This is a genomic window from Pseudomonas palleroniana (assembly GCF_003031675.1).
GTDB lineage: Bacteria > Pseudomonadota > Gammaproteobacteria > Pseudomonadales > Pseudomonadaceae > Aquipseudomonas > Aquipseudomonas palleroniana.
Genome location: NZ_PYWX01000003.1, coordinates 57111 through 148151, shown reverse-complemented (window position 1 = coordinate 148151; position 91041 = coordinate 57111). Strand labels below are relative to the sequence as shown.

83 protein-coding genes (1 of these 83 cut by a window edge) are annotated in these 91041 nt (G+C 60.3%); 42 read left to right on the top strand and 41 right to left on the bottom strand.

Annotation, left to right across the window (positions count from 1 at the left end):
- Window positions 1-135: 135 nt before the first annotated feature.
- A complete protein-coding gene (locus C9383_RS01195; RefSeq protein WP_090366325.1) occupies window positions 136-1485 on the bottom strand; it encodes a spinster family MFS transporter in 1350 nt (449 codons plus the stop codon).
- Window positions 1486-1738: 253 nt separating this feature from the next.
- On the opposite strand from C9383_RS01195, the gene C9383_RS01185 reads away from it, so the two are divergent.
- The 3 genes from C9383_RS01185 (at window position 1739) to C9383_RS01175 (ending at window position 6906) form a co-directional block, all read left to right on the top strand.
- Entirely contained in the window at window positions 1739-2104 is a 366-nt protein-coding gene (locus tag C9383_RS01185) for a YkgJ family cysteine cluster protein (protein ID WP_060753795.1), read from the top strand.
- A gap of 138 nt (window positions 2105-2242) precedes the next feature.
- Window positions 2243-4507, top strand: a complete 2265-nt coding sequence (locus C9383_RS01180) for a putative bifunctional diguanylate cyclase/phosphodiesterase (RefSeq protein ID WP_090366327.1) — start codon at window positions 2243-2245, stop codon at window positions 4505-4507.
- Between the two features lie 203 nt (window positions 4508-4710).
- Window positions 4711-6906 (top strand): hypothetical protein, encoded by a 2196-nt coding sequence (locus C9383_RS01175; RefSeq protein ID WP_090366328.1) that lies wholly within the window; start codon window positions 4711-4713, stop codon window positions 6904-6906.
- A gap of 222 nt (window positions 6907-7128) precedes the next feature.
- Here C9383_RS01175 and C9383_RS01170 read toward each other — a convergent pair whose 3' ends face one another.
- Window positions 7129-7431, bottom strand: coding sequence for a DUF2288 domain-containing protein (locus C9383_RS01170; RefSeq protein ID WP_060753798.1), 303 nt, complete (start codon window positions 7429-7431; stop codon window positions 7129-7131).
- Between the two features lie 355 nt (window positions 7432-7786).
- On the opposite strand from C9383_RS01170, the gene C9383_RS01165 reads away from it, so the two are divergent.
- The 9 genes from C9383_RS01165 to C9383_RS01125 all read left to right on the top strand — a co-directional run bounded on the left by C9383_RS01165 (window position 7787) and on the right by C9383_RS01125 (window position 15467).
- Window positions 7787-8914 carry a branched-chain amino acid ABC transporter substrate-binding protein gene (locus C9383_RS01165; RefSeq protein WP_060753799.1) on the top strand — a complete coding sequence of 376 codons (1128 nt, stop codon included), beginning with the start codon at window positions 7787-7789 and terminating at the stop codon, window positions 8912-8914.
- 228 nt (window positions 8915-9142) lie between these two features.
- Window positions 9143-10066: a high-affinity branched-chain amino acid ABC transporter permease LivH gene (livH, locus tag C9383_RS01160; RefSeq protein WP_060753800.1), complete on the top strand. Its 924-nt coding sequence runs from the start codon at window positions 9143-9145 to the stop codon at window positions 10064-10066.
- Window positions 10063-11316 (top strand): high-affinity branched-chain amino acid ABC transporter permease LivM, encoded by a 1254-nt coding sequence (locus C9383_RS01155; protein WP_090366330.1) that lies wholly within the window; start codon window positions 10063-10065, stop codon window positions 11314-11316. Before livH ends, C9383_RS01155 begins: the two co-directional genes overlap by 4 nt.
- Window positions 11313-12080 carry a high-affinity branched-chain amino acid ABC transporter ATP-binding protein LivG gene (gene livG / locus C9383_RS01150; protein ID WP_060753802.1) on the top strand — a complete coding sequence of 256 codons (768 nt, stop codon included), beginning with the start codon at window positions 11313-11315 and terminating at the stop codon, window positions 12078-12080. Before C9383_RS01155 ends, livG begins: the two co-directional genes overlap by 4 nt.
- A gap of 1 nt (window position 12081) precedes the next feature.
- Entirely contained in the window at window positions 12082-12783 is a 702-nt protein-coding gene (locus tag C9383_RS01145) for an ABC transporter ATP-binding protein (RefSeq protein WP_090366331.1), read from the top strand.
- Between the two features lie 221 nt (window positions 12784-13004).
- The gene (locus C9383_RS01140) at window positions 13005-13310 is read left to right on the top strand and encodes a BufA1 family periplasmic bufferin-type metallophore (protein WP_090366333.1); all 306 of its coding nucleotides are present in this window, start codon (window positions 13005-13007) and stop codon (window positions 13308-13310) included.
- A 23-nt stretch (window positions 13311-13333) separates the two neighbouring features.
- Window positions 13334-14212, top strand: coding sequence for an MNIO family bufferin maturase (gene bufB, locus C9383_RS01135; protein WP_090366335.1), 879 nt, complete (start codon window positions 13334-13336; stop codon window positions 14210-14212).
- Window positions 14209-14985, top strand: a complete 777-nt coding sequence (locus C9383_RS01130) for an HvfC/BufC N-terminal domain-containing protein (protein WP_090366337.1) — start codon at window positions 14209-14211, stop codon at window positions 14983-14985. The genes bufB and C9383_RS01130 overlap by 4 nt, the downstream gene beginning before the upstream one ends.
- Window positions 14982-15467: a DoxX family protein gene (locus C9383_RS01125; protein ID WP_060753807.1), complete on the top strand. Its 486-nt coding sequence runs from the start codon at window positions 14982-14984 to the stop codon at window positions 15465-15467. Before C9383_RS01130 ends, C9383_RS01125 begins: the two co-directional genes overlap by 4 nt.
- Here the strand turns inward: C9383_RS01125 and C9383_RS01120 are convergent.
- Window positions 15458-16372 carry a LysR family transcriptional regulator gene (locus tag C9383_RS01120; RefSeq protein WP_090366338.1) on the bottom strand — a complete coding sequence of 305 codons (915 nt, stop codon included), beginning with the start codon at window positions 16370-16372 and terminating at the stop codon, window positions 15458-15460. The two genes, C9383_RS01125 and C9383_RS01120, sit on opposite strands and share 10 nt — an antisense overlap.
- A 105-nt stretch (window positions 16373-16477) precedes the next feature.
- Here C9383_RS01120 and C9383_RS01115 point away from each other — a divergent pair, with 105 nt between their 5' ends.
- The 3 genes from C9383_RS01115 (at window position 16478) to C9383_RS01105 (ending at window position 19565) form a co-directional block, all read left to right on the top strand.
- Window positions 16478-17077, top strand: a complete 600-nt coding sequence (locus tag C9383_RS01115) for a short chain dehydrogenase (RefSeq protein ID WP_090366340.1) — start codon at window positions 16478-16480, stop codon at window positions 17075-17077.
- 96 nt (window positions 17078-17173) lie between these two features.
- Window positions 17174-17845, top strand: coding sequence for a COG3650 family protein (locus C9383_RS01110; protein ID WP_090366341.1), 672 nt, complete (start codon window positions 17174-17176; stop codon window positions 17843-17845).
- Between the two features lie 106 nt (window positions 17846-17951).
- Window positions 17952-19565 (top strand): NAD(P)/FAD-dependent oxidoreductase, encoded by a 1614-nt coding sequence (locus tag C9383_RS01105; protein ID WP_090366343.1) that lies wholly within the window; start codon window positions 17952-17954, stop codon window positions 19563-19565.
- A 103-nt stretch (window positions 19566-19668) separates the two neighbouring features.
- Here C9383_RS01105 and C9383_RS01100 read toward each other — a convergent pair whose 3' ends face one another.
- On the bottom strand, window positions 19669-20763 hold the full coding sequence (locus C9383_RS01100; RefSeq protein WP_090366344.1) for a PLP-dependent cysteine synthase family protein: 1095 nt from the start codon (window positions 20761-20763) through the stop codon (window positions 19669-19671).
- A 217-nt stretch (window positions 20764-20980) separates the two neighbouring features.
- Between C9383_RS01100 and nhaA the strand changes: the two genes are divergently transcribed.
- The 5 genes from nhaA (at window position 20981) to C9383_RS01075 (ending at window position 26094) form a co-directional block, all read left to right on the top strand.
- Window positions 20981-22156, top strand: a complete 1176-nt coding sequence (gene nhaA, locus C9383_RS01095) for a Na+/H+ antiporter NhaA (RefSeq protein WP_060753831.1) — start codon at window positions 20981-20983, stop codon at window positions 22154-22156.
- 167 nt (window positions 22157-22323) lie between these two features.
- The gene (locus C9383_RS01090; protein WP_090366346.1) at window positions 22324-23556 is read left to right on the top strand and encodes an S-type pyocin domain-containing protein; all 1233 of its coding nucleotides are present in this window, start codon (window positions 22324-22326) and stop codon (window positions 23554-23556) included.
- Window positions 23553-23888, top strand: coding sequence for a hypothetical protein (locus C9383_RS01085; RefSeq protein ID WP_090366347.1), 336 nt, complete (start codon window positions 23553-23555; stop codon window positions 23886-23888). Before C9383_RS01090 ends, C9383_RS01085 begins: the two co-directional genes overlap by 4 nt.
- Window positions 23889-23936: 48 nt before the next feature.
- Window positions 23937-24272, top strand: a complete 336-nt coding sequence (locus tag C9383_RS01080; RefSeq protein ID WP_090366349.1) for a hypothetical protein — start codon at window positions 23937-23939, stop codon at window positions 24270-24272.
- Window positions 24273-24471: 199 nt separating this feature from the next.
- Window positions 24472-26094 (top strand): methyl-accepting chemotaxis protein, encoded by a 1623-nt coding sequence (locus C9383_RS01075; RefSeq protein WP_060753813.1) that lies wholly within the window; start codon window positions 24472-24474, stop codon window positions 26092-26094.
- Window positions 26095-26436: 342 nt separating this feature from the next.
- On the opposite strand, the gene C9383_RS01070 is transcribed toward C9383_RS01075, so the two are convergent.
- The 6 genes from C9383_RS01070 to dinG form a co-directional block, all read right to left on the bottom strand.
- A complete protein-coding gene (locus C9383_RS01070; protein WP_090366350.1) occupies window positions 26437-26901 on the bottom strand; it encodes an outer membrane lipoprotein in 465 nt (154 codons plus the stop codon).
- A gap of 254 nt (window positions 26902-27155) precedes the next feature.
- Window positions 27156-27803: a pyridoxamine 5'-phosphate oxidase gene (gene pdxH, locus C9383_RS01065; RefSeq protein WP_060753815.1), complete on the bottom strand. Its 648-nt coding sequence runs from the start codon at window positions 27801-27803 to the stop codon at window positions 27156-27158.
- A 27-nt stretch (window positions 27804-27830) separates the two neighbouring features.
- The gene (locus C9383_RS01060; protein WP_090366352.1) at window positions 27831-28985 is read right to left on the bottom strand and encodes an OmpA family protein; all 1155 of its coding nucleotides are present in this window, start codon (window positions 28983-28985) and stop codon (window positions 27831-27833) included.
- A 143-nt stretch (window positions 28986-29128) separates the two neighbouring features.
- The gene (locus C9383_RS01055) at window positions 29129-30274 is read right to left on the bottom strand and encodes a serine hydrolase domain-containing protein (protein ID WP_090372239.1); all 1146 of its coding nucleotides are present in this window, start codon (window positions 30272-30274) and stop codon (window positions 29129-29131) included.
- A gap of 82 nt (window positions 30275-30356) precedes the next feature.
- Complete coding sequence (locus tag C9383_RS01050) at window positions 30357-32654, bottom strand: beta-galactosidase (protein WP_090366354.1); 2298 nt, start codon at window positions 32652-32654, stop codon at window positions 30357-30359.
- A gap of 97 nt (window positions 32655-32751) precedes the next feature.
- Window positions 32752-34896, bottom strand: coding sequence for an ATP-dependent DNA helicase DinG (gene dinG / locus C9383_RS01045; RefSeq protein ID WP_060753818.1), 2145 nt, complete (start codon window positions 34894-34896; stop codon window positions 32752-32754).
- A gap of 99 nt (window positions 34897-34995) precedes the next feature.
- Here dinG and C9383_RS01040 point away from each other — a divergent pair, with 99 nt between their 5' ends.
- Window positions 34996-35460 carry a CopD family protein gene (locus C9383_RS01040; protein WP_090366355.1) on the top strand — a complete coding sequence of 155 codons (465 nt, stop codon included), beginning with the start codon at window positions 34996-34998 and terminating at the stop codon, window positions 35458-35460.
- A 123-nt stretch (window positions 35461-35583) separates the two neighbouring features.
- Here C9383_RS01040 and C9383_RS01035 read toward each other — a convergent pair whose 3' ends face one another.
- A complete protein-coding gene (locus tag C9383_RS01035) occupies window positions 35584-36342 on the bottom strand; it encodes a hypothetical protein (protein WP_060753820.1) in 759 nt (252 codons plus the stop codon).
- A gap of 141 nt (window positions 36343-36483) precedes the next feature.
- Complete coding sequence (locus C9383_RS01030) at window positions 36484-37179, bottom strand: PA1041 family peptidoglycan-binding anchor lipoprotein (RefSeq protein WP_090366357.1); 696 nt, start codon at window positions 37177-37179, stop codon at window positions 36484-36486.
- Between the two features lie 190 nt (window positions 37180-37369).
- On the opposite strand from C9383_RS01030, the gene C9383_RS01025 reads away from it, so the two are divergent.
- From C9383_RS01025 to C9383_RS01010, 4 genes are read left to right on the top strand one after another with little or no spacing between them, the layout of a single operon-like run.
- Entirely contained in the window at window positions 37370-37867 is a 498-nt protein-coding gene (locus tag C9383_RS01025; protein ID WP_060753822.1) for a DUF6231 family protein, read from the top strand.
- Window positions 37868-37871: 4 nt separating this feature from the next.
- Window positions 37872-38342, top strand: a complete 471-nt coding sequence (locus C9383_RS01020) for a YchJ family protein (protein WP_090366358.1) — start codon at window positions 37872-37874, stop codon at window positions 38340-38342.
- A gap of 21 nt (window positions 38343-38363) precedes the next feature.
- Window positions 38364-38846 (top strand): LEA/WHy family protein, encoded by a 483-nt coding sequence (locus C9383_RS01015; protein WP_060753824.1) that lies wholly within the window; start codon window positions 38364-38366, stop codon window positions 38844-38846.
- Window positions 38843-39043 (top strand): SEC-C metal-binding domain-containing protein, encoded by a 201-nt coding sequence (locus tag C9383_RS01010; RefSeq protein ID WP_026136698.1) that lies wholly within the window; start codon window positions 38843-38845, stop codon window positions 39041-39043. Before C9383_RS01015 ends, C9383_RS01010 begins: the two co-directional genes overlap by 4 nt.
- Before the next feature lie 149 nt (window positions 39044-39192).
- On the opposite strand, the gene C9383_RS01005 is transcribed toward C9383_RS01010, so the two are convergent.
- Window positions 39193-40578 carry an ATP-binding protein gene (locus tag C9383_RS01005; RefSeq protein ID WP_090366360.1) on the bottom strand — a complete coding sequence of 462 codons (1386 nt, stop codon included), beginning with the start codon at window positions 40576-40578 and terminating at the stop codon, window positions 39193-39195.
- Window positions 40575-41285 (bottom strand): response regulator, encoded by a 711-nt coding sequence (locus tag C9383_RS01000; RefSeq protein ID WP_060753826.1) that lies wholly within the window; start codon window positions 41283-41285, stop codon window positions 40575-40577. Before C9383_RS01000 ends, C9383_RS01005 begins: the two co-directional genes overlap by 4 nt.
- A 198-nt stretch (window positions 41286-41483) precedes the next feature.
- On the opposite strand from C9383_RS01000, the gene C9383_RS00995 reads away from it, so the two are divergent.
- From C9383_RS00995 to pdeM, 15 genes are all read left to right on the top strand, one after another.
- On the top strand, window positions 41484-43865 hold the full coding sequence (locus tag C9383_RS00995) for a TonB-dependent receptor (RefSeq protein WP_090366361.1): 2382 nt from the start codon (window positions 41484-41486) through the stop codon (window positions 43863-43865).
- A 25-nt stretch (window positions 43866-43890) separates the two neighbouring features.
- Window positions 43891-45018 carry an ABC transporter substrate-binding protein gene (locus C9383_RS00990; RefSeq protein ID WP_090366363.1) on the top strand — a complete coding sequence of 376 codons (1128 nt, stop codon included), beginning with the start codon at window positions 43891-43893 and terminating at the stop codon, window positions 45016-45018.
- Window positions 45019-45148: 130 nt separating this feature from the next.
- Window positions 45149-46207, top strand: coding sequence for a FecCD family ABC transporter permease (locus tag C9383_RS00985; RefSeq protein ID WP_090366364.1), 1059 nt, complete (start codon window positions 45149-45151; stop codon window positions 46205-46207).
- The gene (locus C9383_RS00980; protein WP_090366366.1) at window positions 46204-46989 is read left to right on the top strand and encodes an ABC transporter ATP-binding protein; all 786 of its coding nucleotides are present in this window, start codon (window positions 46204-46206) and stop codon (window positions 46987-46989) included. Before C9383_RS00985 ends, C9383_RS00980 begins: the two co-directional genes overlap by 4 nt.
- Window positions 46990-47095: 106 nt before the next feature.
- Complete coding sequence (locus C9383_RS00975; RefSeq protein WP_090366367.1) at window positions 47096-47740, top strand: glutathione binding-like protein; 645 nt, start codon at window positions 47096-47098, stop codon at window positions 47738-47740.
- A 195-nt stretch (window positions 47741-47935) separates the two neighbouring features.
- A complete protein-coding gene (locus C9383_RS00970; RefSeq protein WP_090366369.1) occupies window positions 47936-50377 on the top strand; it encodes a penicillin acylase family protein in 2442 nt (813 codons plus the stop codon).
- 198 nt (window positions 50378-50575) lie between these two features.
- Window positions 50576-51580: a ligase-associated DNA damage response exonuclease gene (locus C9383_RS00965; RefSeq protein ID WP_060754071.1), complete on the top strand. Its 1005-nt coding sequence runs from the start codon at window positions 50576-50578 to the stop codon at window positions 51578-51580.
- Window positions 51577-53211 carry an ATP-dependent DNA ligase gene (locus C9383_RS00960; protein WP_090366371.1) on the top strand — a complete coding sequence of 545 codons (1635 nt, stop codon included), beginning with the start codon at window positions 51577-51579 and terminating at the stop codon, window positions 53209-53211. The genes C9383_RS00965 and C9383_RS00960 overlap by 4 nt, the downstream gene beginning before the upstream one ends.
- 216 nt (window positions 53212-53427) lie before the next feature.
- A complete protein-coding gene (locus tag C9383_RS00955; protein WP_060754069.1) occupies window positions 53428-54207 on the top strand; it encodes a transporter substrate-binding domain-containing protein in 780 nt (259 codons plus the stop codon).
- Between the two features lie 59 nt (window positions 54208-54266).
- Window positions 54267-54995, top strand: coding sequence for an ABC transporter permease (locus C9383_RS00950; RefSeq protein ID WP_060754068.1), 729 nt, complete (start codon window positions 54267-54269; stop codon window positions 54993-54995).
- Window positions 54992-55702: an ABC transporter permease gene (locus C9383_RS00945; protein ID WP_060754067.1), complete on the top strand. Its 711-nt coding sequence runs from the start codon at window positions 54992-54994 to the stop codon at window positions 55700-55702. The genes C9383_RS00950 and C9383_RS00945 overlap by 4 nt, the downstream gene beginning before the upstream one ends.
- A gap of 26 nt (window positions 55703-55728) precedes the next feature.
- Window positions 55729-56847: a succinylglutamate desuccinylase/aspartoacylase family protein gene (locus tag C9383_RS00940; protein ID WP_090366372.1), complete on the top strand. Its 1119-nt coding sequence runs from the start codon at window positions 55729-55731 to the stop codon at window positions 56845-56847.
- Window positions 56848-56860: 13 nt separating this feature from the next.
- Window positions 56861-57625: an ABC transporter ATP-binding protein gene (locus tag C9383_RS00935; protein ID WP_060754065.1), complete on the top strand. Its 765-nt coding sequence runs from the start codon at window positions 56861-56863 to the stop codon at window positions 57623-57625.
- Window positions 57626-57679: 54 nt separating this feature from the next.
- A complete protein-coding gene (locus C9383_RS00930) occupies window positions 57680-60160 on the top strand; it encodes a ligase-associated DNA damage response DEXH box helicase (protein WP_090366374.1) in 2481 nt (826 codons plus the stop codon).
- On the top strand, window positions 60160-60810 hold the full coding sequence (gene pdeM / locus C9383_RS00925; RefSeq protein ID WP_090366375.1) for a ligase-associated DNA damage response endonuclease PdeM: 651 nt from the start codon (window positions 60160-60162) through the stop codon (window positions 60808-60810). The genes C9383_RS00930 and pdeM overlap by 1 nt, the downstream gene beginning before the upstream one ends.
- A 16-nt stretch (window positions 60811-60826) precedes the next feature.
- Here the strand turns inward: pdeM and C9383_RS00920 are convergent, their stop codons facing one another.
- Window positions 60827-61033 carry a hypothetical protein gene (locus C9383_RS00920; protein WP_060754062.1) on the bottom strand — a complete coding sequence of 69 codons (207 nt, stop codon included), beginning with the start codon at window positions 61031-61033 and terminating at the stop codon, window positions 60827-60829.
- A gap of 107 nt (window positions 61034-61140) precedes the next feature.
- Complete coding sequence (dcd, locus tag C9383_RS00915) at window positions 61141-61707, bottom strand: dCTP deaminase (RefSeq protein ID WP_016973172.1); 567 nt, start codon at window positions 61705-61707, stop codon at window positions 61141-61143.
- A gap of 402 nt (window positions 61708-62109) precedes the next feature.
- Here dcd and C9383_RS00910 point away from each other — a divergent pair, with 402 nt between their 5' ends.
- Window positions 62110-62319: a cold-shock protein gene (locus C9383_RS00910; protein WP_002554837.1), complete on the top strand. Its 210-nt coding sequence runs from the start codon at window positions 62110-62112 to the stop codon at window positions 62317-62319.
- Between the two features lie 200 nt (window positions 62320-62519).
- On the opposite strand, the gene rpoS is transcribed toward C9383_RS00910, so the two are convergent.
- The 8 genes from rpoS to C9383_RS00870 all read right to left on the bottom strand — a co-directional run bounded on the left by rpoS (window position 62520) and on the right by C9383_RS00870 (window position 69652).
- A complete protein-coding gene (rpoS, locus tag C9383_RS00905) occupies window positions 62520-63533 on the bottom strand; it encodes an RNA polymerase sigma factor RpoS (protein ID WP_090366377.1) in 1014 nt (337 codons plus the stop codon).
- A 106-nt stretch (window positions 63534-63639) separates the two neighbouring features.
- Window positions 63640-64479, bottom strand: a complete 840-nt coding sequence (locus tag C9383_RS00900; protein WP_090366378.1) for a peptidoglycan DD-metalloendopeptidase family protein — start codon at window positions 64477-64479, stop codon at window positions 63640-63642.
- A gap of 209 nt (window positions 64480-64688) precedes the next feature.
- Window positions 64689-65324: a protein-L-isoaspartate(D-aspartate) O-methyltransferase gene (locus C9383_RS00895; protein ID WP_169850588.1), complete on the bottom strand. Its 636-nt coding sequence runs from the start codon at window positions 65322-65324 to the stop codon at window positions 64689-64691.
- Between the two features lie 41 nt (window positions 65325-65365).
- The gene (gene surE, locus C9383_RS00890) at window positions 65366-66115 is read right to left on the bottom strand and encodes a 5'/3'-nucleotidase SurE (protein ID WP_060754059.1); all 750 of its coding nucleotides are present in this window, start codon (window positions 66113-66115) and stop codon (window positions 65366-65368) included.
- Entirely contained in the window at window positions 66103-67161 is a 1059-nt protein-coding gene (gene truD / locus C9383_RS00885; RefSeq protein WP_090366379.1) for a tRNA pseudouridine(13) synthase TruD, read from the bottom strand. Before truD ends, surE begins: the two co-directional genes overlap by 13 nt.
- Window positions 67158-67631 carry a 2-C-methyl-D-erythritol 2,4-cyclodiphosphate synthase gene (gene ispF / locus C9383_RS00880; RefSeq protein WP_060754057.1) on the bottom strand — a complete coding sequence of 158 codons (474 nt, stop codon included), beginning with the start codon at window positions 67629-67631 and terminating at the stop codon, window positions 67158-67160. Before ispF ends, truD begins: the two co-directional genes overlap by 4 nt.
- Window positions 67632-67685: 54 nt before the next feature.
- Window positions 67686-68531, bottom strand: a complete 846-nt coding sequence (gene fghA / locus C9383_RS00875; protein WP_060754056.1) for an S-formylglutathione hydrolase — start codon at window positions 68529-68531, stop codon at window positions 67686-67688.
- Between the two features lie 8 nt (window positions 68532-68539).
- On the bottom strand, window positions 68540-69652 hold the full coding sequence (locus tag C9383_RS00870; protein ID WP_010212435.1) for an S-(hydroxymethyl)glutathione dehydrogenase/class III alcohol dehydrogenase: 1113 nt from the start codon (window positions 69650-69652) through the stop codon (window positions 68540-68542).
- 108 nt (window positions 69653-69760) lie between these two features.
- Here C9383_RS00870 and C9383_RS00865 point away from each other — a divergent pair, with 108 nt between their 5' ends.
- Window positions 69761-70657, top strand: coding sequence for a LysR substrate-binding domain-containing protein (locus C9383_RS00865; RefSeq protein ID WP_090366381.1), 897 nt, complete (start codon window positions 69761-69763; stop codon window positions 70655-70657).
- Between the two features lie 113 nt (window positions 70658-70770).
- On the opposite strand, the gene ispD is transcribed toward C9383_RS00865, so the two are convergent.
- The 17 genes from ispD to ispC form a co-directional block, all read right to left on the bottom strand.
- Entirely contained in the window at window positions 70771-71478 is a 708-nt protein-coding gene (gene ispD / locus C9383_RS00860; RefSeq protein WP_090366383.1) for a 2-C-methyl-D-erythritol 4-phosphate cytidylyltransferase, read from the bottom strand.
- Window positions 71475-71753, bottom strand: coding sequence for a cell division protein FtsB (gene ftsB / locus C9383_RS00855; RefSeq protein WP_057723188.1), 279 nt, complete (start codon window positions 71751-71753; stop codon window positions 71475-71477). The genes ispD and ftsB overlap by 4 nt, the downstream gene beginning before the upstream one ends.
- A 184-nt stretch (window positions 71754-71937) precedes the next feature.
- Window positions 71938-73227 carry a phosphopyruvate hydratase gene (gene eno / locus C9383_RS00850; RefSeq protein WP_060754053.1) on the bottom strand — a complete coding sequence of 430 codons (1290 nt, stop codon included), beginning with the start codon at window positions 73225-73227 and terminating at the stop codon, window positions 71938-71940.
- A gap of 157 nt (window positions 73228-73384) precedes the next feature.
- Window positions 73385-74230: a 3-deoxy-8-phosphooctulonate synthase gene (gene kdsA / locus C9383_RS00845; RefSeq protein ID WP_060754052.1), complete on the bottom strand. Its 846-nt coding sequence runs from the start codon at window positions 74228-74230 to the stop codon at window positions 73385-73387.
- A 5-nt stretch (window positions 74231-74235) separates the two neighbouring features.
- Window positions 74236-75867 carry a CTP synthase gene (gene pyrG, locus C9383_RS00840; RefSeq protein ID WP_090366385.1) on the bottom strand — a complete coding sequence of 544 codons (1632 nt, stop codon included), beginning with the start codon at window positions 75865-75867 and terminating at the stop codon, window positions 74236-74238.
- 273 nt (window positions 75868-76140) lie between these two features.
- Complete coding sequence (gene tilS / locus C9383_RS00835) at window positions 76141-77460, bottom strand: tRNA lysidine(34) synthetase TilS (protein WP_090366386.1); 1320 nt, start codon at window positions 77458-77460, stop codon at window positions 76141-76143.
- Between the two features lie 162 nt (window positions 77461-77622).
- Window positions 77623-78570 carry an acetyl-CoA carboxylase carboxyltransferase subunit alpha gene (locus C9383_RS00830; protein ID WP_060754049.1) on the bottom strand — a complete coding sequence of 316 codons (948 nt, stop codon included), beginning with the start codon at window positions 78568-78570 and terminating at the stop codon, window positions 77623-77625.
- A gap of 128 nt (window positions 78571-78698) precedes the next feature.
- Window positions 78699-82220, bottom strand: a complete 3522-nt coding sequence (gene dnaE / locus C9383_RS00825) for a DNA polymerase III subunit alpha (protein WP_060754048.1) — start codon at window positions 82218-82220, stop codon at window positions 78699-78701.
- A 76-nt stretch (window positions 82221-82296) separates the two neighbouring features.
- Complete coding sequence (rnhB, locus tag C9383_RS00820) at window positions 82297-82929, bottom strand: ribonuclease HII (protein WP_090366388.1); 633 nt, start codon at window positions 82927-82929, stop codon at window positions 82297-82299.
- Complete coding sequence (gene lpxB, locus C9383_RS00815) at window positions 82926-84065, bottom strand: lipid-A-disaccharide synthase (protein WP_060754046.1); 1140 nt, start codon at window positions 84063-84065, stop codon at window positions 82926-82928. Before lpxB ends, rnhB begins: the two co-directional genes overlap by 4 nt.
- Window positions 84066-84067: 2 nt before the next feature.
- Window positions 84068-84844, bottom strand: coding sequence for an acyl-ACP--UDP-N-acetylglucosamine O-acyltransferase (gene lpxA / locus C9383_RS00810; RefSeq protein WP_090366389.1), 777 nt, complete (start codon window positions 84842-84844; stop codon window positions 84068-84070).
- Window positions 84841-85281 carry a 3-hydroxyacyl-ACP dehydratase FabZ gene (gene fabZ / locus C9383_RS00805; protein ID WP_003172281.1) on the bottom strand — a complete coding sequence of 147 codons (441 nt, stop codon included), beginning with the start codon at window positions 85279-85281 and terminating at the stop codon, window positions 84841-84843. Before fabZ ends, lpxA begins: the two co-directional genes overlap by 4 nt.
- A gap of 111 nt (window positions 85282-85392) precedes the next feature.
- Window positions 85393-86448: a UDP-3-O-(3-hydroxymyristoyl)glucosamine N-acyltransferase gene (gene lpxD, locus C9383_RS00800; protein WP_090366391.1), complete on the bottom strand. Its 1056-nt coding sequence runs from the start codon at window positions 86446-86448 to the stop codon at window positions 85393-85395.
- A gap of 3 nt (window positions 86449-86451) precedes the next feature.
- Window positions 86452-86955, bottom strand: coding sequence for an OmpH/Skp family outer membrane protein (locus tag C9383_RS00795; RefSeq protein ID WP_060754043.1), 504 nt, complete (start codon window positions 86953-86955; stop codon window positions 86452-86454).
- Between the two features lie 45 nt (window positions 86956-87000).
- A complete protein-coding gene (gene bamA, locus C9383_RS00790; RefSeq protein WP_090366392.1) occupies window positions 87001-89388 on the bottom strand; it encodes an outer membrane protein assembly factor BamA in 2388 nt (795 codons plus the stop codon).
- A gap of 74 nt (window positions 89389-89462) precedes the next feature.
- Window positions 89463-90815: a sigma E protease regulator RseP gene (gene rseP, locus C9383_RS00785; RefSeq protein WP_060754041.1), complete on the bottom strand. Its 1353-nt coding sequence runs from the start codon at window positions 90813-90815 to the stop codon at window positions 89463-89465.
- 53 nt (window positions 90816-90868) lie between these two features.
- Window positions 90869-91041: the end of a 1-deoxy-D-xylulose-5-phosphate reductoisomerase gene (gene ispC, locus C9383_RS00780; RefSeq protein ID WP_090366394.1), read on the bottom strand. The gene runs 1018 nt beyond the window's last position; the window shows 173 of its 1191 coding nt (coding positions 1019-1191); the start codon falls outside the window, past its right edge; its stop codon occupies window positions 90869-90871.

Below are 91041 nucleotides of genomic sequence, written 5' to 3'. Positions count from 1 at the left end.
ATCATCTGTAGTGAGCGGGCTTGTCCCGCGCTGGGTGGCGCAGCCGCCCCAAACCCAGGCACCTCGGTCCTCCTGAAATACCGCGGTGTCTTTGTTGGGGCGGCTGCGCCACCCAGCGCGGGGCAAGCCCGCTCACTACAAGGCCGTTGCTGCCGAAGCCGGCACCTCAACCGCACTCAAGCCTTCCTTCATCCGCTTGGCATCCCGCACAAAACTGCGTGACGCCTGGAACAGAAACAGCATGGTCAAGAACAGCGCCACCGGGATCAGGTACATGGCGTCATGCAACCCCACCGCTTTGTAAGCTTCGGTCATTTGCTCAGCTCCCGCCTCGTACATGGCCGAATGGGCGAAATGGTCCGACAGGCCGCCCACCACGATCGGCCCCATGCCCCCTCCCAGCAGGTACAAGCCGGCAAAGAACAACGCCATCGCCGTCGCCCGCAGACGCGGCTCGACCACATCCTGAATCGCGGTGTACACACAGGTGTAGAAGTTATAGGCGAACAGCCAGCCGACACTGAACAGGGCGACAAACACACCGATCTCGATTCGCCCGGCATGCAAGGCCCAGGCGGTGGTCACCGTGGAAATGATCAGGCTGCACGCGGCAAACAACAGACGGCCATTGGCGACCCGCTGATGGATCTTGTCGGCAATCCAGCCGCCCAAGGTCAAGCCCACCAGGCCGGTCAGGCCGACGATCACCCCGGTAGCCACGGCCGCCTCCTGCAATGGCATGAGGAAGTAGCGCTGCAGCATGGGCACCAGGAACGAGTTGCAGGCATAGGTGGCGAAGTTGAAACACAGCCCGGCCAGCACCAGCCACAGGAAAGTCGGCACCGCCAGCACGCGACGGATCGGGCGGTCGACGCGCTCTTGAGAGACCTTTACGGTTTCCGCCGCGCCGCGTTCAGGTTCCTTGATATAGAACATGAATATCGCCAGGATCAGCCCCGGCACGGCGGCTATGAAGAACGGTGCGCGCCAGCTGTCAAAAGCCTTGACCATCGCGCCAATGGTGAAAAACGCCAGCACCAGGCCCAATGGCAGGCCCAGCATGAAAATGCCCATGGCCCGTGCCCGGCGGTGCGCTGGAAACAGATCGCCAATCAGCGAGTTGGCCGCCGGCGCGTAGCTGGCTTCGCCGATGCCGATCCCCATGCGTACCAGCAGGAAGCTCCAGAAACTGCCAACCATGCCATTGATGGCGGTGAGCCCGCTCCAGGCAAACAGGCCCCAGCCCATCAGTTTGCTGCGTGAACCGGTATCGGCCATGCGCCCCAACGGCAAGCCGGCAATCGCATAGACGATAGTGAAGGCCGTGCCGATGATACCGAGCTGGAAGTCGCTCAGATGCCACTCCATGCGGATCGGCTCGATGATGATCGCGGGAATCGTACGGTCGAAGAAGTTGAACAGGTTGGCCAGGAACAGCAGGAACAGAATGCGCCAGGCATTCGCCGCTTGGGTCGAGTTCTGCATGGGTCCGTCTCTTTTATTGTTATAAGAGCTGCGATGTCCGGTGCATCCTGCTCAGGTACCTGCAACATAGTCAGGCTGGCGGTGGTTGTCTGTAATGATTCGTAAAGCTGATAGGGCATGATTTCGCCCGTCGCAATGGGACTTTGCCTACACAAAATATAAGTGCGCCCCCCTCTTCCCAACGGCTACGGCCCGGATAGAATGGCGAGCCTTCCGAAATACCCTACTTCTACTTTTCTTATCGATGACGCCCATGTCCGAAGCCAGTCCGTGTCTGAATTGCGGTGCCTGCTGTTCATACTTTCGTGTGTCTTTCTTCTGGGGTGAGTGCGCCTCCTCCGGCGGCACGGTACCCGATGACCTGGTGGTACAGATCAACCCCACCCGCGTGGCGATGATCGGTACAGACCAGAAACCCGCACGCTGCTGCAGCCTCGAGGGCGAAGTGGGCAAAGAGACCCGCTGCACGATTTACGAGCAGCGCTCGAGCCCGTGCCGTGAGTTCGACGCATCGTGGAGCCAGGGTGAACACAATGTCGACTGCGACGCCGCACGTGCAGCGTTCGGCCTGGCTCCACTGGAAGCACCTGTCGCGCGGGAATTGCCGATCAGCGCTTAGCATCAAACGCTATGGGCACCATGCGAAAAAAGTTCAAAGCAAAGTGCCATTATCCATGATGAATCCCGCGAAGCTTCTATACTCGCCTTCATAGGTCATCGCCTCAGGCTGTGACGTGACTCTATGACGGGGCATGCTATGGAATGGCTTGGGATGCACTTTTTCACCGAGCTTCCAGAAAAAGGGCATTTATTACTCAATTGCAGTCATAACCCCTTTCTGGTGCTGCTGGCTTACCTGGTCGCTTGCGCGGCCGGGTTCGGCACGCTGGATATGGCCGAGCGAGTCGGCCATGTGGAAGACCCCACCGCCCGTAAACACTGGCGCTGGCTGGGTGCCGGGTGCCTGGCGGGCGGCATCTGGTCGACTCACTTCATCAGCATGCTGGCTTTCCAGGCCCCAATCGCTATTCATTACGAATTGATCCTCACGTTCGTTTCGCTGGTGATCGCCCTGATCGCTTCGCTGTTCGCCATGCAAACCCTCAGTCATCCGCACCTGCGGTTCCATCAATACCTCCTGGCGTCGGCCTGGATGGGGCTCGGCATCGCGCTGATGCATTATGTCGGCATGTCGGCCATGCGTTCCCAAGCCGTGATGTACTTCGAATCGGGCTTGCTCATTACGTCGGTGGCGATCGCCATCGGCGCCAGCCTCGCTGCGCTGTTACTGTCCAGCTACCTGCGCACCGGCACCGGGGTATTTCATCAACTGCTCAAGTACGCCGCCAGCCTGGTGCTGGGCGCCGGCATTCTGAGCATGCACTTCACCGGCATGGCCGCCATGCAGATGGTCGTGCCCACGGGGGCCGACCTGTCGTTAGCGCTGGACCACAACCCGATTCAACTGGGCCTGTCGGTAGCGGTGATTACGCTACTGGTGATCGGCAGCAGCATCAGCGCGGCCTTGGCCGACAAGAAACTGCAGCAAAAGGAGCGCGACCTGCGCCGAGTCAACGCACTGCTCAGTGAACTGGACCAGGCACGTGCGTCGCTGCAACAAGTCGCACATTTCGACGCACTGACCAGCCTGCTCAACCGCCGTGGGTTCAACCAGATCTTTGCGGAGAAAGTCGCAGAAAAAACCGCCAACAAAGGCATGATGGCGATGATCTTTCTCGATATCGACCACTTCAAGCGAATCAACGACAGCCTGGGACATGACGCCGGCGACCAGTTGCTCAGAGTACTGGCCGGGCATATCAAGAGCTCCGTGCGCAGCCATGAAGATGTGGTCGCGCGCTTTGGTGGCGATGAGTTCTGCATCCTGATCAGCATCCACCACCGCGATGAAGCGCGCCACATGGCCCAACGCATCATGCAGAGGATGAAAGATCCGATCGAGCTGGCCGGTCGACGTATGGTGATGACCACCAGCATCGGCATCAGTGTGTTTCCCGATGACGGCCTGACCTGCGAAGAGCTGCTGAAAACCGCCGACCTGGCGCTGTACCAATCCAAGGACAACGGGCGCAATAACCTGAGCTTCTTCAGCTCCAACCTGAAAACCCGTGCTTTCCTCGAGCTGCAACTGGAAGAAGAGCTACGTACGGCGCTGCGTGCGCGCAACGAACTGGTACTGTTTTACCAGCCGATCTTCGACATGAAGCTCGGCAAGGTCACCCGCCTGGAAGCCCTGGTACGCTGGCAGCATCCGCAACATGGGCTGCTGGCGCCGGACCGTTTTATCGAAATCGCCGAAAGCAACGGGCTGATTGCCGAACTGGATCACTGGGTGCTGCGCCAAGCCTGTCACGACCTGAGCTTGTTGTCCGACCGCGGCTACTCCGGACTGACCATGGCCGTGAACTGCTCGGCCTTGAACCTGGCCCGAGATGAATTGGCCGATGAAATCGAAGCCGCCCTGCGCTTCGCCGGGGTTGCCGCCAACCGCCTGGAACTGGAGGTCACCGAGAACGCGCTGATGGGCAATATCAGCAGCACCCTAGCGCTGTTGCGGCAGATTCGGGCATTGGGTGTCTCCCTGGCCATCGATGACTTCGGCACCGGCTACTCATCCCTGGCCTACCTCAAGCGCCTGCCATTGAACACCTTGAAGATCGACCGCTCGTTTATCCAGGACATTCCCAAATCCACCGCCGATATCGAGATCGTCCAGGTGATTATCGGCATGGCTCATACCCTGCACCTGCAGGTGGTGACCGAAGGCGTGGAAACCCAGGCGCAATTCGAGCTACTGCTCAAGCATGGCTGTGATTTCATTCAAGGCTATTTGCTCAGCCCGGCAGTGCCCGCCAGTGACATCATCGGTGTGATGCAGGGCATCCAGATGCGCAACCCGCTCAACCTGATCAACGGGGAAGGCCATAAGGAGGCCCCGCTGCCCAAGGAACCCACCCCGGAGCGTAATGGCTCCCCCTCTGTCGTAAGGCCAATTCGCTGACGCCGATTCTTTGGCATTTCGCCATCATTTGGTTAAAGAACGCCGACGAACGGCCGATTCATCAGAGTCCGGCCGGAATTCCCCTGTAAACACTTGGGTTAAACCCAGCCGCCCCGGACTCAGACGCACTGTAAAGTCGCGAACTTTCATTCAGTGATGGCTCCCCGATTTTTTTGGCCATCCGTCCAGGTACATGGCGCCCAATGACTTCCAAAAACAGCTCCGCCACCGTGGTCCCCGACGAGTTGCCGACAACGCCTGCGCAAAAAGCCGCCGGTTATAAACCATTGAACACTGCCCGCCCGCTGGCCACCCAGCAATACTTGTACTTCACCGAGACCAATACCGACCGCATCCTCGACAACCTCGACGGCCTGCGCGACATGGTGTTCCCGCGCCCGCCCCAGCTGGAAGGTGACGGTGCCTCGGGCCATGAGCAGGAATTCCCGTCGGTGTGCCTGATCGGCCTGGGCCGCTGCGGCTCCAATATTGCCTTGGACGTGGCGGAGCTGGTGTACAACGCGCGCAAGTTCTACCTGAATGAGTTCAGTACCGAGGATAAGCCTCAGTTCAAAAAGAGCCCTCTGGACAAGGGCTACAGCCCGACCCAATGGATTCGCAACAACCTGCGCCTGGGCGGCGGCAAGAGCACCAAGCCGGTGTTCCTGGTGGAACCCCTGGTGATGCTGGGCGATCTGGACAAGGACATCGCCGGGCGCATCCGCTTCTCGCGCAAGGGTGAAAAAAGCGGCTTCCTGCGCGACTACAGCAAGATGAAAATCATGGACCTGTCGGAAGTCCATGCCGGTGGCGCCGGTAACGCGCCCATCCTGGGCCAGTACCTGGCCAAGATCATCCTCAACAAAGACACCCAGCGTTTCTCCAGCCCCGACTGGAAGATGATTCACTCGTACTTGATCGACTCCTGCGGCATCAAGGCCAACCAGTCGCGCCTGTATTTCTCGATCTTCAGCGCCGGCGGCGGTACCGGTTCAGGCATGGCTTCAGAGTTCGGCCTGGCCCAGCAGCACTCGTACATGAACAAGACGTTCGACACCAAGCCCGCCGACGAACACGACAGCAAGAGTGGCCATGCGTTTGTGTTCGAGCCGATCTTCACCAGTGGCATCTGCGTGCTGCCGAATATCTCCGACCACCGCAGCGAAATGTCCGAAGCCCTGCATATCAACGCCGGTCGGCTGTTGTGCAAGTATCTGTCAGAGGAATGGGATTTCTCGTACAACTTCGCCAATGAAGACAGCAGCGAAGCCAGTGTGAAAGGTCGCATCCGCCCCTGGAACGCGATGATGCTGATCTCCAACGACATCATGCGTTACGCCGAAGAGAGCGACGACGGCAATATCCAGAACATTGATGTCAATGCCATGGAAAAACATGCCAACCAATACATTTCCCAACAGATCTTCAACATTCTCACCGCCCAGGCGGTGACCACGGACTATGACCAGAATTACTTCCGGCGCGCGGGCATCGACATCGGCGAAACCATTCGCCTGGATGCCAACGACCTGTTCATGAGCCTGGCCGGCCCGGTGGCGATTGCCTATGCCGAATCCGTGGTACCGGAAACCCCGGCGCCGTCGAACGACAAGTTCAAGGTGTTCGACAAAGAGCCCCAGCGCCTGAACATCGACGACCTGTTCTTCCGCTCCATTGACCTGCCGCACTTCAACAAGGTCACCCAGGCTATCGAAGGCATCAGCCTGCTGCCCATCGAGTCCAAGCGCTACAAGGCGTCGCTGGAGCAATACAAGAACTCCGGTTATGACGCGGCGGCGCTGCATGACCTGCACTTCTTCAAGAACTGCTCGTCGGTGGTCTCCATCGTCTCGCTGCCCAAGGATTACAAGCTGTCCTACATGGACCTGAACCGGCTCAAGACCCACCTCAACAGCCTGTTTCCCAACACCACGCTCAAGCGCTATGCGTTGGTGATCGGCGCGTCGGCCAACCTGTCGCTGACCACACTGATCGCCAAGAGCCCGTGTCTGTCGGATGATTTCCTGACGTTGATCGTCGCGTTTATCAAGCGCTGCTTTGCGCGCAATCCGTACCGCTTCGATGACACGCTGGACAACTCGATCCTGGACTTCATCATTCATGAAGACTTCGACGAAGACCGCATGGACGAACTGCTCAACGAGTTCGAGAACCCAGCGAAGATCCTCGATACCAACTGGTATGCGATCAAGCCGATGTATGAGAAGAAGTACCGCGAGTTGATCAACGACAAGGAGAAGTTCGTCTCGATCAACGACATTCGTCTGTCACGCGACTGCGTGAATAAGGCGATCAAGTACCTGCGTGAGATTTACCGCCACCGGATTGGCAAGACCAAGGTTATTTCGCTGAACAACCATACCGGCAAGACGGGGTAGGCTTTTATGGGGAGGGGAGCTTGCTCCCTTCCCCATACGATTTGCTCATCTTCTGAAACAATTCATCAGGCACTCAGCCACCGACAAAACTGTTCCCGTGACGTTTACGTCACCCTCACCTGTGACCTTTCTCTACGGCAAGATGCCATCACCGTGTCAGCGGTTACCCGGATACACACTCCACCCGCGAAAAAACATGCACCTTTTTTGTGCGCAACTTTCTTAAGCCGCCCTTTCCTGGATCAGAATCCATGGCGAAACCACGACCGCCCACAGGCTCGGATCACGTGTAACCAAGTCCAATGCCCGCGTCGCAGACACCTCGCCCAGACTCCCCGCAGCCAGCCACGCGGCGACTTTTTCGCGGTTATCCTCAGCCATCGCCTCGGCGGCCTCGATCAAATCCAGGCCGGCATCGACCCACAATAGGGCACCCTTGGCAAAGAACGGTTCAAGCTCCTTCCAGGAAATTTCGGCGGTTTCACCGAGCAGCTTGGCATAGAGGGTGCTAGGTTCTTGCGTCATGGGAATCCACCTGAAGAAAAAATCGGCGCAATCATAACGTCGTCCCTTTCGCATCACAAAGCCAGGCGGAAAAACCCAGTTGCAAATGAGGCATCGATAGAAAGTGTCAGGAAAGCCAAGGATTGCCCGGAACTCTGGCATAACCGCGCCGCAATTCTGTCTTTTTCTTTCATTTAAGCGACACGCTCGAGTTTTGCCCCCAGCAGCCAGCTTTTCAAGCGATCAACCGGCGCTCTACACTGTACCGGTACAGTTGCCAGGCCGCTGCCGGGGGATATTCGAGATATCCGATCCGGTTCTGCTGCTCACAAGGCCGCTAGAACTATAAAAAATACAACAGCAAGAGTGGAGCACTATGAATAAGGCTACTAAGCAGATTTCCAAACTGTTTGCCGCTATGGTCCTGGCTGGGGTTGCCGGCCATTCGTTCGCAGCCGATACCATCAAGATCGGTATCGCAGGTCCTAAAACCGGTCCTGTCACGCAATACGGCGACATGCAATTCATCGGTGCCAAACAGGCAATCGCCGACATCAACGCCAAGGGCGGTGTAGACGGCAAGATGCTTGAAGCCAAGGAATACGACGACGCTTGCGATCCTAAACAAGCAGTTGCCGTAGCCAACAAAGTGGTCAACGACGGCGTCAAGTTCGTGGTGGGTCACCTCTGCTCCAGCTCCACTCAGCCAGCCTCGGACATCTACGAAGATGAAGGCGTGATCATGATCACTCCGGCGGCCACCAGCCCTGAAATCACTGCCCGTGGCTACAAGCTGGTCTTCCGCACCATCGGCCTGGACAGCGCCCAGGGCCCGGCGGCCGGCAACTACATCGCCGATCACGTCAAGCCGAAAGTCGTTGCCGTGCTGCACGACAAACAGCAATACGGTGAAGGCATCGCCACCGCCGTTAAACAGACCCTTGAGAAGAAAGGCGTAAAAGTCGCGGTCTTCGAGGGCCTGAACGCCGGTGACAAGGACTTCTCCTCGATCATCCAGAAACTCAAGCAAGCCAACGTCGACTTCGTTTACTACGGCGGCTACCACCCTGAGCTGGGCTTGATCCTGCGCCAGTCCAAGGAAAAAGGCCTGAACGCCAAGTTCATGGGGCCAGAAGGCGTCGGCAACGACTCCATCTCGCAAATCGCCCAGGACGCTTCCGAAGGCCTGCTGGTGACCCTGCCGAAATCCTTCGACGCTGACCCGGCCAACAAAGCCATCGTTGATGAGTTCACCAAGAACAAGCAGGACCCAAGCGGTCCGTTCGTGTTCCCATCCTACTCGGCCGTTGAAGTGATCGCCGGCGGCATCGCCGCTGCGAAAAGCGAAGACACCGCCAAAGTCGCTGCCGCCATCCACGCAGGCACCTTCAAGACCCCCACCGGCGACCTGAGCTTCGACGCCAAGGGCGACCTGAAGGACTTCAAGTTCGTTGTCTACGAATGGCACTTCGGTAAACCAAAAACCGAAGTTTCCCCTCAGTAAGCCAGGCGTTACTGGTCAACAAGCCCACTGTGCAAGCAGTGGGCTTTGTTTTACGAGGTTTATGGGCCTGACACCCGCGATCCGGGCGCTGGCTCACCTGAAAATCTTAAAACCGTCACCAGCGGTTCGCTGGCAAACGCTTTGTGCGAATGTGCTCACAGAACACAGCACGGGGCCGGAACATGACTCCACCAGTGAAATGCGTATCGGGTTTTTAGGAGCGCTGTAATGCCTGAGATCTATCATTTTTTCCAACAGCTGGTTAATGGCCTGACCATTGGCAGCACCTATGCCTTGATAGCCATTGGCTACACAATGGTTTACGGCATCATTGGAATGATTAACTTCGCCCATGGCGAGGTGTACATGATTGGTTCCTACGTGGCCTTTATCGCCCTTGCCGGGTTGGCCATGATGGGTATCCACTCCCTGCCGCTGTTGATGACCGCCGCGTTTATCGCGTCAATCGTTGTAACCAGTGCCTATGGCTACAGTATCGAGCGGGTTGCCTACCGTCCCTTGCGTGGCAGCAACCGTCTGATCCCGTTGATTTCCGCCATCGGCATGTCGATTTTCCTGCAGAACACCGTATTGCTGTCCCAGGATTCCAAGGACAAATCCATCCCCAACCTGATCCCGGGGAGCTTCTCCTTCGGCCCAGGCGGTGCGGAAGAAGTACTGATTTCCTACATGCAGATCCTGGTCTTCGTCGTCACCCTGGTGGCCATGCTGGGCCTGACCCTGTTCATCTCCCGCTCTCGTCTGGGACGCGCCTGCCGCGCCTGCGCCGAAGACATCAAGATGGCCAACCTGCTGGGCATCAACACCAACAACATCATCGCCCTGACCTTCGTGATCGGCGCCGCACTGGCGGCTGTCGCGGCGGTACTGCTGAGCATGCAGTACGGCGTGATCAACCCCAACGCCGGGTTCCTGGTGGGGCTCAAAGCCTTTACCGCGGCGGTATTGGGCGGCATCGGCAGTATCCCGGGCGCCATGCTCGGTGGGCTGGTGCTGGGTGTGGCTGAAGCCTTTGGCGCCGACATCTTCGGTGACCAGTACAAGGACGTCGTGGCGTTCGGCCTGTTGGTTCTGGTGCTGTTGTTCCGTCCGACCGGCATTTTGGGCCGTCCGGAGGTTGAGAAAGTATGAGCAGATATCTTAAATCGGCGTTTTTCAGCGCCTTGCTGGTGTGGGCCGTGGCCTTCCCGGTACTCGGCCTCAAACTGAGCATTGTCGGCATCAACCTGGAAGTGCATGGCACCGGTCCCGTGACACTGAGCATCATCGCCCTGTGCTCGGTGCTGATGTTCCTGCGCGTGCTGTTCACCCAGCAGGTCGGTGCGCTGTTCAAGGGTAACCGTGGCCCACTGGTATCGCCCAAGGTCAGCCAATTCCTGACCCTGCCGCGCACCCAGCGCTACATCATCATCGGTTTGATCATCGCCGCGTTGATCTGGCCGTTCTTCGGCTCGCGCGGCGCGGTCGACATCGCCACCCTGATCCTGATCTACGTGTTGCTGGGCCTGGGCCTGAACATCGTGGTGGGCCTGGCCGGCCTGCTCGACCTGGGTTATGTGGGCTTCTACGCCGTGGGTGCCTACACCTATGCGCTGCTCTCGCACTACCTGGGCTGGAGTTTCTGGATCTGCCTGCCATTGGCGGGTATGGCGGCGGCGACGTTCGGTTTCCTGCTGGGCTTCCCGGTGTTGCGTTTGCGCGGTGACTACCTGGCCATCGTGACCCTCGGCTTCGGTGAAATCATCCGGTTGTTCCTGCGTAACCTCACCGACATCACCGGCGGCCCGAACGGTATCAGCAACATCCCCAAGCCGACGTTCTTCGGCCTGTCGTTCGATCGCACCGCCGCCGAAGGCCTGCAGACCTTCCACGAGTACTTCGGGATCGACTACAACCCGGTGAGCAAAGTGGTGTTCCTGTACCTGGTCGCACTGTTGCTGGCGCTGGCGGCCCTGTTCGTGATCAACCGTCTGCTGCGCATGCCGATCGGCCGCGCCTGGGAAGCCTTGCGTGAAGATGAAATCGCCTGCCGGGCCCTGGGCCTGAACCCGACCATCATCAAGCTCTCCGCATTCACCCTGGGCGCCGCATTCGCCGGTTTTGCCGGCAGCTTCTTTGCCGCGCGCCAAGGGCTGGTGACACCGGAATCGTTCACCTTCATCGAGTCGGCGATCATCCTCGCCATCGTGGTGTTGGGCGGCATGGGCTCGCAGCTGGGCGTGATCCTGGCCGCGATCGTGATGATCCTGTTGCCGGAAATGATGCGTGAGTTCAGTGAATACCGCATGTTGATGTTCGGCGCCCTGATGGTGCTGATGATGATCTGGCGTCCTCAAGGCCTGCTGCCCATGCAACGTCCACATATGGAGCTGCGCAAATGAGCCGCGAGATCCTGAAAGTCGAAAATTTGAGCATGCGCTTTGGTGGCTTGCTCGCGGTCAACGGCGTGGCCCTGACCGTCAAAGAGAAACAAGTGGTCGCGCTGATCGGCCCGAACGGCGCCGGCAAGACAACGGTGTTCAACTGCCTCACCGGTTTCTACAAGCCCAGCGGCGGCAGCATCCTGTTGGATGGCCAGCCGATCCAGGGCCTGGCCGGTCACGAGATCGCCCGCAAGGGCGTGGTGCGCACCTTCCAGAACGTACGCTTGTTCAAGGACATGACGGCGGTCGAGAACCTGCTCATCGCCCAGCATCGCCACCTGAACACCAACTTCCTGGCGGGCCTGTTCAAGACCCCGGCGTTCCGCAAGAGCGAGCGCGAGGCCATGGAGTACGCCGCGTACTGGCTGGACAAGGTCAACCTCACCGAGTTCGCCAACCGCCCTGCCGGCACATTGGCCTATGGGCAGCAACGCCGCCTGGAGATCGCCCGCTGCATGATGACCCGCCCGCGGATCCTCATGCTCGACGAACCGGCCGCCGGCCTGAACCCCAAGGAGACCGAAGACCTCAAGGCGCTGATCAGCGTGTTGCGTGAGGAAAACAACGCCACGGTGTTGTTGATCGAACACGACATGAAACTGGTGATGAGCATTTCCGACCACATTGTGGTGATCAACCAGGGCACGCCACTGGCCAACGGGACGCCGGAACAGATCCGTGACAATCCTGAAGTGATCAAAGCCTATTTGGGGGAAGCGTAAAATGCTGCAATTCGAAAACGTTTCCACTTTCTACGGCAAGATCCAGGCCCTGCACAGCGTCAACGTGGAAGTGCGCCAGGGTGAAATCGTCACGCTGATCGGGGCCAACGGTGCCGGCAAGTCGACCCTGCTGATGACCTTGTGTGGTTCACCCCAGGCCCACAGCGGCAGCATCCGCTATATGGGTGAAGAACTGGTGGGCCAGTCGTCGTCACAGATCATGCGCAAGAGCATTGCGGTGGTGCCGGAAGGCCGTCGCGTGTTCTCCCGCCTGACCGTGGAGGAGAACCTGGCCATGGGCGGATTCTTCACCGACAAGGGCGACTACCAGGAGCAGATGGACAAGGTGTTGCACCTGTTTCCAAGGCTCAAGGAACGCTTCAACCAGCGCGGCGGCACCATGTCCGGCGGCGAGCAGCAGATGCTCGCCATCGGCCGGGCGCTGATGAGCAAACCCAAGCTGTTGCTGCTGGACGAACCGTCCCTGGGCCTGGCTCCGATCATCATCCAGCAGATTTTCGACATCATCGAACAACTACGCAAGGACGGTGTGACGGTGTTCCTGGTGGAACAGAACGCCAACCAGGCGCTGAAAATCGCCGACCGTGCCTATGTGCTGGAAAACGGCCGGGTGGTGATGCAGGGTACGGGCGAGCAGTTGCTGACCGACCCGAAAGTGCGTGAGGCGTACCTGGGCGGTTAAGAAACCGCGCTGAATGTGGGAGGGGGCTTGCTCCCGATTGCAGTGTGTCAGCCAAGAAGTACTTAGCTGAACCACCGCTATCGGGAGCAAGCCCCCTCCCACTTTTTTTGCCCTGCCTGAAATTATTTCCGGCTGGCGTGTAACGAAATTCATCGTGCTACCTCTAGTGGGGTAAGCGGGCAATCAAGCCCGCCACAACCATCCACTGCTGGAGATACACCATGACCACTAAAACCCGTTCGCTGTCCGCCGCTACCCTCGTCCTGGCCCTGGGTTCAGCCCTGAGCCTGTCCACCCTGGCCACCACCGCCCATGCCGCCGACGACATGCAGAAATGCTTCGGTGTCGCCGAAGCCGGCAAGAACGATTGCGCCGCCGGTGCCGGCACTACCTGCGCCGGGACCTCCAAAGTCAAGGATCAGGCCAATGCCTGGAAACTGGTGCCTGCCGGCACCTGCGCTAAAACCCCAAGCTCCACCTCGCCGACGGGTTTCGGCCAGGAAGCTGCCTTCACCGCCAAGTCCTGAAACCCGGCACAACCTGAGTCAGGATCATGACGCTCTCACACCCACACACGGTCTTGTCCGCTCAGGTGCCCGGCCTCCCCCACAGGGCCGGGCTGGGGCTGAAGAACGAGCATTTCATCGAAGTGCTAGAGACCTCGCCCGACATCGGTTTTTTTGAAGTACATGCCGAAAACTATATGGTGGCCGGCGGCCCGTTTCATCACTACCTGGGCTTGATCCGCGAGCAGTACCCACTGTCATTGCATGGCGTGGGCCTGTCCATCGGTGGCGAAAGCCCGCTGAACCGTGAGCACCTGGCACGGTTGGCTGCGCTGATCGAACGCTATCAACCCCAGTCCTTTTCCGAACACCTGGCCTGGTCCAGCCATGGTCCGGTGTTTCTGAATGACTTGCTGCCCCTGGCCTATGACACCGCGACCCTGGACCGGGTGTGCGAACACGTCGATCAGGTCCAGAACGCCCTCAAGCGCCCCATGCTGTTGGAGAACCCGTCGACCTATCTACAGTTCCGGCGCTCGACCCTGGACGAGGCGGATTTCATCAGCGAAATCATCCGGCGCACGGGCTGCGGCCTGTTACTGGACGTCAACAACGTCTACGTATCGTGCATCAACCACCAACGCGACCCGCTGGCCTACCTCAACGCACTGCCATTGCATGCGGTGGGTGAGATCCATCTGGCCGGTTTTGCCGAAGACACCGACAGCCTGGGCGATCGCCTGCTGATAGATGATCACGGCGCGCCCATCGACAACGCGGTATGGCAGTTGTACGAGCAGGTGCTGACGCGGACCGGCCCGGTTGCCACGCTGATCGAGCGGGATAACCAGGTACCGGCCTTGCGCGTGCTGCAAGCCGAAGCGCAACAGGCCGACTGGCATCTTTCGCAGGTCACCCCATGAGCCAGCACAATGCGTTTACCCAGGCCCTGCTCTCACCTGACCGGGCCTGCCCCGATGGCCTGTTCAGCAGCAACGGCGCCGACCCGGCGAGCCGCTTTGTGGTCTACCGCAACAACGTCCATAGCTCGTTGATCAATGCACTGGTAGCGGCTTACCCGGTGACCTTGCAATTGGTCGGCGAGGCGTTCTTCCGTGCCATGGCGGGCCTCTTCGTACAGGCGTGCCCGCCCACCAGCCCGCTGATCAGCGAATACGGCAGTGCATTTGCGGCGTTTATCGAGGACTTCGAGCCGGCAGCCAGCGTGCCTTATCTGGCCGATGTTGCGCGGCTGGAACGGCTGCGGGTTCGCGCCTATCACGCCGCCGATGCCCCGCCGATGGATCGACAAGCCATTTTGCTCGCACTGCAAGCTGAAACCGAATTGGGCAGCCTGCGCCTGCAACTGCATCCATCCCTCGCCACGCTGGATTCTGCCTACGCCATCGTCGGCATCTGGTCGGCGCATCAGTGCGAAGAGGCCATTGCCGACTTCAACCCCTGGCACGCTCAAAGTGCGTTGGTTTTACGCCAAGGACTGTCAGTCAAAGTCTTCGCGATCGACCCGGGCACGGCCGCGTTCATCGACCACCTGAACCAGGGCGTGGCGCTTGAAACGGCGGTGGAACACGCCCTCCAGGTGTCGGCCGAATTCGACCCGCTCCCCTGCCTGAACCTGCTGATCAACCACGACGTCATCACTCACTTGCACACCAAACAAAAGGTTTCACCATGAACACATCCTCCTCTTGCCTGATTAAACGGCTCATCGCGATTTTCGAGAAGATCCCCTACAGCGTGATCGCCTTTCTCGCACGTTTCTCCATCGCCGCGGTGTTCTGGAAGTCCGGACAGACCAAGGTCGAAGGCTTTGCCATCGACCTGGTCAGCGGCACCTTCCAACTGGGCGAGCCGCGTCTTGCCGCGTCCACCCTGCCGCTGTTTCGCAGTGAATACCACGTCCCCTTGCTGTCGCCGGAAGTGGCCGCACACATGGCTGCGTTTGCCGAGCACTTTTTCCCGGTCCTGATTCTGGTGGGCGTTGCCACGCGCTTCTCGGCGTTGGCGCTGATTGGCATGACACTGGTCATTCAACTGTTCGTCTACCCGGAGGCATACCCGACGCACGGCACCTGGATCGCGATATTGCTGCTGCTGGTCGCCCAAGGCCCAGGTCGCCTGTCCATCGACCACTGGATCGCCCGCCGCTATCGCTGAATTCGGTCGAGGGCTTCGCCGCTGCGCTTGAACCACTCCACCAGGTAATCGGCCAGCACCTGGGTACGACGCGGCAGCCCACCCTGGTAAGGATGAACCAGGTACATGGGCATACTCCGTGTGGAATAGTCACGCAGTAGCCAACGTAAACGGCCGTCAGCCAATTCAGCGGGTAACACGTAGGACGGTAGCCGCGCGATGCCCGCCCCCACCAGGGCAGCCTTTTTCAGCAGGTTGTAGTGGTTGGAGGCAAAGGTGCCGCTGACCCGCACCCGCAACAGCTCATGCTGCTGGTGATATAACCATTCCTCACGCCCGCTGTAGTGGCTGTTGAGCAGGCAGGTATGCGCCGCCAGATCCGCCGGGGTCAGTGGCTCACCATGCTGTTCCAGATAGGCTGGGCTCGCGCAGGTCATCTCGTGCCAGGCCAGCAATGGCTTGGCAACCAGGCGTTCATTCTCGATGGCGCCCATCCGTACCCCCAGATCAAAGCCGTCCCGGGCCAGGTCCCGGTAGCTGTTGTTCAGCTCCAGCTCGATCTGCACCTGCGGATATTGCTGGGAAAACTCCAGCAGCAAGCCATCAAAGAAGGTTTCACCCAACGACACCGGAACCGTCATACGTACCGGCCCGGCGAGATCGTCCTTGAGCCTCGCCAATGCCTGACGGGCGCGTTCCACTTGCACCACCAGCGCCTGAGCCTGAGGCAACAATGCCGCGCCGGCCGCGGTGAGGCTGAGCTTGCGGGTGGTGCGATGCAGCAACACCACGCAAAACTGCGCTTCCAACTGGCTGATACGCTTGGATAACTGCCCCTTGCTGCACCCCAGTTGCTCGGCCGCCACCGTAAAGCTGCCGGCTTTGATCAGCACGGCAAAAGCTGCCAGGTCATCCATCTCGCTCATGGATTGTTTCCATTTGAAAACCAAAGGTTGCCTATTAGCGCGTTTATCCACTCGAAAAGCCATCTTAGACTGGATGCGAACCCTACATTCAAGGAAACCTGCACGATGAAAATCCTATTGATTGGTGCCAGCGGCACGGTCGGCTCGGCGGTCAAGGCGGAACTGGGGCAGCGTCACGAAGTGATCAGCATCGGTCGCAGCAGCGGCGACTTCCAGGTGGATATCAGCGACAGTGCGTCGATCCGCAAGCTGTTCGAGCAGACCGGCAAATTCGATGCGCTGGTCTGTACCGCAGGCAGTGTGAACTTTGTCGCGCTGGGTGAGATGAGCGAAACCGACTTTGAACTGGGCCTGCATGACAAGCTGATGGGCCAGGTCAACCTGCTGCTGATCGGCCGTGAATACGCCAACGATGGTGCCTCGTTCACGTTCACCAGCGGCATCCTCAACCGCGACCCGATCCGCACCGGGGCTTCGGCGGCGCTGGTCAACGGCGCACTGGATGCCTTCGTCAAGGCTGCTGCGATCGAGTTGCCACGCGGTTTGCGCATCAACTCCGTCAGCCCCACCGTCCTGCTGGAAGCCATGGGCAGCTATGCGCCTTACTTCCGTGGTTACAAACCGGCTCCCGGCGCAGATGTGGCACTGGCCTACGCAAAAAGCGTCGAGGGACTGCAGACGGGGCAGACGTTTATCGTCGGCTGATTTTCAAGTCTGTAAGAATCGCCTGAAGCAGGGCGCTGGACTTGTGATGCAGCCCCAGCCTGCGTAACGTGACGGCACTTGTCTGGAGACCCGATAATGCGCGCCGCCCGTACCCTCGTTCTGTTTGCCTTGCTTCCCTTGTTCGCCGCTTGCCAGATGTTCGAAAGCGAACCGGCCAAGCCGTCTACCGCCGGCCTGACCCGTATGCAGGGGGCGTTGACGGCAGTGGGCGGCAAGCTGTTGTTCCAGCCGTGCAACGATCAACGCAACTATGTGGTCAACGACACCGGTGGCACCAGCGTCCTGCAGGAAGCCGCTTCACTGGCCGGCCAGCAAGGCGAACTGTTTGCCGACTTGCGTGGCAAGTTCTCCGGGGTTGCCAGCGGCACCCAGGGTTCGGTGGAACTGCAACAACTCTATCGCGTCGAGCGTTCTACCTCGGCCTGCAACGATCCGGATTTCAAACGCACGATCCTGCGCGCCAGTGGCCATAAACCCGCCTGGACGATGAACGTCACCGCCAAGGGCATGGTGCTTGAACGCGAAGGCCAGCCGCCTTTGGCCGTGCCTTATGTCGAAGAACAGATCGGTGATGGCCGCTTCAACCTGATGACCGAAGCCAACAACCAGCACGTCGAACTGTGGGTAGCCCCGCAGCGTTGCGTCGACAGCGCCAGCGGCAGCCTGCAGCACATGACCGCCGAACTGCGGGTCAACGGCCAGGTACAGCGTGGTTGCGCGGCGTTTGGTGGCTCACGGGACGACTGATTCGGCCCTGCGCTGTTTTAACCTGACGGAAACCTGCCATTGGGGCTTATAATCGCCGGTTTGCAAAACAGCCGGCCTCCTTGCCCGCCGCCTACCGGACCCTGTCATGTTACGAATCACCGAACTCAAGCTGCCCATCGACCATCCCGAAGAAGACCTGCGGCCAGCCATCGTGCAACGCCTGGGGATCGCCAGTGATGACCTGCTCGATTTCACCCTGTTCAAGCGCAGCTACGACGCCCGTAAAAAATCGTCGGAGCTGTGCTTCATCTACACCATCGACCTGAACGTGAAAGGCGAAGCCGCCCTGCTGCTCAAGTTCGCCGACGACCGCAACGTCAACCCGGCGCCGGATGTCAGCTACAAGGTGGTCGGCCAGGCGCCGCAAGACCTGATCGAACGACCGATCGTGGTGGGCTTTGGCCCTTGCGGCATCTTCGCCGGCCTGCTGTTGGCGCAAATGGGCTTCAAGCCGATCATCCTCGAACGTGGCAAGGAAGTTCGCCAGCGCACCAAGGACACCTGGGGCCTGTGGCGCAAAAGCGTGCTCAACCCTGAATCCAACGTGCAGTTCGGTGAAGGCGGCGCCGGCACCTTTTCCGACGGCAAACTGTACAGCCAGATCAAGGATCCGAAATTCCACGGCCGTAAAGTGCTGCACGAGTTCGTCAAGGCCGGCGCGCCGGAAGAAATCCTTTACGTCAGCAAGCCGCACATCGGGACCTTCCGCCTGACCGGCGTGGTGGAAAACATGCGCCAGCAGATCATCGCCCTGGGCGGTGAAGTACGCTTCGAACAACGCGTGACCGACGTGCTGATCGAAGAGGGTCAGTTGAACGGTGTGGTGATCGATGGCGGCGAGCAGATCCTGTCCAAGCACGTGATCCTCGCCCTCGGCCATAGTGCCCGCGATACCTTCCGCATGCTCCACGAACGTGGCGTTTACATGGAGGCCAAGCCGTTCTCCGTCGGGTTCCGTATCGAACACCCGCAATCGCTGATCGATGCCGCGCGCCTGGGCAAGTACGCCGGGCACCCGAAACTCGGCGCCGCCGACTACAAGCTGGTGCACCATGCCAAGAACGGCCGCTCGGTCTACAGCTTCTGCATGTGCCCGGGCGGCACGGTGGTCGCCGCGACGTCCGAGCCACACCGCGTGGTCACCAACGGCATGAGCCAGTACTCGCGCAACGAACGCAACGCCAACTCCGGCATCGTGGTGGGCATCACGCCTGAAGTGGATTACCCAGGTGGCCCGCTGGCCGGGATCGAGTTGCAGGAACGCCTGGAGTCCCACGCGTATATTCTCGGTGGCAGCAACTATGAGGCGCCGGCGCAGCTGGTGGGCGACTTCATCGCCGGCAAGCCCTCCACGGCCCTGGGCAGCGTGGAGCCGTCCTATAAGCCCGGCGTATCGCTGGGCGACCTGGCCTTGGCGTTGCCGGACTTCGCCATCGAGGCGATCCGCGAAGCCTTGCCCGCCTTCGAGAAGCAGATCAAAGGCTATTCGCTGCACGATGCGGTGCTGACGGGTATCGAGACCCGCACCTCATCGCCGTTGCGGATTACCCGTAACGATTCGATGCAGAGCTTGAACGTGAAGGGCCTGTATCCGGCCGGCGAAGGCGCCGGTTACGCCGGAGGGATTCTGTCGGCGGGTGTTGACGGGATTCGGATTGCCGAGGCGTTGGCGCGGGATATCTTGGGTATCCAAGCCTGACCCAACGCAACTCAATGTGGGAGGGGGCTTGCTCCCGATAGCGGTGTATCAGCTACAGATAAGCTGACATACCGACTGCTATCGGGAACAAGCCCCTCGCCTCTCAGATATTGGCGCGCAAGATCGTTTCAGGTAACGGCTCGCCGCGTTCGACACTGGCCGCAACGGCCGCCATCAAACCCTTCAATTCATAGCCCTGAGCCTCAAGCCAAGCCTGATCGTAATAGGTAGTGGCATAGCGCTCACCCCCATCGCACAAGATCGCCACGATCGACCCCGACTCGCCTGCCGCTTTCATCTGCTGCGCCGCCATCAGGGCGCCAACCAGGTTGGTCCCGCTGGAGCCGCCGACCCGCCGCCCCAAACGCTCGGCCAGGTAATGCATGGCTGCCAGCGACAGGGCATCCGGCACCTTGACCATCGCATCAATCACCTTGGGCAAAAACGACGCCTCGACCCGTGGCCGACCAATCCCTTCGATCCGAGAGCCACAGTCCAGGCGCAAACTGGCATCGCCGCTTTGATAAAAGTCGAAAAATACCGAGCGTTCGGCATCTGCACACAGCACGCGCGTGCAATGCTGGCGATAACGCACATAGCGCCCCAGAGTTGCGGTGGTGCCGCCGGTGCCGGGGCTGGAAATCAACCAGCTCGGCTCGGGGTGATGCTCGAAGCGCATCTGCTGGAAGATCGATTCGGCGATGTTGTTATTCGCCCGCCAGTCCGTGGCCCGCTCGGCGTAGGTGAATTGGTCCATGAAGTGGCCACCGCTTTCCTTCGCCAGGCGTTCGGATTCGGCGTAGATCTGCGTCGGGTCCTGCACCAGATGGCTCTTGCCACCATAGAAGGCGATCTGCGCAATCTTTTCCTGGGACGTGGTCGCCGGCATGACCGCAATGAACGGCAGGCCGAGCAGGCGGGCGAAGTAGGCTTCCGAGATCGCCGTCGAACCGCTGGAGGCTTCAATCACCGGCGCGCCCGGCTTGAGCCAGCCATTACACAATGCATACAGGAACAGCGAACGGGCCAGCCGGTGTTTCAAGCTGCCCGTGGGGTGGCTGGACTCATCCTTGAAGTACAACTCGATACCCGGCAGCCCCGGCAATGGCAAAGGGATCAGGTGCGTGTCGGCGCTACGCTGGAAGTCCGCTTCAATGATGCGAATGGCTTCACGGGCCCAGGTACGGTGGTCGCTCATAAGATGGGTCTCTAAGGATTTCAGCCCGAATCTTAAGGGGTTTCCTACACTGCACACAGATACAGTGACGACTCAATTAGACACACAATTGCTAGGCTTTGGCGGCCTGCCGACCCTGAGCGCCGCTTATAACAAATAAGAATATAACTTTTGTTTTAACAACTAACGGTACGGGTTAGGGTACCCATCTATTGAACCTTGAATGGGAGAGCATCCCTTGCCTCTGCGTAGCACTTTCACCCGTTTCTTCCAGCTGGAAGCCGCCAGCGGCCTGTTGTTGATCGCCGCCGCCGCCCTGGCGCTGATCATTAACAACTCACCGTTGTCGCACCTGTATAACGCTTTTCTTGATGTACCAGTGGTGGCACAGGTCGGCGCGCTGAAAATCGCCAAACCCGCCCTGCTGTGGATCAACGATGGCCTGATGGCTCTGTTCTTCCTGCTGATCGGCCTGGAAGTGAAGCGAGAACTCCTCGACGGTCACCTGTCCAAGCCATCGCAAGTGGTATTGCCCGGTGCCGCCGCCATCGGCGGCATGGTCGTACCGGCGCTGATCTATTGGGCGATCAACAAGGACTACCCCGCCGCGATGTCCGGCTGGGCGATCCCCATGGCCACCGATATCGCCTTTGCCCTGGGCGTCCTGGCGCTGCTGGGCAAGCGCGTGCCGGTGTCGCTGAAACTGTTCCTGATGACCTTGGCCATCATTGATGACCTGGGCGCCATTATCGTCATCGCGCTGTTCTACTCCGCCGATCTGTCCGGTGCCTCCCTGGCAGGTGCGGGCGCTTGCCTGATTGCCTTGATCGCCATGAACCGCCTGGGTGTGATCAAGCTTGGGCCCTACCTGATCATCGGCCTGATCCTGTGGGTTTGTGTGCTCAAGAGTGGCGTGCATGCCACGCTGGCCGGTGTGACCCTGGCATTCTGCATCCCGATGCGCACCAAGAATGCCGAACCCTCGCCGCTGCTCACCCTGGAGCATGCACTGCATCCGTGGGTGGCCTACGGCATCCTGCCATTGTTCGCGTTTGCCAATGCCGGCGTGTCCCTGGCGGGCGTCAGCCTGGACAGCTTCACCCATCACGTGCCCATGGGTATCGCCGCAGGCTTGCTGATCGGCAAGACCATCGGCGTATTCGGCCTCACCTGGCTAGCCATCAAGACCGGCCTCGCCGCCCTGCCCAGTGGCGCCAACTGGGGCCAGGTGTTCGGTGTAGCGATCCTGTGCGGCATCGGCTTCACCATGAGCCTGTTCGTCGGTTCCCTGGCCTTTGTGCCGGGCGCCAGCGAATTCGCGGGTGAAGACCGAATGGGGATCCTGACCGGGTCGATCCTGGCGGCGTGTATCGGCTATGCGGTAACGGCCATGGCAAGTCGCAAGAAAGCCTGAGCCCTTTGCGGGAGCCGGTAATCGGCTCCTCCTTTCCCCTCTACTTATTCAGCTCATTCCTCGTCACTTCGCAGATCTAACCTACATCCCCCCTCCTCGGCTTGCCATAACGTCGCGCTTCCGACTTTTGCGTCGGACCTCGTTATGCACAAAGCCAGGAGGGCGCAATGAAAAACAAGGATGTAATGGTCTGGCGATGCTACGGGACTGGAACCGGTGGCTATCGGCTACTGGAATCCATGAATGAGGCGGAACTGGCAGCCCGTGAAGCGGCACAGCAACAAGACCTTAGCGTGATGATCAACCGACAGGTCACGCTGGAGGCACTTCTTGAAGTTAAACCACCGCCCACGCCGCCGCCCAATCCAGGCTGCGTATTTACCAAGTCCTGCCATTTGCCGGACGCCATCATCGACTATCAAGATCCAACCGGTCATGTGCCACTGGATCGCCTCAGCGATTATGGCGAATTCGCACTCTTGGGAGGGCGCGAATCAGACGACTCAGGCCTGCTGCCCCTTGGCAAGATAAGTGGTAGCCCACTGCCTGCGGGGCTTGGGGCGCTGGCGTTGGGTGGTACTGCGACAGCAGACAGCCTGGCGGCAATCGCCACGGCGAGCGCCGGCACCCTAGGTACAGCATTTCTGGCAGGCGTCATCGCCTTGGTCTGGCCTTCCAGCCTCGGTGACAGCGCGCTCTACACCGAGGAGCAACTGCGCGCCATGACGAGGGCGCGAACACGGCTTCGCTTGCACATCGAGCAACAAGACGACGGTGCACTCAAGGCGTATGCCTTCTACACCGGGAAGCATCGCGACTGGGAGATGGTCGATGTGGTGCAGTTTCAGATGCGTGAAACGCAATACGTGGCCGACTTGGGAGACAGCGTCGAGTTGATCTGGACACCCGCCATTGACCCCGCGAACACGCTTGGCATACCGCAACTGGAGGCAGCGCCATCCACACCACACATATGGGTGTACCCCGCGAACGAAAAAGCCGCGAACATCATTGTCGACCCGATTTATCCACCGGATTACAAAGATTTTATTCTGGTGTTCCCAGTAGGCTCGGGCGTTAAACCGCTTTATATCGTCGTAAGCTGGAAGTATGAAGACGCGCCCTATCACAGCAAGAAGGGAAACTCGGTTAAGAGCAAAAGGCCGGAAAACGGATTAGATTCACTAAATAATTCGATAGAGGTTAATCCTCCTAATTCTCGTAGACGCATAGCTATTGATCCACATACCAAAGAGTTCGTGGTAATTGACCGCACTGCCGAAGGTGCATATCACGCCCACGTAAGACCGTGGGGTGAGCTGAGGCAAGATATGAAAAATGCCCTGATCAAGTCGGGGAAAACTAACCGAAAAGGTAAAATTTTGGGAGACAGCAAATGACCATGCGATACCACGACCCGTCCTTGGACCGCGATGAAGCCGTACGCTTTTTAGCTACCCCAGATCCAAACAAAGTGACAGAAGCACTGATCTCAATTGGGTTGAATGAAATGGACTCAACATGGGCTCAAGAAACCTGCCTTCAATTTGTCACCAACCCTGACGATGACATCGCATCAGCCGCCATCATCGCAATCGGCCACATTGCACGTAGGTTCGGTGAAGTAGAAATAACCAAAATTTCTGCATCATTCGAACAGGCAAAGCGTAGATCCCCTTCTCTATCTGGCGTAGTTGACGACGCACTTGGCGACATCGAGATGTATACATAGCCATTAACCGGCTACCCGACTGAGGGTGTTCACAGTGGCACCGGATAAATGAAAATGCGTTATCACGATCCAGACTTGAGCCATGACGAAGCCATAAGGGACCTCGCCACCGGCGACACTGAAAAAGCAACGACGGCACTGATTTCCATCGGGCTTAACGAAACAGATGGTGCCTGGGCTCAAGACACGTGCCTGATGTATGTTAACCATCACGACTCAATGATTGCATCGGCGGCGATTGTTGCAATTGGGCACATCGCACGTCGATTCGGAGCGCTGGACATGACCAAGGTCTCTCCAGCATTGCAGCAGGCAGAGCGCAAAGATCCCTCCCTTAGAGGAGTCATAGGAAGTGCACTCGACGACATCGAGATGTTCACCTAGGCCCAAGCCGCTACGCTGCCGGGTATTGCTTAACAGTGGCGCTGCGCAACCACAGCGCTATCTACCCATACCCTTGCTCCAATCCCCTAAAGACTTCCCCCCTGCCGCCGATTATCTGTTGTGGCGATCTCGCTGTCCCTCCTAGGGACACCCGCTCCACCTTGTTCTCCAACGCGTCTCCAGCCCGAGCGACAATCCCATGTTCCTGAGAAATATAAGAATCGCAGCCAGGGCCTTCATCGGCTTCGCTGCTATTGCGTCACTGAGTGTGTTTCTCGGTCTGTTCGCCCTCAAGCAGATCGGCGAAGTGCAGTCCCAGGCTGCCGACATACAGAATAACTGGCTGCAGCGGGTCCGGCTGCTGGCCCTGGCCAATGCTTCGCTCGACCGTTTTCGCCTGGGGGAAATGGCGCACATCCTGTCCTCTAGCGATGCAGACATGCAGACCTACGAAGAAAAATCCGCCGGCCGCCTGAAAGCGGTCAAAGAGCAGTTGGCGCAATACGCAGCCCTCCTGAACACCGCCGAGGAAAAATCTCGTCTCGATGTGTTCAACCAGAGCCTGGACGCGTATGCGCAGAACCACACCGAGATGCTCAAGCGCTCACGTTCAGGCGACAAGGCCGGCGCCCGCGACTTTCTCAACAGCATTCGAGAAAGCTACGAGCACATGACCAAGAACTTTGACCAACTGATCGACCTCGCCAACAAAGGCGCGGAACAAGCCGGCCTGACCTCCGTGGATGCTTATCAACACGCCATGAAAGGCATCGCGCTCGTCATCCTGCTGGTGAGTGGTGGCACCGTACTGGTTGCCTGGCTGCTGACCCGAAGCATTACCCGCCCCATCAATGAAGCGGTGCAGGTCGCCGAAACCATCGCCAAGGGCGACCTGACCCAGCCCATCAACCCGACGGGCAATGACGAGGCCACTCGCCTGCTCAGGGCGCAGGAGACCATGCGTAACAATCTGGTGCAGACTTTGCGGCAGATTACCGGCTCATCCAGCCAACTCGCCGCAGCCGCCGAAGAACTGAATGCCGTGACCGCCGAAGGCAGCCGCGACTTGCAGCAGCAACATGGCGAAATCGAACAGGCCGCCACTGCCGTCACCGAGATGACTACCGCGATTGAGGACGTCGCCAGGAACGCGGCTTCAACCTCCGACCTCTCCCAAGAGTCGCGCAGCATTGCCTTGAAAGGCCAGCAGCGCATGGTCGAAGCCCTGGATGCTATCCAGGCCCTGACCCGTGGCGTTGAAGTCAGCTCCGAGCAAGTGGGCAGCCTGGCCGAACAGGCCAAGGATATCGGCAAGGTGCTGGATGTCATCCGCACCATCGCCGAACAAACCAACCTGCTGGCGTTGAACGCGGCCATCGAAGCCGCCCGTGCCGGTGAAGCCGGTCGCGGTTTTGCCGTGGTTGCCGACGAAGTCCGCGCCCTGGCCCATCGCACCGCTCAATCGACCCAGGAAATCGAACAGATGATCGGCAGTATCCAGTCCAACACTGCCAGCACCGTGAAGACCATGCTCGACAGCAGCAGCATGACCCAGCAAACCCTGTCACTGGCCGAGCTGGCACAACAGGCACTGGCGGATATCTTGATGGCCAATAATGAGATCAACGATCGAAACCTGGTCATCACCACCGCTGCGGCCGAGCAAGCCGACGTTGCTCGGGCGGTTGATCGCAACTTGCTGAATATCCAGCAACTGTCGATTCAATCCGCAGAGGGCTCGACCCAAACCACCAGCGCTTCCCAATCCCTCGCCAGCCTGGCGCATGAATTGAATACGATGGTGAAGCACTTTCAGGTTTGAAACCGGGACGCAGAAAACCAAAAAGCCGCCTCGGTATAAACCGAGGCGGCTCACTTTTCAGACTCACAAACGTTGGCCACCACTCGTCACCGAACCTTGCACGCCCCCTTGAGCGACGGTAGGATTTCGCCCATGTCATCGCGTCCTATGAGCATGTGAGTCCAGCTTAAAATCTGGTTCGCAATAAAAAACCGCCCTACTAAGGCGGTTTTTTATTGCCTGCTTTTTCGTCATTTACGAAAAGCCTCACGTTTGAACGTTTCTCATAAAAAGTCTCGCACCAAGATACAAAAAACCCCAACCGGTCACCCGGTTGGGGTTTTGTGTTTCTACAACCGACGCTTACTGAGAAACGCGGCTTTGACCGTTAACGCTCATGATGCGCACGCGTTGGCCGATGCGGAAGATTTCATTCGGGTCAACTTGCTGGACGTAGGCGCGCATGCTGCCGTCGTCTTCGCGAACGGTGATTTCGACGCCTTGGGTGCGGGTCAGGCCTTCCTCGGCAGCGGAGCCCAGCAGGCCGCCGGCAACGGCACCGATGACGCCCGTGACGATACTGCCACGGCCACCGCCGATAGCACTGCCGCCGACGCCACCCACCACTGCACCGGCCACGCTGCCGATTGGGGTCTTGGTGCCTTCGATTTTCACTGGACGCAGGGATTCGATGGTACCCATGCGAACGGTCTGTACGCGACGCGCGTCATCACGGGAGTACGAGTCGCCGGTCAGACTCGAGGCGCAGCCACCCAACAGCAACGACAGGGTGGTAAAGCAGGCAACTAGTAAAACGGACTTACGCATAGCATCAACTCCAAAGGACAGGGTTTCATTAAACGCTGCGACTCGACGCCTGTCACGGCAAGCCGGGCAGAAAATTGCTTTCATTCAGCCTGAGTACAGACTGCCAGCACCATAGAAACCGACGAATGGTAGCATTTACGCTGTTCCAAGAGAGCGCTATGGACACGCTCATCCGTGTGCCGCACGCTCGAAAACACCTGAAGCCTCTTGATTCGAGGCTTCGGCGTGGAGGATCGAGCGTCAGGAAGGAAAGCTCAGGGAGCCAGGCGCTCGCGCACCCAGTCCGCGCCTTGCAGGCGATAGTTCAGGCGGTCATGCAGGCGGCTGGCGCGGCCCTGCCAGAACTCGATGCGCTCCGGCAAAAGCCGGTAACCACCCCAATGTTCCGGGCAATCGGGCTGGGTATCGCTGAAGCGTTGCTCGGTGGCCTTGAGCAAGTCCTGCAGTTCTTCGCGGTCACGAATGACCTTGCTCTGCGGGGACGCCCATGCCCCCAGGCGGCTGCCCAATGGGCGAACCTGGTAATAGGCATCGGACTCTTGCGGCGTGACCTTCACCACCCGCCCTTCGATACGCACCTGGCGCTCCAGGGTCGGCCAGAAGAACGTCATGGCCGCAAAGGGCCGCGCCGCAAGTTGTTCACCCTTGGCGCTCTGATAATTGGTGAAGAAGGTAAAGCCCTGCGCATCCAGGCCCTTGAGCAGCAGGATGCGACAGTGCGGGCGACCTTCCTGGTCAACCGTAGCCAAGGTCATGGCATTGGCCTCCACCGGTGGCTGCTCGGTTTTCACCGCATCGCCAAACCATTGGTGGAACAGAGCAAACGGCTCGTCCGGAGCCTGGGCCTCACTCAAACCGTCCCGAGTGTAGTCACGGCGCATATCGGCCAGTGCCTGGGTCATGCGGCTTTATCCTTCTGGTTCAGCGAATCAGTTTTTTGCCTGGTCGTTCGAAGCCGGTGCCGCGGCTTTGGCTGCAGGCTTTTTGGCTGCAGGCTTGGCCGCAGCTTTCTTGGCAGCAGGTTTGGCGGCCGCTTTCTTGGTCGAAGCCTTTTTCGCCGGCGCTGCTTTTTTAGCGGCCGGGGCCACGGGTGCCGGAACGTCCTGCACAGCGATCATTTCAGCCTTCGGCGGGTTAGCCGAGTTGTACTTGCTCAGCAAGGCCAGCATGGTGGTGCGCTGGGTGAACATGATTTCCATGCGACGGTTCAGGGCGCGGCCCTGGTTGCTGTCGTTGGCGGCACGCGGCATCAGGTCACCCATGCCACGCAGCATCAGGCGGTCTTGCTTCAAGCCGCTGAGGCTGAAAATCGAAGCGATGGATTGTGCGCGTTCCTTGGTCAGGGCCTGGCTTTGCGGTTCAGCACCGTTGGCGTCGACATGACCCAGTACCAGCACGGCGGTCTTCGGGTCGCCCTCTACGGCCTTGGCAACACGGGTGAATGGGCCCAGGGTCACCGGCAGCAGCATCGCCGGGCGTTTCGGGTTATAGGACCCGTCCACCGGCGCAATGATCACCAACACGTTGTCACGGCGCTCAAGTTGCAGGTTGCTGTCCTTGATCGCGGTGCGCAGGCGCGGCTCGTAGTCGTCGAGCCAGGCTTGGGTGATTTTCGGGTCAGGCATCGGCACGTTGGTCACATCGACCTTGGCCAGTGGTTTTGGCTTGCTTTCGAACGGCCACCACCAGTGAGCTTCGTCGGTCTTGGCGACGGCAGGCGCTGCAGCCGGGGTTGCTGCCGGAGTGGCGGCCTTGAGGTCGGCTTTCAGCTCGGCCTTGGCGTCCGCAGCTTTTTCGTCGGCGCTTTTGGAAAAGAACGGCCACCAGCTGGAACCGGTCTCGGCCTTGGCTACCGGGGCAGGCGCTGGAGCGTCGGCTGCAGCGGCCACAGGTGCGGCAGGCTTGGCGCCGGCGGCAGGCTTGGCATCCGGTTTGGCGTCGGTTTGGCTCACTGCGTCCTTGGTAGCAGCCTTGTCAGATCCAAATGACCACCAATGCCCACCTTCGGCATCATTCTGTGGAGTTTGTGCGCAACCCGTAATAGTGAGGCACAGCGCCAGTGCCAAGGACTTGTTCGATAACATGAGATATCCACAAAATGAGAAAAAACCGGAGGGTCTGGATGACCCGTTAAACAGACACTTAATGAACATTTAAGTTACGTCATTTCGTTCAGCGTCTTCTTATACGTGCCTTTGTAACAAAAAATTGTGAAACAGCAAGCGGTTTACAGACAACCGGCCAATATTCCGACCAACTTCTGCGCACGCGGGTCCATAAGTACATAGGGGCCCAGCGTATTAGTCACAAAACCGAACGCTACATCATGTTCCGGATCGGCAAAACCCACCGAGCCTCCCGCCCCAGGGTGCCCAAACGCACGCGGGCCAAGGCCGAAGGTCGCGTTGGGCAACTGCGGTTGATCCAACATGCAACCCAGGCCGAAACGGGTTTGGGTCAATAAGGTTTTATCCGGCCCGATACTGTGTTCACGGGTCAATTGTTCGAGCATGTCGCTTTCCAGCAAACTACCGTCCAACAAACCGCTATAAAACCCTGCCAGGCTTCGCGCATTACCGTGACCATTTGCCGCTGGCTGCTGCATGCGTCGCCATTCAGGCTTATTAGTGCTGGTGAGAATAGAGGGTGGATTGGCGAATGCACGCGTTGTCAGTGCCGCAGGTTCGCGCATCATTACTTGCAACAACCTTTGTGCCGCTTCATCGCCCATGTTGCCTTTGCTACGCGCTATATGGGCGACACGATAAAACTCTGCGTCCGCCAACCCCACATGGAAGTCCAGGCCCAACGGCCGTGCAACCCGCGCCACAATGGATTCCCCAGGCCCACGCCCATCGGCGCGGCGCAGCAGTTCGCCTACCAGCCAGCCGTAGGTGATAGCTTCATAGCCATGCCCTTGGCCGGGCGTCCACCAGGGGGCCTCGGCTGCCAGGGTGTCGACCATCAACTGCCAGTCATACAGGGCTTCGGCAGGCAGCATTTCGCGGATCGCCGGCAACCCGGCCTGGTGACAGAGCAACTGGCGAAGGGTAATCATCTCCTTGCCCGCCGCGGCAAACTCCGGCCAGTAATCGGCCACGGGGGCATCCAGCTTCAGCTTGCCTTCGGCCACCAGTTGCAACGCCGTGACGGCGGTGAAGGTCTTGGTGCAGGAGAACAAGTTGACGATGGTGTCGCTGTGCCAGGCCTCGGCCCCATCCTTGTCGGCAGTGCCGGCCCACAGGTCGACGACGGTTTCGCCGCCGATCTGGATGCACAGCCCCGCACCTCGTTCCTGCGGGTCATCGAACAACGCGGCAAACGCTTCGCGTACCGCTTCGAACTGGAGTTCGTAATGACCCTGAATCTGCACCTGCGCGCCCTCGAAAAACACCGTAAAAAGTGGCCGACATTGTTCCAGCCATTGTGGCTTTTGTGAACCCGTCAACGCTCAATCAGTGACCATTTCCAGAGTGCCCGCCGGCATGCCCGGCGCCCTGTCCCGCACCTTTGCCGTCGTGCCCCGACTTGCCGCCTTCACTTTCACGCACTGCGCTGTCCGCCTTGGCTTTCAGCGCCTCCTTGCCCAGTTGGTCGACGGCCGCCAGGTTACTTTTACGCACACTTTCGACAAAACCCTGGTACGGCACGTCAGTGATGCCGACGAGGCCGAAGTGGCCGTTCTCGCCGTCCAGCAGTCGGCCGGTCACCGGTTGATCCAGGTACTGGAACCAGTGCACACCGACAATCGATGGTTCAGCCATGGCCTGCTTGAGGAAGGTGCCGTACGCCGAGCCGCGGTCTTCTTCCTTGGCCAGTTGCGTTACGCCACCCCAGAACGGCCCCCGGTCCGCCGAGCCGAAATTGAACTCCGTGATCAACACCGGCTTATCCAGAGCGCGCAAGGCGGCGAAGTCATAACCGTCCTGAGGCTTGAGCGTGTACATGTTGAAACTCAGCACATCGCAATACTGGGCGCAGGACGCCACGGCTTCCGGGGTGCTCACGGCGTAACGCCCGCCCAGCAGCAACTGGTTGGGCGCGTGCCATTTCAGCGAGTCGGAAATGGTCTTGAAGTAGGCGTCGGCGAAGGTCTTCTGGAAATATTTGAAGTCAGCTTCGATTTCCGGGTGTTCAGGGCTCGGCAGCGGCGGCTCGAAACCGGGATCTTCCATCAGCTCCCAGCCGGACAGGTGGATGCCCCAGGCTTTCGAAAGCCCCTCTTCGTTGCGGTACTTGTCGCGCAATTGCTTGAGGAACGCACGCTTGGCCGGTACGTCGGTGGTCATGCGCAACGTGCCGTAGGCCAGGGCGTAACGCGCCTTCGGGTCATCCCCCGGGCCGGCCCAGGCCAGTTCGTTGTCGGCGAAATAACCGATCAACCACGGGTCATCACGATGATCGCGGGCGGCAATGGCCACGGCACGCTCGGTGGCCATGGCGAAACGCGGGTCGAACGGATCGGGCATGCCGCCCCACCAGTCGGTGCCAGTGCTGATGCTGGCATAATCACCGACGATCGACAGCGGCAAGGTGTAAGGCACGCGGTCGGCGCTGGCCAGGTCCGGGTCGCTCCAGTTGCCCACGGTGTTGAAACCCCAGGCTTGCAGGCGATCCAGGGTGTGGGTCACCCAACGCTTCTGGTCGAAACCTTGGGTATCGTAGGTCCGTTGCAGGTTGGCGCCGTAGAAATCGTACCAACGCCCGGCCGCGAAGCCGCGCCCCTCGCCCGAGCCGTTGCCGGTGCGGTTATCGGCGCTGCCGTAGTACTTGTCGAAGGGCTCGCCGGCCTTGGGCAACGCGGCGAACATCCATTCACGGCCAGCCACGTAGGTCTGGCTGTTATCCGGTGCGACGGTGTTGACGCCCAAGGAGTAGAACGGGTGACCTTCCGGCGTCACCAGGTACCAGCGCCCGTCGCGCTTCTCGGTGCGGAAAAAGCCGCTGGCCTCGAATGCCGGGCCTTTGTTCCAGCCGCCGTAGCGGTCCAGGGACGCTTTGTCACGCTCCGCCAGCCAGCCCTTGAGTTGCTGCTGCTCCTTGGCGGCCGCGGCCTTGAGTTGCTCGTCGCTGCCGACCTTTTCCGGCCAGCGCGCACGCGTGGACTGGCCATAGGCATCCACCAGGTCACTGTAGGCCGCCTTCAATACCGGCTCGCTGTCCTGCACACCAAAACGTTCCAGCAGGATACTTTGGGCCGCATTGGGCTTGATCATCGACAGTGTCACCGATGCCACCTGGCTGCGGTCGACGTCACCGGCGCTGGCGGCGAGCAGCACACGCTGGCCGTCCACGGTGATCGGCATCGGCGGGCCGGCCTTCATGCCCTGGCTCAGCGGCGAATTGGCCTGCAACGGGATCAACAGGGTCTGGGCCGGGCCGGCCGGCAGATCGATACGGCTGACCAGGGTCTTGCCATCGGTACTCTGCACTTTGACGTAGAGCGTCAATGCCCAGTCCATGGCGCTTTGGATGCGCAGGCTCATGGCACTGCTCTGGGACCAGTCCCAGACGCCGGACTGCGGGCTGAGCACCAGGCTCGGTTCAGCGGCGGGGTTGAAGGTGATGCGGCGCAACACCTCGCCTTCGGGGGTTTGCTCGGCGTTGTATTGCGGCAGGCTGGCGTCCTGGGTCGCCACCTTGACCACGTCGGCAGGCCGGACGAAGTTGAACAGCGTTTGTTGCCCGGCAGGCGCGGCCATCAAGGGCGCAGCGAACAGCAGGGCAAAAAGGGCAGGCAGCGTGCGAATCATACGAACAAGGCTCTCCAATCGGCCGGTGAATGGCCTGATGACTTAAATCGACAGCGACGACATAGACCACGAAATGGGCGAATTCGCCCACAGTGGCTTAAGAAATTTCGCGCCTGAATGGTGGCAAGGCATTCAGAATGGCCTTGCCGTAGCGCTGGGTGACCAGGCGACGGTCAAGCAAGGTGATGGTGCCCCGGTCCTGCTCCGTGCGCAGCAAGCGCCCGCAGGCCTGCACCAGTTTGAGGGAGGCATCCGGCACCGAGATTTCCATGAACGGGTTGCCGCCCCGGGCTTCGATCCATTCGGCCAGGGCCGCTTCAACCGGATCATCCGGCACCGAGAACGGGATCTTGGCGATGACCACGTGTTCGCAATAGGCGCCGGGCAAGTCCACGCCTTCGGCGAAACTGGCCAGGCCGAACAGCACGCTGGAATCGCCGCCATCGACCCGGGCCTTGTGTTTGTTCAGGGTTTCCTGCTTGGACAGGTTGCCCTGGATAAACACCTGCTTGCGCCAGTCACGGTCCAGGCCGTCGAACACATCCTGCATCTGTTTACGCGAGGAGAACAGCACCAGGGTGCCACGTGACCCCTCTACCAGTTCCGGCAGGTCACGGATGATCGCTGCCGTATGCCCCGCCGCATCCCGTGGGTCGGCCTTGAGGTCCGGCACCCGCAGCACACCCGCATCGGCGTGATGGAACGGGCTCGGCACCACTGCGGTGACGGCTTTTTTCGGCAGGCCGGCGCGCATGCGGAAGCGGTCGAAGGTGCCCAGGGCGGTCAGCGTGGCCGAGGTCACCAGGCAGCCGTAGGCCACGTTCCACAGGTTGCGGCGCAGCATTTCGGCGGCGAGGATGGGGCTTGCGTTGACCTCGATATCGAACAACGCGCCGCTTTCCGACAAGGTGAGCCAACGGGCCATGGGCGGGTTGTCTTCCGGGTCTTCGACGGTAAAGGCGGTCCATAACTCCCAGTTGCCCTGGGAACGGGACAACAGGCTGCCAAACAGGGGGTACCATTCTTCGGCCTGGTTGCTGGCGATCCCGATGTTGACCTCGCCATCCATCCCCTCCTTGAGCAAATCGGTCAGGCGGGTGAACAGGTCAGTCAGGCGTGAAAAGCCCTTTTTCAGTTCGATGCCCATTTCGCGCATATGCTCGGGGATCAACCCGCCGACAAAGCGATGGCGTGGGCGCTCGCGGCCCTCCACGTCTTCGCCGGGCTTGAAGTCGGCGACCTGTTCGCAGGCGCTGAACATGAATTGCTGCTGGGTCTTGATCTCCCGCGCCAGCTCCGGCACCTGTTCGATCAGCTTGCCCAGGTCGCCAGGCAACGGGTGCTGGGCCAGCAGCTTGGTGAGGTTCTTGGCGGTGGTTTCCAGCCAGTCGGCGGTGGAACGCAGGCGCGTGTAATGGGCGAAGTGGCCGATGGCCTTGTCCGGCAGGTGATGGCCTTCGTCGAAGACGTAGAGCGTGTCGCGCGGGTCCGGCAGCACGGCGCCGCCGCCCAGGGCCAGGTCGGCCAGGACCATGTCGTGGTTGGTGACGATCACATCGACCTTGCCCATTCCTTCGCGGGCCTTGTAGAAGGCGCACTGGCCGAAGTTGGGGCAATGACGGTTGGTGCACTGGCTGTGGTCGGTGGTCAGGCGTGCCCAGTCGGCGTCTTCCAGGGCGGTGGGCCAGCTGTCGCGGTCGCCGTCCCATTTGTTGCCGGCCAGTTTCTCGATCATGCTGGTAAACAGCTTCTGGCTGGCTTCATCGACTTCGATCTTGAAGCCTTCTTCTTCGAACAATTGCGCAGTGGCGGTTTGGGCATGGCCTTCCTGCAACAACACGTCGAGCTTGGACAGGCACATGTAGCGGCCACGCCCTTTGGCCAGGGCGAAGCTGAAGTTCAAGCCGCTGTTGCGCATCAGGTCGGGCAGGTCTTTGTAGACGATCTGTTCTTGCAGGGCGACGGTCGCGGTGGCGATCACCAGGCGCTTGCCGGCGGCCTTGGCGGTGGGGATCGCAGCCAGGCTGTAGGCGACGGTCTTGCCGGTACCGGTTCCGGCCTCGACGGCCACGACCGCAGGCTCACCTTCGCGGCGGCCTTCGTCGTCGGTGTCGATATCCCCGAGGACCTTGGCCACTTCGGCGATCATCAGGCGCTGCCCGTACCGCGGTTTCAAGCTCTTGGCTTCGAGAAAACGCGAATAGGCGCCCTGGATCGTGGTTTTGAGTTCAGTGCTGATCATGAATAGTCGGGCGCAAAAAACGCTGGATAAATTTTCAGTGGTTCGGATCGGCCGCTATCATAACCCGCTAATTAATCCCGCGCAGAACGGAGTACCACAATGACCGTGTTTAGCCTCGCTTATACCCTGCATGTATTGGCCGCCCTGATCTGGGTAGGCGGTATGTTTTTCGCCTGGATGATCCTGCGCCCCGCCGCCATGGCGGCACTTGAGGGCCCCGCCCGGCTCAAGTTGTGGGCAAATGTGTTTCAACGTTTTTTTGTGTGGGTCTGGGTCGCGGTGCTGGTTTTGCCGATCAGCGGTATCGGCCTGCTGCAACTGCGCTTCAACGGCTTTGAGACGGCGCCGCGCTATGTGCAGGTGATGATGGGGTTGTACCTGGTGATGACGGCACTGTTTATCCGTATCCAGGCACTGAAGCTACCGTCATTGCGCGCGGCGGTGGCCGCTGATGACTGGCCGGCGGGCGCAGCGGTGTTGGGGCAGATCCGCAGGCTGGTGGGCATCAACCTGATCGTCGGGTTGGTGGTAGTGGCGATCGCTTCGGCCCGGCCGCTCCTGTAGTGAGCGGGCTTGCCCGCGCTGGGCGGCGAAGCCGCCCTAAAACCAGACACCTCGGTCTCTCTGAAACACCGCGGCGTTCTTATTGGGGCGGCTTCGCCCCCCAGCGCGGGGCAAGCCCGCTCACTACAGGCGTTGGATGGTGACGGTACCTGCGGGCCCGGCCGGCCCCGGCTGGCCTTCCAGCCCTGGCCGGCCCTTGTCGCCACCCTCGGCGCGGTACACCAGGCAGCCTTTGGCTTGCCCACCTTTGCCGGGTTTGCCTGCCGTACCGGCCGCGCCACCCGCCCCGCCATCCACCCAGACCTTGATCTGTTGCGCCGGGTAGCTTTGCGGCAGCTCCACTCGCACCTGCGCACCCGCCGCACCCGGCAGGCCATCGCCACCGTTATCACCGTTGGCCCCGCGCCCGGCCGAACCCCAGGTACAACCTGGGTCTACGCCGTTGGCGCCATCCAGGCCGGCATAGCCCTGGGCTCCAGCGCCACCCCGCGCATCCACCGACAACTCGTCGGCGGTCAAGGCATCGATGCGCAAGGTCAGGTCACGCCCCGCCTTGGCAGGGCGCTCATGGGTGCCGGGGGCGCCGCGCGAAGTGATCTGGCTGCCATGCTCCAGTTGCGCGTGGCGTACCTGCAATTGCAACCCTGTATTGCCCGGGGCGATGGCGATACGGGCCTCACGCCCCAAGTGCAGTTCATCTACCGAGACCTGGCTGATAGAGGGCGGAATCAATAGCGTGCCGTAGTCCGCCACACTCAAGCGCTCCAGCTGTAAAACGCTGGTGCTGCTGGGCAGACGCATCAAGGAATTGGTTTCGACGCTGACGCTCTGGGCCAGAGCAATGGGGCTGGCCAACAAGGCCAACAGGAAAACCTTACGCATGAATGGCCTTCTTATTTTGTGCATGGACGGACGCACAGTAACGACTTCTACAGGCGATATGCCAGTGAAGGATAAAAAAAGCCGTGATTTCGACGAAGATCGCCAGCCAGGCCCCTGTGGTTGACACAGGGGCCTGGGCTGTCAGCGGTTGATCTGGATTTCCACGCGGCGGTTCAAAGCGCGGCCTTCAGCGGTTTTGTTGTCGGCCACCGGATGGCTTTCACCGGCACCGCTCACCGAGACGAAATTGCTGCGCGGCACGCCCTGGCTGATCAAGTACTCGACGACCGAATGTGCGCGTTTCTCCGAGAGTTTCTGGTTATAGGCGTCTTTGCCGACACTGTCGGTATGCCCGCTGACGCGCAGTTGCGCACCAGGCGCTTCTTTTTTCAGGCGAGTGGCAATGACATCCAGCTTGGTTTTGTCCGCAGCGGTCAGCTTGGCCGAATCGAACTGGAAGTGCACATCACGGATCACGATGGTTTCTTCCTTGACGACGACCACCTCCTCCACCACCGCCGGCTGCACGACAGGCGGGCAGCCATTGGCATCGACCTGTACGCCTTTAGGTGTGCCCGGGCACTTGTCGCGGCTGTCCGGCACCCCATCGCCATCTTCGTCGCCATCGCCGTGCACCCAGCAATAGGCACCTGCCATGCCGCCGACCAGCAGCGCGCCATAGCCTGCGTAGGCCGAGCTTTCAGTTGCACCGATCGCCGCACCGGTCACGCCACCGACGGCGGCACAGGTGGGCCAATCGGTTTTTTGCAAGCCTGCGCAACCTGTCAATACTCCGGTTAGCAGAACCAAGGATAGAGCTGTCCGCATGATGCTCATCTGATTTCTCCTGAGGGGATCGGCGGGGGCCGATGGGTGGAGTAAAGACGGCTCTTTTCATCTGCGCCAGTACGCCACACCCCCGTATTCATTGAAGATCGGCGCAGTTGCTCGGGTTTTCGCGCTCACCCGCTCTAGGCCCGCACGCTCAGCCGCGCTAGTCTCTACAGTCCTGATGTGAGGATCTGTGATGACCGCCGGTATTTCTTCTCGTACACCCCAGCAAGCCTTGGCTGCCCTGCTTGACCTGCATGCTCCGAAACGCCTGCTGCTATTGGGGGCCAGCCAGTTGCCGGCGCTGGACGCCTTCAAGCAGGCGCATCCCGATACCCAGGTGTTTTGCGCCGCTCCAGGGCCATTGCCGCCAGAGCTGGCCGCGCAGCGGTTTGACCTGGCCCTGGTGGTCGACTGCCTGGAGCACCTGTCAAAACCGCAGGGCCTGACCCTGCTCGGAGGCATTCGCAACCTCAATGCCAGCCGTATTGTGGTGCTGGTGGATCTGAGCGTCTGCGGCTGGAAAGAAACCGACTTCTTCTCCCTGGCCCTGCAGGCCGGCGAGCGGTTCCAGCGCGACGAGCAGGTGCTGACGCTGTTCACCTATGATCTGCTTGACTATAAACAGGTGCCGGACTGGCTCAACGCCCGCTTCTGGGCCAACCCGGAAAACTTCGGAAAGTATTGGTGGTAACCCTATGAGCACATCCATTTGCCCTTGCGGCAGCGGCAACCTGCTGGATGCCTGCTGCGGCCACTATCACGCAGGTCATCCGGCGCCTTGCGCCACCGCGCTGATGCGTTCGCGCTACAGCGCCTATGTGCTGGGCCTGGTGGATTACCTGGTGGCCACCACCCTGCCCGCGCAACAGGCCGGCCTGGACCGCGCGGCCATCGCCGCCTGGAGTGCCCAGAGCACCTGGCTGGGCCTCGAAGTGGAAAACTCCGAGGTGTTTGGCGGCCAACCGGAACACGCCTTCGTGACCTTTACGGCACGCTGGCATGACAGCGCCGGCGAACACAGCCACCGTGAGCAATCTTCTTTCGTACAGAACGAGGGACGCTGGTACTTCATCGATCCGACAGTTGAGGTGAAGGCCGGGCGTAATGATGTATGTTTGTGCGGCAGCGGACAGAAGTTCAAGAAGTGTTGCGCAAGCTACCTTTAATCACCTGACAGGGATAACGCCATGCTTCGGATTTACAGCTTGATGCTGGCGTTGACCCTGGGGCTCACCGGCTGTGCCTCGTGGTTCGAGGACGACGCACCACCGCCCCATGTGGCCTTGGTAAAAGTCGAGGTGGTGCGCGCCAAGTTGCTGGAACAGAAGTTCAAACTGTACTTTCGCGTGGACAACCGTGATGACGCCGACCTGACGGTGCGCGGCCTGGTCTACAAGGTCACCCTGGGCAACTTCGTGCTGACCGAAGGCGAATCCAACGAATGGCTGACCGTACCGCCACGCAGCCACAGTTTTTTCCGGGTGACGGTGCGCACCAACCTCTGGCCGCAGGTTCGTGATGTGGTGCAGATGTTGAAAAACCCTACCAAACCCGTGCCCTATCGGCTGGAGGGCGAGTTGAAAACCGGATTATTCATCGGTAATGACGTGCAGGTGGCCCACAATGGCGAGATAATACCCGGCGATTTTATTCCGGAGCGACATCGATGACCCAGCAACCCCATGTCCATGGTCCTGACTGCAACCACGATCACGATCACCATGATCACGACCACGGCCATGTCCACGGCCCGAACTGCGGCCACGCCCACCAGGAACCGGTACGCAACGCCTTGAAGGACGTGGGTCGCAACGACCCTTGCCCGTGCGGCAGCGCGAAGAAATTCAAGAAGTGCCACGGCGCGTAAGCGATTTCCCCTGGCGCCGGCCACACTGAAGATCCAAATGTGGGAGGGGGCTTGCCCCCGATTGCGGAGTGTCAGTCACAGTATCGGCTGACAGACCTGCCGCTATCGGGAGCAAGCCCCCTCCCACAGGTTTGATCGCATGCCGAATTTCAGGATTTGCGCTGAAATAGCAGTTCCACTTCAAGCCCCCCACCCTCGCGGTTTTTCAAGCTCAGCCGCCCCTCATGCGCCCGAGCAATCGTGTGCGCAATGCTCAACCCCAACCCATAGCCACCGGTTTGGGCATTGCGTGAGCCTTCCACGCGATAGAACGGCTCCATCACCTGTGCCAGCTGCTCCTCGGGAATTCCCGGCCCACGGTCGCGAATAATGATCTTCAAGCTGTCCGCCTGGTCCTCGACCCGTACCACCACCTCTTGGCCATAGCGCACGGCGTTTTCCAGCAGGTTCTGCACACAGCGTTTCAGGCTGCGGGCATAACCGGGCAGTGGCTGTTTCGCACGACCTTCAAGGGTCACGCTTTCCCCCACATCCTGCAGGTCCGCCTGCAAGCTTTGCAGCAACGCATTGATGTCGATGTTCTGCCGCGCCTCGTTGATTTCGCCGCTGCTGACGAAATCCAGGGTACTGGCCACCATGTGCTCCATTTCTTCCAGGTCGGCGCGAAAACGCTCGCGGGTGCGGGTGTCGTCGAGCATTTCCGTGCGCAGGCGCAGGCGTGTGATCGGCGAACGCAAGTCGTGGGAAATGGCCGCGAGAAAGCGCGTGCGTTCGGCGATATTGGCAATCAGGCGTTGCTGCATGGCGTTGAAGGCCTGGGCCGCCCGACGCACTTCCGTCGGGCCATCCAGCGATAACGGCGGCCGCTGGATGTCGCGGCCCAGCGCCTCAGCGGCCTTGGCCAACGCATTGAGCGGGCGGATCGCCAGGCGTACCGCCACCAGGGCAATCACGACCAGCACCACTACCCGCAGCAAATAGATACGCATCACGTAGTCGAACAGCAGGTCCAGGGGCGATGTGCTCGTCCAGCCTTGTTCCTCGCTGGCGTCCACTTGCAGCCAGCGCCCATCGGGCAGGCGCAGGTCGATCAGAAACTGCCCCACCACCGGCCGGGAACCGAGCAGCGTGGAAAGCCCCGCCGTTTGCCCGTCACCATCGACCAGCGACAGGCGCAGCAGATTCAAGGTTGGTGCAGAGCCGGTTTTTTCCGACAGGACTTTCTTGATCAAGCGTTCGGTGGGCAAGTCGCTGTCGGTCAGGGTGCTGACCGTATCGCTGGCATGCTCGCTGAGCGTGAGATGAAAGTGCGGGCTGTCGAACAACTGGACCAGTTGATCGGCCTGCGGCGGGTCTCTGTGCACCAGCCGCACCACATCCGCCAGCCGCGTCGCGATCAGCCGCGCCGGAATTTCCAGCACCTGGCCGTGGCGCCGGTCGTACCAGATGCTACTGGTCAGGGCCTGGGCCGCGAGCATGCCGCTGACCAGAATCAGCACCAGCCGTCCGAACAACGAGCGCGGCAGCAGCCTCACGACTCCAATACCACATCTTCGGCGGTGAGCATGTAACCCTCGTTGCGCACGGTCTTGATCAACCCCGCCGGCAATTGCGAGCGCAGGCGGCTGACGCACACATCGATAGAACGGTCGAACGGCGTACTGTCCTTGTCGAACACATGGTTGAGCAGGAAGTCGCGGCTCAATGGACGATTGGGGTGCTGCAACAGCAGGCGCAACACGCGGTAGTCCGAATTGCCCAGGCTCACCACCACGCCCTGCGGCGACAACAATTGCCGCGCCCGCGTGTCGAGCTGCCAGCCGGCGAAACGAATGCTCGGCGCCTCATCCAGGCGCGCACGGTCCGGGAAGCTCTGCACCCGGCGCAACACCACCTTGATCCGCACCAGCAACTCACGGGGGTCGAACGGTTTGGGCAGATAGTCGTCGGCGCCGATTTCCAGGCCGACGATGCGGTCGATCAACGAGCCCTTGGCGGTGAGCATGACCACCGGCGTGTTGGAACTCACCCGCAGTTCGCGACACAGGCTCAGGCCGTCTTCACCGGGCAGCATCAGGTCGAGCACGATCAAGTCGATGACACTCAGCGCCAGGCGGCGGCGCATTTCCTTGCCATCGGCGGCCGTGGACACCTGGAAACCGGCGTCGCTGAGGTACTCGCAAAGCAGCTGGCGGATCTGCGGGTCATCATCAACGATTAGTAGGTGGTCTTGCTTGGCCATGGGCAGTCAGTCCGAAAATACTCAAAGCGCAGGAAATAGCCGAAAGTTCAGCCGGCCGCACACGCAAATGTAATGGAATGTTGTGGGCAGCAATAATCGCGCATCAGCGATACAAAGCCACGGTCCCGCATCGGGAAGCGGTCTTTAGACTAACGAATCTAAATGAGATTAATTGTAATTTAGTTCGGGCCGCTCTGAATGACTTTGCCTACTCCCCAGCGTCACCCTTTGCACTCTACCCTCGCACCGATGTTCGGCCTGCTGGCCGCCGGCAGTGTCACGCCGACGGCGTGGGCCGATGCAACCGCCGCAACACCCCAGGATTCGGTATTGAACCTGCCGCAAATCAAGATCGACGGCGAAGCCTCCTCGACCTTCAAGGTGGACCGGGTCACCTCCGCCAAGATCAGCCAGCCACTGCTGGACGCGCCGCAAAGCGTGACCATCGTGCCGCAGCAGGTGCTCAAGGAGCAGAACGCGCAAACCCTGCAGGAAGTGCTGCGCAACGTGCCGGGCATTACGTTCATGTCCGGTGAAGGCAACCTGGGCTGGGGCGATCTGTTTTCAATCCGGGGGTTTTCCTCGGAGCAGAGCCTGACCGTCGACGGCGTGCGCGATGCGGGCATGTCGACCCGCACCGACACCTTCAACCTGCAACAGGCCGAAGTGTTCAAGGGCACCGGCTCCATCGAGTCCGGGGTTTCCGCCGTGGGCGGCAGCGTCAACCTGGTCAGTAAAGAAGCGCACTTGGGCGACGCCAATAAAGTCTCGGCCGGAATCGGCACCGACAGCTACCGTCGCCTCACCGCCGACCTCAATAAGCAGCTGACCGATACCAGCGCGGTACGCATCAACCTGATGAAGCATTACAACCAGGTCGCAGAACGCGACGACGTGGACTACGACCGCTGGGGGATCGCAACGTCCTTCGGTTTCGGCCTGGGCACCGACACGCGCTTTTTCGTCGACACCTTCTATCAGAAAGACACCAACACTCCCGACGGTGGCGTGCCGATCCAGCGTGGCACCGACGGCCACCGCATGCCCGGGGTGAAACGCTCCAACTGGTACGGTGACTCCAGCCTGTATACCCAAGAGAACGAAACCACCTCGCTGACCGCCCGCTTCGAACACGACTTGGACTGGCACGACGCCAACCTGCGCAACCAGACACGCTGGGAGCGCAGCGACAACTTCGCAGTACTCTCCCCGGCGCGCTTCTTCGCCGCCGATGCCAACGCTAAAAAAACCTGCACCGGCACTCGCTGTGCAACCTTGGGCTATACCGGCGCAGGCCCGATCAGCCAGGTACCGGGCAGCACGGTCAATGCTTACACCGACTACTTGAACAACAGCAACACCGGCTACGGCATCCTGCGCGGCAGCGACTTCGGTTTGTCCAAGCGCTACACCATCCTGGATAACCAGACCGACTTCAGCTTCACGTTCAACACCGGCAGCCTGCAACACGCCGTGGTATCGGGCCTGGAGTTCTATCACGAGACCTACGGCGGCCTGAAACGCAACGCGGAGGTGCCGGCCGGCGACCTGTTCTTCGACATGAACAACCCCAGCCATAGCTTTGCCAGCAGCTACGTCACCAAGGGCGAAGGCGACCCACGTTCGGTGATCGACAACGCCGGTGCCTACCTGGGCGACACCGTCACCCTCAATGAACAGTGGCAAGTCCTGGGTTCGCTGCGCTACGACCATTGGCGCGCCCAGACCCGCCAACGCGGCCAGGCCACGATCAGCAGCACCGACGGTGCCGTCAGCGGCCGGGTCGGCGCGGTTTACAAGCCGGTGCCTAACGCCAGCGTCTACGTGTCCTACAGCGAGGCCGCGCAACCTTCGGCGCTGGGAGCCTCCACCAACAACCAGATCTACGGCGCTGCCAGCACCCGCAACTACAGCCCGGCGAAGTCGAAAACCTATGAAATAGGCACCAAGTGGGACATTGCCCACGACATGCTCAATGTCACGGCAGCGATTTTTCGCACCGAACTGGACAACGCCTGGGAATACCAGGACGGCGAATCGGCCCCGGTGCGCGCCCTGCCCGCCAAGCGCGTGGACGGCATAGAACTAGGCCTGCAAGGCAATATCACTCCGCGCTGGACTGCGTATGCCGGCTTCTCGGCGCTCAAGAGCACCCAGACCAAAGGCATCAACAAAGGCGCCGAAGCCAAGAACGTCCCCGACCTGACCGCCAACCTGTGGACCACCTACGCCGTCACCGACGCCCTGAGCCTGAGCTTCGGCGAGCAATACGTGGGCCGGCGCCGCTACAGCGACAACCAGTACGTCGGCGGTTTGAACAACAACAGCAGCTACGCCAATGGCCCGTCCGGGGTGTATGCGATCTACACCCGCGACCACGAGAAAGCGCCCGGTTACTGGCTGAGTAACCTGGCGGCGCAATACAAGGTGAACAAGGACACCACGGTCAACCTCAACCTCAACAACCTGTTCAACACATTCTATTACAGCCAGGTCGGCGCCTCCCTCGACGGCTTCCAGCTCTACGGCATCCCGGGCGCCGGACGCACCCTCACCGCCAGTGTTGATTATGAATTCTGACTTTCCCCTTCCAGGAGCCCTTGCCATGTTGCAGCCCCGCCACCTGTTCAAACTCGGCGTGTTGTGCGCCGCGCTGCTCTTCGGCCACGCCGAAACCGCCGCCGCCCATGAGGTCACTGACGTGCTCGGCCGCAAGGTCGAGGTGAAGGATGACGTCCGGCGCGTGGTGCTCGGCGAAGGCCGGCTGATTTCAGCCTTTGCCTTGCTCGACCAGGACGCGCCATTCCAGCGCATCGTGGGCTGGCAGAATGACCTGCGCCTGCTCGACCAGCACACCTACAACGCCTATGTCGCGAAGTTTCCATCAGTTAAAAACATCCCGTTGATCGGGCAAGCCTCAGAGCAGAGCGTCAGCGCCGAAGAAATTCTTTCGCTCAAACCCGACCTGGCGGTGTTCAGCATCTCCGGGCACGGCCCCACCGAGCACAGCCCGGTGGCGGATGTACTGGCCAAGGCCGGTATCCCGGTAGTGTTCGTCGACTTTCGCCTCAACCCGGTCCAAGGCACGCACACCAGCATGACCGCCCTGGGCCAAGCCCTTGGCCGTGAGCCCCAGGCGCAAGCGTTCCTGAATTTTTATGATCAGCACCTCAAGGCCATCACCGATGCCGTCGCCACCCTGCCCGCCGGCCCACGCCCCAGTGTCTTCCTCGAGTTGCTGGCCGGCGTGTGGCAGGCACCAGGGCATACCACCGGCAAGAGCGGCATGGGCGAACTGATCAGTTTGGTCGGCGGACGCAATATTGCCGCCGGCGTGGTGCCGGGCGCACTGGGCGATATCAGTGTGGAATATGCCCTCAAGGCGGACCCGGATGTGTATATCGCCACCGGCAACCGCCAGCCTGGCCTGATCCTGGGTGCGGGCGTAAGCCATGACGAAGCACGCGCGGGGCTCGAACGCGTATTGGCGCGTCCGGAATTCGCCAACCTGCGGGCCATCCGCGAGGGCAATGCCCACGGCTTGTGGCATGACTTCTACAACTCGCCGTACAACCTGCTGGCCATTGAAGCCCTGGCCAAATGGATTCATCCAGCGTTGTTCGCCAAGCTCGACCCGCAAGCGACCATGGACCAGATCAACCAGCAGTTCCTGAAGATGCCACTGCAAGGCGCCTACTGGATCGACGCAAAAACGTCCGTAGAAACCCAGTAACCATTGTGGGAGGGGGCTTGCTCCCGATGGCGGTGTGTCAGCCACAGATTGCTTCACTGACATACCGCCATCGGGAGCAAGCCCCCTCCCACCGTTGGATTTTCATCGTGTTCAATAGTGTGTGAGCCCCATGACCAAACAAACCCTTGACCTCGCCAGCGCCACCCACGGCTATCGCCGTCTGCTGGCACGGCGCGCCTGGCTGCTGGCGCTGCTCGGTACGGCGCTGGCCTGCGCGATTCTGGTGGACCTGGCGAGCGGTCCGTCGGGTATGGGCCTGCTGGCCCTGCTGGATGGCATCCTGCACCCGTCCCACCTGAGCGCCACCGACCAAGTGATCATCTGGAACGTGCGCCTGCCCTACGCACTGATGGCGGTACTGGTCGGTTGCGCGTTGTCCCTGGCCGGAGCCGAGATGCAGGCCATCCTGAACAATCCGCTGGCCAGCCCGTTTACGCTAGGTGTGTCCTCGGCGGCGGCGCTGGGAGCATCGTTGGTCATCGTGTTTCCGGTGACCACGGTGTGGGTGTCGGCCAATACGGCGATTTCCATATCGGCCTTTATCTTCGCCGCCGCCTCGGTGTTTCTGCTGCAAGCCATGTCACGCCTGCGCGGGGCCGGTGTTGAAAGCCTGGTGTTGTTCGGCATCGCGCTGGTGTTCAGTTGTAACGCCGTGGTGGCCTTGCTGCAGCTGGTCGCCACCGAAGACGTACTGCAACAACTGGTGTTCTGGACCCTGGGCAGCGTGACGCGGGCCAACTGGGACAAACTCGGCATCCTGGCGCTGGTGGTGGCGGCGGTGTTGCCGTTCTCCTTCGCCGCCGCTGCACGCCTGACCCTGCTGCGCATGGGCGAAGACCGCGCACAAAGCTTTGGCGTGGACGTGAAACGCCTGCGGTTTTTCTCGTTGCTGCGCATCAGCCTGCTGTCAGCCACCGCCGTGGCGTTTGTCGGCACCATCGGCTTTATCGGCCTGGTCGGCCCGCATATCGCAAGGATTCTGGTCGGCGAAGACCAGCGCTTCCTGCTGCCCGCCAGCGCCTTGACCGGCGCCTTGTTGCTGTCGCTGTCGTCGATCGCCAGCAAATGGCTCATGCCCGGCGTGATCGTACCGGTGGGCATCGTCACCGCCCTGGTGGGTGTGCCGATTTTCGTGGTGTTGGTGTTCAAGCGCGGGAGGCAGTTATGAGTGAAGGTTTAACCGTACAGCACGCCAATGTCAGCTACGGACGTCGGCAGATTGTGCATGACCTCAGTTTGCCCACCTTGCCCCACGGCAGCCTGACCGCCTTGATCGGCCCCAACGGCGCGGGCAAATCGACATTGCTGCGGGCTGTGGCCGGGCTGGAGAAGATGCACGGTGTCGTACGCCTGGGCGACCTCGACCTGTCGGCCATGTCCGTGGGCGAGCGTGCCCGCCGGGTGACCTACATGCCGCAAAACCTGCCGCCGGGCCTGAGCCTCAGCGTGATGGAAAGCGTGATCGCAGCCCTGCGCGTGGCGCGTGTGGACGGCATTCCCCTGTCCAGCGAAGCCTGCCTGCGCGAGGCTTTCGAGGCGCTACGGCGCATCGGTATCGCGCATTTGGCCGATCAGTGGTTGAGCACGTTGTCCGGCGGCCAGCGCCAATTGGTCAGCCTCGCCCAGCTCATCGCCCGTCGCCCCCAGGTCATGTTGCTCGACGAACCCACCAGCGCCCTCGACCTCAACTACCAATTGAAAGTCATGGACTGCGTGCGTGGGCTGGTGCGCGAACACCAGTTGATCGCGGTGGTGGTGCTGCACGACATCAACCTTGCCGCACGCTTCGCCGACCATATCGCCGTGCTCCGCCAAGGTCGGTTATACGCCAGCGGCGCAGCGGATCAGGTGTTGGACCCACTGATGTTCGCCGAGGTGTATGGCGTGCAGGCGCGCATCGAGCGCTGTTCGCAGCAGTCGTTGCAAGTGTTGGTGGACAGCGCAGTGTGAAAACTCTCTAAGGATATGCGCAAATGTTTCATTGAGTTTTCGTACACCGAACGTTACCTATACCTACAGGCATTCGCTCAAGCATCACCACTTCTTGGAGAGCTTCATGATCGACCTGTATTACTGGACTACCCCCAACGGCCACAAAGTCTCGTTGTTCCTGGAAGAAGCCGGCCTGCCCTACACGGTGCACCCGATCAACATCGGCCAGGGCGAGCAGTTCAAGCCGGACTTCTTGAAGATCGCTCCCAACAACCGCATCCCCGCCATCGTCGATCACACCCCGACCGACGGTGGCGCGCCGCTTTCGCTGTTTGAATCAGGCGCCATCCTGCTGTACCTCGCGGAAAAAACCGGCCAGTTCATTCCCCGTGATCTACGCGGCCGTCAGGAAACCTTGCAGTGGCTGTTCTGGCAAATGGGCGGACTCGGGCCGATGGCAGGGCAAAATCACCATTTCAGCCAGTTCGCAGCCGAGAAGATTCCCTATGCGATCAAGCGTTATGTCGATGAAACCGCCCGCCTCTATGGCGTGCTGGACCGGCGCCTGGCCGACCGAGCCTTTGTGGCGGGCGAGGACTACAGCATCGCCGACATGGCAATCTACCCGTGGATCGCTTCCTACCAGCGGCAGAGTCAGCGCCTGGAAGACTTCCCCCACGTGCAGCGCTGGTTCAACACCATCAAGGCGCGGCCGGCGACCGTTCGGGCCTATGAACTGGTGCAAAAGGTCAACCCGCCCCAGTCCTGATTTAAAGCCCTATACAGCCTGAATATGGAAGGGAGCTTGCCCCCGATGGTGGGCCAGTCACAGATTTATTAACTGGCAGTCCGCTATCGGGGGCAAGCCCCCTCCCACATTAGTTTTGCGCTCCCGCTTGCGTCGTTTCGCCGCGCTCACTAACGTAGCGCCTTTACTGACGCTACCCCCCGCAGGAGCTTTGCCATGGCCTCGCCAGCCTTCTCACATTTTCTTCCCCGGTTCGGCGTTGCCGCGGCAGTGGCCAGTGCATTAAGCCTGGCCGGTTGCCAACTCCAGAGCACCCAGGACACGTTGCCGCCGGTCACCGGTGTGCAGCCGATCAAGGGGCTCGCGCAGAATGTGTCGGTACGCCGCAATGCCCAAGGCATGCCGCTGATCGAAAGCAACACCTTTCATGACGCGCTGTTCAGCCTGGGCTACGTGCACGCCGGCGACCGCATCACGCAGATGGTCACGTTGCGCCTGCTGGCCCAGGGCCGACTGGCGGAAATGTCCGGCCCTGAAGTGCTGGATGTCGACCGCTTCATGCGTGCGGCCAACCTGAAAAAAAGCGCCGGTGAGCTGTACAACGCCTCATCGCCGCGCCTGAAGCGCTTCTTCGAAGTGTATGCCCGCGGCGTCAACGCCTACCTGTTCCGCTACCGCGACAAGCTGCCGCCCGACCTGGCCCAGACGGGTTACAAGCCCGAGTACTGGAAGCCGGAGGACTCGGCGCTGTTGTTCTGCCTGCTGAATTTCAGCGAGTCGAGCAACCTGCAGGAAGAACTGTCGTCCCTGGTGCTGGCGCAAAAAGTCGGCGTCGACAAACTCGCCTGGCTCATTCCAAGCGCGCCGGATGAGGCGATCCCGACGGCAGAAGCCGAGAAACTCAAGGGGCTGAACCTCAGCCAGATCACCGGCCTCGCCGGCCTGGATGCGGTCAGCCAGCAGTTGGGTAGCCTGAATGCACTGGGCGTCACCACCTCCAATAATTGGGCGATTGGCCCCCAGCGCAGCCGCAGCGGTAAAAGTCTGCTGGCCGGCGACCTGGCGGCCCAGCCGCAAGCTCCCTCGGCGTGGAGCTACGTGCAGATCCGTGCGCCGAAATACCAGGCCGTCGGCGCCTCGATTGCCGGCCTGCCGACGCTGCTGTCCGGCTTCAACGGCAAAGTCGCATGGAGCATGAGCGCGGTGAAAGGCGACACCCAGGACCTGTTCCTGGAAAAGGTCAAACGCCAAGGCAGCGCGTTGTACTACGAGAGCAACGGCAAATGGCTGCCGGCAGGCGTGCGCAACGAAACCTTCTTCGCCAAGGGTCAGCGGCCGATTCGCGAAGTGGTGTATGAAACGCGTCACGGTGCCCTGCTCAACAGCAGCCAGGCGCTGACCAGCGGTTTCGGGCTGGCCCTGCAAACCGCCGATCTCAAGGACGACAAGAGCCTGGACGCGTTCTTCGACCTGTCCCGCGCACAGAACGCCGGCAAGGCCTCGGACGCCACCCGTGAAATCCGCGCCATTGCGCTGAACATGATCTTCGCCGACGCCAGCAACATCGGCTGGCAAGTGACCGGCCGCTTCCCCAACCGTCGCGAAGGCGAAGGCTTGCTGCCTTCACCGGGCTGGGATGCGCGTTTTGACTGGGACGGCTACGCCGATGCGATGCTGCACCCCTATGACCAGGACCCGCCTCAAGGCTGGATCGGCACGGCCAACCAGCGCACCGCGCCGCGCGGCTACGGCATGCAATTGTCCAATTCGTGGGATGCACCGGAACGCAGCGAGCGCCTGGCACAACTGGCCAACGCCGGCAAGCATGACAGCCGCAGCATGATCGCCATGCAGTACGACCAGACCACCACCTTTGCCGCCAAGCTCAAGACCCTATTCCAGGCACCGGGCATGGCCCAGCCGCTGAAGCAGGCCATTGACGCGCTACCCGCCGCCGAGCGGGCCAAGGCACGCGAAGCGCTGGATCGCCTGATGGCCTTCGATGGGCGCCTCACGTCCAGCTCCGCCGACGCGGCGATCTATGAACTGTTCCTGCAGGAAAGCGCCAAGCAGATCTTCCTCGACAAGCTCGGCCCGGAAAACAGCGCCACCTGGAAAGCCTTCGTCAGCAACGCCGGCCTGTCTTACTCCGCCACGGCCGACCACTTGCTGGGCCGCGAAGACAGCCCGTTCTGGGATGACACGCGCACGGCGCAAAAAGAAGATAAACCGGCCATTCTCGCCCGCAGCCTCGCCGCTGCGATCAGCGCCGGCGACAGCCTGCTGGGTGGCGATCACAAAGCCTGGCAATGGGGCAAGTTGCACAGCACCACCTGGAAAAACACCCAAGGCCAAGTGATTCGCGGCCCGCTGGCCAGTGGTGGCGACCACAACACCTTGAACCCGGCGCCGTACAGCTGGGGGCAGGACTTCAACACCACCCAGGTGCCGGCGCTGCGCATGATCGTCGACTTCGGCCAGGCGGAACCGATGATGGGTCAAGGCGGCATCGGCCAGTCCGGCAACCCGGCCAGCCCGAACTATGCCAATGGCATCGACGCGTCGCTCAAGGCGCAATACCTGAGCTTCCCGATGCAACCGCAGAACTTTGACAAGGCCTATGGCAAGACCCGCCTGACCCTCACCCCCGCCAAATAGGTAGTGAGCGGGCTCGCCCCGCGCTGGGCGGCGCAGCCGCCCCAACAAGGACGCTGCGGTGTTTCAGAAAGACCGTGGTGTCTGAGTTTAGGGCGGCTTCGCCCCCCCAGCGCGGGGCAAGCCCGCTCACTACAATAATCGAACTTCTCACGTCCCGGCCGCCTCCTACCTGATAAGCCCATTGCCCCCGGCACGTCCATGGACCTTGTCATCGCTCGCCCCGAGGGTCTTTACTGCCCCGCCGGAGACTTCTACATCGACCCCTGGCGCCCGGTAGAGCGCTGCGTGATCACCCACGCCCACGGCGACCACGCCCGCACCGGTAACCAGCATTATCTGGCGGCCGCACCCGGCGAAGGCATCCTGCGTTCGCGGCTGGGCCAGGACATCAACCTGCAAACCCTGGCCTACGGCGAGCCACTGGTGCACCACGGCGTGACCTTGAGTTTCCACCCGGCCGGTCATGTGCTCGGCTCGGCCCAGGTGCGGCTGGAATACCAGGGCGAAGTGTGGGTGGCGTCCGGCGACTACAAGGTCGAGCCCGATGGCACCTGTGCGCCGTTCGAGCCTGTGCGTTGTCACACCTTCATCACCGAATCGACCTTTGGATTGCCGATCTACCGCTGGCAGCCGCAGGCGCAGATTTTTGCCGGGATCAACCACTGGTGGCAGGGGAATATCGCGCAAGGCAAGGCCAGCGTGCTGTTCTGTTACTCCTTCGGCAAGGCCCAGCGCATTCTGCATGGCATCGACGCCAGCATCGGCCCCATCCTCAGCCATGGCGCGGTCGAACCGTTGAACCGGGTGTATCGCGAGGCCGGCATCTATATTCCTGAAACCCTGTATGCCGGCGATTTCAACAAGACCGATCCGCTGTTGCGTCAGGCCCTGATTATCGCTCCGCCCTCCGCAGGTGGCAGCAGTTGGATACGCCGCTTCGGCGACTACAGCGATGCATTCGCCAGCGGCTGGATGCGCCTGCGCGGTACCCGGCGGAGACGCGGCGTCGACCGGGGCTTTGTATTATCGGACCACGCCGACTGGCCGGGCCTGCTGTGGGCCATCGAGCAAACCGGCGCCGAACGGGTGATGGTCACCCACGGCTCCGTCGACGTATTGGTGCGCCACCTGAGGGAAAAAGGCCTGGATGCCCAGGGTTTCACTACCGAATATGGCGATGATGAAGAAGAGGCCACGGCATGAAAGCCTTTGCCGAGCTGTACGCCAACCTCGACGCCACGACCTCCAGCAACGCCAAGCTCGCGGCGCTGCAAGCCTATTTTGTACAGGCATCGCCGGCAGACGCCGCCTGGGCCGTGTACTTTTTATCCGGCGGCCGGCCACGGCAACTGGTACCCACACGCCTGCTACGGGACATGGCCACGCAAGCATCGGGGATCGAGCCCTGGTTATTCGAAGAGAGCTACCAGTCGGTGGGCGATCTGGCCGAGACGGTGTCCTTGCTATTACCGGAATCCGCCTACACCTCGGAGGATGGCCTGGCGACGTGGCTTGAAGACAAGCTCCTGCCTCTGCGCGGCCTGTCGCCGCAGGAACTGACCGAGCGCCTGCCCGCGTTGTGGGCGCAACTGGATCAACCGAGCTTGATGGTCTGCATCAAGTTGATCACCGGCAGCTTTCGTGTCGGCGTCTCCAAGTTGCTGGTCACCCGGGCCCTCGCCGCCATGGCCGGCCTGGACAGTAAACGCGTGGCCCAGCGCCTGGTGGGCTACACCGACTTGTCCAACCGGCCGACCGCCGAAGGCTACCTCAAGCTGATCGCCGCCGAATCATCCGACGAACATGCGCAACGCGGCGGGCAGCCTTATCCATTTTTTCTCGCCCACGGGTTGGCGCAACCGCTCGAGCAATTCGACGCGCTGCTTGGCTCACCCAGCGACTGGCAGGTGGAGTGGAAGTGGGACGGCATCCGCGCGCAGTTGGTCAAGCGCGAGGGTCGGTTATGGATCTGGTCACGCGGCGAAGAACTGGTCACCGAGCGCTTTCCCGAGCTACACAGCCTGGCCGATAGCCTGCCGGATGGCACGGTGATCGACGGCGAAATCGTGGTGTGGAAGGACACGGTGCAACCCTTTGCCCTGCTGCAACAGCGGATCGGCCGCAAAACCCTGAGCAAAAAAGTCCTCGAGGATGCGCCCGTCGCCGTGCTGGCTTACGACCTGCTGGAATACCAGGGCCACGACTGGCGCAACCACATCCAGGCCGAGCGGCGCAGCCAACTTGAGCAGGTCATTGCTCAGTGCAACAGCCCTGTGCTGTTGCCCTCGCCCTTGCTGACGGCCACTGATTGGGCGCAGTTGGCCGAGCAACGCGAAGATTCTCGCCGCCTCGGCGTGGAAGGCATGATGCTCAAGGCGCGTGATGGCCTGTACGGCGTGGGTCGCACCAAGGACATGGGCGTGTGGTGGAAATGGAAAGTCGACCCCTTCAGCGTCGACGCGGTGTTGATCTATGCCCAGCGCGGCCACGGGCGGCGCGCCAGCCTGTACAGCGACTACACCTTTGCGGTGTGGGACGGCCCGCCGGGCACGGAACGCACATTGGTGCCATTCGCCAAGGCTTATTCAGGACTGACCGACGAAGAAATGCGCAAAGTCGATGCCATCGTGCGCAAAACTACAGTAGAGAAATTCGGTCCCGTCAGCAGCGTGACGCCGAGCATGGTGTTTGAGCTGGGGTTTGAGGGGATCGCTTTGTCCAAACGGCACAAGAGTGGCATCGCGGTGCGTTTTCCACGGATGTTGCGGTGGCGGCAGGATAAGTCGGTGGACGAGGCCGACACCCTGGTCATCCTGCAAGACTTGCTGAGCTGACAGGTATTTCCAACCGCATGCGTTCCAAGATGGTGCATTGAAAATTCAATGCCCATTTTCGGGCATATCCTACACTCACAACTCCCTTATCCCACCTTTTAAACCGATCATCCGGAACTATGGTGCAGAAATTGCTACTTGTGATCCGTCTGACACCGTTCAGTAACAGTCCTAAACGCGCCACAAGCGCTTATCTTGGTTTCCAGGGAATACATAATGAAAAAAGCATTGCTGACCCTTTCTGCACTGGCTCTGTGCATGGCTGCTGGTACCGCGCTGGCCAAGGAATACAAGGAATTGCGTTTTGGTGTCGATCCGTCCTACGCACCATTCGAGTCCAAGGCCGCCGACGGCAGCCTGGTGGGCTTCGATATCGACCTGGGCAATGCGATCTGCGCCGAGCTGAAAGTGAAGTGCAAGTGGGTGGAAAGTGACTTCGACGGCATGATTCCAGGCCTCAACGCCAACAAGTTCGATGGCGTGATTTCCTCCATGACCGTGACTGAAGCCCGTGAAAAGGCGATCGATTTCTCCAGCGAACTGTTCTCTGGCCCGACCTCGCTGGTGTTCAAGAAAGGCGCGAACTTCTCCACGCCTGAATCCCTCAAGGGCAAATCCGTAGGCTACGAGCAAGGCACCATCCAGGAAGCCTACGCCAAGGCCGTACTGGATAAAGCCGGTGTGACCACCAAAGCCTACGCCAACCAGGACCAGGTCTACGCCGACCTGACCTCCGGGCGTCTCGACGCTTCGGTGCAAGACATGCTGCAAGCCGAACTGGGCTTCCTGAAGTCGCCGGCGGGCGCTGGCTACGAAGTCAGCAAGCCTATCGACGACCCATTGCTGCCGTCTAAAACTGCGGTCGGTATCAAAAAAGGTAACAAAGAGCTGAAGGCGCTTCTCGATAAAGGTATCAAAGCGTTACACGATGATGGCACCTACGCCACCATCCAGAAGAAACACTTCGGCGATCTGAACCTGTACAGCGGTAAATAACACCCTGGCGCCCACCGTTTTCAGGTGGGCGCTTTTTTATCGCCATAGGTCCTGAATTCATGTTTGAAGATCTTTTACAAACCCTGGGGCTCAGTGCCTTCAGTTTGAAGGGGTTCGGCCCGCTATTGCTGCAAGGTACGTGGATGACCGTGAAACTGTCGGTCGCCTCTCTGGCCGTCAGTGTCCTGCTGGGCCTGCTCGGCGCCAGCGCCAAATTGTCCAGCGTGCGCCTGTTGCGCATCCCCGCCCAGCTCTACACCACCCTGATTCGCGGCGTGCCCGACCTGGTGCTGATGCTGCTGATTTTCTACAGCCTGCAAATCTGGCTGACCGGCTTTACCGACTTCATGGAATGGGACTACATCGAGATCGACCCATTCAGCGCCGGGGTCATTACCCTGGGCTTCATCTACGGTGCCTATTTTACCGAGACCTTTCGCGGCGCCATCCTCGCCGTGCCCCGTGGGCAGTTGGAAGCGGCGACCGCTTATGGCCTCAAGCGCGGGCAACGGTTTCGCTACGTGACCTTCCCGCAGATGATGCGCTTTGCCCTGCCGGGCATCGGCAATAACTGGATGGTGATGCTCAAGGCCACCGCGCTGGTCTCCATCATTGGCCTGGCGGATCTGGTCAAGGCGGCCCAGGATGCCGGCAAAAGTACCTATCAACTGTTCTATTTCCTGGTACTTGCCGCGTTGATCTACCTGCTGATCACCAGCGCTTCCAACTTCGTCCTGCGTCGGCTTGAACGTCGCTACTCCGCTGGGTCCCGGGAGGCCGTGCGATGATCGAACTTCTGCAGCAATACTGGCGGCCCTTCCTGTACAGCGACGGCCAGCACATCACCGGGCTCGCGATGACGATGTGGTTGCTGAGCCTGTCGCTGGTCTTCGGTTTTCTGGTGTCGATCCCGCTGTCCATCGCCCGCGTATCATCCAAGCGCTGGGTGCGCTGGCCGGTGCAGTTCTACACCTACCTGTTCCGCGGCACGCCGCTGTATATCCAGTTGCTGATTTGCTACACCGGCATCTACAGCATCGCGGCCGTGCGCGCGCAGCCGGTACTGGATGCATTTTTTCGCGATGCGATGAACTGCACCATCCTCGCCTTCGCCCTCAACACGTGCGCCTACACCACCGAGATTTTCGCCGGAGCGATCCGCAGCATGGCCCATGGCGAAGTCGAAGCGGCCAAAGCCTACGGCCTTACCGGCTGGAAGCTATATGCCTACGTGATCATGCCCTCGGCCCTGCGTCGCTCGTTGCCGTATTACAGCAATGAAGTGATCCTGATGCTGCACTCGACCACGGTGGCCTTCACTGCAACGGTGCCCGACATTCTCAAGGTGGCCCGGGATGCCAACTCGGCCACCTACATGACCTTTCAATCATTCGGTATCGCTGCACTGATCTACTTGACTGTGACCTTTGCCCTGGTGGGTCTGTTTCGTCTGGCGGAACGCCGTTGGCTGGCCTTCCTGGGCCCCAGCCATTAAGCCGCTTTTCATGTGTAGGAGCAGTCATGCGACATCAGGTACATGATCTGATCGCACCGGTGCCAGGCACGGCGCGGCAGATTCACAGTTTTCACTTCGGCCCGGAACAGGCTGAAGGCAAGATCTACATCCAGTCATCGCTGCACGCCGATGAGCTGCCGGGCATGCTGGTGGCCTGGCACCTCAAGGCGCGCCTGGGGCAACTGGAAGCGGCCGGCCGCCTGCGCAGTGAGATCGTGCTGGTACCCATTGCCAACCCGGCGGGCCTGGAACAGGTGCTGATGGACACGCCCCTGGGTCGCTACGAACTGGAAAGCGGGCAGAACTTCAACCGCCGGTTTGTCGACCTCAGTGACGAAGTGGGCAACCAGATCGAGGAGCGGCTCGGGGATGACCCACAGCACAACCTCGAGCTGATCCGCAGCGCGCTGCGCGGCGCCCTCGCCGCGCAAACAGCCGACACCCAATTGCACTGCCAACGCCTGGTGCTGCAACGCCTGGCCTGCGATGCCGACATGGTGCTCGACCTGCATTGCGACTTCGAAGCCGTGGCGCACCTGTACACCACCCCGCAAGCCTGGCCGCAGGTGGAACCGCTGGCGCGCTATCTCGGCTCGGAAGCCAACCTGCTCGCCACCGACTCCGGTGGGCAGTCGTTCGATGAGTGTTTCACCCTGGTCTGGTGGCAGTTGCAGCAACGTTTTGGCGAGCGCTTCCCGATTCCCATGGGCAGCTTCTCGGTGACCGTCGAGTTGCGTGGCCAGGGCGACGTCAACCACGGCCTGGCGGCCCTCGACTGCCAGGCGATCATCGACTACTTGATTCACTTCGGTGCGATTGAAGGCGACATCGCGCCACTGCCCGAACTGCCCTACCCGGCCACTCCGCTGGCAGGTGTGGAGCCTGTGGCCACGCCGGTCGGCGGCCTGCTGGTGTTCAGCGCCCTGCCCGGTGAGTACCTGGAAGCCGGGCAACTGATCGCCGAAATCATCGACCCCATTACCGACCGCGTAACACCCGTGCAGTGTAAAAACGCCGGCCTGCTTTACGCCCGTTCGCTGCGGCGGATGGCCACTGCCGGGATGGTGATCAGCCATGTCGCCGGCATTGAGGCCTACCGCAGCGGCTACCTACTTTCGCCTTGAGGATGCACGCTCCATGTACAAATTGACTGTTGAAGGCCTGCATAAAAGCTATGGCGACAATGAAGTGCTCAAAGGTGTTTCGCTCAAGGCCAAGACCGGCGACGTGATCAGCCTGATCGGCGCCAGCGGCTCCGGCAAGAGTACCTTTTTGCGCTGCATCAACTTCCTGGAGACGCCCAATGACGGCGCCATGACCCTGGATGGTCAACAGATCCGCATGGTCAGCGACCGCCACGGCATGCGCGTGGCCGATGACGCCGAACTGCAACGCTTGCGCACGCGCCTGGCGATGGTGTTCCAACACTTCAACCTGTGGAGCCACATGAGCGTGCTGGAAAACATCACCATGGCCCCGCGCCGGGTGCTGGGCTGCAGCAAGAAGGACGCCGAAGACCGCGCCCGTCGCTACCTGGACAAGGTGGGCTTGCCGGCACGAGTGGCCGACCAGTACCCGGCGTTCCTGTCCGGCGGCCAGCAGCAACGGGTGGCCATCGCCCGCGCCCTGGCCATGGAGCCTGAGGTGATGTTGTTCGACGAACCGACTTCGGCCCTCGACCCGGAACTGGTCGGTGAGGTGTTGAAGGTGATTCAGGGCCTGGCCGAAGAAGGTCGCACCATGATCATGGTGACCCACGAGATGAGTTTTGCGCGCAAGGTGTCGAGCCAGGTGTTGTTTCTGCACAAGGGCCTGGTCGAAGAGCAAGGTGCGCCGGAAGACGTGTTGGGCAACCCGAAGAGCGAACGCCTGCAGCAGTTCTTGAGTGGCAACTTGAAGTAAACCTTTGGGGCGCCTGGAGGGTCTTTGACTTAGAGCCTCCAGAGCACCTGCCCCATGGCAAAACCCCTCGACTTCGCCAAGACATGGTTTGCCACCCAGGGCTGGAAGCCGTTCACCTTCCAGAAAGACGTATGGGCTGCCGTCAAGGCCGGCCAATCGGGTTTGCTGCACGCCAGCACCGGCGCCGGTAAAACCTATGCGTTGTGGTTTGCCGCGCTCAATCGCTTCGCCGGCACGCGCCCGCCCGCGGCGGGTAAACGCAAAGTGCCGGCACCGCCGCTGACCGTGCTCTGGATCACGCCGATGCGCGCCTTGGCCGCCGATACGGCACGCGCCCTGGAAGCGCCGCTTGCGGCCTTGCAGATTCCCTGGAGTGTCGGCCTGCGTACCGGTGATACCAGCAGCAGCGAGCGCGCACGCCAGACCCGACGCCAGCCCACCGCGCTGGTGACCACCCCGGAAAGCCTGACCCTGATGCTCGCCCGCGCCGACAGCGAAACGAGCCTGGCGCACTTGCGCATGGTGGTGGTGGATGAGTGGCATGAACTGATCGGCAACAAGCGCGGCGTGCAGTTGCAACTGGCGCTGGCGCGGTTGCGCCGTTGGCATCCGGAATTAATGGTGTGGGGCATCTCCGCCACTTTGGGGAACCAGGCCCACGCGCTTGAGGTGTTGGTCCCACACGGCGACGGGATCAATGTGCAGGGGCAAACGGCCAAGCTACTGAAAATCGACACCCTGTTGCCCCCCATCGCCGAGCGCTTTCCCTGGGCCGGGCACATCGGCCTGAAAATGCTCCCGCAAGTGGTCGCCGAAGTCGACGCCAGCAGCAGTTGCCTGGTGTTTACCAATACGCGGGCGCAGTCGGAGATCTGGTATCAGGCGCTGCTGGACGCCCGCCCGGACTGGGCCGGTGTGATTGCCCTGCATCACGGCTCACTGTCCCGGGAGACCCGCGACTGGGTCGAGCGAGCCTTGAAAGACGGCCAGCTCAAGGCAGTGGTCTGCACCTCCAGCCTGGATCTGGGCGTGGACTTCCTGCCGGTGGAGCGTGTGCTGCAAATCGGTTCGGCCAAAGGCGTGGCGCGCCTGATGCAGCGCGCCGGACGTTCCGGCCACGCGCCCGGCCGCCCATCGCGGGTGACGCTGGTGCCCACCCATAGCCTGGAGCTGGTGGAAGCCGCCGCCGCCCAGGACGCAATCGCCCAGCGACGCATCGAAGCGCGCCAATCGCCTGAAAAGCCTTTGGACGTGCTGGTACAACATTTGGTGAGCATGGCCCTGGGCGGCGGCTTTACCCCGCAGGCCTTGTTGGCCGAAGTACAGGGAGCCTGGGCTTACCGCAACCTCACCGATGAGGATTGGGCCTGGGCCTTGGGCTTTGTGCGCCATGGCGGGCTGTCGCTGACGGCGTATCCGGATTACCGCCGGGTGGAGCCGGATGAGCACGGCATCTGGCGCGTTCCCGACGCGCGCCTGGCGCGGCGGCATCGCATGAGCGTGGGCACCATCGTCAGTGACGCGAGTGTCCAGTTGAAGTTCTGGAGCAAGGGCGGCGGCGGCAAGCACCTGGGCAGCGTGGAAGAGGGTTTTATTGCTCGGCTCAAACCGGGGGATGGCTTCCTGTTTGCCGGGCGGCTGCTGGAGTTGGTGCGCGTGGAAAACATGACCGCCTATGTCAAACGCAGCACCGCCAAAAAAGCTGCGGTACCGCGCTGGAATGGCGGGCGCATGCCGCTTTCCAATGAACTGGCCCAGGCGGTGATCGAGCGTTTTGATGCGGCGGCGCACGGGCATTTCGACGGGCCGGAAATGCAAGCGGTACAACCCTTGTTGCAAACCCAGCTGCGCTGGTCGGGCCTGCCCACACGCAATCACCTGCTGGCAGAGGCGTTGAAGTCGCGCGAAGGCTGGCACCTGTTTCTCTATCCCTTTGCCGGGCGCCAAGTGCATTTGGGTTTGGCAAGCCTTCTGGCGTGGCGGGTCAGCCAACAGCAACCGGTGACATTCTCGATTGCGGTCAATGATTATGGGCTGGAACTGTTGAGTGCCACGCCTCTGGACTGGCCAGGTTTACTCTGCCCCGCATTGCTGAGCCCGCAAAACCTGCTGGCGGATGTGGCGGCCAGCCTGAACGCCGGGGAACTGGCCCTGCGCCGCTTTCGCGAGATCGCACGCATCGCCGGGCTGGTATTCGCCGGCTATCCCGGTGCGCCAAAAAGCACGCGCCAGGTGCAGGCCTCCAGTGGCTTGTTCTTCGAAGTGTTCAAGCAATATGACCCGCAGAACCTGCTGCTGAGCCAGGCCGGCGAAGAAGTCCTGCGTGATGAGTTGGATATTCATCGGCTGGAAGAGACGTTGCTGCATTTGTCCGCACTGCAACTTGACCTGCACCTTATCGAACGGCCGACGCCCCTGGCCTTTCCCCTGCTGGTTGAACGCATGCGCGAAAGCATGAGTTCGGAAAAACTCTCGGAGCGTATTGCGCGGATGGTCAAGGACCTGGAAAAGGTCGCGGATAACGGGAAGCGCTGATGGTTTGCTCGATAACCCTTGAGAAACAAGAATTGTGGCTGCTGCCTGACAAAGCGATCTACTGGCCTGCGCGCCGCTGCCTGTTGATTGCCGATGCGCATTTCGGCAAGGCGTCGGCTTATCGCAGCCTCGGCCAGCCGGTGCCACAAGGCACCACCCAAGAAAACCTGACGAAGCTGGACCAACTGCTGGCAGCCTTTGCCTGTGAACAGGTGATCTTTCTAGGAGATTTCCTGCATGGGCCGGGCTCACACGCCAGTGACACCCTGGGCGCACTCAGGGCCTGGCGTGAGCGCCATCGCGGGTTGAGCCTGACGTTGATTCGGGGCAATCACGATAAGCGGGCGGGTGACCCTCCGGCCGACCTGCGCATCGAAGTGATCCCGGAGCCGCTGCTGATGGGTCCGTTTGCCCTGCAGCACGAACCGGACGCCCATGCCAGCCACCATGTATTGGCAGGGCACGTGCACCCGGTGTATCGCTTGCGCGGCAAAGGCCGGCAAAGTCTGCGCCTGGCGTGCTTCCAGATTGGCAGGCGGATCAGCCTGCTGCCGGCGTTTGGCGCTTTTACCGGCGGCTATCCGGTTTCGCCGAGTGACGATGAGCAGATCTTTGTCGTAGCCGATCAGGGCGTATGGCCAGTTCGCTGAGAACTGGCCACCCGGCTCATGCCACCGGCACAGGTGGCGGCTCATCGTGAGGTGGAACGCCAGCGGGCTCATTCGGCTCATCAGGCTGCGGAGAGTCTGGATCAGGTTGGCCAGGGATACCGCCCGCATAAGCAGGGTCGGCCATCAGGGACCAGGCTAGAACGCCAATCTGGTTGGGCTCCAGCCGGGCAAGTTCGGCGCTGATTCGCGGGTCGATCTTCATAAAGCACTCCTCAAGCATGGCCCGGCGTGTTTTACACACGCCGAGGCTGTACACCTAATAGAGTCACTTCCCGCGGACTAATTCCCTTTACGTGTAAGAGCTTTCGATCAAGCGCGTGGGAGAGTAACGCCACGCTGGCCCTGATACTTGCCCCCACGGTCCTTGTAAGACACTTCGCAGGCCTCGTCGGATTGCAGGAACAGCATCTGCGCCACGCCTTCGTTGGCGTAGATCTTCGCTGGCAAGGTGGTGGTGTTGGAGAACTCCAGGGTGACGTGCCCTTCCCACTCAGGCTCAAGCGGCGTCACGTTGACGATGATGCCGCAGCGGGCGTAGGTGCTTTTGCCCAGGCAGATGGTCAACACGTCGCGTGGGATGCGGAAGAACTCCACAGTACGCGCCAGGGCGAAGGAGTTCGGCGGGATGATGCACACGTCGCTCTTGATGTCGACGAAGCTTTTCTCGTCGAAGTTTTTCGGATCGACGGTCGCCGAATTGATGTTGGTGAACACCTTGAATTCGTCAGCGCAACGCACGTCGTAGCCGTAGCTGGAAACCCCGTACGAGATCAGGCGTTCGGCGCCTTCGCCACGCATCTGGCGCTCTACGAAGGGCTCGATCATGCCGTGCTCTTGCGCCATGCGGCGAATCCACTTGTCCGATTTGATGCTCATGGCGGGTGTCCTGAAATAACGAGGTGGAGAAATTCTGTGGGGCATCTTACCGGGGCCAGCCTTAGGGTTCAAAGGGCGTGGGGCTTTTCTTGATGATGCCTGCGCTTACCTGCAAGCCTGTATAAAGCCGCCGCCAGCGGGGCCGGGCCTCGGGTTGGCGCCGTTGGTGACGGTAAATACCACCGCCAGTCACGAAAATAGAGAAACCTACGGAAATATCATTGGCACGTTCCGGAAAAAGGGTTAAGGTGGCGCCACTGTGTTGCTTGTGTCACTGAGAATCTCTACACGATATGTTGAATTTCGATCCAACCATCTCCAAGAATTTTTCCTGCTCTTTGCACTCAGTCTCGGCCAGGGCTTTTCCTGAGTCGCAGTTAACTTTGTCCAAGGAGATACACCATGTCTAATCGCCAAACTGGTACCGTTAAGTGGTTCAACGATGAAAAAGGCTTCGGCTTCATCACTCCACAATCCGGTGACGACCTGTTCGTACACTTCAAAGCTATCCAGTCCGACGGCTTCAAAAGCCTGAAAGAAGGCCAACAGGTTTCTTTCATCGCTACCCGCGGTCAGAAAGGCATGCAAGCTGAAGAAGTTCAAGTTATCTAACTTGTACTGACTTAGTCGAAAAAACCCCGCTTTTAAAAGCGGGGTTTTTTTATGCCTGGGATTTGGTATTACCATCCTTTATGCCAGGCACAAAAATGCGCAAGGGGGCTTGCTCCCGATAGCGGCGCCTCAGTCAATGCATCCAGTGACCGATCTACCGCTATCGGGAGCAAGCCCCCTCTCACATGCAAGCTACGGCGTTATTGAAACAACGACTCACTCGACAAGCCATTCTTCTCAAGGATCTCACGCAAGCGCTTGAGCCCCTCCACCTGGATCTGCCGCACCCGCTCACGGGTCAGGCCAATTTCCAGGCCTACATCCTCCAGGGTGCTGCTCTCGTGGCCACGCAGGCCGAAGCGGCGAATCACCACCTCACGCTGCTTGTCCGTAAGCTCCGACAGCCACTGGTCAATGCTTTGGGAAAGATCATCGTCCTGCAACAGCTCACAAGGATCCGTCGGACGATCATCCGTCAGGGTGTCCAGCAGGGTTTTATCCGAATCCGGACCCAGCGAGACATCGACCGAAGACACGCGCTCGTTCAGGCCGAGCATACGCTTGACCTCCCCTACCGGTTTCTCCAGCAGGTTGGCGATTTCTTCAGGCGAAGGTTCATGATCGAGTTTTTGTGTCAGCTCACGCGCCGCCCGCAGGTAGACGTTGAGCTCCTTGACTACATGGATCGGCAAACGGATCGTGCGGGTCTGATTCATGATCGCCCGTTCGATGGTCTGGCGAATCCACCAGGTGGCGTAGGTGGAGAAGCGGAAACCCCGCTCCGGATCGAACTTCTCCACTGCCCGGATCAAGCCCAGGTTGCCTTCCTCGATCAGATCCAGCAGGGAAAGGCCACGATTGACGTAGCGTCGGGCGATTTTCACCACCAGGCGCAGGTTGCTTTCAATCATGCGCTTACGCCCAGCCGGATCACCCTTTTGCGACAAGCGCGCAAAATGGACTTCTTCTTCGGGAGTCAACAGAGGGGAAAAGCCGATTTCATTGAGGTACAGCTGGGTCGCATCGAGCGCCCGCGTGTAGTCAATGTACTTGTGTTGCTTTAACGCTGTGGAGTTCTTGGATTTGGTGCGAACTGAAGGTGGTGCGTTTCCTTCATGATTCGACATCGATGATTCCTTCTCGGTGAGAATCTCCATTTCAAGGAGAACCTCATCGTCGATGTCAAACTCCGGCGCTTCTTTACTGAGAGCCATTGTTATAGTCCTTTGGTGAGTTCGACCTCAAGCTCAAGCGACGCCTTTATCCTTGGCAACGCTGGAGCCTGTTCCTTCTACGTGAGGGAACAGGCTGTGCAACACATCAACGACGGGGCAGGAATTGCAGCGGATCTACAGGCTTCCCTTGACGGCGAATCTCAAAGTGCAGTTTCACCCGGTCTGTGCCAGTTGATCCCATTTCGGCAATTGTCTGTCCGACTTTGACTTGCTGCCCCTCCCGAACCAACAACCTGCGGTTATGACCGTAGGCACTGACGTAGGTGTCGCTGTGTTTGATGATGACCAGCTCGCCGTAGCCCCGTAAACCACTCCCGGCGTATACCACTGTCCCATCAGACGCAGCTAAAACAGGCTGTCCCAAATCCCCGGCGATATCAATGCCTTTATTCAAACTACCGTTTGAAGAGAATTTTCCAATCAACACACCGTTCGAGGGCCATCCCCAACCCGTTGGCGCAGGGCCCGCAGGTGGCAACGGCGCGGGTGCCGGCTTGCTCGCCGTCGAAGGCGCGGCGGTACTGGCAGGCCGCGTGATGATGGTGGTTTTGCTCGAAGACGATGGCGAAGATCCAGTGTTTGTCACAACTGTCGTAGGCGTGGAACCGGTGCGCCCATCGAAACGAATGGTCTGCCCCGGATGGATCGTATAGGGCACAGGAATACTGTTGCGCGCAGCGAGCGCTTTGTAGTCCCAACCGTAACGAAAGGCGATCGAGAACAGCGTGTCGCCCTTTCGCACGACATACTGGCCGGTGGTAACCATGGGCTTTTGCGGGACTGAACTGGCGTTGCGATCGACAACCCGCGCGCCACTTGAGGGTGAGCTTGAACAGCCCGCCAATAAGGAACTCAAGACAAGGCCAAGCACCAGTCGCTGAAAACTTGTTTTACTCATACGCTGCGCAAGACCTGTGAGACTCACCCGCCGCTCCCTTTGTGGTGGCTGAACGTTAACGCCTGTACCAGGCCTGAAATATGACGCAAGTATAACTGGGCATTGGATTGATACCGGCACAGGGATGAAACGAAAAATCCACCCTGTTTAATTCCGGCTTCCGATCATGTTGACACGATAGACCCCGCCGTAAGACACATCGCCGCCAACAGAATTCACTGCCCGCGAATAAATGATCAGGCCAGCGGGCCATTGAGCAAGGGTACAAAACGCACTGCACCCAAGACATGCCGAGAAAAGCCTTCGTCTTCCCGGATAATGAGCATCAATTGTTGCACTTCACCGGAACCCACGGGGATGACCAGGCGCCCGCCCGGCGCCAGTTGATCCAGCAAGGCTTGCGGCACATCTGTGGCCACCGCCGTGACAATAATGCCGTTATAGGGCGCCAGGGCCGGCCAGCCTTCCCAACCATCGCCCCAGCGAAACACCACGTTGCGCAGGTTCAACTCCACCAGTCGTTCCTTCGCGCGGTCCTGCAGCACCTTGATGCGCTCCACCGAGAACACCCGCTCCACCAGCTGGGACAGCACCGCCGTCTGGTAGCCGGAACCGGTGCCGATCTCCAGCACCTTGTCCAACGGCCCCGCCGCCAGCAACAGTTCGCTCATGCGCGCAACCATATAGGGCTGGGAGATAGTCTGGTTGTGGCCGATGGGCAACGCGGTATCTTCATAGGCACGGTGCGCCAGAGCTTCATCGACAAACAGGTGCCGCGGCGTACGCCGGATCACCTCCAGCACCTGGGCATTGGACAAGCCCTCTTCGTACAGGCGCTGGATCAAGCGCTCACGGGTACGCTGGGAAGTCATCCCGATGCCACGGCGCAACAGGTCGTCTTGTTCACGCGCCATCAACGCAGCCCCTCAAGCCAGCCATCGAGGCTACTGAAGGCATCACTGAAGGTGCGATCAAGTTGCAACGGGGTAATCGAAACATAACCTTGCATCACCGCATGAAAGTCCGTGCCGGGGCCACCGTCTTCGGCGTCGCCGGCTGCAGCGATCCAGTACCCTTCCTTGCCACGCGGATCGACCACCTTCAAGGGCGCCGCCGCACGGGCACGATGGCCCAGGCGAGTGAGCTGGATGCCGCGAATATGATCGAGCGGTAAATTGGGCACGTTGACGTTGAGCACAGTACGCGGCGGCAACTCCAGCGACCCATGAGCCTCCACCAGCTTGCGTGCGAAGTAGGCGGCGGTCGACAGGTTATCCAGTTGCCGCGAGGCAAAGGAAAAAGCGAACGAAGTCCGACCGAGGAAACGCCCCTCAAGGGCCGCCGCCACGGTGCCGGAATACAGCACGTCATCCCCCAGGTTTGCACCGAGGTTGATGCCCGATACCACGAGATCCGGCTCTTGATCCAACAAACTGTTGATCGCCAGGTGCACGCAGTCGGTGGGAGTACCGTTTACGCTGATAAAGCCATTGGCCAGAACCTGCGGGTGCAGCGGACGGTCGAGCGTCAGCGAACTGCTGGCGCCGCTCTTGTCCTGATCCGGGGCGACCACCACGCACTCGGCGTAATCCTGCAGCGCACCATAGAGCGCGGCAAGACCGGGTGCGGTGGCACCGTCATCGTTTGATATCAGAATACGCATGGGTTGTCCGTCGGCCCCACCGGCACCAGATCAACAAGCTCGCGCACCAAGACAGTGGCGAAGCATCCGGCCGGCAGGACGAATTCCAATTGCAGAATGTCAGGTGCGGGATAATGCCACGTCAACCCGCCAATGGGCAGTCGCAGAATGCGACGTTCCTGGCTCATACCGGCATTCACCAGCCAGTCACGCAGATCGGCTTCCTCGGCGGCGACCGCCTGCTCCAAGGCAAAGGTCGCTCCCGTGGCGGGCGAGTCACCCTCGCCCCACTGCGGCCCGGTCGGGTGCAGGTCCAGAATGGCCAGGCGCGGATCGCTGCATTCAGCCTCCCCCGCCGGAAAAAAACTGCGACTGTCGGTAAACGCCAACAGGTCGCCCACTTGGGCACGCTGCCAGGAACCGTCCGCAACGCGCGCAGCCAACACCTTGTTGAACAGGAAGCTGCGCGCCGTGGACAGCAGCCGCGAGCGCACATTGCGCTGCTCCGGCAGGGCCTTGCGCGCCGCCCACTCACGAGCGTCCACCACGTTGCCGCCGTTATGGCCGAAACGCTGGGCACCGAAGTAGTTGGGAATGCCGTGCGACGCAATCAACTGCAAGCGCGCATCGATGGCGGCGGTATCGCCCTCCAGTTGTGTCAGACGCAATGTGAAGCCGTTGGCCGAATGCGCGCCGCGCTGCAGCTTGCGCTTGTGGCGGGTCATCTTGAGAATCTTGAGGGTGTCGTTTTCAGCACCGCTCATATCCGGGTCGGCCTTACCCGGCAATTGCACGCTGAACCACTGGCGAGTCAACGCCTGACGGTCCTTGAGGCCAGCATAACTGACGGTGCGCAATGGCACGCCAGCCGCCTTGGCAATGCGTCGGGCCGCCTCCTCAGTGTTCAGGCCGCGTTTTTCCACCCATAACCACAGGTGCTCGCCGTCACCCGCCAGCGGGATATCCAGCACTTCGTCGACCTGGAAGTCTTCAGCCGTCGCCTTCAGTACAGCGCGGCCCAACGCCTCGCCATAGGCCCGTGGGCCCAGCAATTGCAGGTCGTTCATGCGCGCAGCAACAACGCAACGGAGTGCACCGCAATGCCTTCTTCACGACCGGTAAACCCGAGTTTTTCGGTAGTGGTGGCTTTCACGTTCACTTGATCCAGTTCAATGTTCAGGTCAGCGGCGATCAACGCTCGCATCGATTCGATATGCGGGGCCATTTTCGGCGCCTGGGCCACGATGGTGTTGTCGACATTGCCGACCTTCCAGCCCTTGGCGTGGATCAGGCCGACCACATGGCGCAACAAGACACGACTGTCCGCGCCCTTGAAAGTCGGGTCGGTGTCCGGAAAATGCTTGCCGATGTCACCCAGCGCCGCAGCCCCCAGCAACGCATCGCTCAAGGCATGCAGCAAGACATCGCCGTCGGAATGAGCCAGCAACCCATGGTGGTGCGCGATCCGCACGCCACCCAGGGTGATGAAATCGCCTTCGGCGAAACGGTGCACATCGTAGCCGTGGCCAATACGCATAAAAAAACGCCCCGATTTAATTCAGGGCGTGATTCTACCTACTTTTGCCTCACATTAACCGAGCAAAGCACGACCATGATGTCGCAAATGGTCTTCGATGAAGCTGGCGATGAAAAAGTAGCTATGGTCGTAGCCGGGCTGCAGGCGCAACTCCAGTGGGTGGTTGGCCACCTTCGCCGCCTGTATCAGGGCCTCAGGCTTGAGTTGCACCGCGAGAAAATCGTCGCGGTCGCCCTGATCCACCAGCAATGGCAGCTTTTGCGCCGCTTCACTGATCAGTACGCTGGCATCCCATTCACGCCATTTCGAGCGCTCCTCGCCCAGATAGCGCGAGAATGCCTTCTGCCCCCAAGGACAATCCATCGGATTGCTGATCGGCGAAAACGCTGACACCGACAGGTAACGTCCCGGGTTGCGCAACGCGCAGACCAACGCGCCATGCCCGCCCATGGAGTGACCGCTGATGCCACGTTTATCCGATGCAGGGAAATGTGCTTCAACCAACGCCGGCAATTCCTGCACCACGTAGTCATGCATCCGATAGTGCTTGGCCCACGGTTCCTGGGTGGCATTGAGGTAGAAGCCTGCGCCCAGGCCGAAATCCCAGGCATTGTCCGGGTCACCGGGCACACCCGGCCCACGGGGGCTGGTGTCCGGCGCGACGATGATCAACCCCAGCTCGGCGGCCATGCGCTGGGCGCCGGCCTTCTGCATGAAGTTCTCGTCGGTACAGGTCAGCCCGGACAACCAGTACAACACCGGCAGCTTGCCGCCCTGCTCCGCTTGCGGCGGCAGGTAGACCGCGAACGTCATGTCGCAGCCGAGGACATCGGAATGATGCTTGTAGCGTTTATGCCAGCCGCCGAAGCTCTTCTGGCATGACAGGTTCTCCAGACTCATGGCCGACCTCAAAAGTGGATGACGGTACGAATGCTCTTGCCTTCATGCATCAGGTCAAACGCTTTGTTGATGTCTTCCAGCCCCATGGTGTGAGTGATGAACGTATCCAGCGGGATCTCGCCGGTCTGAGCCATCTCCACGTAGCTTGGCAGCTCGCTACGACCGCGCACGCCGCCGAAAGCCGAACCGCGCCAGACGCGTCCGGTGACCAGTTGGAATGGGCGGGTGGCGATTTCCTGGCCGGCACCGGCCACGCCGATGATCACCGACTCACCCCAGCCTTTGTGGCAGCACTCAAGGGCGGCGCGCATCAGTTGCACGTTGCCGATGCACTCGAAGGAAAAGTCCACACCGCCGTCGGTCAAGTCGACGATGACGTCCTGGATCGGGCGATCATAGTCTTTCGGGTTGATGCAGTCGGTGGCGCCCAGTTGCTTGGCGATTTCGAATTTGGCCGGGTTGATGTCGATCGCAATGATACGACCCGCCTTGGCCTTGACCGCGCCAATCACCGCCGACAGGCCGATGCCACCCAGGCCGAAGATCGCCACGGTGTCACCCGGCTTAACCTTGGCGGTGTTGATCACCGCACCAATACCGGTGGTGACGCCGCAGCCCAGCAGGCAGACTTTTTCCAGCGGCGCTTCTTTTGGGATCTTGGCTACGGAGATTTCGGGCAACACGGTGTACTCGGAGAACGTCGAGGTACCCATGTAATGGAAAATCGGCTGGCCCTTGTAGGAAAAGCGTGTAGTGCCGTCGGGCATCAAGCCTTTGCCCTGGGTGGAGCGGATTGCCTGGCACAGGTTGGTCTTGCCCGACAGGCAGAACTTGCACTTGCCGCACTCCGGCGTGTACAGCGGGATCACATGGTCACCCACGGCCACCGAGGTCACGCCCTCGCCGATGGCTTCAACCACCGCACCGCCCTCATGGCCGAGGATCGACGGAAAGATACCTTCCGGGTCAGCGCCCGACAGGGTGTAGGCGTCGGTATGGCACACGCCGGACGCGACCACGCGCAGCAGCACCTCGCCGGCCTTGGGCATGGCCACATCCACTTCAACGATCTCAAGGGGCTTCTTGGCTTCAAAGGCTACGGCGGCGCGGGACTTGATCATCCGGGTTTCTCCATGGGTTAAAAACTGAGGCGGTGAGTGTAAAACATGGCCCGGTGATGAATAATCCAGACAAAAGCAAAACTTTATTGCTGTACAGGGATAATCAACATGCTGGAAAACCGTTGGGAAGGCATCGATGAATTTGTCGCCGTCGCCGAATGCAGCCAGTTCACGGCAGCGGCCGAGCGCCTGGGCGTGTCGTCATCCCATATCAGCCGGCAGGTGGCACGCCTGGAAGAACGACTGCAAACGCGGTTGCTGTATCGCAGTACACGCAAGGTCACCCTGACCGAAGCCGGCCAGACCTTCCTGCAGCACTGCCAGCGTTTACAAGACGGTCGCGAAGAGGCCCTGCGCGCCGTGGGTGACCTCACCAGTGAACCCAAGGGCATGTTGCGCATGACCTGCGCGGTGGCTTACGGCGAACGGTTTATCGTGCCGCTGGTAACGCGATTCATGGCGCTGTACCCGCAATTGCGCGTGGATATTGAACTGACCAACCGCCAACTGGACCTGGTGCACGAAGGCCTCGACCTGGCGATTCGCCTGGGGCGCCTGCAAGACTCGCGCATGGTCGCCAGTCGGCTGGCCCCCCGACGCATGTACCTGTGCGCGTCGCCCTCCTACCTTGCAAGGTATGGTCGGCCACATAGCTTGTCGGAATTGAGTCGGCACAACTGCCTGATCGGCAGCTCGGATATCTGGCAATTGGCTCAGGACGGGCGCGAATTTTCTCAACGGGTGCAGGGTAACTGGCGTTGCAACAGTGGCCAGGCGGTACTGGATGCGGCGCTGCAAGGGGTTGGGTTGTGCCAATTGCCGGACTATTACGTGCTTGAGCATTTGCACAGTGGCGCGCTGGTGTCATTGCTGGAGGCGCATCAGCCGCCGAATACGGCGGTGTGGGCGTTGTATCCACAACAGCGGCATTTGTCGCCGAAGGTGCGCAAGTTGGTCGATTTCTTGAAGACGGGGTTGGCTGAGAGGCCGGAGTACATCAGTTGATCAATCAGTGATTGAACCTATCGCTATCGGAAACACGCCCCCTCCCACATTTGGAATGCATTTCAAATGTGGGAGGGGGCTTGCTCCCGATGGGGCCGCTGCAGTCCAGCGGCCTACCTGCGATTAGCCCAGCGTAAGCGCAACCACTCCAGATCCTCTGGCCGGGTCACCTTGATATTGTCCGAACGCCCTTCAATCAAGCGCGGCGCCTGGCCGGACCACTCCATGGCCGAGGCTTCGTCAGTGATCACGGCGTCGGCCACCAGGCTGTCGGCCAACGCACGGTGCAATGCCCCCAGGCGGAACATCTGCGGGGTATAGGCCTGCCAGATCAGGCTGCGGTCGACGGTTTCCATCACCCGCCCATGCTTGTCGACACGCTTGAGGGTATCGCGAGCCGGCACGGCCAGCAGGCCACCGACCGGGTCATCCACCAGTTCGCTCAAGAGTTTGTCGAGATCGTCACGGCTCAGGTTTGGCCGCGCGGCATCGTGCACCAACACCCAATCGTCGTCGTTGGCGCCCAAGGCGTTGAGTTGCAAGAGTGCATTGAGCACCGACCCGGAACGTTCCGAGCCACCGTCCGCACGATGGATACGCGCGTCGCCGGCACACGCCAGTTCAGGCCAATAAGGATCATCAGAAGCAAGACTGACCACCAGGCCCTTGAGCGATGGATGGTCGAGAAAACAGCCAAGGCTGTGTTCGAGAATGGAGCGCCCGCCCAGTTGCAGATACTGCTTGGGACGGTCAGCGGCCATACGGGCACCGACGCCCGCGGCAGGAATCACGGCCCAGAAGGCCGGTAGACGGTAACTCATTGGGCCAACTGGTAGAGGGTTTCACCCTCCTTGACCATGCCCAATTCATGACGAGCCCGCTCTTCAACGGTCTCCGTACCTTTTTTCAGCTCAAGCACTTCGGCGTCAAGGACGCGATTACGCTCCAGCAGGCGTTCGTTTTCGGCGTGCTGGTCGGCAATCTGCTGGGTCAGTTCTTCTACCTGCGCAAAGCTGCCATTACCGACCCATAGGCGGTACTGCAGGCCAGCCAGCAACAAGAGCAAGACGAGGAATAACCAATTGGGACTGCGCATCGAAATCCGGGTATCCAGTGAAAAAAGCCAGCCATGTAAAACTTTTGCAGCAACTGATAGCACGAAGCCTGGAAGGACCAGGCTTGTGCTAGATAGCCATCAGGTTAGCGTCGAAAAACACCCTATCGTGGTTTTTCCGACGCAATCCAACGACTTTTTACCATGCTTTACCATCAAGTAGCGATCAACCGCGAAACTCACCGCGACCGTTGTACTTGGCTTTACCCGCCAGTTGCTCTTCGATACGCAGCAATTGGTTGTACTTGGAAACGCGGTCGGAACGGCACAGGGAACCGGTCTTGATCTGGCCCGCCGAGGTGCCCACAGCCAGGTCGGCAATGGTCGAGTCTTCGGTTTCGCCGGAGCGGTGGGAGATCACGGCGGTATAGCCTGCTGCCTTGGCCATCTGGATGGCTTCCAGGGTTTCGGTCAGGGTGCCGATCTGGTTGAACTTGATCAGGATCGAGTTGGCGATCTTTTTGTCGATGCCTTCTTTCAGGATCTTGGTGTTGGTCACGAACAGGTCGTCGCCCACCAGTTGGATTTTTTCGCCGATCTTGTCGGTGAGGACTTTCCAGCCGGCCCAGTCGGACTCATCCAGGCCGTCTTCGATCGAGATGATCGGATAGCGCTCGGTCAGACCTTTGAGGTAGTCGGCAAAACCTTCGGAAGTGAATACGTGGCCTTCACCCGACAGGTTGTATTTGCCGTCTTCATAGAACTCGCTGGCTGCGCAGTCCAGGGCCAGGGTCACGTCAGTGCCCAGCTTGTAGCCGGCGTTGGCCACGGCTTCGGAGATCACTTTCAGCGCATCTTCGTTGGACGCCAGGTTTGGCGCGAAACCGCCTTCGTCACCCACGGCAGTGCTCAGGCCACGAGCCTTCAGTACAGCCTTCAGGTGATGGAAAATCTCGGTGCCCATGCGCAGGCCATCGGAGAAAGTCTTGGCGCCAACCGGCTGCACCATGAATTCCTGGATGTCGACGTTGTTATCGGCATGCTCGCCACCGTTGATGATGTTCATCATCGGCACCGGCATCGAGTACACACCCGGAGTGCCATTCAGGTTGGCAATGTGAGCGTACAGCGGCAGGTCCTGGTCCTGGGCAGCAGCCTTGGCAGCGGCCAGGGACACGGCGAGGATGGCGTTAGCGCCCAGGTTGCCTTTGTTTTCGGTGCCGTCGAGCTTGATCATCGCGTGATCCAGGGCTTTCTGGTCCACCGGATCCTTGCCCAGCAACAGGTCACGGATCGGGCCGTTGATGTTGGCTACGGCCTTCAGTACACCTTTGCCCAGGTAACGGCTCTTGTCGCCATCACGCAGTTCCAGCGCTTCGCGCGAACCGGTGGAAGCACCGGACGGCGCGCAGGCGCTACCGATGATGCCGTTATCGAGAAGCACGTCGGCTTCGACGGTGGGGTTGCCACGGGAGTCGAGAACTTCACGACCTTTGATGTCGACGATTTTTGCCATTGTTGTAAACACTCCAAAGTTGACGAAAACGACGCAGCTGAAGGAAAACTTTTGACCGACCGCAAGGGTGGAACAACGGGGCAGGCTTGCAGGCGACAAGGCTCAGGCCCGCGGGCCTGAGCATAAAACGAGGGAAAGTCTACCGGAGAAACGGTGCTTACGCGGTTTCTACCGTCGGAAAACTCTTGACCAGTTCGTCCAACTGCTTGAGCTGGGCCAGGAACGGCTCCAGCTTGTCCAGGCGCAGGGCGCAAGGACCATCGCACTTGGCGTTGTCCGGGTCCGGGTGGGCTTCCAGGAACAGGCCGGCCAGGGACTGGCTCATGCCCGCCTTGGCCAGGTCGGTGACCTGGGCACGACGCCCACCGGCGGAGTCCGAGCGACCACCGGGCATTTGCAGCGCGTGGGTCACGTCGAAGAACACCGGGTATTCGAACTGTTTCATGATGCCGAAACCGAGCATGTCCACCACGAGGTTGTTGTAGCCGAAGCTCGAGCCACGCTCGCAGAGGATCAACTGGTCGTTACCCGCTTCCACGCACTTGTTCAGGATGTGTTTCATCTCCTGGGGCGCAAGGAACTGGGCTTTCTTGATGTTGATCACCGCGCCGGTCTTGGCCATCGCCACGACCAGGTCGGTCTGGCGCGACAGGAAGGCCGGCAACTGGATGATGTCGCACACCTCGGCGACCACGGCAGCCTGTTCAGGCTCGTGGACGTCGGTGATGATGGGCACGCCGAAGGCTTGCTTGATGTCCTGGAAGATCCGCATGCCTTCTTCAAGGCCCGGGCCGCGATAGGAGGTCACGGACGAACGGTTGGCCTTGTCGAAGCTGGCCTTGAACACGTAGGGGATGCCCAGCTTCTGGGTGACCCGCACGTACTCTTCACAGACCTGCATCGCCATGTCGCGGCTTTCCAGCACGTTCATGCCGCCAAACAACACCATGGGCTTGTCGTTGGCAATCTCGATGTCGCCTACGCGAATGATCTTCTGGGCCATCAGGGTTACGCCTTCTTCTGATGTTGCGTCAGTGCTGCCTTGACGAAACCGCTGAACAACGGGTGACCGTCACGCGGAGTCGAGGTGAACTCAGGGTGGAACTGGCAAGCGACGAACCATGGGTGATCCGGTGCTTCGACCACTTCAACCAGCGCGCCGTCACCGGAGCGACCGGAGATTTTCAGGCCGGCTTCCTTGATCTGCGGCAGCAGGTTGTTGTTCACCTCGTAGCGGTGACGGTGACGCTCGACGATCACGTCCTTGCCATAGCAGTCGTGTACCAGCGAGCCCGGCTCCAGCAGGCAATCCTGCGCGCCAAGGCGCATCGTGCCGCCCAGGTCGGAGGTTTCGGTACGGGTTTCAACGGCGCCGGTGGCATCTGCCCACTCGGTGATCAGGCCCACGACCGGATGGCCGCTGCTGTGATCGAACTCGGTGGAGTTGGCGTCTTTCCAGCCCAGCACGTTACGGGCGAACTCGATAACGGCCACTTGCATGCCCAGGCAGATCCCCAGGTACGGCACCTTGTTCTCACGGGCGTACTGTACCGCAGTGATCTTGCCTTCCACGCCACGCAGGCCGAAACCGCCAGGAACGAGGATCGCATCGACACCTTCGAGCAGCGCAGTGCCCTGGTTCTCGATGTCTTCGGAATCGATGTAGCGCAGGTTGACCTTGGTACGGTTGCTGATACCGGCGTGGCTCATCGCTTCGATCAGCGACTTGTACGCGTCCAGCAGTTCCATGTACTTGCCGACCATCGCGATGGTGACTTCGTGCTCGGGGTTGAGCTTGGCGTCGACCACGGCGTCCCACTCGGACAGGTCCGCGCCGCCACACTGCAAGCCGAAACGCTCGACCACAAAATCATCCAGGCCTTGCGAATGCAGGATGCCCGGGATCTTGTAGATGGTGTCGGCGTCTTCCAGGCCAATCACCGCACGCTCTTCAACGTTGGTGAATTGCGCGATCTTGCGGCGCGAGGAAATATCGATCGGGTGATCGGAGCGGCATACCAGCACGTCCGGCTGCAGGCCGATGGAACGCAGTTCCTTGACCGAATGCTGGGTAGGCTTGGTTTTGGTTTCGCCGGCGGTGGCAATGTACGGCACCAGGGTCAGGTGCATCAGCATCGCGCGCTTGGCGCCGACTTCGAAACGCAGCTGGCGGATCGCCTCGAGGAACGGTTGGGATTCGATGTCACCCACGGTGCCACCGATCTCGACCATCGCCACGTCGGCATCGCCTGCACCCTTGATGATGCGGCGCTTGATTTCGTCGGTGATGTGCGGGATCACCTGGATGGTTGCACCCAGGTAGTCACCACGGCGCTCCTTGCGCAGCACGTGCTCGTAGACACGGCCGGTGGTGAAGTTGTTGTTCTGGGTCATGGTCGTGCGGATGAACCGCTCGTAGTGGCCCAGGTCCAGGTCGGTCTCGGCGCCGTCATGGGTGACGAACACTTCACCGTGCTGGAACGGGCTCATGGTGCCCGGGTCGACGTTGATGTACGGGTCCAGCTTGAGCATGGTGACTTTAAGCCCCCGCGCCTCCAGGATGGCCGCCAATGAAGCGGAGGCAATGCCTTTCCCCAATGAAGAAACAACACCGCCCGTGACGAATATGTAGCGCGTCATGAAAAACCCTAGAAGTCTGCGTTAAAGCGGTCCGAGCCGCCGGGGAAAGCGAAGGAAGGCCGAAGCCCCCGATCACCTGCATTAATCACAGTGCACCTTTCAAAAAAACCGCCGCGTGGTGACAGACCAGCAATGAAACACCGGTACGTTGATCGCTACACATTTTTTGGAATCGCCCAGCAAAGACTGCTTGGTAATCGGCAACTGCTGCGATTCAGGAGAATCCACAGAAGTTGTATCAAGAAGGGAGCGTAGTCTACCGGAAAGGCTCTATCAGCTCAAACCTTGATCGCAGTTCTGTGGCAACCAATGCAATTGCCAATCTTCACTCGGTACTGCCCAGCGTCCAGCGACGCTGGGGCCACCCAGCAATTGCTCGCCCCGATACAGGAGCGGCAATCTGCCACGGACGAAGCCCGGCAGCGCGCTTTCGTTAAGCAGGCGCTTCAGATCACGGCGACCTCGCCCCGGCACCTCGAGCACTTCACCGCCCCGGCGATAACGAACCTCCAGAGGACCTTCGGGCGCCTTGCCGACCAACTCCAGCCGGCCATTGCCGGGTAACTCTAGTGGGTTTTGCGGATCGGGCCAGCTCAACGTTGCGTCGGAAAATTCCGCCCAGGCACCCGGCAACCACCAGATGCGCTCGCTGCAACGGTGCAACTCGCCATCGGCCATGCGCCACAGAGGTTGCGCATCCGGCTTGGCGTCGCGCAGGGAATGCCAACCGGCCCAGTGATCACTGTCGGGTAAACGGGTCAGCGGGGTCAGCCAATGACGCAAGGCGTTGCGCTGGCGAGCGTCGGAAAGCTCACGCAATGGTGCAAGGGCCAGTGACGGTAAAGGCAGCCAGGGGATTGGTGAAGGTTGGTCCGCGGCCTGCAAGTCCATCCGCGCCAAGTCGTCCAGCAGCCCCTGGGCCTCGCCGAGCTGCTCGGCGGTATGGGCCAGGCGGCTGGCGGCTTGCGGCCAGCGCTGCGTCAGTGTCGGGAAAACGCGATGGCGCAAATAATTGCGCGAAAAATGCGGGTCGGCATTGGAAGGGTCTTCGACCCATAGCAATTGATGTTCATGGGCGTAGGCTTCCAGCTCACCACGTGATACGTCGAGCAAGGGTCTCAGCAGATGGCCTCCCGCCAGGGGGCGATGACCAGGCATCGCCGCCAAGCCACGCACACCGGCCCCACGCAGCAGGCGAAACAACAGGGTTTCGGCCTGATCTTCGCGATGCTGGCCCGTAAGCAACACCCCCCCTGCCCCCGTGACTTCGGCAAACGCCTGATAACGTGCGTCGCGGGCGGCGCGCTCAAGGCTCGCTCCGGGCCGGACCTGCACACGCATGACGCACAAGGGCACGCCAAGGCTGTCGCACACCGACTGGCAATGACCGGGCCACGCGTCGGCGGCAGCTTGCAGGCCATGGTGGACATGCACGGCACTGAGCGTCGGGAACGTTTCGGTTTTTGCCAAAGAGACCAGAAGGTGCAGCAGCACGGTGGAATCCAGCCCACCTGAGAAAGCGACGTGCCAGGCCGGGGCATTGCGCCACGGGGCAAGGGCTTGAAGGAGCTTGGCGGCTAGCGCTGGCTTCATCGGAAAATACCGCCATCAAACTGGAATGCGACAACCCAGCATACACAAAGCAAATGTAGGAGGGGGCTTGCTCCCGATAGCAGTGGGTCAGTCAATGGACCCATTGACTGACACTCCGCAATCGGGAGCAAGCCCCCTCCCACATTGAGTATTGCGACGATCTTACAGGCCGTAGCTCATCAGGCGCTCATAACGACGGGTCAGCAGCGCTTCGTTATCCAGCTTCTTGAGCATCGCCAGTTGCGAACCCAGTTCGGCGCGGATGGTCGCAGCAGCGGCAGCCGGGTCGCGGTGAGCGCCGCCCAATGGCTCGGCGATCACTTTATCCACGATACCCAGGCCTTTGAGGCGATCGGCAGTAATGCCCATGGCTTCGGCAGCGTCCGGCGCCTTTTCTGCGGTTTTCCACAGGATCGAGGCGCAACCTTCCGGCGAGATCACCGCGTAGGTCGAATACTGCAGCATGTTCAATTGATCGCAAACGCCAATGGCCAATGCGCCGCCGGAGCCCCCTTCACCAATCACAGTCGCGATGATCGGGGTTTTCAGGCGAGCCATGACGCGCAGGTTCCAGGCAATCGCTTCGCTCTGGTTGCGCTCTTCAGCGTCGATACCCGGGTAGGCGCCCGGCGTGTCGATGAAGGTCAGGATCGGCATTTTGAAGCGCTCGGCCATTTCCATCAGGCGGCAAGCCTTGCGATAGCCTTCCGGACGCGGCATGCCGAAGTTGCGGCGCACCTTCTCGCGGACTTCACGGCCTTTCTGGTGACCGATCACCATGACCGGCTGGTCATCCAGGCGGGCGATACCACCAACGATGGCGGCGTCATCCGAGAAGTGGCGGTCGCCATGCAGCTCGTCGAATTCGGTGAAGATGTGCTGGATGTAGTCCAGGGTGTATGGGCGACGCGGATGGCGAGCCAGGCGTGCGATCTGCCAGCTGGTCAGCTTGCCGAAGATGTCTTCGGTCAGCGTCTTGCTCTTGTCTTGCAGGCGGGAGATTTCATCGCCGATATTCAGCGAATTGTCATTGCCGACCAGGCGCAGTTCTTCGATCTTGGCTTGCAGGTCAGCGATCGGCTGTTCGAAATCAAGAAAATTCGGGTTCATAAGCGTCCGTCTTGGGTCGACGGCCAAGGAGTGCCTGGCCAGCCGGTTGTCTATTCGCGCCCTACCTTAAGGGAGAGGCGCGTTTAGGTCGAGATTAAATGTTCAGCCGAGGTCAGGTGTGCTGACCATCAGCGGTATTGGAGGAAGACGTTGTCTCGCCCGAACTGGTCACGCAAAGCTTGAATCAAGCCATCCGCCGGATCAATTCGCCACGTCTCGCCAAATTGCAACATCGCCTTGGCGTCGTTGCCGGTGTATTCCATGGTCACAGGGCAAGCGCCACGGTGACGCTTGAGCAAATCACCCAACCAGCGTAGCTGATCGCCCTTGAGCGCTTCGGTCTTGACCTTCAAGCGCAGGCTTTCGGCCAGGTTGGTACGGGCATCTTCCATACTCATGACCCGCTTGATCCGCAGACGCAGGCCACCGGAGAAGTCATCGTTACTGACCTCCCCTTCCACCACCACCATGGCATCGGTCTGCAGCAACGATTGTGCCGAGTGGAACGCATCGGCAAACAGCGACGCCTCGATTCGCCCCGAGCGGTCGTCGAGGGTGATAAAGCCCATCTTGTCGCCCTTCTTGTTCTTCATCACCCGCAGGGCGATGATCATGCCGGCGACGGTCTGGGTGTCGCGCGCCGGCTTCAGGTCGATGATGCGCTGACGGGCAAAACGACGGATCTCTCCTTCGTATTCGTCGATCGGGTGACCGGTAAGGTACAGACCCAAGGTGTCTTTCTCACCCTTGAGACGTTCCTTGAGGGTCAACTCCTTGGCCTTGCGGTGGTTCGCGTATACATCCGCATCTTCTTCGACGAACAGCCCCCCAAACAAGTCCGCATGGCCACTGTCGTGGGTGCGGGCAGTCTGTTCGGCGGCCTTGATCGCCTCTTCCATGGCGGCCAGCAGCACCGCCCGGTTGCGGTCGATATTAGCCTGGTAAGCCTTCGGCTCATCATGGAAATAGGGGCCGAGACGGTCAAGTGCGCCACTGCGGATCAGGCCATCGAGGGTGCGCTTGTTGATGCGCTTGAGGTCAACCCGGGCACAGAAGTCGAACAGATCCTTGAACGGCCCGTCCTGCCGCGCTTCGGTGATCGCTTCCACCGGGCCTTCGCCGACCCCCTTGATCGCGCCCAGGCCATAGATGATGCGGCCTTCGTCATTCACCGTGAACTTGAACTCCGAGGCGTTCACGTCCGGCGCGTCGAGGCGCAGCTTCATGGTGCGCACTTCCTCGATCAAGGTCACGACCTTGTCGGTGTTGTGCATGTCCGCCGAAAGTACCGCAGCCATGAAGGGCGCCGGGTAGTGGGCTTTCAGCCAGGCGGTCTGGTACGACACCAGGCCGTAGGCGGCGGAGTGGGATTTGTTGAAACCATAACCGGCGAATTTTTCCACCAGGTCGAAAATGTTACCGGCCAGGTCGGCGTCAATATTATTGGTGGCACACCCCTCAATGAAACCACCGCGCTGCTTGGCCATTTCCTCGGGTTTTTTCTTACCCATGGCGCGACGCAGCATGTCCGCACCACCCAGGGTGTAGCCCGCCATCACCTGGGCAATCTGCATCACCTGCTCCTGATACAAGATGATGCCGTAGGTCGGTGCAAGTACTGGCTTGAGGCCCTCGTACTGATAATCGGAGTGCGGGTATGCCAGCTCGGCACGCCCGTGCTTACGGTTGATGAAGTCATCCACCATGCCCGATTGCAGCGGCCCCGGACGGAACAGGGCCACCAGTGCGATCAAGTCTTCCAGGCAGTCGGGCTTGAGCTTTTTGATCAGCTCCTTCATGCCCCGGGATTCAAGCTGGAATACTGCCGTGGTTTCGGCTTTTTGCAGCAACGAATAGGTCGGCTTGTCATCCAGCGGGATAAACGCGATATCCAGCGGCTCCTCGCCGGCCTTGGCGCGGTCGCGGTTGATCGTCTTGAGCGCCCAATCGATGATCGTCAGGGTCCGCAGGCCCAGGAAGTCGAACTTCACCAAGCCGGCGGCTTCCACGTCGTCCTTATCGAACTGGGTAACCAGGCCGTCGCCTTCTTCATCGCAGTAGATCGGCGAAAAGTCGGTAAGTTTGGTCGGTGCGATAACCACGCCACCGGCATGCTTACCCACGTTACGCACCACACCTTCGAGCTTGCGGGCCATGTCCCAGATTTCGGCGGCCTCTTCATCAACCTTGATAAAGTCGCGCAGGATTTCTTCCTGCTCGTAGGCTTTTTCCAGCGTCATGCCGACTTCGAACGGGATCATCTTCGACAGGCGGTCCGCCAGGCCGTAAGACTTGCCCTGTACGCGCGCCACGTCACGGATTACCGCCTTCGCCGCCATGGAACCGAAAGTGATGATCTGGCTTACAGCGTTGCGGCCGTATTTCTCAGCCACGTACTCGATCACGCGGTCACGGCCATCCATGCAGAAGTCGACGTCGAAGTCGGGCATGGACACCCGTTCCGGGTTCAGGAACCGCTCGAACAGCAGGTCATACTCCAGCGGGTCGAGGTCGGTGATCTTCTGTACATAAGCCACCAGCGAGCCGGCGCCTGAGCCTCGACCCGGGCCAACCGGCACGCCGTTGTTCTTGGCCCACTGGATAAAGTCCATCACGATCAGGAAGTAACCGGGGAACCCCATCTGGATAATGATATCCAGCTCGAAATTCAGCCGATCCACGTAGACCTGGCGCTTGGCCTCGTAATCTTCGGTGGTGTCCTTGGGCAGCAGAACGGCCAACCGCTCTTCCAGGCCATCGAACGACACCTTGCGGAAGTACTCATCGATGGTCATGCCATCGGGAATCGGGAAGTTGGGCAGGAAGTGCTTGCCCAGTTTCACTTCAATGTTGCAGCGCTTGGCGATCTCGACGGAGTTTTCCAGGGCCTCGGGCAGGTCGCTGAACAGCTCGGCCATCTCCTCGGCACTTTTGAGATATTGCTCTTCGCTGTAGTTTTTCGAGCGGCGCGGGTCATCCAGCGCCCGGCCTTCACCGATGCACACACGGGTTTCGTGGGCCTCGAAATCTTCTCGCTTGATGAAACGCACATCGTTGGTCGCCACCAGCGGTGCGCCCAACTTGTCGGCCAGCGCCACTGCGGCGTGCAGGTGTTCTTCATCGTTAGGCCGATTGGTACGCTGGACTTCCAGGTAAAAACGGTCGGGGAAGACCTGCATCCACTCGCGGGCCAGTACTTCGGCTTCCTGGGGGTTGCCGCCGAGCAGCGCAATGCCGATCTCGCCTTCCTTGGCGGCGGACAGCATGATCAGCCCTTCGCTGGCCTCGGCCACCCACTCGCGCTCGATGATGATCGAGCCATTGCGCTGGCCGTCGATAAAACCACGGGAAATCAGTTCGGTGAGGTTGCGATAACCCACGCCGTTCATCGCCAGCAGGCTGATGCGGCTCAGGGGGTTATCCGGGTCTTTGTTGGACAGCCACAGGTCGGCGCCGCAAATCGGCTTGATGCCGGCGCCCATGGCGTTCTTGTAGAACTTGACCAGGGAACACATGTTGTTCTGGTCGGTCACCGCCACCGCAGGCATGTTCATGCCCACCAGGGTTTTGACCAGCGGTTTGATCCGTACCAGGCCATCGACCAGGGAGTATTCAGTGTGCAGGCGTAGGTGAACGAATGAAGCCGGCATAGTGATCCTGTCTAGATACGTGGAAACAACAAGGCCCGGATTGTACCGGGCCTTGAGCAAAACATCAGCCTCGCGACTACACCTCGCTGAGGCTCTCCCGCGCCTCGTAAGCCAGGCGCACCGGGGCGAACGAGCGGCGATGGATCGGCGTCGGGCCCAGACGAGCCAAGGCTTCCAGATGAACGGGCGTTGGGTAACCCTTATGCCCGCCGATGCCATAGCCGGGGTAGATCAATTCGAAAGCCGCCATTTCACGGTCTCGGCTGACCTTGGCCAGGATGGAAGCCGCCGCAATAGCAGGCACCTTGCTATCACCCTTCACCACCGCTTCCGACGGCATCGCCAGTTTCGGGCAGCGATTACCATCGATCATCGCCATCTTTGGCGTGATGTGCAGGCCCTCTACCGCACGCTGCATGGCAAGCATGGTGGCGTGCAGGATGTTCAGCTCATCGATTTCCTCGACCTCGGCCCGGGCGATATGCCAGCTCAGGGCTTTCTCACAGATCTCGTCGTAGAGCTTTTCGCGGCGCGCTTCGGTGAGTTTCTTCGAATCGTCAAGACCCAGGATCGGACGGTTCGGGTCAAGAATGACGGCCGCCGTAACGACAGCGCCGCACAGCGGCCCGCGCCCTACCTCATCAACACCGGCCACCAGTTCATCGGCTTGGGCAACCAGGCTGAAATCCAGGCCCATTTGCGTCTTCATAGGGTTTCCTGTCGATGGCCGATCAAGGTGAGCACGGCATCCGCCGCCTGGTTCGACGCATCACGGCGCAACGTGCGGTGAATATCGTCAAAGCCACGGGTCTGCTCTTCGCCACCCTCTATCAAGGGAAGTACGGTCTGCGCCAGGGCTTCAGGGGTCGCGTCGTCCTGTAGCAACTCCGGCACCAACAGGCGCTGGGCCAGCAGATTGGGCAAGGAGATGTAGGGACTTTTGACCATGCGCTTGAGAATCCAGAACGTCAGTGGTGCAAGACGATAGGCCACTACCATCGGACGCTTGTACAACAACGCCTCGAGAGTGGCAGTGCCTGAAGCGATCAGCACCGCATCACAGGCCGCGAGCGCGAGGTGCGACTGACCATCCAGCAGCGTCAGCGGTAAGTTGCGACCGTCAAGCAAGGCCTCGATCTGCGTACGACGTTGCGGGCTGGCACACGGCAGCACGAAGCGCACACCCGGTTTCAAGACCATCAAGCGCTCGGCGGCATCAAAAAACAGGGCGCCCAGCCGCCCGACTTCACCACCGCGGCTGCCCGGCATCAGTGCAACCAGCGGGCCATCGGCCAAGCCCAGCTCGGCACGCGCCGCTGCGCGATCGGCCTGCAGAGGGATGGTGTCGGCCAACGTGTGCCCCACAAAGCGCACCGGCACACCCTTCTCTTCATAGAATCGGGCTTCGAAGGGCAGCAAGGTCAGCATCAGGTCGCAGCCTTCGCGGATCTTCAGCACGCGCTTTTGCCGCCATGCCCACACGGACGGGCTGACGTAATGCACGGTCTTGATCCCGGCCTGGCGCAATTTGAGTTCGATGTTAAGGGTGAAGTCCGGCGCGTCGATTCCGATAAAGACGTCGGGCTTTTCTTCAATCAGTGTCTGGATCAGCAGTTTGCGGCGAGCCAGCAGCTCTCGCAGTCGCCCCAGCACTTCCACCAACCCCATGACGGACAGGCGTTCCATGGGAAAGTAGGACGTGAGGCCCTCGGCCTGCATCAACGGCCCACCCACACCGATAAACTCGACGGCAGGATGCTGGGCCTTGAGTGCACGCATCAGGCCTGCCCCCAGAATATCGCCGGAAGCTTCCCCGGCCACCAACGCTATACGCAGATTGGCCATGATTAACGGGTGATGCCGCGAGTCGACGCCTGGATCGAGTCCCGGAACACGGCCACTTCCGGAAACTGTGCAGCCGACTCGGTCAGTTCCGTCAATGCCTGCTCAACCGTCAGCCCCTGGCGGTAGACCACCTTGTAGGCACGACGCAGGGCATGGATCTGGTCTTCGCTGAAACCACGACGGCGCATGCCTTCGAAGTTCATGCTGCGGGCTTCGGCCGGGTTGCCGAATACCGTGACGAATGCCGGAACATCCTTGCCGATTGCGGTCCCCATGCCGGAAAAGGCGTGGGCACCGATATGGCAGTACTGATGGACCAGGGTGAAGCCGGACAGAATCGCCCAGTCGTCAACGTGCACATGGCCTGCCAATGCAGTGTTGTTGACCAGGATGCAGTGGTTGCCGATCACGCTGTCATGGCCGATATGCGCATAGGCCATGATCAGGTTGTGATCACCCAAGGTGGTCTCGGCACGATCCTGCACGGTGCCACGATGAATGGTCACACCTTCACGGATGATGTTGTGGTCACCGATTACCAGGCGTGTTTCTTCACCCTTGTACTTCATGTCGGGGGTGTCTTCGCCTACCGAGGAAAACTGGTAGATACGATTATGCTTACCAATGCGCGTCGGGCCTTTTAGGATCACATGCGGCCCGATGACAGTCCCCTCGCCGATTTCAACACCTGCGCCGACGATCGACCAAGGGCCGACCTCAACGTCGGCGGCCAGTACGGCCGACGGATCGATGATTGCGCGAGGGTCAATCAAACTCATAGTTTGCGTTCCGCACAGATGATCTCAGCCGAGCACACCGGCTTGCCATCCACCGAGGCCTGGCATTCGAACTTCCAGATCTGGCGTTTGCAACTGATGAACTTGGCTTCCAGGATCAACTGGTCGCCCGGCGTGACCGGATTGCGGAAACGCAGTTTGTCGGAGCCCACGAAATAGTAGAGCGTGCCGTCGGCAGGCTTGAGGTCGAGCATTTTGAAACCAAGGATACCGGCAGCCTGGGCCATTGCTTCAATGATCAGCACGCCTGGCATGATGGGATGCGCGGGAAAGTGGCCGTTGAAGAACGGTTCGTTGATGCTGACATTCTTGTAGGCACGAATGCGCTTTTCCTCGACATTGAGGTCCACTACGCGGTCCACCAGCAGGAACGGGTAACGGTGAGGCAGGTATTCGCGAATCTCGTTGATGTCCATCATTTCGGGGGGAAGCCTGTAATAAAGATTGGGGGCGGGCGAACTAAAAGCACGCCCCGCTAGCAAATCAAGGAAGCCGCCCAGCGGCTGTGCACACTTGATATGGAAATGGTATCAGCCTTCTGATGAAGCATTACCGTCAGGGGTCACGTCTCCAACACGCTTTTCAAGCTGTTTGAGGCGTCGGGCCATGTCGTCAAGCTGTCTCAAGCGCGCTGCACTTTTACGCCACTCAGCCGCCGGCTGCATGGCAGTACCGGAAGAGTAGGCCCCTGGCTCGGTGATCGAGTGGGTGACCATGGTCATGCCGGTGATGAAAACGTTGTCGCAAATATCGATATGCCCCACCAGCCCTACGCCACCGGCGAGCATGCAATGCTTGCCGATTTTGGTGCTGCCGGAGATACCGACACACGCCGCCATGGCGGTGTGGTCGCCGATCTGCACGTTGTGGGCGATCTGGATCTGGTTGTCGAGCTTCACGCCGTTACCGATTACGGTGTCGGCCAGGGCGCCACGGTCCACGGCGGTGTTAACGCCGATTTCCACGTCATCCCCAATCAAGACACCGCCAACCTGGGCAATCTTGTGCCAAACGCCTTTGGAATTGGCAAAGCCGAAACCTTCACCGCCGATCACCGCGCCCGACTGAATAACCACGCGTTCACCGATACGCACATCGTGGTAAAGGGTGACACGCGGAGCCAACCAGCCATCGGCGCCGATTTCACAGCGCGCCCCGATAAAGCAATGGGCACCCACGGTGACGCCAGCGGCAATACGTGCGCCACTTTCGATCACGGCAAACGCACCAATGTTGGCAGCAGGGTCAACCTGGGCATCATCGGCAATCACCGCGCTGGGATGAATACCACCGGCGGCCTTGGGCTTTGGATCGAACAGGTGCGACGCTTTCGCGTACGACAGGTACGGGTCGGCCACCACCAGCGCATCCCCGGCGTAACCCTCGGCATCAGCAGCCTTCAGCAACACGGCTGCGGCTTGGCAACCGACGAGGTACTTACGGTATTGAGGATTTGCGAGGAAGCTCAACTGAGCTGGGCCAGCCTCCTGCAAGGTGGCTAGCCCAGTGATTTCCTTCTCCGGGGAGCCGTGCAAGACGGCCCCCAGGAACTCGGCCAACTCGCCGAGCTTGATAGTCGCGGTCATGGGTTACTTCAGCTGGTTCATGCGCTCGATCACCTGGCGGGTGATGTCGTATTGAGGCTTGACGTCGATCACGGCGCCACGCTCGAACACCAGGTCAAAGGCACCTTTCTTGATGACTTCTTCCACAGCGCTGTCGAGTTTCGGCTTGAGCTGCTTGAGCATTTCACGGTCAGCAACGGCCTTGGCTTCGTTCAGTTCCTTGGACTGGAACTGGTAGTCACGGGCCTTTTGCTTGAATTCAAGTTCCAGACGCTCGCGCTCGGGCTGCTGCATCTTGTCGCCACCGGCTACCAGGCGATCCTGGATGCCCTTGGCGCTGCTTTCCAGGGTCTTGAGCTTGGTCAACTGCGGACCGAATTTTTTCTCGGCATCCACGGCGTATTTCTTGGCCGCATCGGATTCCAGCAGAGCCATCTGATAGTTCAGGACGGCGATTTTCATTTCGGCGAAGGCCGGGGTGGTTACCAGCACAGTTGCCAGCAGAACCAATTGAGTCAACTTACGCACGATGCACTCCTACAGAATCCGTTGTCGTTATCTTGGGTCAGACGCTTAGAACGTCTGGCCGAGGGAGAATTGGAAAATCTGGGTTTCAGCGTTATCCGGTTTCTTGACCGGCATGGCCAGAGCAAAGCTCAACGGGCCAAGCGCAGTTACCCACGTCACACCTACGCCAACGGAGCTCGCCAGGTTGGACAGGCTAACATCATTGCACTGGGTGTTGGACTTCACGCCGCTCGGGTTGGTGATCTGCTCGCACTTGGAGTCGAACACGTTACCCACATCCCAGAAGACCGAAGTACGCAGGGAACGCTGATCTTTGACAAACGGCAGCGGGAACAGGATTTCCGCACCACCCTGGATCAGTACGTTGCCACCGAATGGCAATGGCTTGTCGTCCGAGTCAACAGTTGTGCCCTGGTTACCTGTCACACCCACACCACGGCTCGGCGTACCACGTGGGCCCAGGGTGCTGTCCTTGAAGCCGCGAACCGAGTTGAAACCACCTGCATAGTAGTTCTCGTAGAACGGTAGACCACTGGTGGAACCATAGCCATCGCCATAACCCAGCTCAGTGTGCAGGCGCATGGTGTAGTTATCGCTCAGCGGCTGAAACAACTGGCCACGGTAGTCGAGCTTGAAGAACGACAGGTCGCTGCCCGGCGTAGTGGCTTCCAGCGTCAAGCTCTGGGAGTGACCACGGGTCGCCAGCACACCTTTGTTCAGGGTCGACTCGGACCAGCCGGCCGACGCCTTGAAGTTCGTGAACTGATCGCCTTCCTTACGAACAAAGTCAAAGATCTCATCCACGGTGTACACACCGGTCTTGATCTTGTCCTGTTGCGCGGTCAGACCAAAGGTCAGGCGCGAGGTCTCGCTGATCGGGTAACCAATGTTGGCACCCACACCCATGCTGTCGATTGCATAGCTTGCAACGTCGACGTCGAGGTCTTTGTAGTCAGTGGTGCGATAGAAGGCGTTGTAGCCCAGGCTCACACCGTCGGCAGTCCAGTAGGGGTCGGTATAACTGAAGTTATAACGGCTCTGGTATTCGCTTCGGGTCAGGCCGACAGACACACGGTTACCCGTACCGAGGAAGTTGTTCTGTGTGATCGAGCCACCCAGAATCAGGCCCGCGCTCTGTGCGAAGCCGACGCTGGCGGTGATCGAACCCGAGGCTTGTTCTTCAACGGCGTAGTTCACGTCAACCTGGTCATCCACACCTGGGACGGCCGGGGTTTCGACGTTGACTTCCTTGAAGAAGCCCAGGCGTTCAAGACGGGTCTTGGACTGGTCGATCAAGTAGGTCGACGCCCAGCCACCTTCCATCTGGCGCATTTCACGGCGCAGCACTTCGTCCGCAGACTTGGTGTTGCCACGGAAGTTGATGCGGTTCACGTAGGCACGCTTGCCCGGGTCGACCACGAAGGTAATGTCCACGGTGTGGTCATCATCATGCGGGGTCGGTACGCCGTTGACGTTGGCGAAGGTATAGCCTTCGTTACCCAGGCGACGGGTAATCAGCTCGGACGTGGTGGTCATCAGCTTGCGCGAGAACACCTGGTCCTTCTGCACCAGCAACAGCGACTTCACCTGGTCTTCAGGTACTTTCAGGTCGCCGCTGAGCTTGACGTCACGAACCTTGTACTTTTCGCCTTCGTTGACGTTGACGGTGATGTAGACGTGCTTCTTGTCCGGGGTGATGGACACCTGGGTCGAAGCGATGTCCATGTTGATATAGCCGCGGTCCAGGTAGTAGGAGCGCAGACGTTCCAGGTCACCGGACAGTTTTTCACGGGCGTACTTGTCATCGTTCTTGAAGAACGACAGCCAGTTGGTGGTCTTGAGTTCGAACAGGTCGATCAGGTCTTCATCAGCGAACTTGGTGTTGCCCACCACGTTGATGTGCTGAATGGCCGCTACCGTACCTTCGTTAATGTTGACCTTCAGGCCGACACGGTTACGCGGTTGGGGGACGACTTCGGTTTCCACGGTCGCGGAGTAGCGGCCCTGGGCAACGTACTGGCGTTGCAGTTCGTTACGCACACCCTCAAGGGTGGCGCGCTGGAAGATCTCGCCCTCGGCCAGGCCGGATTGCTTGAGGCCCTTCATCAGGTCTTCAGTGGAGATCGCCTTGTTGCCCTCGATCGTGATACTGGAGATGGAAGGCCGCTCAACGACCGTGATAACCAGGACGTTGCCTTCGCGACCCAGCTGGATATCTTGAAAGAACCCGGTTTTGAACAGCGCACGAGTGGATTCCACCAGGCGACGATCATCAGCCTGTTCCCCGACGTTCAACGGCAAGGCACCAAAGACGCTACCTGCGGAAACCCGCTGGAGGCCGTTGACGCGAATATCGGAGATAGTGAAGGACTCGGCGTGAACTTCGGCGATCATCAATACGGTGAGAACCGCAGTTAGCAGCAGACGTTTCATGAAGTCCTTTCTTATTCCAACTGGCAATAAACAAACTGCCGCAAAATGCGGCAGATTCGCAATTCAGCGAAGCGTTACAGTCGTCCCAGATCGTTGACCAGAGCTAACAACATCACTCCAACCACCAAACTGATACCGATCTGTATCCCCCAACCCTGCACCCGATCCGACAAGGGGCGACCACGCACCCACTCGACCAGATAAAACAGCAGATGCCCCCCATCCAGTACTGGAATAGGCAGCAAATTCAGAACCCCAAGGCTGATACTCAGATAAGCCAGGAAATTCAGGAAATCCGCGACACCCGACTGGGCAGAAGCGCCCGCCACTTTAGCAATGGTTATCGGCCCACTCAAGTTTTTTACCGAGAGCTCGCCGAACAACATTTTTTTGAGGGATTCGAGGGTCAGCACGCTCATGGTCCAGGTGCGTTTCGCGCCCTCGCCAATCGCGGCCAGCGGCCCGAAGCTGACCTCTCGCACCATCGATGGCGGCCACTCGACACCCTTGACCCCCGCCCCCAGGTAACCCCCGGCGGCCTTGGCCTCCCCACGAACCGACAAGGTTACGGGGACGTCGATTTGAGCACCATCACGCTCAACTTTCAGCACAATTTTGGTATCGGGCCGTACACGTACCAGATCGACCACTTGCTGCCAGTCACCGAGCACCTGGCCATCCAGGGCCAACAGGCGATCACCGGTTTTCAGACCTGCGGCCTGGGCCGGACCTTTCGGATCCAGCTCCGCCAGCACTGGCGGCAAAGCCGGTCGCCACGGGCGAATCCCCAGGGACTTGATCGGATCAGGCTCATCCGCGCCCTTGAGCCAGTGATCCAGGGCCAGTTCGCGCGCAGTCTCAAGCGTGGAGTCCTGGTCGCGAACCACAACACTGACGGTACCGCTCTCGCCCAGACGCCGCACCAGCTGCAAATTGACCGCTCCCCAACCGGTGGTTGGTTCGCCATCAATGGAAACAATTTCCTGCCCCGCGGCCAGGCCAGCCTTGGCCGCCATGCTGTCTGCGTCGACCGCACCGATAACCGGACGCACCTGCTGACTGCCCAGCATGGCCAACACCCAGAAAAACACCATCGCCAACAGGAAGTTGGCGATCGGACCGGCGGCGACGATCGCGATACGCTGACGAACGGTCTTGCGATTGAAAGACTGATCCAACTGGTCGGCCGGCACTTCACCTTCGCGCTCGTCGAGCATCTTGACGTAGCCACCCAATGGTATGGCGGCAATCACGAACTCGGTGCCACGACGGTCATGCCAACGCAACAAGGGCATGCCGAAACCGACTGAAAAGCGCAGTACTTTGACGCCGCAACGACGCGCCACCCAAAAGTGGCCGAATTCGTGGAAGGTCACCAACACACCCAGAGCAACCAGGGTGCCGACAATCATATAAAGCGCACTCATCTAATTTCTCCGCCTTTCAATCCAGTGCCTGCGGGCTCAACCGCACCTACAGGCTAACGCGCATTGCGTTCCAACCATTGCTCGGCCAGGCCGCGGGCCTTCCTATCCGCTTCAAACACGGCGCCCAGGTCGTTGACAGCCACTACCGGCTCCCGAGCCAGGACATCCTCGATAATACTCGCGATCTGCGGAAAACGGATGCGCCGCTCAAGAAAGGCCGCGACCG

Bases quoted from the DNA above. Each gene is read 5' to 3' on its own strand.
- C9383_RS01085 (WP_090366347.1), top strand. From the start codon at position 23,553: ATGACCATGCGATACCACGACCCGTCCTTGGACCGCGATGAAGCCGTA.
- C9383_RS01075 (WP_060753813.1), top strand. From the start codon at position 24,472: ATGTTCCTGAGAAATATAAGAATCGCAGCCAGGGCCTTCATCGGCTTC.
- C9383_RS00950 (WP_060754068.1), top strand. From the start codon at position 54,267: ATGTTTGAAGATCTTTTACAAACCCTGGGGCTCAGTGCCTTCAGTTTG.
- C9383_RS00960 (WP_090366371.1), top strand. From the start codon at position 51,577: ATGAAAGCCTTTGCCGAGCTGTACGCCAACCTCGACGCCACGACCTCC.
- C9383_RS00980 (WP_090366366.1), top strand. From the start codon at position 46,204: ATGAGTGAAGGTTTAACCGTACAGCACGCCAATGTCAGCTACGGACGT.
- C9383_RS01110 (WP_090366341.1), top strand. From the start codon at position 17,174: ATGCGCGCCGCCCGTACCCTCGTTCTGTTTGCCTTGCTTCCCTTGTTC.
- C9383_RS01155 (WP_090366330.1), top strand. From the start codon at position 10,063: ATGAGCAGATATCTTAAATCGGCGTTTTTCAGCGCCTTGCTGGTGTGG.
- C9383_RS01080 (WP_090366349.1), top strand. From the start codon at position 23,937: ATGAAAATGCGTTATCACGATCCAGACTTGAGCCATGACGAAGCCATA.
- ftsB (WP_057723188.1), bottom strand. From the start codon at position 71,753: ATGCGCAGTCCCAATTGGTTATTCCTCGTCTTGCTCTTGTTGCTGGCT.
- C9383_RS00955 (WP_060754069.1), top strand. From the start codon at position 53,428: ATGAAAAAAGCATTGCTGACCCTTTCTGCACTGGCTCTGTGCATGGCT.
- lpxD (WP_090366391.1), bottom strand. From the start codon at position 86,448: ATGACCGCGACTATCAAGCTCGGCGAGTTGGCCGAGTTCCTGGGGGCC.
- truD (WP_090366379.1), bottom strand. From the start codon at position 67,161: ATGAACGACCTGCAATTGCTGGGCCCACGGGCCTATGGCGAGGCGTTG.
- C9383_RS01025 (WP_060753822.1), top strand. From the start codon at position 37,370: ATGACCGCCGGTATTTCTTCTCGTACACCCCAGCAAGCCTTGGCTGCC.
- eno (WP_060754053.1), bottom strand. From the start codon at position 73,227: ATGGCAAAAATCGTCGACATCAAAGGTCGTGAAGTTCTCGACTCCCGT.
- C9383_RS01145 (WP_090366331.1), top strand. From the start codon at position 12,082: ATGCTGCAATTCGAAAACGTTTCCACTTTCTACGGCAAGATCCAGGCC.
- C9383_RS00990 (WP_090366363.1), top strand. From the start codon at position 43,891: ATGTTGCAGCCCCGCCACCTGTTCAAACTCGGCGTGTTGTGCGCCGCG.
- C9383_RS01130 (WP_090366337.1), top strand. From the start codon at position 14,209: ATGAGCCAGCACAATGCGTTTACCCAGGCCCTGCTCTCACCTGACCGG.
- C9383_RS00910 (WP_002554837.1), top strand. From the start codon at position 62,110: ATGTCTAATCGCCAAACTGGTACCGTTAAGTGGTTCAACGATGAAAAA.
- C9383_RS00895 (WP_169850588.1), bottom strand. From the start codon at position 65,324: ATGACTTCCCAGCGTACCCGTGAGCGCTTGATCCAGCGCCTGTACGAA.
- livG (WP_060753802.1), top strand. From the start codon at position 11,313: ATGAGCCGCGAGATCCTGAAAGTCGAAAATTTGAGCATGCGCTTTGGT.
- C9383_RS00830 (WP_060754049.1), bottom strand. From the start codon at position 78,570: ATGAACCCGAATTTTCTTGATTTCGAACAGCCGATCGCTGACCTGCAA.
- rpoS (WP_090366377.1), bottom strand. From the start codon at position 63,533: ATGGCTCTCAGTAAAGAAGCGCCGGAGTTTGACATCGACGATGAGGTT.
- C9383_RS01040 (WP_090366355.1), top strand. From the start codon at position 34,996: ATGACCGTGTTTAGCCTCGCTTATACCCTGCATGTATTGGCCGCCCTG.
- C9383_RS00945 (WP_060754067.1), top strand. From the start codon at position 54,992: ATGATCGAACTTCTGCAGCAATACTGGCGGCCCTTCCTGTACAGCGAC.
- bamA (WP_090366392.1), bottom strand. From the start codon at position 89,388: ATGAAACGTCTGCTGCTAACTGCGGTTCTCACCGTATTGATGATCGCC.
- C9383_RS01100 (WP_090366344.1), bottom strand. From the start codon at position 20,763: ATGAGCGACCACCGTACCTGGGCCCGTGAAGCCATTCGCATCATTGAA.
- C9383_RS01180 (WP_090366327.1), top strand. From the start codon at position 2,243: ATGGAATGGCTTGGGATGCACTTTTTCACCGAGCTTCCAGAAAAAGGG.
- C9383_RS01170 (WP_060753798.1), bottom strand. From the start codon at position 7,431: ATGACGCAAGAACCTAGCACCCTCTATGCCAAGCTGCTCGGTGAAACC.
- dcd (WP_016973172.1), bottom strand. From the start codon at position 61,707: ATGAGCATCAAATCGGACAAGTGGATTCGCCGCATGGCGCAAGAGCAC.
- C9383_RS00995 (WP_090366361.1), top strand. From the start codon at position 41,484: ATGACTTTGCCTACTCCCCAGCGTCACCCTTTGCACTCTACCCTCGCA.
- C9383_RS01120 (WP_090366338.1), bottom strand. From the start codon at position 16,372: ATGAGCGAGATGGATGACCTGGCAGCTTTTGCCGTGCTGATCAAAGCC.
- tilS (WP_090366386.1), bottom strand. From the start codon at position 77,460: ATGAAGCCAGCGCTAGCCGCCAAGCTCCTTCAAGCCCTTGCCCCGTGG.
- C9383_RS01010 (WP_026136698.1), top strand. From the start codon at position 38,843: ATGACCCAGCAACCCCATGTCCATGGTCCTGACTGCAACCACGATCAC.
- C9383_RS01105 (WP_090366343.1), top strand. From the start codon at position 17,952: ATGTTACGAATCACCGAACTCAAGCTGCCCATCGACCATCCCGAAGAA.
- dinG (WP_060753818.1), bottom strand. From the start codon at position 34,896: ATGATCAGCACTGAACTCAAAACCACGATCCAGGGCGCCTATTCGCGT.
- C9383_RS01090 (WP_090366346.1), top strand. From the start codon at position 22,324: ATGAAAAACAAGGATGTAATGGTCTGGCGATGCTACGGGACTGGAACC.
- ispD (WP_090366383.1), bottom strand. From the start codon at position 71,478: ATGAGTTACCGTCTACCGGCCTTCTGGGCCGTGATTCCTGCCGCGGGC.
- C9383_RS01185 (WP_060753795.1), top strand. From the start codon at position 1,739: ATGTCCGAAGCCAGTCCGTGTCTGAATTGCGGTGCCTGCTGTTCATAC.
- C9383_RS01000 (WP_060753826.1), bottom strand. From the start codon at position 41,285: ATGGCCAAGCAAGACCACCTACTAATCGTTGATGATGACCCGCAGATC.
- dnaE (WP_060754048.1), bottom strand. From the start codon at position 82,220: ATGCCGGCTTCATTCGTTCACCTACGCCTGCACACTGAATACTCCCTG.
- C9383_RS00985 (WP_090366364.1), top strand. From the start codon at position 45,149: ATGACCAAACAAACCCTTGACCTCGCCAGCGCCACCCACGGCTATCGC.
- pdeM (WP_090366375.1), top strand. From the start codon at position 60,160: ATGGTTTGCTCGATAACCCTTGAGAAACAAGAATTGTGGCTGCTGCCT.
- C9383_RS00975 (WP_090366367.1), top strand. From the start codon at position 47,096: ATGATCGACCTGTATTACTGGACTACCCCCAACGGCCACAAAGTCTCG.
- kdsA (WP_060754052.1), bottom strand. From the start codon at position 74,230: ATGGCCCAGAAGATCATTCGCGTAGGCGACATCGAGATTGCCAACGAC.
- C9383_RS01115 (WP_090366340.1), top strand. From the start codon at position 16,478: ATGAAAATCCTATTGATTGGTGCCAGCGGCACGGTCGGCTCGGCGGTC.
- C9383_RS00940 (WP_090366372.1), top strand. From the start codon at position 55,729: ATGCGACATCAGGTACATGATCTGATCGCACCGGTGCCAGGCACGGCG.
- rseP (WP_060754041.1), bottom strand. From the start codon at position 90,815: ATGAGTGCGCTTTATATGATTGTCGGCACCCTGGTTGCTCTGGGTGTG.
- pdxH (WP_060753815.1), bottom strand. From the start codon at position 27,803: ATGACCCAGGCACTGGCCGATATGCGCCGTGACTACACTCGGGACGGT.
- fabZ (WP_003172281.1), bottom strand. From the start codon at position 85,281: ATGATGGACATCAACGAGATTCGCGAATACCTGCCTCACCGTTACCCG.
- C9383_RS01030 (WP_090366357.1), bottom strand. From the start codon at position 37,179: ATGAGCATCATGCGGACAGCTCTATCCTTGGTTCTGCTAACCGGAGTA.
- ispF (WP_060754057.1), bottom strand. From the start codon at position 67,631: ATGCGTATTGGCCACGGCTACGATGTGCACCGTTTCGCCGAAGGCGAT.
- C9383_RS01125 (WP_060753807.1), top strand. From the start codon at position 14,982: ATGAACACATCCTCCTCTTGCCTGATTAAACGGCTCATCGCGATTTTC.
- C9383_RS01050 (WP_090366354.1), bottom strand. From the start codon at position 32,654: ATGATTCGCACGCTGCCTGCCCTTTTTGCCCTGCTGTTCGCTGCGCCC.
- surE (WP_060754059.1), bottom strand. From the start codon at position 66,115: ATGCGTATTCTGATATCAAACGATGACGGTGCCACCGCACCCGGTCTT.
- C9383_RS01020 (WP_090366358.1), top strand. From the start codon at position 37,872: ATGAGCACATCCATTTGCCCTTGCGGCAGCGGCAACCTGCTGGATGCC.
- pyrG (WP_090366385.1), bottom strand. From the start codon at position 75,867: ATGACGCGCTACATATTCGTCACGGGCGGTGTTGTTTCTTCATTGGGG.
- C9383_RS00930 (WP_090366374.1), top strand. From the start codon at position 57,680: ATGGCAAAACCCCTCGACTTCGCCAAGACATGGTTTGCCACCCAGGGC.
- C9383_RS01015 (WP_060753824.1), top strand. From the start codon at position 38,364: ATGCTTCGGATTTACAGCTTGATGCTGGCGTTGACCCTGGGGCTCACC.
- C9383_RS00920 (WP_060754062.1), bottom strand. From the start codon at position 61,033: ATGAAGATCGACCCGCGAATCAGCGCCGAACTTGCCCGGCTGGAGCCC.
- C9383_RS01195 (WP_090366325.1), bottom strand. From the start codon at position 1,485: ATGCAGAACTCGACCCAAGCGGCGAATGCCTGGCGCATTCTGTTCCTG.
- C9383_RS00965 (WP_060754071.1), top strand. From the start codon at position 50,576: ATGGACCTTGTCATCGCTCGCCCCGAGGGTCTTTACTGCCCCGCCGGA.
- C9383_RS01035 (WP_060753820.1), bottom strand. From the start codon at position 36,342: ATGCGTAAGGTTTTCCTGTTGGCCTTGTTGGCCAGCCCCATTGCTCTG.
- C9383_RS00870 (WP_010212435.1), bottom strand. From the start codon at position 69,652: ATGATCAAGTCCCGCGCCGCCGTAGCCTTTGAAGCCAAGAAGCCCCTT.
- lpxB (WP_060754046.1), bottom strand. From the start codon at position 84,065: ATGGCCAATCTGCGTATAGCGTTGGTGGCCGGGGAAGCTTCCGGCGAT.
- C9383_RS01165 (WP_060753799.1), top strand. From the start codon at position 7,787: ATGAATAAGGCTACTAAGCAGATTTCCAAACTGTTTGCCGCTATGGTC.
- C9383_RS01175 (WP_090366328.1), top strand. From the start codon at position 4,711: ATGACTTCCAAAAACAGCTCCGCCACCGTGGTCCCCGACGAGTTGCCG.
- C9383_RS01070 (WP_090366350.1), bottom strand. From the start codon at position 26,901: ATGCGTAAGTCCGTTTTACTAGTTGCCTGCTTTACCACCCTGTCGTTG.
- C9383_RS01140 (WP_090366333.1), top strand. From the start codon at position 13,005: ATGACCACTAAAACCCGTTCGCTGTCCGCCGCTACCCTCGTCCTGGCC.
- C9383_RS00935 (WP_060754065.1), top strand. From the start codon at position 56,861: ATGTACAAATTGACTGTTGAAGGCCTGCATAAAAGCTATGGCGACAAT.
- C9383_RS00865 (WP_090366381.1), top strand. From the start codon at position 69,761: ATGCTGGAAAACCGTTGGGAAGGCATCGATGAATTTGTCGCCGTCGCC.
- C9383_RS01060 (WP_090366352.1), bottom strand. From the start codon at position 28,985: ATGTTATCGAACAAGTCCTTGGCACTGGCGCTGTGCCTCACTATTACG.
- rnhB (WP_090366388.1), bottom strand. From the start codon at position 82,929: ATGAAGACGCAAATGGGCCTGGATTTCAGCCTGGTTGCCCAAGCCGAT.
- fghA (WP_060754056.1), bottom strand. From the start codon at position 68,531: ATGAGTCTGGAGAACCTGTCATGCCAGAAGAGCTTCGGCGGCTGGCAT.
- C9383_RS00970 (WP_090366369.1), top strand. From the start codon at position 47,936: ATGGCCTCGCCAGCCTTCTCACATTTTCTTCCCCGGTTCGGCGTTGCC.
- lpxA (WP_090366389.1), bottom strand. From the start codon at position 84,844: ATGAGTTTGATTGACCCTCGCGCAATCATCGATCCGTCGGCCGTACTG.
- livH (WP_060753800.1), top strand. From the start codon at position 9,143: ATGCCTGAGATCTATCATTTTTTCCAACAGCTGGTTAATGGCCTGACC.